The following is a 111479-nucleotide window of genomic DNA, read 5'->3' as shown; positions in this document are numbered from 1 at the left end:
CAGGATGACGTTGGGGGTGTGGGTGCCGTAGTAGCCGCGGCCGATGAAGCTGCGGAGCACCTGGTTCTTCGCGGCGATGGCGCGGATCTTGGCCAGCGCTTCCACTTCGCCGATCGCCGGCGGCAGGGCCAGCGGCTGGGGGGACTTGATCGAGCCGGGGACGATGGCGTCGGTCAGTGCTTCGAGCGAGGCGTAGCCGACCTGCTCGAGCATGTGGCCGATTTCGGCGTCGTTGGGGCCGATGTGGCGCTCGATGAAGGCGTCGTGGTGCTCGAGATCGCGCAGGGTCGAATGAGTCATGGGCAGGGGGCGTCCTAAGGCAACGTGCGGTGCCGCACGCGAGGCGCCCCTCTGTCCTTTTGCCTGAGAGTTTGGAAGCGTGCTGCGGCGCAGGCCGCTTGGGGGAGGGGGGCCGCTGGGGCCGCTCCTGTCCGCGCTCGCTTCGTGCCCCTTCGGCGCCGGTTCCGTCCGCGATGCCGCTGCGGCCGGGCGGTCTCTCCAGAGTTTTGTACACGCGGCGGTCTGGGGCCTGAGCGATTACGGGCGTTGCGCCTTCGGCAGCGGCCGGCCGGGGTGCCCGGGGCGGACGCTTCTCCCACCGCGTGGTCGAAGCGGGGATTATAGCCGTTGCCGAGGCGCGGTTGGGGGGCTGCCCGGGGGCGGCCCGAAGCCGCTGTAGGAGCGGCGCGAGCCGCGACCGCGGGGCGGCCGATTGCGCCGTAGGCGGGGTGTCGCGGTCGCGGCTTGCGCCGCTCCTACAGGGGCTTGCGGACAGATCGAAACAAGCCCGGAGCCGATCAGCGGCACCGCGCGGGAGTATGCTGTCGGCCCCCATTCATGCGATGAGGCCCGGCCATGGCCGCGCGACCGTTCCGCCTGCTGCAACTCGACCACGTGGTGCTGCGCGTGCGCGACACCGCGGCGATGGTGGCGTTCTACTGCGAGGTGCTCGGCTGCAGCGTGGAGCGGCGCCAGGACGAGATCGGCCTGGTCCAGTTGCGCGCCGGCGATTCGTTGATCGACCTGGTCGACGTCGAGGGCAAGATCGGCCGCCTCGGCGGCGCCGCGCCGGGCGAGCAGGGCCGCAACATGGACCACCTGTGCCTGCGCGCCGAACCGTTCGACCGCGAGGCCATCGCGGCGCACCTCGCCGCCCACGGCGCGCGCATCGGCGAGTTCGGCTCGCGCTACGGTGCCGAGGGCGAGGGTCCCTCGCAGTACCTGTACGACCCGGAAGGCAACATGGTCGAGCTGAAGGGCCCGCCCGACGCCCCGGTCGCGGCCTGAGCGCGGGGCGATGAGCGCAGATTCGATGAGCGCGGACCCGATGAGCGCAGACCCGATGAGCCCGGCTGGCCAGAGCCCGACCTGCCCGAGCGCGGCCGCATGAGCGCGGACGCCGCCAAAACGCCGATCCCGATCCGCCGCCTGGCCCTGCTGCTGGGCGGGCTGGCGATGTTCGGGCCGTTCTCGATCGACACCATCTTCCCGGCGTTTCCGGCGATGGGCGCGCAACTGGGCGCGGACAAGCTGCAGATGCAGCAGACCATCAGCGTGTACCTGGTGGCTTATGCGTTGATGAGCATCGTGCATGGGCCGCTGTCGGATGCGATCGGGCGGCGGAAGGTGATTTTGGGTGGGTTGGCGGTCTTTACGTTGGCTTCGGCTGCGTGCGCGTTGGCCACGGATCTGCCTACTTTGCTTTTCTTTCGCGCGGTACAAGGGCTGTCGGCGGGTGTTGGCCTGATCGTCGGCCGCGCCGTCATCCGCGACCTGCTGCACGGCGACGACGCGCAGCGGTTGATGAGCCAGGTGATGATGATCTTCGGCATCGCCCCGGCGATCGCGCCGGTGATCGGCGGCTGGATCCTGGGCTGGTCGCACTGGCCGGCGATCTTCTGGTTCCTGGTCGCGTTCTCGGTGGCGCTGTGGGCGGCGGTGGCGCTGCTGCTGCCGGAAACCCACCCGCCGCAGGCGCGCTTGGCGCTCAAGCCCAAGCGCCTGATGCGCGACTACGTGGCGATCTTCCTCAACCCGCGCTTCCAGCGCCTGACCGCGGTCGGCGCGTTCAACTTCGGCGCGCTGTTCCTGTACATCGCCTCGGCGCCGGCGTTCGTGCTCGACATCCTCAAGCTCGGCGAGCGCGACTTCGCCTGGTTCTTCGTGCCGACCATCGGCGGCATGGTCGCCGGTTCGTTCGTGTCCGGGCGCGCGGCCGGCAAGGTCAGCGGCGACCGCCTGGTCGACATCGGCTTCGCCTGCTGCGCGCTCGCCATCGCCTTGAACCTGGGCTACAACCTGTGGACCGACGCGCCGCGGGTGCCGTGGGCGGTCGCGCCGATGTGCATCGGCGCGTTCGGCATCGCCCTGGTGTTCCCGATCGTGACCTTGTCGATCCTCGACATGTACCCGCACCAGCGCGGCTCGGCGTCCTCGCTGCAGGCCTTCGCCGGACTGGTGGTCAACGCGCTGCTGGCCGGGGTGATCTCGCCGCTGCTGAGCGACAGCGCGCTGCACCTGGCGGTGGCGGCCTCGGGCCTGACCGCGGTGGGGTGGCTGTTCTGGCGCTGGGAAGCCTGGGTGTCGCGCAACCGCGTGGCGCGCGTGCCCGAGGACGCGGTGGTGATCGAGCCGCAGGATTCGTTGTAGCCGTCAGGTCGTGCTGCCGTGGCGGTCGTTTTCTGCAAAAGCGGCGCGCGGCGCGACCGCGAACCGTCGCTTACGGCGCAAACGGGCAACCCCGCAGTCGCGGCTTGCGACGCTCCTGCATTCGGATACCGGCCACCGGCCAAGCCCGGCAAGCCCATGCCCGGCTTCGGGGACTAAGCTGTAGCCACCGCGGCGCGCACGGCGCCGCACCGGCAGCCAGGCCGCGCCACGCGCTCCCAGCCATGTGCATTCGCTCATGCAGGAGCAACCGCCATGGCGCAACGCGTTCCTTTCCACCTGTTCGACGTTTCGGTGCGCGAGCGCATCGAACTGAGCCCGTCGATGCTGCGCTTCGTCTTCGCCGGCCCGTCGCTGGCGCAGGCGCGCAGTTTCGGGCCGGACCAACGCATCAAGATCTTCTTCCCCAACGCCGCCGGCGAGCTCAGCGTGCCGCGCGGCGAGGACTGGTACGCGCGTTACCGCGACCAGCACGAGGCCCAGCGCGCGCCGATGCGCACCTACACCATCCGCGCCTTGCGGCCGGACGCGAGCGAACTGGACGTGGACTTCGCCGCCCACGGCGACAGCGGTCCGGCCTCGAGCTGGGCGCTGCGCGCGCGCCCCGGCGACCGGGTGCTGCTGCTGGCGCCGCACGCCAGCCAGGACGACAGCGGCGGGGTCGAATGGCGCCCGCCGGCGGACGTGCGCGAGGTGCTGCTGATCGCCGACGAGACCGCGCTGCCGGCGGTGGCCGGCATCCTCGAATCGCTGGCCGCGCAGCCGCGCCCGCCGAAAGTGCGCGCCTACATCGAAGTGCCGCTGCGCGCCGACGTGGTCGATCTGGTCGGCCCGGGCGACATGCGCATCCATTGGCTGCCGCGCGCCGAACGGCGCGACGAACCGCCTGCCGACTACGGCGCGCGCCTGGTCGAAGCGATCCGCGCGGCGCAGCTGACGCCGGCGCAGGCGGGCGAGGGCGGCGAGGCGTTGGCGGAGGTCGATGTGGACCGCGAGATCCTGTGGGAACAGGCGGCGGCGACCGCCTCGGGCTTCTACGCCTGGATCGCCGGCGAGGCGGGAGCGGTGATGGCGATCCGGCGGCATCTGGTCGGCGAGCGCGGGTTCGCGAAGTCGGCGATCAGTTTCATGGGGTATTGGCGCAAGGGGCGGGTGCTGGATTGAGCGAGGGCGGCGGCATGTGTTGCTGATGCCGTTGCTTTGCCGTTGCTTTTTCCTTTGCTTGGCCGCCACCTTGCATGCGGCCCCTGTTGCGCAGACCCGGAGGGCGCGCGCATGGATGCGCGCGTGCGCCATCGGGCATGGATGCCCCTTATGGCGCATCCCCGCGCCCGGTGCTGGACTTAGTGGCTTGTGACCTTAAACAAGCGTTTTTCTTTGGCTGCTGGTCTCTAACCTCAAGTGCATCACCTCAGTGAGGCACTGTGAATGGGTCAGCAGTATTCGCATCTGAGCGCAGAAGAGCGCGGGGCCATCATGGTCTTGATCGCCCAAGGGGCGAGCGGACGGCAAATCGCCCAGACGTTGGGTCGGGCGCAAAGCACAATTGCTCGCGAGTTGCGCCGTAATGGGTTTCGGTCCCATTCGGGGCCGCCGCTGCGCGGACGCCCTCGTTTCGACCCTGGCTACGATGCGACCCGGGCGGGCCGGCGGGCCCAGCGACTGCGGCGACGGGCGCGGGTGCGCCGCAAGCTGCGACGCGACACCGTGCTGTGGCGACGCGTGCGCTATTGGCTGGAACGGTGCTGGTCGCCGCAACAGATTGCCGACAAACTGCGGGATCTGTACCCGGACCGGCCCTGGCTGCGCGTGTCGCACGAAACGATCTATACCGCGATTTATGCGATGCCGCGCGGCGAATTGCGCCGCCAGGTGACCCGTCTGCTGCGGCAGGGGCGCAAGTCCGGCCGCCGCACGCGCCAGGGAAGCGACGCCCGCGGCCATCTGCCGGATCTGCCCAACATCCGCCTGCGGCCGCCGGCCGCGCATGAGCGCCTGATGCCGGGGCATTGGGAGGGCGACCTGATCGTGGGCGCGCACAACCGCTCGGCGATTGGGGTATTGGTCTGCCGCCGCACCTTGTACGTCAAGCTGGTCAAGCTCGCCGACGCGACCGCGCACACGGTGCTGGAGGCCTTCAGCTCGGCGTTCGAAGGCGTGCCGGAAAGTTTGAAGAAGACCTTGACCTACGACCAGGGCAAGGAAATGGCATCGCATCGGCAGTTGAGCGAACGCACTGGTTTAGCGATCTACTTCGCCGACCCCCATAGCCCGTGGCAACGCGGAACCTGCGAAAACACCAACGGCTTGTTGCGGCAATACTTTCCCAAGGGCACCGATCTGTCGGTGCATTCTGCGCAGCGCCTCAAAGAGGTGGCGTGGGAAATGAACAACCGCCCCCGCCGTAGCCTGGGCAGGCGCTCGCCCGTCGAGGTGCTCTATGAGGAACTCAAAAACCCGCGGGCGCAGGGTGATGCACTTGGACATTGACTCCGCCACTACTTTCTTTTGTCGCGCTGACAAAAGAAAGTAGCTCGGCCGCTTGCGGACGAAAGCTTTGGATGGTGGCTTGTCGTCGCGCGAAACATCGATAACGGCGAAAGCAGCAGCAAAATCAAAATGGGTTCCGGCTTTCGCCGGAATGACGGGCGAGGGGTTGCGTATCCGACTGTAGGAGCGGCGCGAGCCGCGACCGCGGCAACGCAACCAAGGTGAAACTTTCACTGTGTTTGCCGTGGCGCGGTCGCGGCTTGCGCCGCTCCTACAAGGGGCGTGCCGCGGTGGGATTCGTCTTTGCGTGTGCGTGTGCGTGCGCGTGCGCGTGACGACAAGCGAAGATCCAGAGCTTCCGTCCGCAAGCGGCCGGGTCACTTTCTTTGTCTTAAGCCACAAAGAAAGTAACCAAAGAAAAGGCCTTATCTTTTTCGGATCAAGAGCCACTAGGGCTCGAAAGGGGCGCGGGGCCGCGCCATAAGGGACATCCTGTCCCATGGCGCGCGTGCGCATCCATGCGCACGCCCTCCGGGGCTGCGGGACATGGGCTTCGCGTGGAGTTACGTCCGAGCGAATAGCAACAACAACATCAATGACAACGGCAACAGCTGCAATAGCGGCCTATGGCGATTTCAGCGAAAACTCACAGCAACCCCGGGTCGGTGATCCCGTGCGCGCCGGTCTCCACCCGCCCCGCGATGCGGCGGAAATACTCCGGATCGTTCGCGTCGGTCAGTACGAAGTCGTACCACTGGCAGCTCTCGTCGAGCCGGATCGGCCGGTAGCGCAGCGAGCCCGCGCCGAGCCGCTCCAGGCGCCGGTCGTACAGGCCGTACTGGTCGACCAGTTCCAGCCGCAGCGGCTTGCGGCCCGGGTTGCGCAAGGCCAGCACCAGCTTGCGATGGCGCACGCGCAGGTCGGGGATCGTGGTCGCGCTGGGGTTGGCGCCGTGCAGCGAACCGCGGAATTCGCGGTAGAAGCCGTTCGGCCCGAACACTTGCAGCGCGTAGGCGCGCTCGCCGCCGCTGCGCAAGGGCCAGTCGCCGTTGAGCGAGCGGCCGGGTTCGATGGTGTAGCGGCGCGGCACCGCGTCGGGGTCGAGCAGGTCGTAGACGTGGAACACCGCCGCGGCGCGGCCGCTGTTGCCGAAGCTCAGGCGCAGCGAGCGCGCGTCGCGGTCGAAGCGCTCGCCGACGTGCAGGTCGTACGGCAGCGCGCGCGAAGGCTTGATGCCGGCGTCCTGCCGCGCCGCACTCGGCGTCGCCGGCGGCTTGGGCGCGGGCAGTTTGCTCTGCTCGGCGACGATGCGGTCGGCATCGCCGGTGTAGGGCAGGGTCGGGATCGGTTCGTTGTTCGGGTTCTCGAAGTTGAACGCGGTGGTGAGGTCGCCGCAGACCGCGCGCCGCCACGGGCTGATGTTCGGCTCGATCACGCCGAAGCGCTTTTCCAGGAAGCGGATCACCGAAGTGTGGTCGAACACCTGCGAGTTGATCCAGCCGCCGCGGCTCCACGGCGAGATCGCGTACATCGGCACGCGCGGGCCCAGGCCGTAGGGACGGTCGTAGTAGACCGCCGGATCGGCGGAGGTGCCGTGCGAGGGGCCGGTGCGGGCGAAGTGGTGCTCGCCGCGCAGGTCGACGGTGGAACCGCCGAGCGGCTTGCGCTGCGCGTCCAGCGCCGGCGGCGCCGGCGGCGGCACGTGGTCGAAGAAGCCGTCGTTCTCGTCGAAGTTGACGATCAGCACGGTGCGCGCCCACACCGCGGGATCGGCGGTGAGCGCGTCGAGCACGCGCGCGGTGTAGTCCGCGCCCCAGATCGGCGCCGACGGGCCGGGGTGCTCGGAATACTTGGCCGGCGCGACCAGCCACGACACCTGCGGCAGCTTGCCGCTGCGCACGTCGTCGGCCAGATCCTCCAGCGTCCAGGTCTTCAGCGCCTTCTCCGCCAGCGCCGAACCCGGCGCGGCCGCGCGGTACTGGCGGAAGCCTTCCAAGGGGTTGTCGGAGAAGTTGTCGTCCATGTCCTGGTACAGCTTCCAGCTGACCCCGGCGCGCTCCAGCCGCTCGGGATAGGTGGTCCAGAAATAGCCTTCGCCGGCCGGGCCGGAGTCGTCGAAGGTGTTGACGATGGCCGGGCCGCCGCGGTCGGCGGCCGGGTTGTTGGTGCCGGTCCACAGGAACAGGCGATTGGGATTGGTGCCGGTCAGCTGCGAGCAGTGGTAGGCGTCGCACAGGGTGAAGGCGTTGGCGAGCGCGTACTGGAACGGAATGTCGGCTTCCAGGTAATGGCCCATCGAGCGCTCGGTCTTGGCCGGCAGCCACTGGTCCATCTTGCCGTTGTTCCAGGCCGCCTGGGCGTCGGGCCAGGTGTGCGGCGTGCCGCCGATGCGCTGCGCGCTGGTGGTCTTGGTATCGATGTGCCAGGGCTGGATTTCGCGGCCCTTGGCGTCGGTCTGGCGCCACACCGGCTTGCCGCCGGGCAGCGGGATCGGGAAGCGGTCGCCGAAACCGCGCACGCCGCGCATCGCGCCGAAGTAATGGTCGAAGGAGCGGTTCTCCTGCATCAGGATCACCACGTGCTGGACGTCGTGCAGGGTGCCGGTGACGCGCGCGGCGGGAATCGCCAGCGCTTTCTGGATCGACGGCGGGAACAGGTTGAGGGCGAGGCCGGCGGCGGTCGCGCCGGCGGCGCCGCGCAGGAAGCCGCGGCGCGAGGTGTCGTGTTGGTCGGTCATGGCGATCCGGGCGTGGGTCCCGCTCGAGAGCGGAGGCTGGGGGATGCGGTGGGCAGTACCGCTTCGGCAGCGTGCTGCGGGCGTATGGCAGTGCGGTGACGGTTCGCGGACCGCGGCGCCGACCTGTGGCGGCGTTCGCGCCGCGGTTGTGCGCGATGGCCCGTCCGGCCCCGCGCTGGCATACTCCCGGTTCAGTCAAAGCAAGGGAATGTCATGAACGAGACCGCCATCCCCGACGTCGCCCTGGTCGACAACACCGAACAGCGCACTCCGCTGGTGCTGGTGCTCGACTGCTCGGGCAGCATGACCGGCCCGCCGATGCAGCAGTTGAACGAAGGCCTGAAGCTGCTGGAGGACGAACTCAAGAGCGACGTGATCGCGGCCAAGCGGGTGCGCGTGCTGGTGGTGCGCTACGGCGGCTTCGACCAGGCCGAGCCGGCCGGCGACTGGTGCGACGCGATGGACTTCACCGCGCCGGTGCTGGAAGCGGCGGGCACCACCCCGACCGGGCGCGCGATCGACTTGGCGCTGAGCGAGATCGAAAACGAGAAGCAGCGCTTCAAGGCCGCCGGCGTGGCCTATACCCGGCCGTGGCTGTTCCTGATGTCCGACGGCGCGCCGACCGACGCGTGGGAAGCCTCGGCGCAGCGCGCGCGCGATGCGGAAACCGCCAACAAGGTGGCGATCTTCCCGATCGCGGTCGGGCAGGGCGACGAGCGCATCATGAGCCAGTTCAGCAGCAAGGGGCCGGGCGGGGTCAAGCGCCTGCAGGGCCTGCAGTTCCGCGAGCTGTTCCTGTGGCTCAGCGCGAGCATGCAGGTGGTCTCGCAGTCGCGTCCGGGCGGCGCCGCGCAGCTGCCTTCGACCGACACCTGGTCCTCGGTTCCGACCTGAGCGGGGCGCGCATGGGCTGGCGGATCTATGCCGCATCGGCGGTCGGCACCTCGCACCTGGACAAGGGCATTCCCTGCCAGGACGCGTGCGCCTTCCACGTCGAGGGCGAATTGTTGGCCGCGGTGGTCTGCGACGGCGCCGGCTCGGCCGCGCGCAGCGACGTCGGCGCGCGGCTGATCGCCGACGGCCTGGCGCGCGCGCTGGGCGAGCGGCTGGCGCGCGAACCGGAACTGCTGGCGGGGCCGCGCGAGGACTTCGCCGCGGCCGCCGCCGAAGCGGTGGCGCAGGCGCGCGCGGCGCTGGTCGAGCGCGCCGACGCCGACGGCCGCGCGCTCGGCGACTATGCCGCGACCGTGGTCGGTTACGCCGGCGACGCGCACAGCGGCTGGTTCCTGCACATCGGCGACGGCATCGGCGTGGCCGAAGCCGTCGACGCGGACGCCGCGGCGCCGGTGGTGTCGCTGCCGGCCAACGGCGAGTACGCCAACGAGACCTGGTTCGTGACCGGCGAAGGCTGGCGCGAGCAGTTGCGCGTGCTGCGGGTGCCGGCGCCGACCGCGCGCCTGGCGCTGATGTCCGACGGCGCGATGCCGTTCGCGATGGCGCGCGGCAACGCCGCGCTGTATGCGCCGTTCATCGATCCGGTGTCGCGCTACCTGGCTTCGGTGGACGAGGACACCGGCAGCCGCGCGCTGCACGGCACCCTGGCCGATCCGCGCACGCACGGCATCACCTCCGACGACAAGACCCTGCTGATCGCGCTGCGGGGCTGAGAACGCCGGCGATGAGCAGCCTCACCACCGGCAGTCCCATCCACATCGGCTCGCGCGCCACGCGCCTGGGGCCGCTGATCAAGAGCGGCGGCGCCGGCAGCGTCTACCTGCTCGGCGACGATCCGCGCAGCGTGGCCAAGATCTACCACGCGCGGGTCGATCCGCCGAGCTACACCGACCGGATCGAGGCGATGCTGCAGCTGCGGCCGAAGCTGCCCGACCAATACGAGGACGGCAAGCGCTACGTGCAGATCGCCTGGCCCGACGCGACCGTGCGCGACGCGCAGGGGCGCTTCGTCGGCTTCGCGATGCCGGCGCTGGACGTGGATGCCACTTCCGAGCTCGAGCAGATCCTGCAGGAGCGCCAGGCGCGCGCGGCCGGGCTGCCGGTCGGGCTCGGCCACAAGGTCACCCTGGCGGCGAACCTGGCCTCGGTGCTCGCGGCGCTGCACGCGCAGCACCATTACGTGGTCGACCTCAAGCCGGTCAACCTGCGCTTCTATCGCGCTTCGCTGTACATCGCGCTGCTGGACTGCGACGGTTTCAGCATCCAGGGCCGCGGCCGCCGCTTCCACGCGCCGCAGTACACGCCCGACTACCTGGCGCCGGAATACCAGATCCGCGCGCTCGACGAAGCCGGCGAAGAAACCCAGGACCGCTTCGCCCTGGCGGTGGTGATCTTCCAACTGCTGAACTTCGGCATCCATCCCTACAGCGGCCGGCCCGCCTACGACCGGGTGCCGACCGACGTGCCCGGGCGCATCCGCGAGCGTTGCTACGCCTATTCCCAGCGCGGCAATCCGATGATGGCGCCGAACCCGGTCAGCGGCCACGCGCTGATGCCGCGCGAGTTGCGCGACCTGTTCGACCGCGCCTTCGGCGACGATCCTTCGCAGCGCCCGAGTTCGTCGCAGTGGAGCGAATGCTTGCGCGCCTATGCCCAGCCTTCGCGCGGGCTGATCGTGATCTGCGCCAACAACCGCGAGCACCAGCACTACGCCGGCCAGCCGTGCGCGGCCTGCGTGCGCCACGACCTGCTCAACGTCACTGCGCGCACCGCCGCGGCGCGGCCGCGGCCGGCGCCGCACGCGCGCGCGCCGCGACCGCAACCGCAGGGGCGCGGCTGGTGGCGCACCGCCGCGCCGGCGCAACCGGCGGCGACCGCGCCGCCGCGGCTGCGGGTGGCGCGGCCGCAACCGCCGATGCAATGGAATCCCTACTACGCGCCGCCGGCGGGCCCGCCGAGCGCGCCGGCGCCGTCGCGCAGCGGCTGGCGCGCGCGCCTGGCCGGACGCGTGCGCGCGCTGGCCGCGCTGGCCGCGCCGCTGGCGTTCGGCTATGGCGCGAGCCAGGTGCAGCGTTTCTACGAATCGCTGCGGGTGGCCACGCGCACGCCGCTGGACGGCTGGATGAACCTGATCCTGTTGACCTTCCTCGGCGCCGGCTTCATCGCGCTGTGCTACGTGTTCGTGATCGCGATCCCGCGACGGCTGGTGCGCCTGTGAGCTGGCGCCGGCCGAACTACCGCTGGCAGATGCGCGCGCCGACCCGCTTCCCGCTGGTCAAGTCGCTGGTGCTGGCGTTCTTCACCGTGCTGGTGCTGGCGCCGGCGACCGCCTGGGTGATGTCGCTGCCGATGTGGGCGATGGACACGCTGGGCTATCTGCTCGCTTCCTCGGCGCAGCCGCGCATGCGCTGGTTCGGCGCGGCGATGCTGTTGGCCGGCGTGCCGTCGCTGGCGGCGGTGGGCTGGCGGGCGTGGCGCGATCGCGATCTCGACGCCGGGGTGATGGCGGGCGTCGCGACGGTGGCGTGGCTGGTGCTGATCACGATGGTGTTGCGCTGACGGCGCATTCGCCGATCGCCGCGAACGGCCGCGCGCGCAAGCGGCGCGCCTGAGCGCAAGGACGAACCGAGGCAGCGGGCCTGAAAGCCCTCCCACAACCGCTGGGGAGGTCCGGTCAGCGGCGGCGCGCATCGCGCGCGCGAGCTTGTGGGAGGGCCTTCAGGCCCGTTGCCTTGGTGCCGGTCGACGCCTTCGGGCCGACCCGTTCGCCTGCTTGCATCCTTCCCGCGTCGCGCGCCTGCGCGCCGATGGCCCATTTCCGAATTCCCGGTCCCGCACCAGGCAAGCTCCGGCCGGTGCGCGTCGGCCCCCTGCCTGACGCGCACCGGCCGGATCGCCGGGACCGGCTCCTGCAAGCCGGCCCCCCATCGGCCCGGGGCGCGCCGCCCGTTGCAGGCGGAGGCGCCGGATGCGTTGCCTGGACCGCCCTGGGGTGGCGGTCGAAGCGGGCCGATGCTTGCTCGTGGCGGCCGGTCGCGACCGGCCGCGCGGTAAGTCGTCGCCGTCAGCCTCCCGCGTTGGGCAGTTCGGCCACGGTCGCGCCGACGATGCTCGGCTTGCGCGACGTGGTGGCGCCGGAAAACGTCTGCGTCGCCGGGTCCGCGCTCCAGCCGGCGGCGAGGCTGCCGCCTTCGGCTTCGAACACGAACGGCCCGATCCGCAGCCCGGTCGCGGCCTTGAACGGGTCGGCGAAGCGGCGGAAGGTCGAGGTGCTGGTGCGGATCGCGAACGAGGGCCGGTAGCCCACGCACACGCCGCTCTTCATCAACCCGAAGAAGCCGCGCTCGCCGAACACCGGCTGGCCGCGGGTTTCCACGGTGTCGCCGCCGAAGGCGCTGTAGCCGGGCATGAACGGCCCGTCGATCATCGAGCGGGCGAACTCGCCGTCGAACCACTCGCCCGGGCGGATGGCGATGGTGTCCACCGCCTGGAAGTCCAGCGACAGCTCCAGCTTGTTGTCGAATTCGAATTCGTCGATGCGCTCCCAGCGGCCGTTGATGCGCACCTGCCAGAACAGCTGGCGGATGCGGCCGCGGCGGCCGGCCCAGGTCTGGGCGAAGTCGTAGGGCGCCTCGCGGTTGCTGAAGCCCAGGGTGACCCCGGCCGGGCCGCGGCCGGATTCGACCTGCGCCACCCACTCGTCGCAACTGCGCGCCAACCGCCAGTCCGGGACCTTGGGCATGCGGATCAGGTTGAGGTCGGACAGGCGCACGTGGAAACGCTCGTCGCCGCAGCGGCGTTGGGCCTGGCCGAGCCCGGGCGACTGGCATTGGGCGACCAGCGCGGCGTAATGGGCCTGGGCCCGGTTCATCCCGGCCTGGGCGGCGACGATGCGCGCCTGGTGGCCGCGCCCGCGCTCGCTGCCGAGCCACTGGGTGAAGCTGGGCTGGTTGTCCTCGACCTGGGCGGCGTAGGCCGAGGCGGCCGAGGCGCTGGCCAGGGTGTACTGGTTGGTCGCGGTGGTCAGCGCGTCGTCGGCGTCGTTGAGGTGCTGGCGCAGGCTGCGGTAGTCGGTCTGGGCCAGCGCGGTGTTGAGGAACTGCTGGTAGGCCTGGTGCACGGTGTCGCCGCTGGAGACATAGGCGCCGATCGCGCTCCATTGCGGCGCGGTGGCGCAGAAGTCGTGCTGGGCGGCGTGGACGAAGCCGGCCTGCGGGCACGGCCAGTCCCAGGGCACGCTGGGGTAGATCAGCTGGAAGTCGTCCGGCGACAGGCCCATCGAATCGACCAGGGCGCGGTAGAGCAGGCCCCAGGGCTTGTCGTCGAAGTCGGCGTTGGCGGCCAGGCCGGCGTCGAGCCGGGCGAGTTCCAGCAGGCGCCGGTCCTGGGCGCCGTGGCGGAACTGCGACAACGGGCCGGTCTCCTCGTCCTGCGCCTCCAGCGACGGCGGCGACGCTTCGCCGACGTGGGAATACGGGGGCTCGAATTCGGACATGGTGCGCTCCTGCCTGGCTTTGCGCGCCGCGGGCCGCGGGCCCGGGAGGGCATCGCGGCGGCGGATCGCGGCGTGCGGCGATCCGTTGCCGCGCAGGCTGCGCGCCGGCCGGCAGGCGCGCCTTACGGCAACCTTACGGAGCGATAATCGTTTTTATTTCAATGACTTGAGTTCGAGTCCGCGGCGCCGCCGCGCGGCGGCAGGCGGCCCGCGGAAGGTTTCGAAGCGGCCCGCGGCCCGGGCTCACGGCCGCTAACCCCGCGCTCACCGCCGCCCTACCGGGCCTCACCGGCATCTGCGACCGGGGTCGCGAAGGGTCGCAAAGGGCGGCGACCGTAAGGTTGTCGGAAGGTGCCGGCGCGGCCGCGCGGCCAAGGTGGGGGCGCGGCCGTTGCCGCAGCTTCGCGCCGGCCGCCCCGCTTCGATGGGTCGGACCGTCGGCCCGATCCGCGGGCCCGGCCGGCGCAGGCCCACCGTCTCGCGCACCTTTATTCCCGGAGAGAGAAACCCATGAACGCCACCCTCGTGAAGTGGTCGCTGACCGCCGCCCTCGCGCTCGCCGCGGTCCCGGCCCTGGCCGCCGAGCCGCTGCCGGCCTGCAAGGACCTGCCCAAGAACGTGCAGACCATGATCCGCGACTTCGACGCCTGCGCCCGCACCGCCGACCCGGCCAAGGCCTGCCTCCGGTCCAAGCTCAACGCCCGCGCCTACGACAACGCCCAGGGCCTGCTGCCGCCGCTGGGCGGGATCGGCGCGCAGTACTGGCGAGCCTCGCCGGCGCTGCTGGGTTCGCCGCAGGGCCTGGTCTACAACCTCGCCGTCGGCGCGAAGGGCAAGCCGATCAGCAAGCGCTACTACACCGGCGACAACTTCAAGGCGTTCTGCGAGATCGCCGGCAAGTGACCCCGCGCGGGCGGCGGCGCGGACGCGCCGCCGTTCCGCCGCCGCCCCTTCTTCGAGGACCACCGCCATGAACCACATCGATCGCGCCGCGTTCGTCCTGGGCCTGTGCCTGCTCGCCGGCGCCGCCGCCGCGGCCGCGCCCAAGGCCTGCACCAGCCTGCCGCCGGACATCAAGGAAGCCATGCGCACCATGTCGTTCTGCATCACCGCCACCGACCCGGTGGCCGAGTGCGGGCGCAACGGCATGGACGTGCAGATCTTCTCCAACAACGAGGGCAAGCTGCCCAACGCCGGCCGCGGCCAGGTGTATTGGGAAGGCAAGATCCGCCAGAACACCGGCGCCGCCGGGCAGCGCCGGCTGGTGTACCTGGTCACCGACGGGACCAAGAAGGTGGTCGCGGCGCGGTACTACACGCCGGACCACTACGCGAATTTCTGCACGATCAACTGAGGCCGGAGCGGCGCGGACCGCGCCGGCGCGGGCGTCGCGCCCGAGCGCCGGGCATCGCGGCCCGGCCGCGCGCGGCGGGCGACGCGTGCGCGCCGCCCGCCGCGGGGATGCGGACGCGGCTTACTTGCCCTTGCCCTTGGTCGGGGTGATCTGCGGATCGTTGCCGACCTGCGGATCGCAGGAGATCAGCTCCACGTCGTTGTAGTTGCTCTGGCGGTCGCGCACCAGCACGGTGAAGAAGATCAGCGTGGACACCGAGTTCTTGTTGAACAAGAACACCTTGCGCACGTTCTTCTCGCCGTCCTTGTCGTACTCGAACTCCGGCTCGCCGATCTGCTTGAAGGCGTCGGAGGTCAGCACGTTGACGATCTCGAAGCGCTCCTGGACCTGCGCCTCGAACGCGTATTCGATCCAGACCGGGCCGCCCTGGAAGGTCACCACGTCCGGGGCGAAGCTGTAGAAATAGTGGCCCTTGCCGGCGTTGCCGCCGAAACCGACGTGGGCCACGGTCAGCTCGATGCGGTGGGTCGGGTACTTGCCGTCGGGCTTGTGGCGCTTGTGCTTGCGCGCGTACTTGTCGGCGATCGCCGCCGGCTTGGCCGCTTTGGCGGAATCGTTCTTGGCGGAGTCTTTCTTGGCCATGATGGGGTTTCCTGTGGTCATGGTGGCTGCGGAGCGGTTTCGTAGAGGGCCACGAAACCGGGATTGCGGTAGCCGGCGCGCCGCAGCCAGGCGATCTGGCGCGCCGCGTCGGCGCGCTCGCCCAGATGCACCTGGCTGCGCGACCAGGCGTCCAAGACGATGCGGTCGCGGGTGTCGGCGACGGCGTCGGCGAGCAGGCGCTCGACCTGGCGGAAGTCGGCGCGCGCGCGCGCGGCCTCGCCGTCGGCGGCGTAGCGCTCGCCGCGCCAGGCCAGCGCGCGGGCGAGGCTGGACAGGTTGGGGATGTCGGCCGGCGCGTTGCGTTGCAGCGCCTGCAGGTCGGCGATGGCGGCGTCGGCGGCGCCGATGCCGGCGCGCGGATCGGCCTGGACCAGGCGCAGCCGCACCGTCGCGTCGAGCAGGCGCCATTCCGGCGGCGGATCGGTCTCGCGCATGATCGGCGCCAGCGTGCGCTGCGCCGCGCGCAGCCGTTCCAGCGCGCGTTCGCGCGCGCCGGCCATCGAAGCGACCCAGCCGGCGTGGGCGTAGGCGTGACCGAGATTGCGCCGCCACACCTTGTTGTCGGGTTGCTGCTCGACCAGCGAGGCCAGCATGCGCACGGCCTCGGCGCTCTCGCGTTCGGCCTGTTCCACTTCGCCGCGGTCCAGCGCCAGCACCGAGCTGCGCAGCAGCGAGGTCGCCAGTTTGCGCCGCCATTCGTCGGCGTCGGGCTCGCTGTCGACCAGTTCGCGCAGCATCTGGGTCTGCGCCGCGTAGCCCTGCGCGGCCTCGGCCAGCAGGCCGCGCGCGTCCTGCGCGCTGCTCAGCCACGACAGGCTGTCGACCAGTTCGAAGCGCAGCGACTTGTCGTCGGGCTTGTCGGCGAGCAGTTGCCGCTTGATCGCCACCGAGCGCGCGAACAGCTCGCCGGCCTCGTCGCTGCGCTGGCCGCTGAAGGCCAGGGTGCCGAGGTTGTTGAGCGCGTAGGACAGCTCCAGCCGCCAGCGCGGATCGGCCGGCGCGCGCTGGACCAACTGTTCGGACGCGCGCAGGTAGGCCTGCCAGTGGCTGCGCGCGCCGTCGAACCGCTTCTGCTGGTAGTCGTGATAGCCCAGCCAATAGGCGGTGGTACCGGATTCGGCCAGCGCGTCCAGCGACTGCGGCGCGCCGGCGACGGCGAGCGCGGAGGCCTCCTGCGCGCGCTCGAACGCGGCGCGCGCCTCGGCGAAGCGGGCCTGGTTCATCAGCACCTCGCCGACCGTGCGCAGCGCGCGCGCGTGGCTGACCAGCTCGCGCGGCTGCATGTCGGCCTCGGGCATGCGCTCCAGGTAGGACAGCGCCTGGCTGCCGACGCTGTCGAGCAGCTTGAGGTTGCCGATCGGACGCAACTGCTCGGCCAGGTCGCCGAGCATGAAGGCGACCAGGCGTTGGGCCTGGTCGCGGCGCTCCTCGGCCTCGCGCCGCGCCTGCCAGGCCTGCAGGCCCAGGCCGATCGCGACCACGGCCAGCAGGCACAAGGTCCCGATCGCGCCGGCGCGCAGCCATTGCTTGCGCCGTTGCTGGCGCTCGGAGGCGTGCAGGAACTGCAGGTCGTCGGCGTCGAGATCGGCCGGCAGGCGGCGCGCGGCTTCGCGCGCCTCGGCCAGCGGCCGGCCCGGATTGAGCAAGTGATCGTTGCGCCGGCCCTCGGCGGCCCAGCGCTTGGCCGCGCGCTGCAGGCGTTCGCGCGCCTGCAGCAGCTGCCGGTTCTCGCGCGTCCACTCGCGCGCGCGCGGCCACTGCCGCAGCAGCGCTTCGTGGGCGACGCCGAAGCCGGGTTCGCCGCCGCTGAGCTCGCCGACGAACAGGCGCGCGCGCACGAACGCCTCGGCCAACTCGCGCGCGGCCGCGTCCTCCAGGCTCGACCACGGCACCCGCCGGCCGGTGACCGCGTCGCTGTCGGGGCGGATCACGATCAGCGCCGCCAACACCCGCTCCAGCGCGGCCTGCGCCGGCGCCGGCAGTTCGGCGAACGCCTGCTCGGCGCGGTGCGCCAGCGCGCCTTCCAGGCCACCGAGTTCGCGGTAGGTCGACAGCCGCAGCACGCCGCCGTCGCCCTGGCGCTCGTACAGCGCCTGCAGGGTGTGCTGCAGCAGCGGCAGCGAATCGGGATGCTCGGCGGCGGCGTCGCGCAGCAGGTCGTCCAGGCGCAGCGAGCTGTCGGGGTCTTCCTCGAAGCTCAGCCCGGCCAGCGCCGCCGGCGCGCGGATGATCTGGCCGATCTCGCCGATGCGCGGGGTCAGCAGGTCGATGTGGCCGTCGCCGGCCTTGAGTTCGGCCAGGCCCGGGATTTTCTCCACCAGCGCCGGGTAGAAGTCGCTGCGGGTGATCGCGATCGCCGCGACCCGCGCGCTCGCGCACAGCGCGTGGAGCGCGGCGCCGAAGTCGCGGCGGTCGCTGTCGTCGATGCCGGGCGCGGCGACCGCGGCCTCGGCGTGGTCGACCACCAGCAGCAGGTGGGCGCGCTCGGCCGACGCCGCGGTGCGGCGCACGAAGGCGTCGTCGATGCGCGCGCGCACCGCGTCGGGCGCGCCGCGCAACTGCCGTTCCAGCCATGCCGCCTCGCTGTCGAGGAACACCGGGCGGCCGTCCAGCGACCACGCGCACAGCGCCTGCGCCAGCCGCGCCAGCAGGTCGCCGCCGCGGCAGGCGCCGAGGTCGAAGTAGGCGCTGGCCAGCGCGTGCAGGCCGTCGAAACCGCCGTCCTGGCGCAGCAGCGGCAGCACTCCGGCGCGCAGCAGCGAGGTCTTGCCGCAGCCGCTGGCGCCGGAGACCAGGACGAAGCGGCGCTGGTTGTCGATCTGCTCGCGCAGCGTCGCCAGCAACTCGGCGGTGGCGCGGCTGCGGCCGAAGAACACCCCGGCGTGGCCGTGATCGAACGAGCGCAGGCCGACGTAGGGACTGCCCTGGGTCCATGCCGCCGCGCGCGGCAGGCCGCTGCGGTAATCGTCGGGGAAGGCCACCGGCGCGATCAGGCGATAGCCGCGCTTGCGGATGGTCTCGATGAACTCCGGTTCGCGGCTGCTGTCGCCCAGGCGCCGGCGCAACTGGGCGATGGTCTTGTGGACCGGATTGTCGCCGTAGAAGGTGCCGCGCCAGATCTCGATCAGCAGTTGCTCGGCGCTGACCACCTCGCCGGCGCGCTCGGCCAGCGCGATCAGCACCTCCATCATGCGCGGTTCCAGCGCGGTGGACTGGCCGTCGCGAACGATGGTCAGGCGCTCGGGCTGCACCAGCAGCGCGCCGATGCGGAACTGCGAGACGCTGGCCAGGTTCTTGATCCGATCGATGCGTTGGGGCATCGCAGCGTGCGCTCGCGTGTCGTGCTTCAGGTCGTCGGGGGCGGTGCCGCGCGAAGCCTCAAGCGCGCCCCGCGTCCGCGGGCGCGGCCGGAGCCGGCGCGGCGGGCGAGGGGCCGCCGTGGGCGCTGCGCCCCTTCGCAGCGCCGAGCGGGGTGTGTCGCTGCGCGCAAACTAACAAACCTTGTCGCTTGCGTCTGTATCGAAAACGCAACTTCGGTGCGTTCGCCGGGCGCCTGTGCAGTATCCGGCGCTTGGGTGCGATCGGTGTCCGGTTGCGGTCGCAGTTTGCGTAACGCGCGCGCGAGAAAGTCGGCCGCAGCCGCGGCGGCAAGGAACGTGGGGCGGCGAGGCGCGGCGGGATGCGCCGGGACCGGCGATGCCGGCGTGCGAGTGCGGATACGCCGAAGCAAACACCGGACGCAGAAGGGCGGAGATAAAAAAAGCCGGCCGGGGGCCACCCCCCGCGGCCGGCACAGGCTTGCGGCCGAGGGGGATCAGCCGCAGCAATCGCGCGTCGACGAACGTCGCGGCCGCGCGCGGTCGGGACGTGGGTCGAAAGCGAGATGGTCCGCGAAGCCGCGACAACGGCCGCGGGATCGCGAAGGCACAGAAGGATCGCCGGCACGCGCGGCGAAGGCGTCGCGGCGTCCCGACGCGAACATCGGCGCCACCCGCGACGGGCGGCAGGGACGCGCAGCGATGCGGATCGAACAGTCGGGTGGCGACGACATGGCTGCGACCGTAGCAGCGCGCGCCGATGGCGAACTTGACGCGGCTCACAGCGCCGAGCGCAGGCGTGCGCCGGGGTATGGCGGCCGCTCGGCGCGACTGCAACAGGATTGCATCGCGGCGTACGCGGTGGCCGACTTTCGTCGTACGCGCGGTTTCGCGGTCGCGGCTCGCGCCGCTGCTACAGGGGCTGCGCCGTGGCCTGTTCGACGGTAGGCGCTGCGCAAGCTGCGACCGCGACAACCGACCGACCACGCACCCCTGAAACCGGGCTGCGTGTCGCCGAACTCAACCCGCGCACTCCTGCGTCCGCAGCGCCGGCGCCGGCTTCTGCCGCAACGCCTGCGCCACCGCCACGCCGAGCAGGGTGAGCCCGCCGCCGATCCAGTGGTACGCGCGCAGCGGTTCGTCGAGCAGGCACACCGCCAGCAGCGCGGTGAACACCGGGGTCAGGTTCATCAGCACCGCGGTCTTGTCGGTGCCCAGCCGCAGCAGCCCGTGCATCCAGAACCACGGCGCCAGGGTCGAGGCGAGGATGCCGGCGTAGAGCACCAGCGGCAGGTTGTGCGCGGTCAACGCCACCGACGGCGCCAGCGCGAATCCCGGCAGCAACAGCACCGTGCCGCACAGCACCTGCAGGTACAGCGACTCGCCGTTGGGGATCGGCAACGCCCAGCGCTTGACCAGCACGCCGTACAGCGCATACGAGAACGCCGCCAGCAGCATCATCATCTCGCCGCGGCCCAGGCCCTGCTGCAGCAGTTGCGCCGGATGGCCGCCGCTGAGCAGCCAGGTCAGGCCGGCGAACGACACCACCGCGCCGATCAGCATGCCCGGCGACGGCCGGGTCTTGAGCAGGACCATGCCGATCACCATCGTCATCGGCGGAATCGCCGCCACCACCAGGCCCATGGTCATCGCGCTGACGCTGTGCGCGGCGAAATAGGCCAGCGACTGATACAGCACCATGCCCAGCGCGGCCAGCACCAGCAGCTTGCGCCAGTACGGCCGCACCTGCGCGCGCAGCTTCCATACCCGCGGCAGCATCAGCGGGGTCAACACCAGCAGCGCGACCAGCCAGCGGTAGAACGAGATCGCCGCCGGCTCGATCGCGCCGGCCGAGAGCTTGCTGACGATCGTGTTTCCGGCCCAGATCAGGGTGGCCAGGATCGGCAGTAACAGGTGCATCGCAACATCCTTCCGTACAACGGCACAACGTGGGGGCAGGCTATTTTAGAATGTCGGTTAGCCGGCAAATGCCGATAACCCGACACTCCGTAGCGAGGCCCGGACAAATGCGCCGCAGCCGCCAGTTCCATTACCCCTACCGTTCATTGCCCGGCCCGCTGCTGCTGCGCTACGAGGCGCTGGCGGTGGACACCGAGAGCGCGCTGCACCGCCATCCCTGGGGCCAGCTGGCGTTCGTGGAGTCCGGCAGCATGGCCTTCGCGGTCGAAGGCGAGCCCTTGTTCGCGCCGCCGGGCTACGCCGCTTGGATCCCGGCCGGCATGGACCACACCTCGCACAACCGGCGCGAAGCCAAGTGCCGCCTGATCAACATCGCCGAGCGCTACACCCCGGCGTTGCCGGCCGCGCCGGGCATCGTCCGCCTGCACCCGCTGTTCCTGGCCGGGGTCGAGGACCTGTTCGACCGCGGCATCGAGATCCCCGACACCCCCGCCGACCGGCGCCTGGCGCGGGTATTGATCGACAAACTGCTGGCCACGCCGATGCTGCAGCGCTTCGTGCCGCACAGCGACGACCGCCTGCTCGGACCGATCCTGGACGCCTTGCAGCACGCGCCGGGCGACAACACCACGCTGGAAGAATGGGCGCAGCGCGTGCACACCACCGAGCGCACCCTGAGCCGGCGCTGCCGCGACGAGCTGGGCATGTCGTTCAGCCAATGGCGGCAGCGGCTGCGCTTCCAACAATCGATCCCGCTGCTGGAACTCGGGCGCAGCGTGCAACAAGTGTCGGCGCAGATGGGCTATGCCAGCGCCTCGGCGTTCATCGCGATGTTCCAGCAGTTCAGCGGGACCACGCCGCAGAAATTCCGGCAGGGGAAGAAGGGGTAGGGGCTGCTGCGCTGGTGCCGAGCGGTCTCGCAGCTGTGTCGTCTCATCCCAAGGCAACGAATTCCAACCCGCTCATTCCGGCGCAAGGCGGGATCCATTTCGATCCTGCCGTTGTCAGCAGGCCTTGGATCGCATCGCCTGGCGTTTGAACCTGCAGCCGCAGGTGAGTCTGGACGCGCGTATGCCGGCGGAGGTGTTCCTGGAGAAGCTTTACGGTCGGCTGACGAGCCTTTCTGTCGCCGACGTGCTGGCGATGATGCGGCGCACCGGAATGTTGGCTCCGCTCTCCAGGGACATCCGCCGAGCCGTCGCTGTTCGCCGCCCGGTGACACAGCGCATCGAACTGCCCTCGGCCGCTTCGACCTCGCCGCCGAGCGCACTCGCTCTTACTCCGAATCGAAATACGGATGGAAGGAAAAATACAAGGCAAGACTGGCGGTCCGGTTCGCCTGCATCAGTACGTCGCGGTGCGCTCGCAAACACATAATGAGGTAATACGGATCTGCGCCCTCGCCCGGAGAGCGTCTGCAAAGTTCGTCGTCGGTATCCAGCAGGGCCTGAGCGATCGGGTAGCCGGTAAAGCCATGAAACTCCTGCTCCGGGGTCTGGGCGACGACGCCGAACGCCGCCTCCAAACTGTCCAGTGCGAGCGCGATATCCTCGTGTCCGAGCAATACCGCGGGCCGGGTGATGTACTTCAGCCCGGGCAGCGTGTCCAGGTGGTCCATCGCCCACGTTTCGACATAAGCGCCCCGACTGGTGCTGGTGAAGCGGTATTCCCCCTCGCAATGCTTCTGGTATAGGGCCTGAAGCTCGGGATCGTGCTCGAGGTCGAGCGGGCCTTGGGGCGCTTCGCTCTCAGGGATGAGAAAGAGGAACGAGTAGGCATCGGTCGCCATGGTCGGCTCAAAGGTGGTGGCGGGAGGCGGCTGACGCGATTTATCGAGTAATCCAATAGGCGACGAGCTGGCAGCCAAGGATCGATTGCAACTGACTTATCTGCTCGGACGATGGATTCTCGGCGGGGTCGGCCAGCGCGGCTTCGATGATGAAGCTGCCGAACCGATCGCCGTTTGGATAGCGCAGCTGATCCAACGAGGTGCTGGCTCCACAGCATGGCGTGGTGATCCGCAGCTCGTTGAAGTGAGTGCCGTCCCAGGCGTCGCTCATCGCGTCGCTCCACCACGGCGCGGTATCGGCATCGCAGAAAGGGCACTTCGGCTCCTCGAATCCCTCGCCCGCATCGAAGAAGTGGATGCCGGGCCTGCAGGAGGCGTGGACCTCTTCCGCGCTGGGAATCAGCGCGCGGACTACGGCCTGCGCGGTATCGATAGCGTCGGGGGCCGGGTAGAAGCGCGGATCGACCGGTACGAGCTGGAAGTGATGTTCCGCCACGCGACCTCCTTGGCGTGTCTTGAGCATCCTGCCGCCCGGGGGATCGGGCTCGGCATCGGCTACCGACGGGCGGCCGGGAGCCAGGATAAAGGATCGCGAACCGCATGGACTATCAATCGCGCTGGCTGCGGCGCCTGTGCTTGGGCTGGGTATCCGCCAGGGCCAAAAGCAACGGTAACAGCCTGCGGATTCCGGCGTTCCCCGGAATGACGAGATTGGGGGGAACGACAGGCCTGGGCGATACAACGCGGTCGGGGTGGCGATTCGGTCGGCTGCGGCGCGGCGCAGCGGCCTCAGCGCTGGGGAACTGCGGCCTGTTCCGCTGCCGCCTGCGCGGCGCGCTGCTCGGCGACTTCCTGCTTCACTCCGGCCAACAGCGCATCCAACGCCGCGCGATCGTACACCTTGCCGCGCAACACGAAGGTATCGATCTTGCGCGTCGCGGCGATATCGCGCAGCGGATCGGCGTCGAGCAACACGATGTCGGCGGCCTTGCCCGCCGCCAGCGACCCGTGTTCCTTGTCCTGGCCGAGGAAACGCGCGCCGTTGATCGTCGCCGCGCGCAGCGTCTGCAGCGGGCTCAGGCCGCTCTCGACGAAGCGCTGCATCTCGTCGTGCAATCCCACGCCGGGATAGTTGAACGAATTGAGAAAGCCCGCATCGGTGCCGGCCAGAATGTTCACCCCGGCTTGCTGCAGCAGCGGCAGGATCGCCGCGTTGCGCTGGTAGCGCTCGTGCCGGCGCGCGATCGCTGCGGCGTCGTCCTTGGCCGCGCGCTCGACCCGCCACGCATAGGTCGCCTGCAGGCCCGGGCCGATGTATTGCAGGTACGGGTCTTGCTTGTGGTCGTCGCGGTCGAGATAGGTGGTGACGAAGCTGCCGTTGAGGGTCGGCGTCACCGCGGTGCCGCGCTGGGCCAGGCGCCGGTACGCGGCCAGCGCGGTCTTGCGGTCGAACGTGGCCTGGATGCGGTTCCAGCCTTCGCGGCTGTCGATCTCGCCGCGGCGCACCATCGCGCTGATCTGCGCTTCCTGCGAGGAACCGGCCTTGTACGCGTATTCGATATGTTCGATCGAACTCAGCCCGGCCGCGCTGACCTCGTCGATGGGCAGCACGAACGGCACGTGCGCCGACACCTTGAAGCCGCGCGCGCGCGCCTGCTTGAGCGCGTCGAGGAACAGCTCCGGCGACAAGGTGTTGTCGGTGATCTTGACGAAGTCGGCCTTCCAGCCCTGCAACTGGTCCAGCGCCTTGGAAATCTCTTCGTGGCTGCCGACTTCGATGTCGCCGGGCCAGATCGACTTGTAGCCTTCCAGCTTCGGGCCGGAGGTGAAGATCGTCGGGCCGTCCAGGCGCCCGGCGGCGACCGCGTCGCGCCATTCGAACACGCTCGGGCTGAGGTCGCCGGCGGCGTCGCGCACCGCGGCGATGCCGTGGGCGAGGTACAGCGGCAGCAGATTCTTGTTCTCTTCGATCAGCTTGTCGCCGCCGCCGAAGTGCACGTGCATGTCCCACAGGCCGGGGATCGCGTACTTGCCGGTGGCGTCGATGCTGCGCTGCGCCTGGAACCGCGCAGCGCGCGCATCGGGCTCGACCGCGACGATGCGGTCGCCGCGCACCGCGATCAGACGGTCGGCGCGCAGCTTGCCGTCGATCACGTCGACCACGTTGGCGTGGCGGATCAGCAGGTCGATCGGCTCGGCGGCGGCGCGTCCGGAGGCGTGGGCGCCGCCGGCGGCGCAGGCGAGCAGGGTGAGGGCGGGCAGGGTTAGGGAGAGCAGGCGGATCGTGCGGGGCATGCGGGGCGGGCTCGTCGGAAGCGGCGGGAGGTCGCCGGTCAGGTCCGGATCATCGGCCGCGCCCGCGCCGCGCGCCAGTACCGGGTCGGGCGGAGGAGATGGATCGGTCGAGCTGTTTCGGCGTGGGCGGGACGGCCGCGGGTCGCAAGCGGGCGCGCCGCAACGTCGCATGCCCAAAGCGCGCAAAAAAGAACGGGCCGGCGAATGCCGGCCCGTTCGTTCGTGCGATGGCGTCGTCGCGAGCGCGCCGATCAGCCCTTGGCGGGCTTGGCCGGCGCTTCGCTCTTCGCCGCCGGCTTGGCCGGCGATGCCGGCGCCGCGGCGCCCGCCGCCGAGGCCTGCCAGCCGCAGCTCTTGCCTTCGTTCTGCTGCTTGAGCCAGGTCTGCAGCGGCGCGAAGTATTCCAGCACCGCCGAGGCGTCCATCTTCTCGCCGCCGGTCAGTTCCTTCATCGTCTGCTGCCACGGCTGGCTCGCGCCCTTGCTCAGCATCGCCTCGAACTTGGCGCCGGCGGCCTTGTTGCCGTAGAAGCTGCACTCGTACAGCGGGCCCTTGTAGCCGGCCGCGTCGCACAGCGACTTGTAGAACTGGAACTGCAGGATGTGCGAGAGGAAGTAGCGCGTGTACGGGGTGTTGCCCGGCACGTGGTACTTGGCGCCGGCGTCGAAGAAGTCCTCGCCGCGCGCCTCCACCGGCGCCACGCCCTGGTAGCGCGCCTTCAGATCCCACCACGCCTTGTTGTACTGGTCGGGCTTGATCGAGCCGTCGAACACGCCCCAGCGCCAGCGGTCGATCATCAGCCCGAACGGCAGGAACGAGACCTTGGCCAGGGCCATGCGCATCTGCGCGTTGATCAGCGCTTCCTGGCTCTGCTGCGGGTTGGCGACCATGCCGACCGAGGACAGGTACTTCGGCGTCATCGCCAGCACGATGGTGTCGCCGATGGCCTCGTGGAAGCCGTCGTGCGCGCCGGTCTGGAACAGCGGCGGCTGCTTGTTGTAGGCCAGGTAGTAATAGACGTGGCCGAGCTCGTGGTAGATCGTGGTGAAGTCTTCTTCGTTCGGCTTGATGCACATCTTGGTGCGCACGTCGCCGGACATGTTCATGTCCCAGGCGCTGGCGTGGCAGACCACGTCGCGGTCGCGCGGCTTCACGAACTGGGTCTTGGCCCAATAGCTGTCGGGCAGCTTGGGCATGCCGAGCGAGACGTAGAAGTCCTGCGCGCGTTCGGTCATGCGCTTTGCGTTGGCGAGCTGCGCGTCGACTTCGACCTGCGCCTGCCCGGCCGCGTCGCGCTCGCCGGCCTTGTTCTGCTGCGCGTCGAGGATCTGCTGGTACTGGCGCGCCAGCGCGGCGTTGATGTCGAGGCTGCCGGCCTGCTGCTCGCTGTACGGCGCCAGCACGTCCCACAGGTTGCCCCAGTCCTGCTGCCACATGTTGCCGAGCAGGTGCGCGGGCAGCAGGCCGCCGGCGACCTGGCCCTTGTCGTTGCCGTACTTGGTTTCCAGGCGCGAGCGGGTGTAGCAGTGCAGCTGTTCGTACAGCGGCTTGACCTGGCCCCACAGGCGGTCGGTCTCGGCCGACAGCTCGGCCGGGCTCATGTCGTAGCCCGAGCGCCACAGCTCGCCGGTGTCGGCGTAGCCGAGGTTGCGCGCGCCTTCGTTGACCAGTTCGACGAAGCGCGTGTAGTCCTTGCGCATCGGCTTGGAGATGGTGTGCCAGCCCTTCCAGGCGTCGAGCTGGGCGTCGTAGTCGCGGCTGTTGCGCAGCACGTCTTCCAGGTCGCCGAGCTGGCGGCAGTCGGTTTCGCCGGGGCCGCTGCAGTAGCTGCCCGAACCGTACATGCCTTCCATGCGGGTGGCGATCTGGGTCAGCTCGGCGAGCCGCGCCGGATCCTTCGGCGCCGGCATCGCGGTGCCGATCTTGAGCAACTGGATCGCGCGCGCGGTGGCCGGCGACATCTGCTGGCCTTCGAACTTCTTCGACTGCTCGATCCAGCTGTTGAGCTGGCCGAGGTAGCGCTCGTTGGCCTTGGCCGACAGCAGCTGGCTGTCGTCGTTGATGTAGGTCGAGGACAGCCACTGCGCGGCGGTCATCTCCGGATACATCTTCTTGTATTCGTCGTTGACCCGGGCGATGAACTGATCCGCGGTCTCGCCGGCCGGCGCGGCGGCCGGCGCAGTGGCGCTCGGGGCGGTGGCGGGTTCCTTCTTGCAGCCGGCCAGGCCGATCACGGCCGCAGCGACGCCGAGCGCCAACAAGGCGCGGACAGGTTTCATGTGTGCTCTCTCCGGAAATAGTGCTGCGCTTGGCGCGCGAACCGGAAGGCTAGAGGGCGGGTCGGCGGGGCGCAAGCCGCAGTGCGATGCGGACGGGCCGGCGCCGGCGGTACGGCTGCGGTTGCAGGGAGTTTGCGCAAATCCGGCACAGTCGAGGCTGTGAAAACGATTACTCGATGCATCCGAAACGGCCGGGCTTGGCCGATTCGGGCCGTTGCTTGATGACGAAGTGCCGACGGGTTCGCGGAATTATGTAAATTTAAGGTTAAATGTAATCGTTTAGATTGTTAAATAATCGGTATTTTCAGCGCCTGCGCGCAACACTCGCGACCCGCGCCGCGCTTTCGTTCAGCCAAGGGAACGTCGCGTGAGCGGCCGGGCCGGGCGCTTGTCACGAAAACAGATTTGATTTGTGACGCGAAAACGGAAAAAGTGACGTCCAAGGGCAGCCGCTCGTCGGCGGCCCGGCCAGGGTGGGGATCCTGGTATCGAGCATCGGCTGCATTGGATAGGGAGTGAAACAGACCTTGGGCTCTTCCGCGCACAGCAAGTTGCACACGGCCACGTTGACGGCACTGCCGTTGCGCGGGGCCGATGGCGGGGCCCGGCTGTTCAGCGCCGACCTGAGCTGGGCCCAGGCGCCGCAGGCCCCGGTCCGCAGCCGCCGTCTTTACGTACGCCGCGCCGTCCGCATCGTCCTGTTCGCCTTGCTGGCGCTGGCGGCGGTGGGCGTGGTGGTGATCAACGGGCCGGCCGACGCCGGCCCCAACCGCAGCGCCGCGCGCGCCTTGCCCGATCCGGTCAGCGAGGCGGAGGTCGAAGTCGATCGCGCCGTGGCGCTGCCGGCCGCGCCGGCCGCGGCATCGCGCGACAGACACGAGCGGCTGGCCGCGCACTGAGCGCGCCGCGCGGGAACTCGGGGGAGAGTGGCGCCTTGGATGGCGCTTCAGGGGAAGGGAAGCACGGTGGCAACGCAACACGGGGCCGGCGTTATGGGGATAACCCGCTCCGCAAGGTTCGAATGGCGTCGGCGCCAGGGAGGGCGTCGGTGGCCGCTCGCTGCGGATGGCCGAGCGATGCGCCGCCCACTTTCGTGGCATGAGCTTCCCGCTGTTGTGGGAGGGGCTTCAGTCCCGACGCTCTTGTGCCCGATCGCGGTGCCGCTGCAAGCGTTCGGCGACCTGAGCGAACGCCGTCGGGGCTGAAGCCCCTCCCACGACAGCGGGCCGCAGCGCGCCTCGGGGCGGGCGCCGCCGCTTAGGCCGCCTGCGTGCGCTGCGGCGCTTCGACCAGGCCGCGCTCGGCCAGCCACTGCCATGACGTCTGCGCGTCCTGCTCGACGTAGGCCTTGGCCGAGCCCAGGCGGAAGGTGTAGCCCCAGGCGTCCATGTCGGCGTACATGCGTTCGCGCCCGACGCCGGGCAGGGCGTCGGCCAGCACGGTCTGCAGCACCAGCACCGCGTCCTCTTCCTCGACCGAATCGGTGGCGTCGGTATGCACCGCCGCGCGCCGCTGCGGCGGCAGCACGATCAAGTGGCAGGCCTCGTGCAGCATCGAATGCACCGGGGTGTCCGCGCGCGCGTAGACGGTGCTGGCGATGATGCCGGCCTCGCTGTCGCCCCAGTAGCTGCCGGGAATCGCGTCGCCGTCGGCCACGCGCACCAGATCCAGCCCGTAGCGGGCGAGCAGGGCGTGGGCGTGGTCGAAGTCGATGTCGGCGAGGGTGAGCATGCAGGACGTCTTGCTTTGTGTAGGAGCGGCGCGAGCCGCGACCGCGCCACTGGGCATGCGACGCGAACGACTATCTTGCAGTCGCGGCTTGTAACCGAAGGAAATCCCGCGGAACGCTGATGCTGCAGGTAGATCGCGTTGCGGACGCCGAGGCCGGGAGGTCGGCCTTCGCGCCCCGGGCTCAGGCCGGCGTCGAGCCCGGCGCGTCCGGCAAGGCCACCGAGATGTCGAGCACGTCGTGCTGGCCTTCCTTGACCACATCGACCTTGACCGCCTCGACGTCGACGTTGACGTACTTGCGGATCACTTCCAGCAACTCGCGCTGCAGCATCGGCAGGTAATCGGGGCCGCCGCGTCCGGCGCGTTCGTGCGCGACGATGATCCGCAGGCGGTCCTTGGCGACCGCGGCGGTTTGCTTCTTGGCCAGCAGGAAGTCGAACAGACCCATGAGCTCAGCCTCCGAAAATCTTGCTGAAGAAGCCCTTCTTTTCCACTTGGGTGAAGCGCATCGGACGGGTGTCGCCGAGCAGGCGGGCGACGGCGTCGTCGTAGGCCTGGGCGGCGTCGGATTCGGTTTCCAGGATCACCGGCTCGCCCTTGTTGGACGCGTTGAGCACGTCGCCGGACTCCGGGATCACGCCGACGGTCTTGAGGCCGAGGATTTCCTCGACGTCGCCGATGCTGAGCATCTCGCCGGTTTCCACCCGCTTGGGGCTGTAGCGGGTCAGCAGCAGGTGTTCCTTGACCCGCTCGCCGTTCTCGGCGCGGCGGGTCTTGGACGAGAGCAGGCCGAGGATGCGGTCGGAGTCGCGCACCGAGGACACTTCCGGGTTCACCACGACCACCGCCTGGTCGGCGAAGTACATGGCCAGGAACGCGCCCTTCTCGATGCCGGCCGGCGAATCGCAGACGATGTAGTCGAAGCCTTCGGCGGTGAGGTCCTCGAGCACCTTCTGCACGCCTTCCTTGGTCAGCGCGTCCTTGTCGCGGGTCTGCGACGCGGCCAGGATGAACAGGTTCTCGAAGCGCTTGTCCTTGATCAGCGCCTGCTTCAGCGAGGCCTCGCCGTTGACGACGTTGACGAAGTCGTACACCACGCGGCGCTCGCAGCCCATGATCAGGTCGAGGTTGCGCAGGCCGACGTCGAAGTCGATGACCGCGACTTTGTGGCCGCGTCGGGCGAGGCCGCAGGACAGGCTGGCGCTGGTCGTGGTCTTGCCGACGCCGCCCTTGCCCGAAGTGACAACAATGATCTCGGTCAAAATTCGTTCCTCCGTTCGTGCGGCGTCAATCCAGCGCCGCAATCTTGATTTGTTCGTCTTCCAGCCAGACCTGCACGGGCTTGCCGCGCAGCTCCTTGGGGATGTCTTCGAGCACTTTGTAGCGGCCGGCGATGGCGACGAGTTCGGCATGGAACTCGCGGCAGAAGATGCGCGCCTTGGCGTTGCCCTGCGCGCCGGCGAGGGCGCGGCCGCGCAATGGGCCGTAGATGTGGACCGAGCCGTCGGCGATGACCTCGGCGCCGGCGCCGACCGTGGTCAGCACGGTCAGGTCGCGGTTGTCGGCGTAGATCTGCTGGCCCGAGCGCACCGGCGCGGATTGGATCATTCCTACCGATGAAGCCTGCGCGACGGGCGGCGCGCCGGCCGGAGGCCGCGGCGCGCGGGCCGGTTCGGCGGCTGGCGCGGGCGCCGGCGCTTCGCGTCGCGGCGGCGCGGCGGCTTCGGCGACGGCGACGCCGTCGGCGCGCTCGTACGAGGCGCGGAACTTCGCCAGCAACGGCAACCCCAGCGCCTGCGACAGCTTCTCGATCTCGCTGGTGCCGTAGGCCAGCGCCACCGGCAGCACGCCGGCCGCGCGCAGCCCGTCGAGCAGGGCCTGGGCGGAAGCGATGTCGGGCGCGTGGCTGAGGCCGCCGAAGTCGATCACCACCGCGGCGCGGCCGAACATGTTCGGCGCGCGCTGCACGCGGCTGCGCATTTCTTCGACCAGACGCGGTACGTCGAGAGAGCGGACGCGCAGGTTGGCGATGCCGACCTGGCCGATCTTGAGTTCGCCGGCCTGTTCGTAATCCACGGCCACGCTCACGGGCAGGTCCCGGTGGGGCGCGGCGCGTCGGCCTGGAGCGGCGCCACCGGCACCCGCGGACGGGTCAGCCAGCCGGCGTCGGGCAGGGCGTCGCCGTAGGTCTGGCGCACCCATTCGAAACTGCACAGCGGCTTCATCAGCATCGCCGCGCGCACGCCGGCCTCTTCCATCACGTGCTGGCCGACTTCGCGGAAGCCGAAGCTGCCGTGGAACAGCAGGGCCGGGTCGTTGCCGCCTTCCAGGAACACCTCGCAGGCCAGCTGCGGATAGCGCAGCTCGGCGTAGCTCTGGGCGTCGGCGTAGAAGGCGCGGCCGACGCCGCCGCCGCGGCGGCGGCTGGCGACGACGATGCGGTCGATATAGAAGAAGTCCGGATAGCGCTCGTGGAACCAGCGGAAATTGCTGCTGTCGTGGCCGGCGCCGGAACCCATGCCGATCAGGAAACCGGCCAGGGTGCCGTCGCGTTCGGCGACGCGGAAATATTCGGCGGTGTCGAAGAAGTGACGCAGACGCGCCGCATCCAGCGGCAGGATCGCAGGCCCGGCGGCGTTGTTGAGGGCAAGGACGGAATCCAGCTCGTGCTCGCGCACGTCGCGGACGACGATCGACATTCCAGGCTCCAGATAGTTGCAAGCCGGCGCGAAATCCGTGCCGGCGCCCTCGATTATCGCACGGGGGGCGGCCGCGGGGCGAACGCCCGGGGCCATGACTTTCGGACGGCTCCGCCCGGGTGCCGGTACCGTTAGCATGCGTTCATGCTGGCCCGCCTCACCCCCACCCAACTCATGCGCTTCGCCGGGCTGTTCACCTGGGGCGTGGCCGGCTGCTGGCTGGTGATCATGTGGCTCGAGCCGGAGGCGGCGACCTCGCTGCCCGGCGGCAGCGAGCACACCTTCTTCCTGCTGATCCTGCGCTGGGTGGCGATCCACCTGGCCTTCGGCGCGGTGTACTGGTGGGCCAGCCGCGGCCTCGGCCAACGCCGGCCCGGGCCGGCCGACCACGCCCTGCTGCTGGTCCTGACCGCCTGCGCGATCGGCGTGGGCTATTTCTCCAACAGCGGCATCGGCAGCATCCTGCTGATGGTCGTGGCCGGGCTGCTGCCGTGGCTGCTGCCGCTGCGGGTCGGGGTGGCGTGGTTGGTGCTGAGCAACCTGTCGATCATCCCGGTGTTCGTCATCGCCATCGGCCAGCCGTTGCTGGTGGCGATCGTGCAGTCGGTGGCCTACGCCGGCTTCTCCAGCCTGGTCTTCGTCAGCTCGCTGGTGGCGATGCAGCAGGCGCAGGCGCGCGAGGACCAGCGCCGGCTCAACGCCGAACTGCGCGCGACCCGTGCGTTGTTGGCCGAGAGCGCGCGCATCAACGAGCGCACCCGCATCTCGCGCGAGCTGCACGACCTGCTCGGCCACCACCTCACCGCGCTGAGCCTGAATCTGGAAGTGGCCGGGCACCTGTCGGAAGGGCGGGTCAAGGAACACGTGCAGCAGGCGCATACTCTGGCCCGGCTGCTGCTCACCGACGTGCGCGAGGCGGTCAGCCAGCTGCGCGAGAACGGCGCCATCGACCTGTCGCTGGCGCTGCGCCCGCTCGCCGAGAACGTGCCCGCCCTGGACATCCGCATGGACATCGAGACCCCGCTGACCCTGGACGACCCCGAGCGCGCCCACGTGCTGCTGCGCTGCGCCCAGGAGATCATCACCAACGCGGTGCGCCACGCCGGCGCCCAGCACCTGTGGATCGACGTGCGCCGCAACGACGGCCACATCGTCATGAGCGCGCGCGACGACGGCCGCGGCGCCGACCACCTGATCGCCGGCAACGGCCTGCGCGGCATGCGCGAGCGGCTGGTCCAGCACGGCGGCCAACTGCGAATCGAAACCCGGGCCGAGGCCGGCTTCAGCCTGCGCCTGACCCTGCCCGCCACCGCGGCCGCCATGGGCCGCGAAGGAGCCCTGACATGATCCCCAGCCCCATCCGCGTATTGCTCGTCGACGACCAGACCCTGGTCCGGCAGGGCGTGCGCTCGCTGCTCGCCCTGGCCGAGGGCATCGAAGTCGTGGCCGAGGCCGGCGACGGCCGCCAGGCGGTCGAGATGATCCCGAACCTGCGCCCCGACGTGGTCCTGATGGACATGCGCATGCCGGTGATGTCCGGCCTGGAGGCGCTGCAGGCGCTGGCCCGCAGCGGCTACCTGCCGCCGACGATCATCCTGACCACCTTCGACGACGACCAACTGGTGCTGGCCGGGCTCAAGGCCGGGGCCAAGGGCTATCTGCTCAAGGACGTGTCGCTGGAGCAACTGGTCGGCGCCATCCAGGCCGTGGCCGAGGGCGGCTCGCTGGTGCAGCCGGCGATGACCCAGCGCCTGCTGTCGGGCCTGGAGCACATGCGCAACGACTTCGTCAGCCTGGACCGGCCCGACCCGCTGACCGAGCGCGAGACCGAGATCCTGCGGCTGATGGCCGGCGGCTTCTCCAACAAGGAGATCGCCAACTCGCTCGGGGTGGCGGAGGGGACGATCAAGAACCACGTCTCGAACATCCTGTCCAAGCTCGGCGTGCGCGACCGCACCCGCGCGGTGCTCAAGGCGTTCGAGCTGCAGTTGGTCTGAGCGCCGGCGGCGCGCGTCGGGCGCCTCGCCCGCGCGCCCGGCGGGCAGGGCGGCCCCCTGCCGTTGGCGGCGGACGCCGGCCGGCGGGGCGGAGTCGCGGTCCGCGAGCGCCCCAGTCTTCGCCGCGGCAGGGCCTTCGGGCCCGCCGCTTTCGTTCCGGCGCGCTACTTTCGTCGTAGATCCGATGCCCGCGCGCGTTGCCGCGCCGCGCACGCAGGCGCGCACAAGCCCGCGAGGCGCCGATCCGACTTGACCGGATTTGCGCTTACGCGCCTTTCGCGCCCCGGCGACAGGCCTGCATACCGGTGCGAATGCAGCGCCCAGACGGCACAAAGCCGGCCAGTTGCGCGCTTTTCGCGGCCCGGGCGGGCCGCGGCGCGACCCGATGGGCTTTCTTGCTTGTGACGGCTGCCCTTGCCGGGATTTATCTTGCTACGATTGCGGGTCTGCGCCCCTGGCCCGCACCTGGGCCCGGCCCTGGAGAACCCTGAATGACCCGTCTGATCGAGATTCTGATTTCCCTGGCGATCGTCGCCGTGCTGTTCCTGGTCGTCGGCATCGTTCTGCCGTCGAGCCGCCACCTGTCGCATTCGGTGGAGACCAACCGCAAGCTGACCATCGTCTTCGACACCTTGAACAGCCTGCGTCGCTTCAAGGAATGGAACCCGCTGGCGCTGCGCGATCCGAATATGGAGATCAAGCTGGTCGGCAAGGAAGAGGGCGTGGGCGCCCGCCTGGAATACTCCTCCAAGGAACGCGGCCTGGGCCAGGGCAGCTGGGAAATCGTCAAGAGCGAACCGGGCAAGCTGGTCGGCTACAAGATCACCAACCCCGAGCGCGGCGAGAACAAGCGCAGCGAGTTCACCCTCAAGCCGACCGGCCGCAACAACCGCAACGTCGAGATCACCCAGACCTACGACGTCGACTACGGCTTCAACCTGCTCGGCCGCTACTCCGGCCTGTACGTCAGCAGCAGCGTCGGCGAAGACATCAAGATGGGTCTGTCGCGCCTGAGCAACCTGCTGGCGACCGTGCCGAACTACGACTACGCCAAGCTGTCGGAAACCGACCCGAACAACGCGCCGAAGGTGGCCGAGCGTCCGGCCGAGAACATCCTCAGCGTCAACGCCGCGGTCGAGCGCAACAACGACAAGATCAAGGGCCAGATCCACGCCAACATGGAGTGGATCAACAAGGTCATCGCCGCCAACGGCCTGGAAGCGGTCGGTCCGGTGCGCATCGTGACCAACGAGTTCGGCACCGAGACCTACGACTTCGACACCGTGCAGGTCGTGCGCAAGAAGGGCGACACCGCCACCGGCGACGCCACCGCGCTGGAAGTCAAGGTCGAAGGCCCGGTCAAGGCTTCGCTGCTGCCGGCCTCGAAGGTCGTCGTCGCGACCAGCGGCGGCCACAACTTCGCCGCGCTGCCGCCGGTGCGCGACGCCGTGCGCGCCTGGGCGATGACCCGCGGCTACTCGACCACCGACCGTCCGTACGAGAGCTGGAAGGCCGGCATCGACCAGAGCTTCGACCCGGCCCTGGGCCAGTTCGACGTTTACTGGCCGGTCAAGTAACCCCACCGCCCGCCTCGCGCGGGCCGGTTGCGACAACAAAAACGCGCCGCGGCTTTCCGCGGCGCGTTTTTGTTTGCGCGGGCATCCAGCAACGCACCCGCCGCGCGAGCCGCGCCAGCAATCGGGGCTTCGGCCAACTCGACGAGCGCAACAGCCATTGCGGTTGCCGTTGCTCGTGCCCGCCCCCGAGCGCGATGCAGCCGTTCCGCAGCCCCGAAGGGCGTGCGCATGGATGCGCACGCGCGCCATGGGACATGGATGTCCCTTATGGCGCGGCCCCGCGCCCCTTTCGAGCCATAGTGGCTCTTGATCCGAAAAAACAAGGCCTTTTCTTTGGTTACTTTCTTTGTGGCTTAAGACAAAGAAAGTGACCCGGCCGCTTGCGGACGGAAGCTCTTGATGGTGGCTTGTCGTCAATTGCCACCACGGCAAAGGCAAGAGCAGCAGCAAAGTCGTGTGGATCCCGGCGTTCGCCGGAATGACGGTCTGGGAGGTTCGTTGCTTCAAGAAGCGGCGGCGGGGCTGCGTCGCTTCGGTTGGATTCCGGCTTTCGCCGGAATGACGGTCTGGGAGGTTCGTTGCTTCAAAGAACGACGGCGGGGCTGCGTCGCTTCGGTTGGATCCCGGCTTCCGCCGGAATGACGGTTTGGGAGGTTCGTTGCTTCAAGAAGCGGCGGCGGGGCTGCGTCGCTTCGGTTGGATTCTGGCTTTCGCCGCAATGACGGTCTGAGAGCTCCCTCGCTCCACGCTGCGCCGGCAAGCAGAAGCGCAATCCTCGGTTCACGCCAACGAACGCCGAACCCATTCCAACACAAGCCAAGACCGCCCCCTCACCACGCCCACCCCCACCAACGCTGCTATCGTTGAACACCCCCACCGCAAGCGTTCGCCCACATGAGCGCCCCCCCTCCCGAATCCCGCCCCACCGCACCGCTGTCCGCGCGCTTGCTCGCCGCCGCCGGCGCGATCCTCGCCGCGTTCGCGGTGGCCCTGTCGGCCTATGCCGCGCACGCGGCCGCCGATCCGCACGCGCAGGCGCGCTTGCACAGCGCGGCGGTGTTCGCCTTCGGCCACGGCATCGCCCTGGCGGCGCTGGCGCCGCAGGCGCGACGCGCCTTCACCCGCGGCGTGTTGGGCGCGTTGCTGCTCGGCGTGCTCGGCTTCGCCGGCAGCCTGGCCGCGGCGCACTTCTTCGGCGCATCGACCCGGCTCGCGCCCTACGGCGGCAGCCTGATGATCCTGGCGTGGCTGGCCTACGCCGCCGACGCGGTGCGGCGCTGACGTGCCGCGCCAGGTCCGCGGGTTCGACGCGCAGGCCGCGCACGCGCATCTGAGCCGCAAGTGCCGCCGGCTCGGCGCGTGGATGAAAAAGGTCGACCGGCTCGAGAACGGGCCGATCCCGGACGATGCGCGTTGGCGCCAGCGTTTCGATCCGGTCGATGCGCTGGCGCGCGCGATCTTGTTCCAGCAGCTCAGCGGCAAGGCCGCTTCGACCATCGTGGGCCGGGTCGAGGCGGCGATCGGCAGCGCGCGCCTGCACCACGACACCTTGGGCCGCTGCGACGACGCCACCCTGCGCGCCTGCGGCGTGTCCGGCAACAAGCTGCTGGCCCTGCGCGACCTGTCGGTGCGCGAGGCGCGCGGCGAGATTCCCGACCTGCGCGCGATGGCGCACATGGACAACGACGCCATCGTCGCCGCGCTGGTGCCGATCCGCGGCATCGGCCGCTGGACGGTGGAGATGATGCTGATGTTCCGCCTCGGCCGACCCGACATTTTGCCGGTGGACGATCTGGGCATCCGCAAGGGCGCGCAGTTCGTCGACAAGCTCGACGCGATGCCGGCGCCGAAGGCGCTGGCGCAGATCGGCGAGCGTTGGGGGCCGTATCGGACCTATGCGAGTTTGTATCTGTGGCGGATCGCGGACATCGGGTCTGGGGTGGCGAAGCCGGTGGATCGCTCGCAGGGGTGAGCGGTGGGATTGGTAGTAGTCGTGGCTTGCGTTTGGGGTGCGGTTCGGGGCGTTCTTGCGGTCGCTTGCTGTAGGAGCGGCGCGAGCCGCGACCGCGCCATCGCGCCTGTAGCGAAAGTTACGGCGTAGTTGCGTTGCCGCGGTCGCGGCTCGCGCCGCTCCTGCAGGCGGATACGCAACTTCACGGCCGTCGTTCCGGCGGAAGCCGGAATCCACACGACTTTGTTGTTGCTCTTGCCTTTGCCGTGGTGGCAAGTGACGACAAGCCACCATCAAGGGCTTCCGTCCGCAAGCGGCCGGGTCACTTTCTTTGTCTGAAGCCACAAAGAAAGTAACCAAGGAAAAGGCCTTGTTTTTTCGGATCCAAAGCCACTATGGCTCGTAGCGGCGCGGGGCTGCGCCATAAGGGGCATCTATGCCCCATGGCGCACGCGCGCATCCATGCGCGCGCCCTCCGGGGCTGCGCGGCGGAGGCTTTGCTCGGGGTTGCGTCCGGGCGAACAGCAACAGCGAGATCGAAGTCGATTCCGGCTTTTGCCGGTTTGCCGGTTTGCCGGAATGAGGGCGCGAGGGACGTGCGGCTTCGGGATGCGGCGGCGGGGCTGCGTCGCTTCGGTTGGATGGCGGCTTTCGCCGCAATGGCGAGGTGGGCTGTTGCAGAGGCCAGGCCGCTTCGGCGTCCAGGCGGTTCAGTGCGCGGCGGCGAGCAGGATCAGCGACGCGGGCCGCTGGGTCTGCGGATGCACGGGTTCTTCCAGGGCGCGCAGCGTCAGGCCGCTGCGCTGCAGTAGTGCCAGCCAGCCGCCGAGGGTGCGGAAGTACCAAGGCGCCGGTTCGCCGAAGTCGCCTTCGCAGCCGGCCCAGCTGCCGTCGCGCCAGCCGTCGCGGTAGGGCGCGTCGGCGTTGGCGGTGGGTGGGTGCAGGGTCTGGATCAGGACGTGACCGCCTTCGTTCAAGTGCGCCGGCAGGGCCGCCAGCAGGGCGTCGACGGCGGCGCCGCCGAGCAGGGAGAAGTTGCACACGATCAGGTCGAAGCGCGCGTCGAGCGCGCCGGCGGCGATGTCTTCGTAGCTCAGGCAGGCGTAGCGCTGCGGCGGCGCGGCGGGATCGGCGCGACGCGCGGCCTCGATCAGCGCGGGCACCGCGTCGCTGCCGCGGGCGTCGATGCCGTGGGCGAGCAGGGCGCGGGTCAGCCAGCCTTCGCCGCAGCCCAGGTCGAGCGCGCTGCGCGGCCGCAGGCGCGTGGCGGCTTCGACCACGGCGCGGTCGGTGACCAGGCGGCGGCTTTCGATCGCCTGCGTGCGCACGCTGCGGGTCCACGGCGCGGCGTTCTCGCGCCAGGCGGCGAGCACGCGCGCGTCGCTGTGGCGGACGTCGTCGGCGCTCATCGCATCGCCCCGCGGTTCAGGCCGGCGGCGCGTAGCGCCAGTGCCAGGGTTCGTAGACGATGCCGTGCGGGTTGCCGCGCGGATAGCTCATCGCGAAGCCGTGGCCGCCGGCGTGGTCGCGCAGCCAGGCGAAGGCGGGCGTGCGTTCGAACGACTCTTCCGCCGGCGGTTCGCCGGGCGCGCCGATGTCCAGCGCCAGTCCGCTGTGGTGTTCGCTGTAGCCCGGCGCGGCGTTGACGGTGAGGATCTCGTCGACACTTTGGCCGCGCGCGCGCTTGCGCTCGAAGATGCCCAGTTGGTAATCGTGGCTGCGATAGCCGGAGATCGATTCGAGCGCGATGCCTTCGCGCAGGGCCGCGTCGCGCAGGTGGGTCCAGGCGCGCGCGGCGGCCGGATGCAGCCACAGCGGCCGCCGGTAGCGGTCGAAGCCGGCCAGGGCCAGGCGGTCGGGTTCGGCGATCAGCTCCAGGCCGGTGCGCGCCTGGTAATCGGCGGCGTCGAGGCCGAGCGCGTCGAGACGCTGTTCGAGCCGGTCCAGCGGCAGTTCGGCGACCCGCAGCAAGCCTTCGCGGCGGTAGTCGACGATGCGTTCGAGCGCGTCCAGCGCGGCGTCGATGCCGTCCTCGCGCATCAGCCGGTGCACCAGCGGCAGCACGCCCTCGGGCAGGTCGGCGGCGAGGAAGCGGCCGTCGCGCTTGCGCCGCAGCACGTGGCGCGCGCGCGCCAGGGCGCGGGCGTCGGCGTTGCTGCGCGCGCGCAGCAGGCCGCCGGGCCAGAGTTCGATGTCCGGGGTGTTGATCAGGACGTGGCCGTGTCCGCGCATGCGGGCAGGGTAGCGCGCATGGCGGAACGTTGCCATGGCAGCGCGGGGGAGCGGGCTTGCGTCATGGTCGCGATGTTGCAGGCGGGGCGGAGCTGCGGCCGCTCCCTGTAGGAGCGACGCAAGCCGCGACCGCGACACCCCAGATACCGCGAACGCTTCGAATCTATGCCGCCGCTCAGCCCGGCCGCTTGAAATACAGCCGGGTGCCGAGCACGCCCGGATCGTGCTCCACCGCGACCAGTTCCCAGCCTTGCGCGCCCTGGCGGTCGAGTTCTTCCTGGATGCGCTCGCGCATCGGCGCTTCGAACAGTTTGTAGGTCAGTTCGACGACCAGGTGCTTCCATTGCGGGTTCATGCGTCTTCCTCGGGCGATGGGGGCGGCGACGGCGGCGGTTGCTGGCGCGGCAAGCGGCCGTTCCTGCGCAGCGCCTCGCGCAGCACATATTCGATCTGGGCGTTGAGCGAACGCAACTCGTCGTCGGCCCAGCGTTGCGCCGCGGCCAGGACCTCGGCGTTGATCCGCAGCGGATAGGCTTTCTTCTCGCTCACCGGCGGCCGGTCCGCGGGTCGTCGCGCGGGGCGCGATAGTCGCGCTTGAGCCGCGACAGCGCGATCAGCATCGTCGCCGCCAGGCCGTTGACCGAGACCAGCAGCAGCACGGTGACGACGAGGATGCGGTTGTAGTCGCCGTGGGCCCAGTAGAAACCCAGCGCGGCCAGGAACATCGAGATCGCCACCAGCGCCAGCAGCCGGGCGAAGCGCGCGGCCGCGGCGGCCGGGTCGCGCAGGCGCGCGGCGTCCAGGCCGTTGATCAGGCGCAGGTTGCCGCGCGCGACCAGCACCGCGGCGACCAGCACCGGCAGGCCGCTGACCGCCATGATCAGCGGCAGCACCAGCGCGTTGTCGGGCAGGTTCATCGCGCGGTCCTCAGTACAGGCTGCCGGTGTTGACGATCGGCTGGGTGCCGCGCTCGCCGCACAGCACCACCAGCAGGTTGCTGACCATCTGCGCCTTGCGCTCCTCGTCGAGCTGGACCACGCCGTTCTTCTGCAGTTCGGCCAGGGCCATCTCGACCATGCCGACCGCGCCGGCGACGATGCGGGTGCGCGCGGCGATCACCGCGTTGGCCTGCTGGCGCTGCAGCATCGCCTGGGCGATCTCGGCCGCGTAGGCGAGGTGGCTGATGCGCGCGTCGATGATGTCGACGCCGGCGTCGGCGAGGCGTTCCTGCAGTTCCTGCTTGAGGTGCAGCGAGATTTCGCTGGCGTGGCTGCGCAGCGACAGCTGGCCGTCCTCGTGCTGGTCGTAGGGATAGCTGGTGGCCATCGCGCGCAGCGCCGATTCGGACTGGATGTGGACGAAGGTTTCGTAATCGTCGACGTTGTAGACCGCTTCGGCCGAATCCACCACCTGCCACACGATCACCGCGGCGATCTCGATCGGGCTGCCGTCGAGTTCGTTGACCTTGAGCTTGCCGCTCTCGAAGTTGCGCACGCGCTGGCTGACCTTGCGCTTGGCGTACAGCGGATTGTTCCAGCGCAGGCCGTTGTCCTTGACCGTGCCGACGTACTTGCCGAACAGGCTCAGCACCGCGGCCTGGTTGGGCTCGACCATGTACAGGCCGGCCAGGCAGACCAGGGCCAGCACGGCGAGCGCGACGAAGGCGAGCGCGCCCCAGGTGACCGGGCTGTCGGGGCCGGTGACGGTGGCGATGAAGCCGTAGCCGCAGCCGAGCAGGACCAGCAGCAGGACGAGCAGGGCCGGGATGCCGGGCAGGGACTGGATCGGGTTTTCTTTCATGGCGGCTCGTCCTTGGGGTTCTGATGGGTATTGATATCATATTGATATCAAGTCGTCAGCGGCCGTCGGTCGGGACGATGGGGCCCGGAGCCGCTGTGTAGGAGCGGCGCGAGCCGCGACCGCGGGGTGGCCGCTGGCGGCGGAACTGTTGGGAGCTGGATCGGGGAAGCGTCCGATTGGACGGGCTTCGGGGAGGGCGCTTGCGTGCGTCGCTGCGGTTGCTCGCGGCTCGCGCCGCTACTGCAGGAAGTGAACCGGTTTACGGGGCGATCCGGTACAGCGGCGCCGGGATGAACTCGCCGGTGGCGTAGAGGAACCGGCCATCGGCCGACCAGCCCAGGGCCTCGGCCTGCGGCAGCCACGGCAGTTCGCTGACCCGCGGCGGGCCGGCCACGGCCTGGGCCCAGTCCTGCTGCGGCTGGCGCGGGTACAACAACAGGTAGCGGTAGGTCATCACCGCCAGGGTGCGGCCGTCGGGCGAGACGTCGGCGGCGGTGACCTGGCCCTGGATCCTGGCCCGGAACGGGTTGTTCTGGCGCAACTGCGCGTCCGGCTCGGGAATGCCGGCCAGCTCGCCGAGCCGGGTCGCGGTCTGCAGCGCGTTGCCGGCCGGCATCAGCGGCAGCGAGAACAGCTCCGGCGGCTGGCGCTTCTTGGAAATCAGCAGGACCTGGCGGCGCGCCACGTCCACCGCGACGGCCTCGCAGTCGCGCGCGCCGTCGGGCCAGCGGAAGGCGATCGACCAGGCCGGCTTGAGCCGCGCGTTCTCGATCTTGTCGGGTTCTTCGATGACGTGCAGTTGCAGGCTGCGGCGCAGCCCGCCGTTGTCGCCGGTGTCGGCGATCAGCAGGTAATGGCGGCCGTCGAGCTCGAAGGCGGCCATGTCCTCCCAGTCGGTCTTGATCGCGCCCTCGATCCGCGCGGTGGCCAGGCGGTCGCCGTTCTCGGCCACGGCGAACAGGCGCTCGGGGTTGCCGCCGTCGTCGTGCATCCACAGCACGCCGGGGTGGCGGCGCGAGGCGGCCAGGCCGCTGATCTCCGACAGCTGCGGGTCCAGCAGCATCCCGGCCAGCTCGCGGCTGCCCGGCGACGGCGGCTGCGCGCGCTGCGCGCGCCACCACGCCAGCCCGCCGGCCAGCGCGGCCGCGAGCAGCGCGCCGGCGGCCAGCCAACGCCAGCGGCGCGGCGCGCGCGCGGCGCCCGGGACGGCGGAGACAGCAGGGGCGGCGGCACGCTCGGCGTGCCGTTCGGACGCGGGGGACATGAGCCACAGCATCGCATGCGCCCCCGCCGCCGCCATAGCCCGGCAAGGCCGCGGCGGACGCGGAAAGTTAGACTAGGCTCATCCGCCCCCACCGTTTTCGAGGTTGCACGCCATGACCACGCTCGGCACGCCGTTGTCCCCGCACGCTTACCGCGTGCTCCTGCTCGGGTCGGGCGAACTGGGCAAGGAGGTGGCGATCGAGCTGCAGCGCTTCGGCGTGGAAGTGATCGCCGCCGACCGCTACGCCGACGCGCCGGCGATGCAGGTGGCGCACCGCAGCCACGTGCTCGACATGCTCGACGGCCAGGCCGTGCGCGCGCTGATCGCGGCCGAGCGGCCGAACCTGATCGTGCCGGAGATCGAGGCGATCCACACCCAGACCCTGGTCGAGCTGGAAGACGAGTTCGCCCGCCGCGGCAGCGACACCCGTGTGGCTCCTACCAGGATCATCCCGACCGCGCGCGCCGCGCGCCTGACCATGGACCGCGAAGGCATCCGCCGCCTCGCTGCCGAGACCTTGAAGCTGGCGACCTCGCCGTACCGCTTCGTCGACACGCGCGAAGACTACCGCGCCGCCGTGGCCGAGATCGGCCTGCCGTGCGTGGTCAAGCCGGTGATGTCGTCCTCCGGCAAGGGCCAGAGCCTCGTGCGCGGCGACGCCGACATCGACAAGGCCTGGGACTACGCCCAGACCGGCGGCCGCGCCGGCGCCGGCCGGGTCATCGTCGAGGGCTTCATCGACTTCGACTACGAAATCACCCTGCTGACCGTGCGCCACGCCGGCGGCACCACCTTCTGCGCGCCGATCGGCCACCTGCAGCGCGACGGCGATTACCGCGAGAGCTGGCAGCCGCAGCCGATGAACCCGGTGGCGCTGGCGCGCGCGCAGGAGATCGCCCGCGCCATCACCGACGACCTCGGCGGCTTCGGCGTGTTCGGCGTGGAATTGTTCGTCAAGGGCGACGAGGTCTGGTTCAGCGAGGTCTCGCCGCGCCCGCACGACACCGGCCTGGTCACCCTGATCTCGCAGGACCTGAGCGAATTCGCACTGCATGCGCGCGCGATCCTCGGCCTGCCGATCCCGACCATCCGCGAACACGGCCCGTCCGCGTCCTGCGCGGTGCTGGCGCAGGGCCACGGCGTGCCGGTGTTCTCCGGCGTCGACGCGGCGCTGGGCCAGGTCGACACCCAACTGCGCCTGTTCGGCAAGCCGCGGGTGGAAGGCCACCGCCGCGTCGCGGTGACCTTGGCCCTCGGCGGCGACATCGACGAGGCCCGCGCCAAGGCGCGCGAAGCCGCCGCGCAGTTGCGGATCGAATTGCGCTGATCGTGGTCCAAGCCGCACGACCCTTCGCACCGGAGCGACGATGAACGAGACCCAGGGCTACGCCGTGTTCTTCTTCCCGCAGGCGCTGGAGGCGCTGGGCGAGGCCATCCGCCCCTACCTGCTCGACGGCCCCGGCGGCCCGCATGTGCTGTGCAAGGAGATCGACACCGGCGGCGCTTTCACCGAGATGACCCTGGAAGGCCGCACCTCCGAAGGCCGCGACCTGACCCTGGAACTGATGGTGCCCGGCAACATGGTGCGGATGATCGTATCCGCGCACGGCGAGGGCTCGTTCGGCTTCGGCCCGCGCAACGCGCCGCGTCCGGCGGCGAAACCGGCCGCGGCGGCGTCCATGCCTGCCGCCGCGCCGGCGTCGTCGCCGGCGCAACCGCAATCGCCGCCGGTGGTGCCCGCGCCGGACGCGCCCGCGCCGGCGGTGCCGGACGCGCCGTCGCCGGTGATCGCGAGCGAAGGCAAACCGAAGTAAGCGCACGCGGAGGGAATTGTTTTTTGTGGGAGGGGCTTCAGCCCCGATGCTTCGCATTCCGGTCGCGTCGCGACCTTAAAGAGCGTCGGGGCTGAAGCCCCTCCCACAACAGCCCGGGTGCGGGGCGCGGGCGGGGTGGTGGCTCGCTCCCGCCTCCTGGTTTACCCTGCGCACGGCCGCGAGAACGCGGCCGTTTTTCTTACACAAGGATTCGTGCCATGCAAGGCAACACCATCACCCTGTACCGCCCGGTCGGCCCCAACGAGCTGGCCCGCCTACGCGAGAACGCCTTCAAGCGCTGGCCGCCGCGGTTGCCGGAGCAGCCGATCTTCTATCCGGTGACCAACGAGCGTTACGCCGCCGAGATCGCCGGGCGCTGGAACGTCAAGGACAGCGGCTACGGCGCGGTGACCCGTTTCGAGGTCGACGCGCAGTTCATGGCCCGCTACCCGATCCAGAAGGTCGGCGGCGCGCACCACACCGAGTGGTGGGTGCCGGCGGAGGAACTGGACGCGCTCAACGATCACATCGTCGGGCTCATCGAGATCGTGCGCGAGTTTCGCGCTGAGTGAAGCGGGATGGGCCCGCCGAGTGTGGGAAGGCCTTCAGGCCCGACGCTTTCCGAGCCGTTCGCCGCGACCTGAGCCGAAAGCGTCGGGGCTGAAGCCCCTCTCACAGTCGTCGGGCTCATCGAGATCGTGCGCGAGTTTCGCGCTGAGTGAAGCGGGATGGGCCCGCCGAGTGTGGGAAGGCCTTCAGGCCCGACGCTTTCCGATCCGTTCGCCGCGACCTGAGCCGAAAACGTCGGGGCTGAAGCCCCTCCCACAGTCGTCGGCCTCCTCGAGATCGTGCGCGAGTTTCGCGCTGGGTGAAGCGGGACGGGCTTGCCGAGTGTGGGAGGGCCTTCAGGCCCGACGCTTTCCGATCCGTTCGCCACGACCTGAGCCGAAAGCGTCGGGACTGAAGCCCCTCCCACGGCAGCAGGCCGTGCGGATCGGGACAGTTCGCTGCGATTGCGGCAGAACTTGGCGTCCGCCGATGCGGCTCTCAGTCCATCGCGCAGCCGCCTTCGATCCACGCCTGCAAGCCGCTGCCGACCGCGACGAAATCCGCCTCGCTCATGCTGCCGTGCCCGACCACGAACACGGTCGGCGGCGTCAGCGCGGCGTGCACCACGACCGCGCGGCCGCCGCCGTCGTCGCCGACGGTCAGATAGCCCGGACAGTATTCGCGGGTCTCGTAGGTTTCGTTGCGCTCGACGATCTCGTCGGCCGGATACAACCGCACCGCGCCGATCTCGCGCCCGCCGTGGGCGAGCACGAACGCGCGCAGCGGCGCGGCGAGCGCCGCGCCGTACCACCGTTCCGCCCGCGCCAGCGCCGCCTCGCTCATGCCTGCGTCGCGAAGTGGCGGGTGACCGCGGCGACGATCTTCTCGATGTCGTGCGCGTAGAACCCCGACGAGTTGAAGGTGTTGAACTCGATCACCTTGTAGCCTTCGTCGGTCAGCGCCACGTCCATGACGCAGGTGCGGTGCGGCAGCCAGCCGTCGGCCAGCGACTGCGCCGTCTCGTACAGTTCCGGCCGCGCCACCGCGTTGGCCAGGCGCTGCCCGGCGATGCGGTACGACGAGCCGTCCACGACCTGCCCGTCGACCACGAAGAAGCGCCACTCGCCGTGCAGCTTCTGCACCGGCGCCACGATCACCTCGGTGTCGCCGTCGAAGCTGTAGTTGCCCGAGTCCACGCTGCTCATCCAGCGGCGGATCTCGCGCGCGACGGTCACCGTGCCGTCGAAATGCTTGAGGTCCTGCACCGGGCGCACGAACCACCGGCTGTCCTCGTCTTCGTCCTGCATCGCGGCCATGCACTCGCGCACGCTCATCTGGCGCACGTGTTGGTTGAGCATGTCGTCGCGATGGCGGTTCCAGGCGTCGACCCGGAACGCCGCTTCATCGAAGCACAGCCCGCGCCAGCCGCGCTTTTGCGCCAGCCGGGTGAGCTTGGTCGCGCCGTAGGGAATCACCACGCCGTCGAGCGGCGGCACCTCGTTGCCGAGTTCGTCGGAGAACGGGACGACGAGAACGTCCTGCACGCGCGCGCCGGCGTCTTCGGCGGCGGACCAGACCCTGCGGATCTGCTCGTCGGCGATGAAATTGGTCTGGATGGCCCAGGTGACGGGCGTGCTCATGTCGGATCCCTCGGGTTGCGCGTTCGCCGCCGATCCTGCGGCGGCGCGCCATGCTAGCGCCTCGACGCCAGGACTAAACGCGCCCGCCGTTCGGCGACGACGGAAGGTCTGTGCGAAGCGCCGGCGCGCGATGGCGCCCGCGGCGATGGCGCGGCGACCGTCGGCGGATAGCCGCCGACGGCGGGTTCACTTCGCCAGGTCCACCCACACCAGATGGTGATCGCTGGCCTCGGAGATCTTCGCGTCCGGCGTTCCCGCCTTCGGCCAGAACACGCCCGTGCCCTCGACCTTCCAGCCGCGCGAGGGCAGCACGTAGTCCAGCCGCAGCGTTCCGGCCTTCGGGCCGAAGTCGCCGGTGTGGGTGGCGATGTCGCCCTTGCGCGCGAAGCCGTAGCCGCGCGCGCGTTCGCCGGCGCCTTCGCTGCGCGGCACGTGGGTCGAATCCACGCGCGGGTGGTCGAGCAGTTGCCTGATCGCGCCGGGCACGCCGTCGCCGTCGACCGGGTCGGCGTTCATGTCGCCGACGATGACGAAGCGCGCGTCCGCGGCGAGGCCGCCGCAGCGGCCCTGGTCGTCGCACAGCCACGACGGCGAACCGCCGTCGAGGTAGCGCGCCCACAGCCCGATCTCATCGAAGTTGCGCGCGCCGTTGCGGTCCTCGGGGCCGTCGAACACCGGCGGGGTCGGATGCGCGGCGAGGAAGTGCAACACGCCCAGCGGCGTTTTCACCGGCACGTCCCAATGCGATTTCGACGACAGCCGCATCTGCGGCCACACCGCCGCGGAGTACCACGGCTTGCCGGTGGAGGGATCGCGCGGCTGGCGCGCGTTCGGCAGGTTCGCCCACTTGAAGGTCTGGAAGCTGCGCACCGCGGCGGCGTCGATGGGGTACTTCGACAGCACCAGCATGCCGTACTGGCCCGGGTGCAGGCCGTAGCCCCAGGCGTCGTTGCCGCGCGCGCGGTCGCCGCGCGCGGCATCGCCGGATTGGCCGTCGCCGTCCAGGTCCAGGCCGCTGGGCACGCCGGTGTTGACCGGGGCGAGGTAGCGATACGGATAGCGCAGCGCCTCGCCGCCGCCGGGCTGGGCGACTTCGAGGTAGTCGCGCTGGAACAGCTCGGCCGCGCGCTGCTGCGGGTCGTAGTCGAATTCGTTGAGCAGGACCAGGTCCGGCCGCACTTGCTGCAGCACCGCGGCGATCTTGCGCGCGTTGTCGTCGCCGGCTTCGAAGCGCTTGATCAGGCCGCCGTCGGCTTCGTCGTACAGCGAGGTGTTGTAGGTGGCCACGCGCAGCCGCGCGGGCGCGTCCTGGGCGCGGACGTAGGCCTGGGGATCGCCGTGGACGTTCACTTGCGTGCAGGCCGCGAGCAGGGCCGCGGCGAGCGCGGCGCAGGGAAGAAGGAGTCTGGACATGCGCGCGATGATCGCATGGGCGAAGGTTGGCAGCGTTACAGGCCGGGGCGGGTTGCAGGAGGCGGGGAATCGATCGGGGCGACGCGGAACCAGGGCAATGGCCGGGCGCTTCGATGCCGCCCGCCGCCCGTTCGCATCGTTGCCCTGCGGCCTTGCGCCAAAAAAAAAACGCCCCGGACAGGCCGGGGCGTTCTCGTGCCGCTTGCGCGGCGAGTTACAGCGTGCAGCCCATCGCCGAGTACTGGGCCTTGCTCTGCTCCAGCGCGGTCTTGCAGGCGCTGGCCAGGGCGGCCTTGCCCTGCGGGGTCGAGGCGGCCTGGGTCCAGGCGGTGCGGCTCTGCTCGAGCGCGCCTTCCAGACCGGCGCGCTGCTCGGCCGGGACCTTGTCGGTCAGGCAGGCCTGGACCTTGGTCAGGTAGTCGTCGCATTCCGGCACGCCGACGCTGGCGGCGGTCGGGGCGGCGGCCGGCGCGGCGGCATCGGCCGGGGCGGCCGGAGCGGCGTCGGTCGGAGCCGGCGCCGGGGCGGCGGCGTCGCCGGCCGGGGCGGCCGCGGCGTCGGCGGCCGGAGCGGCGTCGGCGGGCTTGTCGGCGGGCTTGTTGCAGGCGGCCAGCGCCAGGGTAACGGCGGCGGCCAGGAACAGGACCTTCACTTTCATTGCGGACTCCATGTGGCGGTAGGTGATGAGGGTGGCGGCTCCATTGCCAGGCCAGCGAGTGGCGCCATCCCGCACGTCGTGGTTACGACGCGGCTACGAGATACACGACCTGAACGTGACGCGTGTTACGAATGTGTAAAAACCCGCCAATCGCGGCCATCGAAGGCCTCCAACGGTCGGAACCGGCGCTTGTAGTCCATCTTCGGATGGCCGGCGATCCAGTAGCCCAGGTACAGATGGCGGCGGCGCTCGCGCCGGGCCCATTCGATCTGGCGCAGGATCGCCAGCGTGCCCAGGCTGCGGTCGGCGAGGTCGGGGTCGTAGAAGGTGTAGACCGCCGACAGGGCGTCCTCGACCACGTCGGTGACCGCGACCGCGAGCAGGCGGCCGTGGCCGGCCTCGCGCAGTTCCAGGAAGCGGTTCTCGCTCCAGCTGCCGATCAGGAACTGGTCGAACTCGATCGCGCCGTGGCCGTCCATGCCGCCGCCGCTGTGGCGCGAGGCGAGATAGCGCTTGTACAGCGCGAGTTGCTCGGGCGTGCGTTCGGCGCGGTGCACGCGCATCTCCACCTGCGCGTTGCGCGCCAGGCAGCGGCGCTGGCTGCGGTCGGGCATGAAGCGGTCGACCGGGATGCGCACCGCGACGCAGGCGCGGCAGCCGCTGCAGTGCGGACGGTAGACGATGTCGCCGGAGCGGCGGAAACCCCAGCCCAACGCGTGCGGATACCACTCGCGCAGGCGCGGGTCGCGCGGATCGAGCACCAGGTCGCGGGCGATGCGCTCGGGCCAGTAGCCGCAGGCGTGCTCGCCGGTGTGGAACAGGCGGAGGTCGTCGCTGTCCGGCTGCTGCGGTTGCGTGCCCATGGCGGCAGCATAGCGCCGGGTCGGTGAGTTGCGCATGCAATGGCTCCCGGTTCGAGAACGAAGGGCGATGGCGCGGCCGCGGACGCCGCCGGCGGCGCGCGCGCCGGCCGCGCCGCGCCGCGCCGCGGCTGGCGCCGGGCTGAACCGGCGCGGGTCCTTGTCAACCGCCACGCGGCCAGGGCGTTGATCCGGTCATCGGCGCCGCGGTGGCGCCCGCCCGCAGGAGTCCACGATGAATCGTTTTCCCCTCTACCTCGCCGCGATGACCGCGGTCGCGATGTTCGCCGGCGCGGCGACCGCGGCGTTCGCCGCGCCGCAGGCCGGCGGCGACGGCGCGCAGCGCCCGCGCATGAAGATCGACGCCAACGGCGACGGCGTGATCACGCGTGAGGAAGCGGCCAAGTTCCCGCGCCTGGCCGAGCGCTTCGACGAGCTCGACAAGAACCGCGACGGCAAGCTCGACGCCAGCGAGCGCCCGCAGCGCCGCGGCGGCCGCGAGCACGGCGGCCGTCACGGCGGCGCCGGCGGCGCGGCCCGGCTCGACACCGACGGCGACGGCCGGATCAGCCAGGCCGAGGCGGCCAAGTCGCCGCGCCTGGCGAAGAACTTCGCCGCCATCGACGCCAACAAGGACGGCTACATCGTGCGCGGCGAACTGCGCGGCTACTTCCAGCGCGAGCGTCCGAAATGGGAAGCCGAGCGCGCCCAGCGCTTCGACGCCAAATTCGCCGAAGCCGACCTCAACCGCGACGGCAAGCTCAGCAAGATCGAAGTGCAGGAAAAGATGCCGCGCCTGGCCGCGCAGTTCGCCTTCCTCGACGAGAACCGCGACGGCTTCCTGAGCAAGACCGAGCTCAAGCCGGACGGCAAGCGCTGACCTCGCAGCGCCCGGGCGCGTTCGCGTCCGGCCGCGCAACCCTCCCTAGCTGTAATTCGGGGCGCCGTGAGGGCGCCCCTTTCTTTTTCGCGCCGCGCGCGGCTCAGCCGAAGCGGCCGTCCTTGTACAGCACCAGCGCGATGCTCGCCAGCAAGGCCACGTTGCTCCAGACGATCGCCGGCTTGCCCAGCAGCCAGCGGTAGCCGAAGCCGGCGCGCGGGTCGCGACCGCTCTCGCGCTGCGCGCGGTCGAGCAGCGGCCCGATCTCGCGCGGCAGCCAGCGCAGCATCTGCCAGTTCATCAGCGCCATCGACAGCAGCAGGAAGGCCGCCGGCGCCAGCCAGCCGCGGCTGAGGGCGAGCGCCGCGAGCAGGCCGAGGCAGACCAGCGCGGCGCTGACCGACATCGCGATCATCATCCGGTAGATCCGCCGGCGTTCCTGCGCGCCGCGCGCGTAGCGCAGCAGGATTTGGGTCATCGCCAACGCGCCGAGGGCGCCGCCGATGGTGCCGCCGATTACGCCGCCGAGCTGCACGCTCCAGCGCGCGCCGTGCTCCAGCGCCTCGCCGCCGCCGGCGGCCGCGAACGGCGCGAGCAGGCGGTCGAGCAGGGCGGCCGCGCCGCCGCCGGCGACGCCGCCGCTGGCCGAGGACGCGCCCAGGCCGAACTTGCCGGCCAGGCTGGAACCGGCCGCGCCGCCGGCCAGGGCCGCGGCGGCGATCGACGGCGGCGCGATCAGGCCCAGGCTGGAGGCGACCAGGGTGGTGAAGCCGACCGACGGCGCGCTGGCGCGGGCGAACGCGGCGAAGCGCTCCATCAGCTCTTCGCGCACCGCGCCGCGCGCGCGCGACAGGCGCTTGCGCACCGCCGCGTCGCTGAGCCCGAGCAGGGCCGCGACCTGCTGCGAACTCTGGCCTTCGCGGTAGTACAACAGCAGCACCTCGCGGCTTTCGTCGGGCAGCGCCGAGATCAGTTCGGCGGCGACCCGGGCGCGTTCGGCCTCCAGCAGCGTTTCGATCGCGCCGGGGGCGGGATCGGCGGCCAGTTCGATCGCCAGTTCCGCGTCCTCGACCGCGCGCGGCTGGCGCACCCGCGCGCGCAGGTGGTCGCGGGCGAGGTTGCGGGTGATCTGGCGCAGCCACGGCAGGAAGCTGGACGGGTTGTGCAGCTTGCGGATGTTCTGCCAGGCGCTGAGGAAGGCCTCCTGGGCGATGTCCTCGCTGGCCTGGACGTCGCGCACCATCGCCAGGGCGATCGCGGTGACCGAGTTCTGGCAGGCGCCGACGATGCGCGAATAGGCGGCGCTGTCGCCGCCCGCCGCCAGCGGCAGGTCGTGGCCGATCAGCGAATCCAGGGCCTGCGCGTTCATCGCGTGCGGCGTCCGGCGTAGGGGCGGTGGGCGGGGCTGCGCATGCGTCGGGCTCCTGGGGTCGGCGGCATCGGCGATGCCTGCGGTCCAAGACGGCGGCGGCGGGGAAATGTGACCGCGCGGTTGGCGGCTGTCGTGGGAGGGGCTTCAGCCCCGATGCTTTTCTGTCGGGTCGCCCGGAACTGCATGGCGACCTGGGCCAAGAGCGTCGGGGCTGAAGCCCCTCCCACAACAGCCGCCTCCCACAACAGCCGCCTCCCACAACAGCCGCCTCCCACAACAGCCGCCTCCCACAACAGCCGCCTCCCACAACAGCCGGCTCCCACAACAGCCGGCTCCGGCAAGGAAGCCCGGCTGGGCTCACCCCATCGCGCGCACGGTCTTGACCGTCTTGACCACGCGCCACTGCCCCTCGACGCGCTCGACCTGCAGGGTCTTGTACACCGCCACCGAACGGTTGTGGTACGCGCTGTACTCGACCGTTCCGGCGTCTTTCGACGTCGGCCGGAACGCGTGCACTTCGATCACTTCCGCAGTCTGGCCGTCGCGCGCGCGGCTGCCGCTGGCTTCGTCGGCGATCTCCTCGCACTGGCTGGCCGGCAGCAGGCGCAGCTTGGGCCGCGCCAGCGCGGTCAACAGCGGACGCGGGGCGTCGCGGCGGTCCACGCGCAGGCATTGGGTCGGCTGGTCGGCCTCGGCCAGCTGCGCGGCGAACACCGCCTGCGCCAGCGCGCGCGGGGTCGCGGCGACGCTGCCGTCGAACGCGTGCGTCGCCAGCGCGGCCTCGGCCGGTTCCACCGCCGGCGCGGCGGCGGGGCGGGTGCGGATGCCCTGGAACAGCGCCAGGCCCATCGCCACCGCGATGCACACCAGCAGGCCGATCTTGATCCGCAGCGCGCGCTTGTCGCCGGGGCGGCGCGCCAGTTCGGCGTCGGAACGGAACCGGTACGGCGCCTGGTGGCTCTGTTCGCCGCGGGTGCTGTCGATCAGCCCGGCCTCGCGCAGCAGGTCGCGCGCGCGCAACTGGTCTTCCGAGCGGATCACCCACACCGTCGGCCGCTCGCCGGCGTCTTCGCGATAGCTGAAGCTGGAGCGGCGGTTGCCCTTGTAGGAGCGGTCGTTGGTGACCCGCACCTCGATCCCGGCCTCGCGCAGCAACTGCGCGACGCCTTCGACGTTCTCCAGGCGCGAACTGGTGAAAACCTGCCTCATGTCATTCCTTCGCCGGTACGTGCGCGGCCGCGTCTGGATCGGCGACGACCCGGATCAAACCTTCCTGCGCGGTGCTGGCGACCAGCCGCCCGTCGCGGTCGTAGATCTGCCCGCGCGCCAGCCCGCGCGCGCCCTGCGCGCTGGGGCTGTCGATCGAATACAGCAGCCATTCGTCGGCGCGGAACGGACGGTGGAACCACAGCGCGTGATCGAGCGAGGCCATCTGCACGTTGGGCTGGTAGTAGCTGATGCCGTGCGGAAAGGTCGCGGTGCCGAGCAGATGGAAATCCGAGGCGTAGGCCAGCAGCGCGCGGTGCAGCTCGGGCGCGTCGCCGACGCGTTCGCTGAGGCGGAACCACACCTGCTGATACGGCGGGCGCTTGGGCGGATTGAGTTCGTCGCGCGGATACACGTGGCGGAACTCGAACGGCCCCTGGCGCGAGAGCCAGCGCTGCACCTTGGTCGGCAGCGTCGCCATCACCTGCGGCGGCACCGGCGGCGCCGGCGCGATGTCCTCGGGCTTGGGCACTTCCGGCATCGACAGCTGGTGCTCGCCGCCGTCCTGCTCGACCTGGAACGAGGCGGCGAGGAAGAAGATCGGCTGGCCGTGCTGGATCGCGGTGACCCGGCGCACCGAGAAGCTGCCGCCGTCGCGGGTGCGGTCGGCCTGGTAGACGATCGGCGCCTCGATGTCGCCGGCCTTGAGGAAATAGGCGTGCAGCGAATGCGCCGCGCGCGGCGAATCCAGGGTGGCCTGGGCCGCCGACAGCGCCTGGCCCAGGACCTGGCCGCCGAACACGTACTTGGTGCCGATGTCGCGGCTCTGGCCGCGGAACAGATTGTCTTCCAGCCGCTCCAGCGACAGCAGTTCGATCAGTTCGGAGACGGGGGAGGAAGTCATCGGCCGGCCGGGTGGGGAGGTCGCGGGGAGTATAGCGGGACGGCGGACACGCTCCGGGCGCGCCGCGGCGGTGCCGCAAGGCTTGCGCCGGCGGCCGCGCGGATCAGGGGCGAAGCCGCTCCAGCCCGCACGCGGCCAGCACCTGCGGCCAGGGAAAGCGCGGGCCGGGATCGCGTTTGCGCGGCACCTGCACGGCCGGATCGTCGCTGGCCTCGACCGTGGCGGTGTCCAGGTCCTCGTGGCCGGCGATCCAGCGCAGCGACGGCAGCGTCGCGCGCAGTTGCGCGAGCAGCGCCAGCAGGGCGTCGACCTGCGCCGGCGGGTAGGCCTCGTCCATCGCCTGGTGGCGCGAATCCAGCCAATGCGGGTAGCGCCCGGTATTGACCAGTTCGATCCCCAGCGAACGCGGGTTGTAGCCGCGCACGTGGTGGGCGATGCGGTCCTCGGCGACATAGCGCAGCGTGGCGCCGTCGCGGTCGATGTAGTAGTGGCCGCTGTTGCCGGTGCCCGAGGCCGGATACAGCACGCGCTCGCCGTATTCGCGCGCCGCGGCCAGGTCCGGCAGCTCGGTGCAATGGATCACTACCAGATCCACCGAGGCCGGATCGCGCGCGTCCAGCCGGGTCTCGTAGGGCAGCGGCGCGAGGACGGAGTTCAGGGGCGGCATGGGCCCGGATGCTACCATTCCGGCCTTGTCCGGAGCCTCGCCATGACCGCCTTGCCGCCTGCAGACTCCGCGCTGGGAACGTTGATGGCCACGCTGCCGCGGCCCGGCCGGGTCGAGTGGATCGGCCTGCGCCCGGCGCGCGGGCAGGCGATGCGCGAGGTCGAGCAGGCGCTGGCCGAGGCCGGCAAGGGCCTGGCCGGCGACCGTTACCAGGGCGGCAGCGGCAAGCGCGGGATCACCCTGATCCAGGCGGAGCACCTGCCCGCGATCGCGGCCCTGGCCGGGCTCGAGTCGGTCGCGCCGGCGCTCCTGCGCCGCAACGTCGTGGTCTCGGGCCTGCCGCTGGTCGCGCTCAAGGGCCGGCGTTTCCGCCTCGGCGAAACCCTGCTGGAAACCACCGAGTCCTGCGACCCGTGCTCGCGGATGGAAGCCGCGCTGGGCCCGGGCGGCTACAACGCGATGCGCGGCCATGGCGGCTGGTGCGCGCGCATCGTCGAAGGCGGCCGGATCCGCCTGGGCGATGCGCTGGTGCCGGTAGGCGATGCGGCCGTTTGAATGCGTTCGACGCGCGCAGGCGGGGATGCGCAATCGATCGGCTTCGGCGCCAAGACGCTCGTTGCGCGGTCGATGTTCCAAGCGACGCGGTCCGCAACCGATCGGCCCTGGCGCCAAGATCATCGTTACGCGCTCCATGCTCCACACGGCGCGATCTGCAACAGCCCGACCCGGTTTCAAGATGATCGCTATGCGCTCGATGCTCCACACGGCGCGATCTGCCACAGCTCGGCCCGACTCCAAGATGATCGTTACGCGCTCGATGCTCCACGCGGCGCGATCTGCAACTACTCAACCTCGGCTCTAAGATGATCGTTACCGGACACTGCATCCTGTCTCATGGCTTCGAAAGCGGCCCCGACGCCACCAAGGTCGCGGCCCTGGCCGAAGCGGCGCAACGCCAAGGCTGGACCGCCGAGCGCCCCGACTACACCGACCTGGACGCGCGCAGCGACGTCAGCCCCTACGGCGACGTGTACGCGCGCATCGAGCGCCTGCTCGCGCTGGCGCGCGAAGCCGCCGAGCGCGGGCCGGTGGTGCTGGCCGGTTCGAGCCTGGGCGCCTACATCTCCGGCGCGGTGTCGATGCAGGTGCGGCCGGCCGGGCTGTTCCTGATGGCGCCGCCGATCCACATGGGCCCGGCGCCGGCGCTGCAGGCCGCCGACGTGCCGCTGAGCCTGCTGCACGGCTGGAACGACGAACTGATTCCCGCCAGCGATGTGATCGCCTGGGCGCAGCCGCGCCGCGCGCGCCTGCTGCTGGTCGACGACGGCCATCGCCTGTCCAACCACGTCGACGCCAGCGCCGCCGCGTTCCGTCGCCTGCTGCAGAGTCTCGACAACGCATGAGCAAGTTCTACGCAAGCTGCGGCAAGGGCCTGGAATACCTGCTGGCCGACGAACTGGCCGCGCTGGGTTGCCAACGCGCCACCGCCGCCACCGCCGGCGCCAACGTCGAAGGCACGCTCGCCGACGCCCAGCGCGCGGTGCTGTGGTCGCGCCTGGCCAGCCGCGTACTGTGGCCGATCGCCGAATTCGACTGCCCCGACGAACACGCGCTGTACGCCGGCGTGGCCGCGTTGCCGTGGCCCGAGCACATGGACGCGGTGCACACCCTGGCGGTGGACGCGCACGTGTCCGGCGAGGCGATCACTCACGCGCGCTACGCCGCGCAGCGGGTCAAGGACGCGGTCGTCGACGTGATGCGCGCGCGCACCGGCGCGCGTCCGGACGTCGATACCGAGGCGCCGGACCTGCGCCTCAACTTGGTGGTGCGCAAGGGCCGCGCGGTGTTGTCGGTCGACCTCGGCGGCGGCCCGCTGCACCGGCGCGGCTGGCGCCAGCATCAGGGCGAGGCGCCGTTGAAGGAGAACCTCGCCGCGGCGGTGCTGCTGCGCGGCCAATGGCCGAAGGTCTACGCCGCCGGCGGCGGCCTGTTCGACCCGATGTGCGGCAGCGGCACGCTGCTGATCGAAGGCGCGCTGATGGCCGCCGACGTCGCGCCGGGCCTGTTGCGCCACGGCCTGTTGCCGCCGACGCGCTGGCGCGGTTTCGATTTCGCCGGCTGGCGCGCGCTGTGCGATGAAGCGCGCTCGCGCGAGACCGCCGGCTTGACCGCGCTGCAGCCGGTGTTCGCCGGCAGCGATATCGATCCGCAGGCGATCCGCGCGGCGCGCGAGAACGAGGCGATGGCGGGGCTGGCGGGGTTGATCCGCTGGGACGTGGCGGCGGTGGAGTCGCTGCAGACCGTGCCGGAGCCGTTGCGTGCGACCGCTGCTGCGCACGCCGACGTTGCGGCGCAAGCGAGCGTCGCTGCGCAAGAGGCATCGCGAGCCTCCGAGCGTCATCCCCGGGAAGGCGGGGATCCAGGGCTTGATCGCGACGATGCTGGCGGTTTGGGGGAGAGCGCCGGGGAAGAATCTGGCTTCGCCGGTAGGGCGCCGGCGGAAAGAGACTCGGCTACCCCAGTTGGCCTCGCCGTCTGCAACCCGCCTTACGACGCCCGCCTCGCCGCCGACCCCGCGCTCTACCGCGCGCTCGGCGAAGCGCTCAAGCGCCTGGTTCCGTCCTGGCGCGCCAGCCTGCTGTGCGGCGATCCGGCGCTGGCCCAGGCCACCGGCCTGCGCGCGAGCAAGAAGTACCAGTTGTTCAACGGCGCGATCGAATGCGCGTTGATCGTTTGCGATCCGATCGCCCGCGTCGGTCACGCCGAGCAGCGCGCCAAGCAGCAAGACGCCGCGCCGCAGCCGCTCAGCGAAGGCGCGCAGATGGTCGCCAACCGCCTGCGCAAGAACCTGCGCAAGCTCAAGTCCTGGCGCCAGCGCGAAGGCGTGAGCTGTTTCCGCGCCTACGACGCCGACCTGCCCGAATATGCCGCGGCCATCGACGTCTACGCCAGCGACGAGGCGACGCCGCGCACGTACCTGCACGTGCAGGAATACGCCGCGCCCGCCGACATCCCCGAGGCCGACCAGCGCCGCCGCCGCAACGAACTGCTCGCGGCCGCGCGCGAGGTGTTCGAGGTGCCGCGCGAGCGCATCGCGGTGAAGACCCGCGCGCGCGGCAAGGGCGGCAGCAAGTACGGCCAGTTCGACCAGCGCGGCGAGTTCGTGCCGGTGCGCGAGGGCGCCGCGCGCTTGCGCGTGAACCTGTTCGATTATCTCGACACCGGCCTGTTCCTCGACCACCGGCCGATCCGCTTGCGCATCGCCGAAGAGGCGCGCGGCAAGCGCTTCCTCAACCTGTTCGCCTACACCGGCGCGGCCAGCGTGCAGGCCGCGGTCGGCGGCGCCGCGCACACCGTCACCGTCGATCTCTCGGCGACCTACCTGCAGTGGTGCGCCGACAACCTGCGCGAAAACGGCCTCGGCGGCGCCCAGCACCAGTTGATCCACGCCGACGCCATCGCCTGGCTGGAGGCCGAGCGCGGCCGCTTCGACCTGATCTTCTGCGACCCGCCGACCTTCTCCAACTCCACGCGCGCCGACGACTTCGACATCCAGCGCGAACACGTGCGCCTGCTGCGCGCGGCGGTGGCGCGGCTGGCCGACAACGGCGTGCTGTACTTCTCCAACAACTTCCGCCGTTTCCGCCTGGATGCCGACGCGGTGGCGCAGTTCGCCCGTTGCGAGGAGATCACCGCCGCCACCATCCCGCCGGATTTCGAGCGCGACGCGCGCATCCACCGCTGCTGGCGCCTGGAGCCGCGTTGATGATCCTCGCCCGTAGCCGTCGTTTTCGCCGCCACGCCCGAGGGCGCGCATGAAGCCGCAACCCAAGCCCGGCGCCTGGACCTTCTTCCGCCAGTGGCTCAAGAACCCGTTGCGGGTGGCCGCGGTAGCGCCGTCCAGCGCCGAACTGGCCGCGGCGATGATCGCCGAACTGCCCGACGACGCGCGCCGGGTGATCGAACTCGGCGGCGGCACCGGCGCGATCACTCGCGCTTTGCTCGACGCCGGCATCCGCGACCAAGACCTGCTGGTGCTGGAGCTCAACGAGGAACTGCACGCCCATCTGCAGGTGCGTTTCCCGCGCGTGCCGGTGCTGCTCGGCGATGCGCGCATGCTGCCGGCGCTGGCGCGCGAACAGGGCTACCTGGGCGGCGGACCCGCCGATGCGGTGGTGTCCGGGCTCGGCCTGCTGACCATGCCGCATCCGCTGCAGCGCGACATCATCGCTGCCGCGTTCCAGTGCCTGCGGCCGGACGGCGTGTTCGTGCAATTCACCTACGGCCCGGCCGCGCCGGTCGCCGATGCGGTCGCGCGGCAACTGTCGCTGCGCGTGCGCCGCGGCGAGTTCGTGCTGCGCAACGTGCCGCCGGCGACGGTGTATGTCTATTCGCGCGAATCGGTGCCGTAACCGGCGCAGGCCCCTGTAGGAGCGGCGCAAGCCGCGACTGCGGGGTTGCCGCTCGCGGCGCGGGTTTCGGCGTGGCTGCGTTTTCGCGGTCGCGGCTGCGCCGCTCCTACAGGGACCTTCCGAGTCGTTTCGTTCTGTTTTTGTTACGGATGATTGCGGTTTTGGCAGTATCGTTCTGAAAATGTGGTGGCATCCTATGCCCAGCGCCAATCCGGCGATCCCCTAGGAGCAAGGCCCATGGCCACCACCGCCACCACTTACGCCCGCGTCGGCCGCAAGCTGCGCGGCCAGGCCACGTCCGACGGCGCCGGCGTGCGCCTGACCCGGGTCATCGGCGGGCCGCAGCTGCCGGATCTGGATCCGTTTCTGCTGCTCGACGAGTTCGGCACCGACCAGCCCGAGGACTATCTCGCCGGTTTCCCCGAACACCCGCACCGCGGCTTCGAGACGGTGACCTACATGCTCGACGGCCGCATGCGCCATCGCGACAACCACGGCAACGAAGGCGTGTTGGTGCCCGGCAGCGTGCAGTGGATGACCGCCGGCCGCGGCCTGGTGCATTCGGAGATGCCCGAGCAGGAACAGGGCCGCATGCGCGGCTTCCAGCTGTGGGTGAACCTGCCGGCGCGCGAAAAGATGACCGAGCCGAAGTACCAGGAGTTCGCGCCCGACCGCATCGTGCAGTTGGCGCCGGCCGACGGCGTGCGGGTCAAGCTGATCGCCGGTGGCCTCGGCGACGCGCGCGGCCCGATCTCGCAGCCGGCGACCGATCCGGTCTACCTGGACGTCGAACTGCAGCCCGGCGCGGCGTGGGAATACGAACTGCCCGAAGGCCACAACGTCTTCGCCTATGTCTACGAAGGCGGCGTGTCGGTCGGCGACGGCGCCGACGCGCGCGCGGTCGACGCGCAGGAAATGGCGGTGCTGGCCGGCGGCTCGACCTTGAAGCTCGCCGACGGCGGCCGCGGCAGCCGCCTGATCGTGGTTGGCGGCCGCCCGCTGCGCGAGCCGGTGGCGCGTTACGGTCCGTTCGTGATGAACACCAAGCAGGAGATCATGCAGGCGTTCGTGGATTTCCAGGAAGGCAAGTTCTGATCGGTTCGCCGCGGCATCGTCGACGAGGCGACGCCGCGGCGAGCGTAGCGCAGAGGAAGGCCACGCTTCGGCGTGGCCTTTTTCGTGGGCGCGCGGCGTTGTCGCGCGGCGGTGCGTGCGCGTCGAGTAAACAGTCGCAAGCGCGTTGATCGTGCGTACGGGCCTGCGAACGATTCGGATCGAAACGGGGTGGTCGTCCGAGTCGGTGCGGGTTCTTCGCGCGAGCGGGTGTTGCGCGGCCGTTACGACGCAGCGCTGGCCGGGCGATCCAGCCGCGTGCGTTGTTCTGGATGCATCGACCCGCCGCATCGTCGCGGCCTTCACCGCGTCGCGGACACGACGCGGTTTCCACCAGGAGCAGCACGCCATGGCCACCCGCATCGACCCGCGCCAATTCGTGATCGTCGCCAGCTACGTCTCTCCCGGCGTCGCCGCCGGCGCCGGCGGTTTCGTCATCGTCGGCGGCAAACTCAATAAAGTCCCGCCGCGCGGCCTGCGCCAACTGCAGGCGGTGTACCAGATGCTCGAGGCAGCGGATGGCGTCGGCGACGCGAAGATCGCGGCGCAGTTGCAGCAGAGCGCGATCGACCTGGCGGGCGTGGCGGTGGGGCAGAAGGCGGCGCAGTAACCCAGGCGCGTCGAATATGCGTCGCCGAACGGCGGGGCTTGGGCGGGTTCCATCGAAACCCTGCCGACTTCACGTCAAACCTCGTTGTCGTCATCCCAGCGATAGCCGGAATCTAAAAGATCTTGCCGTTGCTGTTGCCGTTGCCGTTGCCGTTGCCGTTGATGTTGCTATTCGCTCGGACGCAACTCCACGCGAAGCCCACGTCCCGCAGCCCAGGAGGGCGTGCGCATGGATGCGCACGTGCGCCATGGGGCAGGATGCCCCTTATGGCGCGGCCCCGCGCCGCTGTGAGCCATAGTGGCTCTTGATCCGAAAAAACTAAGGCCTTTTCTTTGGTTACTTTCTTTGTGGCTTAAGACAAAGAAAGTGACCCGGCCGCTTGCGGACGGAAGCTCTTGATGTTCGCTTGTCGTCACGCGGACGCACACGCAAACGCAGACCCCGCCGCGGCACGCCCCCTGTAGGAGCGGCGCAAGCCGCGACCGCGCCATCGCGGCGATTACGAAAGTTTCATCGTAGGTGCGTTGTCGCGGTCGCGGCTCGCGCCGCTCCTACAATCGGATACGCAACCCATCGCCCGTCATTCCGGCGAAAGCCGGAACCCATATTGACCTTGCCGCTGCTTTCGCCGTTATCGATGTGTTGCGCGACGACAAGCCGCCATCAAAAGCTTTCGTCCGCAAGCGGCCGAGCTACTTTCTTTTGTCAGCGCGACAAAAGAAAGTAGCCAAAGAAAAACGCTTGTTTTAAGGCAAAAGCCACTAGGTCCAGCACCGGGCGCGGGGCTGCGCCATAAGGGGCATCCTGCCCCATGGCGCACGCGCGCATCCATGCGCGCGCCCTCCGGGGCTGTGGAGCGTGGGCCACGGGCGAGGTTGCGTCCGAGCCAATAGCAACAGCAACAGCAACAGCAACAAGGACAACAGCAACAGCCGGATCAAAATGGATTGCGGCGTTCGCCGCAATGACGGGCTAGGGCCGGACTATGCTCTTGGCCAGGTGAAGCCACGACCTGCGCTGCATCCCGCCCACGCCGCGATTCGCCGACGCGACCGGCCGCCCAAGAAAAAAGCCGCGCGAACGCGCGGCTTTTTCCGTGCGAAGACGACCCTCAGTCGTCCTTGCCCAACCACCGATACACCGCCCCGCCGATCAAACCGCCCACGATCGGCGCGACCCAGAACATCCACAGCTGGCTCAGCGCCGCCGCGCCGGCGAACAGCGCTACGCCGGTCGAGCGCGCCGGATTCACCGACGTGTTGGTCACCGGAATGCTGATCAGATGGATCAAGGTCAGCCCCAGGCCGATCGCGATCGGGGCGAAGCCGGCCGGCGCGTTCTTGTGGGTGGCGCCGAGGATGATCACCAGGAACATCGCGGTCATCACCACCTCGGTCAGGAACGCCGCCGTGGCCGAGTAGCCGCCCGGCGACATCAGGTCGTAGCCGTTGCTGGCGAAGGTGCCGGCTGCGTTGGGATCGATGACGAAGCTGCCGGTGCCGCTGGCGATGTGGAACAGCACGAAGCCGGCGAGGATCGCGCCGAGCACTTGGGCGACGATGTACGGCAGCAGGTCCTTGGCCGGGAATCGGCCGCCGGCCCACAGGCCGAAGCTCACCGCGGGGTTGAAGTGGCCGCCGGAGATGTGGCCCAGCGCGTAGGCGCCGGTCAGCACGGTCAGGCCGAAGGCCAGCGCCACGCCGAGCAGGCCGATGCCGAGCGGGTTGCCGGCGCCGCCGAAGTTGGCCGCGAGCACGGCGCTGCCGCAGCCGCCGAGCACCAGCCAGAAGGTACCGATGAACTCCGCACCCAGTCGCTTGATCATGATCGTCTTTCCTTGGTGGATAAAAGGCGGCTCTCTCGCGAGAGGCAGCGGCCCCGGGATCGACGATCACGCCTGGTGTGCGCCTGTCTGGCAGGGAGCGGCGTTGATGCAGACCCTGTTCAGCCAGGCCGATTCTCATGCTGCTCGAACCTGGAAAAATGTGCAATCCATCACAAAATTTCAGGCTGAACCGGCAAAACGACGCCACCGTCGCGAGGACGGTGGCATCGAAACATTCGGGTTGTGACGGCCGGGTTTACTTGCGGCTCAGTCGGGCCGACTGAAATCGCAGCCCCTCGGTCTGACCGAGGGCCTCCTTGAGCTGGTCCGCCGACTGCGCCTGCACCCAGATGTGGGCGAGCTTGCCGTTGCCGACTTCGATCAGGGTCTCGCGCGCCTGCACGTCGGGCTTGCCGGCGATCTGGCTGCGATACCAGTGGATCTGCTTGCCGTCGATGGTGGCCTCTTCGACGCGGTCGCCGCGCCGCGGCTGGAACGGCGATTTGTCGGCGATGTACAGGCCGAACGCCTCGCTGCCGTCGTCGCGCAGCGCGCGGCAGAAATCCGAGTCGGCGGTGCCGCGGTATTCCCAGTGCAGGCCGGTCGAGGCCGGCAGCAGCGGGCAATTGCCCTGCGCCGGTTCGGCCGACGGCGCTTCCTGGGCCTTGGCGCTGGCGCACAAGACGAACAACAACCCCAGCCACGGCAGTGCGCGGCCCTTCCCCCATGACTTCACGACACGTCCCCCTGGAACACGGATGTTTGGTCTAAGCGGTGTTGCGAGCCTTCCGCTGTGACCATAGTCGAGTTTGTGGGGATTGACAAACGCTGCCGCGCAGTCATGCGGCAGTTTCGGTAAAAGTTTCGGGCGCGACGGGAAAAGAGCGTGGGCCGGGCGAGCTCAGCGCTCGGGCAAGGGGATGAACTCGTGTTCGCCCGGGATCTGGCCGAAGCGGCCTTCGGCCCAATCCTGCTTGGCCTGTTCGATGCGCTCGCGCGAGCTGGACACGAAGTTCCACCACAGGTGGCGCGGGCCGTCGAGCGGCTCGCCGCCGAGCAGCATGGCCTTGAGCGGGGTCTTGGCGCGCAGGCGCGGGCGGGTGCCCGGATCGAGCACGACCAGATGCTTCTCCGGCAGATCGGCGCCATCGAGTTGCGACTCGCCTTCCAGCACGTACAGGGCGCGCTCGGCGTGACTGTCCTCGATGTCCAGCTCGCTGCCGGGGTCGAGATCGATGGCGACATAGAGCGTGTCGGCGAACACCCGCACCGGCGATTCCTCGCCGAAGCCGCGGCCGGCGACGATGCGCAGCCAGGCGCCGTCGCGGCGTTGCTGCGGCAGGGTTGCGGCCGGATGGTGGTGGAAGGCCGGCGCGGTTTCCTCGAACGAACGCGGCAGCGCGACCCAGGTCTGCAGGCCGTGTACGGCCTGGCCGGCGGCGCGCGGCGCGTCGGGCGTGCGTTCGGAATGGGCGATGCCGCGGCCGGCGGTCATCCAGTTGACGTCGCCGGGATGGATGTCCTGGACGCTGCCGAGGGTGTCGCGGTGGCCGATCGCGCCGGCCCACAGGAACGTCACCGTGGCCAGGCCGATGTGCGGATGCGGACGCACGTCGATGCCCTGGCCGGGCGCGAATTCGGCCGGGCCCATGTGATCGACGAACACGAACGGCCCGACCGAGCGGGCCTGCAGGCTGGGCACGGCGCGACGCACCTGGAAACCGCCGAGGTCGTGGACGCGCGGGGCGACGATCGTGGTCATGGACGGGCTCTCCTGCAGGACTGATGTCTGCAGATTGGCACGTCCTGGCTGCAATCTTGCAACCGGGCGCGCAACTCGGTGTTGCAGGAGATGGCGTGGTGTGGCGGCTTGATCGAAAGGCGTCGGGCCTGAAGGCCCTCCCACAAGAGCGGTCGCATCGGCACTGAAGAGGCCGGACTGCTCTTGTGGGAGGGCCTTCAGGCCCGACGCTTTTCGCCCAAATCGCAGGGTTATTCAGCTTCGAGCTTCACCGTAGCCTGCGGCGGCTCGGCGAAATCCAGCGACTGCAGCTCGAACGTCCACGCGCCGGCGCGCTGGCGCGGTTGCGGCGCGGAGGTGTCGAACGACAGCGCGGTCTTGGCGCCGTCGCCGCCGCTGAGTTCGAACGCCAGCACCGCTTCGCCGGCGCGGATGCACTGCAGGCCGGGACGGCAGCGCGAATCGCTGGTCACTTCGACGAAACGCAGGCGCGAACGGTCGGGCAGGGCGACGCTGTCGCCGGGGCGCAACTGCGCCGCTTCGCCGGCGGCGAGCGCGCGGTCGCCGCCGGCGCCGGCGTGGGCGCAGGCGGACAGCGCGAGCGCGCAGGCGAGCGAGGCGACGAACGGGACGGATTTCATCGGCGGGCTCCTGGCAGCGGCCTGGTCTTGTGGCGATGCGCGCCGGGCGGCGCGCGGCGGGCTGGCGCGGCCGATCCTCGGCGATCCGCGTCGCGCCGTCCAGCCGCGGATGGCGCGCCTGCGCACGCGATCACTTTCGCATGCCGGTGCGGGCGTTCGTGCGCGCCGGTGCGGCGTCGGCACGCAGCATCCGCGCGCGACCCGGGGCCGCGTTCAGCGGTCGCGTTCGATCCGCAGCGTGGCGCGGCCTTGCGCGTCGAGGTCGACGATCATGCGCCGGTCGTATTCGGTTTCCGGCATCGGCTCGACCGCGCAGGCGCACAGCGCGGCGGCGATGTCGGGCGCGGTGTTGCTGTGGCCGACCACGAGCGTGGCGCCGGCGGGACGCTCGCGCCGCAGCTGCGCGGCGAATTGCGCGGCCGGCGACTTCGCGTCGTAAACGATGGGCGTCAGACCGTGCCCGCGCGCGGCGGGTTCGCCGGTCTGCAGGGTGCGGCGGTAGCCGGTGACATAGACCGCGCCGAGCGGCTCCTCGCGCAGGCGCGCGGCCAGGCGCTGCGCGCGCTCGAGGCCGGCGGCGGAGAGCATGGGGTCGCGCGGGTCGTCGCTGGCTTTCTCGGCATGCCGCACCACGATGTAGCGCGCGGCGGGGGACGACGGCGCGGCCGGCGCGCTGGCGCAACCGGCGAGGGCCGTGGCCGCGGCGACGGCGATGGCGACGGCGAAAACGAAGGCTGCGATCCGATCCATGCCGGCTCCTGCGATTGCGTGCGAGCCCGCAGCTTACTTGAGCAGGTCGGCGCCGGCCTAGGCGATGCGCCCGTCCTGCGCCGCTTGCGCGCCGGACACGCCGATGCCGCCGATGGTCTGGCCGTCGAGCAGCAGGCGCACGCCGCCTTCGATCGGCAGCGAATGCGGCAGCGCCAGCACGACGTGGTTGCCGTCTTCGAGCAGCTTCTGGTGGAAACCGCTGTCGCGGCGATAGTCGGCCGCGTGCACGGCCTTGCCGATGGCGACCTCGACGCTGGAGTTGGGGGTGCCGTCCATGCGCTGGAAATGCATGAGCCGGCCGGCTTCGTCGACGACGGCGATGGAGACCGTCAGACCCTGCGCGCGGGCCTCGGCCGCGGCGGCCGCGGCGATGCGCTCGGCGGCGGCGAGGTTGAGGACGGTGCGTTGCGGCAGTTGGGTCTTCAGCGGCGGGGCGGCGTGGCTGGGCATGGCGGCGAGCAGCAGGACGGCGAGCGGGAGCGAAGTGCGGAGCATGCGCGCGGCTCGGGAGGGCGGGCGCGCAGGCTACGGCGCGGTGGGTAGCGGCGACAGTGCTTTTTGTACTGCGGTTTGCGGTGGCGGGTGGGGCGGTGGCGTCGTAGTTGCGGTGTCGCGGTCGCGGCTTGTGCCGCTCCTACAGGGGGCCTGCGGGGAGCTCGCCGCGATGTGTCCTGCGCTGCCTGTAGGAGCGGCGCGAGCCGCGACCGCGCTGTGGCCGGTCGCACCGCAGGCTCGATGTCGCGCTCGCGAAACGAGGCGTCGCGGCCGCGCTCCACGGGCTCGGCGTATCGCGAGCCCCGCAACGCTCAGTGCTTGGTATCGAGCAGGGTCAGCAATCCCTTCGCCGCCGCCAGCCGCGCCGGCGCGTCGGGCAGTTCGAGCTTGATCCGCAGTTTGTCGGGGCCGTCCATCTGGTAGAGCTTGGGCTGGCCCTGGATCATTTTGATGATCGACAACGGGTCGACGTTCGGCCGTTCGACGAACTGCAGGCGTCCGCCCTTGTCGCCCAGGTCGAGCTTGCGGATGCCCAACGCGGTCGCGCCGAGCTTGAGTTCGGCGACCGCGAACAGGTGCTTGGCCGCATCCGGCAGCAGGCCGAAGCGGTCGATCATTTCCACCTGCAACTCGCGCAGTTCCTCGCTGCTGCGCGCGCCGCTGACGCGCTTGTAGAGGGTCAGGCGGGTGTGCACGTCGGGCAGGTAGTCCTCGGGAATCAGCGCCGGGATGTGCAGCTCGACTTCGGCGCCGCGCGCGTCGGTGGAATCCACGTCCGGCAGCTTGCCCTGGCGGATCGAGCGCACCGCGCGTTCCAGCAACTCGGTGTACAGGCTGAAGCCGACCTCGGCCATCTGCCCGCTCTGGTCCTCGCCGAGCAGTTCGCCGGCGCCGCGGATTTCCAGGTCGTGGGTGGCCAGGGTGAAGCCGGCGCCGAGTTCGTCCATCGACGCGATGGCCTCCAGGCGTTTTTGCGCGTCGGCGGTGATCGAGCGCTGGTCGGGGATCACCAGGTAGGCGTAGGCGCGATGGTGCGAGCGGCCGACGCGGCCGCGCAACTGGTGCAGCTGGGCCAGGCCGAACTTGTCGGCGCGGTTCATGATGATGGTGTTGGCGTTGGGGATGTCGATGCCCGACTCGATGATGGTCGTGCACAGCAGCACGTTGAAGCGCTGCTTGTGGAAGTCGAGCATCACGCTCTCCAGCTCGCGCTCGGCCATCTGGCCGTGGGCGATGCCGATGCGCGCTTCCGGCACCAGCTCTTCGAGCTGGCGCTTCATCCGGCCGATGCTCTCGACGTCGTTGTGCAGGAAGTACACCTGGCCGCCGCGCGAGAGCTCGCGCTGGAACGCCTCGCGCAGCTGCATGTCGTCCCAGGGCACGACGAAGGTTTGCACCGCCAGCCGGTGCGCCGGCGGGGTGGCGATGATGCTGAGGTCGCGCAGGCCGGCCATCGCCATGTTCAGTGTGCGCGGGATCGGCGTGGCGGTGAGCGTCAGCAGGTGCACGTTGGCGCGCAGCGCCTTCAGCGCTTCCTTCTGGCGCACGCCGAAGCGCTGCTCTTCGTCGACGATGACCAGGCCCAGGTCCTTGAAGCGCACGTCGTTCTGCAGCAGGCGATGGGTGCCGACGACCACGTCGATCTTGCCTTCGGTCAGCTTCTCCAGCTCGGCCTTGATCTCCTTGCCGGTCTTGAAGCGCGACAGCACTTCGACCTTGAGCGGCCAGTCGGCGAAGCGGTCGCGGAAATTGCGGTAGTGCTGCTCGGCCAGCAGCGTGGTCGGCACCAGCACCGCGACCTGCTTGCCGGCGGCGGCGGCGACGAAGGCCGCGCGCACCGCGACTTCGGTCTTGCCGAAGCCGACGTCGCCGCAGACCACGCGGTCCATCGGCTGGCTGCTGCCGAGGTCGCGGATCACCGCCTCGATCGAGGAATGCTGGTCGGGCGTTTCCTCGAACGGGAACGCCGCCGCGAACGGCTCGTACATGGCCCGGTCGACGTCCAGCGCGAGGCCGGCGCGGGCCTGGCGCTTGGCCTGGATCTCCAGCAGTTCGGCGGCGACGTCGCGGACTTTTTCCGCGGCCTTGCGCTTGGCCTTGGTCCACTGCTCGCCGCCGAGCGAATGCAGCGGCGCGGTTTCCACCGACGCTCCGGAGTAGCGGCTGATCAGGTGCAGTTGCGCGACCGGCACGTACAGCCGGTCGCCCTTGGCGTATTCGATTTCCAGGTATTCGCCGGGCTGGCCGCCGGCTTCGAGCACGATCAGGCCGCGGTAGCGGCCGACGCCGTGGTCCTCGTGCACGATCGGCGCGCCCTCGGACAACTCGCCGAGGTCGCGGATGATCGCCTCGGGCTCGCGCCCGGCGCGCTTGCGCCGGCGCGGCTGCGAGGCGCGTTCGGGGAACAGCTGGCGTTCGGTCAGCACCGCCAGCGGCGGCTCGTCGGTGGCGAAGCCGTCGTCCAGCGGCGCCACCGCGATCGCGAAGCGCGCATCGCCGGCCTCGAACGCGCTCCAGTCGGCGACCACGTCGGGGCGCAGGCCGGCCGATTGCAGCACTTCCAGCAGCGCCTCGCGGCGGCCGGCGCTGTCGGCGGCGACCAGCACGCGGCCGGGATACTTCGACAAGAACGACTTCAGCGCCTCGGCCGGCGCGGCGTCGCGCGCGGCCACCGGCAGGCTCGGCGCCGGCTGGTCGCCGAGCGCGATCGCGCGCGAACGCTGCGCGTGCTGCTCGCCGCACAGTTCGATACGCGCGCCCTGGTTGAGCCGTTCGCGCAGGCCGACCGGGCTCAGATAGAGCTGGTCCGGCGGCAGCAGCGGCCGTTCGATGTCGTGGCGGCGTTGCTCGTAGCGCTGGCCGGTCTGGGCCCAGAACGCGTCGGCGGCCTCCAGCGCGCCGTCGGCGATCACCGGCAGCGCGTCGGCGGCGAGGTAGTCGAACAGGGTCGCGGTCTGTTCGAAGAACAGCGGCAGGTAGTACTCGATGCCCGACGGCGCCAGGCCGGCCTTGAGGTCCTGGTACAGCGCGCTGCGGCGGGTGTCGAGGTCGAAGCGCTCGCGCAGCGCGTCCAATGCGCGCTTGAGCGAGGCCTCGTCCAGCGGCACTTCGCGGCCCGGCAGCAGGTGCACGCGCTGGATCTTGTCGAGCGAGCGCTGCGATTCGGGATCGAACGCGCGGATGGTCTCGATCTCGTCGTCGAGCAGCTCGACCCGGAACGGCGAATCCGCGCCCATCGGGTAGACGTCGAGCAGGCCGCCGCGCACGGCGAAGTCGCCGGGATCGAGCACCTGCGGCACGTGCCGGTAGCCGGCCGATTCGAGCCGGCGCTTTTCGCCGTCGAGGTCCAGGCGCTGGCCGACGCGCACGTCGAAGCTGCCGCCGACCACGTGGCGCAGCGGCGCCAGCCGTTGCAGCAGGGTCTGCACCGGCACCACCACGATGCCGCGCTTGAGCGTGGGCAGCCGGTGCAGCGCGGACAGGCGCTGCGAGACGATGTCCGGATGCGGGCTGAAGACGTCGTAGGGCAGCGTTTCCCAATCCGGGAACGGCAGCACCGGCAGCGCGCCGTCGTGGCCGCCGGCGGCGCCGAGCAGGGTGCGCAGGTCGGCTTCGAGCTGGTGCGCGCCGTGGTTGTCGCGGGCGATCGCCAGCAGCGGGGCGTCGTGTTCGGCGGCGGCGCGGGCGATCGCCCAGGCCAGCGCGGAGGGCGAGGCCGGCGCGCGCCACCAGGCGCGCTGCTGGCCGGTCTTGGGCAGAAGAGCGGGCACGTGCGGAGGAGTTCGCTGGGGGCGGCTAGGTTAGCCGCAGCGGAAGGGGCCGTCACCCCGGCCGCGGCCGGCGCCGGAGTGGGGCGGAGACGGGGTTCGAACTGGGGGCGGACCGCGCCGAAACAAGCGTAGCGCGCGCCGGCGCGGCCCGCCGCTGCGGCCGGTCATGCACGGCCGGTGACTTTTGTGAGCCCGCGCGGTAGTCGCCTGCGCGGCAGCGGATGTACGGTCGCAGTGCGCGCAAGCGCCGGTGCTAGCCTGCGCGAGCGGCCGTTCGCGCGGCCGCGCAAGCGACTCCATGGACAGACGAACCATCCCGAAGGATCTCAAGGAGGCAGGACATGCAAAGGAATCACCGTCATCGCGCGCTGCGGCGCGCCGCCGTCGCCGCGCTCATCCTGGCCGGCTGTGTGTTTTCGTTGAGCAGCCTGGCGCTGCCGGTGCCCCCGCCCAACGGCGGCGGCTGGTTGATCTACACCTACTACGCCAAGAACGAGAGCGGCCAGGACGTGGTGGTCGGCATGCGTTACCAAGGCGGTTGCCCGGGCCCGCAGCCGCACGACTCCGGCGTGACCACCCCGCGTTTCACCTACCAGTACGTGTCCTGCGGCCAGAACTGAGCCGCCCGCACGGGCCGCGGCCCGGTCGCGGCCCGTGCGTTGGTATCCGATCCGCCGAGATGGGTTCCGTCGCGCGCTTCGGGCCGCGGGGCCGCGCCGGGGCGCGCGCTTTGCGCGCACGGTCGCGGAAGCGCGGACGCCGGCACGCTATACCGGCCTGCCCACCCATCGTTTCAAGGAGGAAATCCCGCATGTCGAATCGTTCCCGCATCGCCGTACTGCTCGCCGCCGCGCTGGTGTCCGCCTCGGCCTGGGCCGTCGGCCCCAACCCGCCGAGCCCGGTGTCGGTCACCAGCTACTACAACGACGCCGCGCGCACCCAGTTGGTCGGGGTCAGCCTGTACGGCGATTGCCCCGGCGCCAACGGCCAGTTGATCGGCCAGTACGGCCCGTATTCGGACAACACCACGGTCCTGTGCGACGACGTCGGCAACGTGCCGATGCCGTTCTGAGCGGCCAGCGCGGATAGCGCAATCAAGCGAAACGCGTCCGTCCGCCGTCGCCGCGCGTGGCGGCGGGCGGCGCGGATCGGTGCGGAGCGAGCGGATCGGTGCGGAGTGAATCGAAGCGGGGCGGCGGGATACGCGCGGCGCCGTCATTTCGCGCCCAGCGCGACAGCGCGGCCTTCAAGACGGGCGATCCAGACGGCGACAGCGCAAGCGGCGCGATCCAGGATCGCGCGATTCGAGGCGATGCGATCCGGAACGGCGCGGATCAGCCGCCGGCGGTCCCTTCGGCGGCGGGCTTGCTGCGCAGGTCCAGCGAGACCCGGATCAGGCCCGGCGAATCCTGGTGGAACTCGCGTTCGAAGCCCAGCGACTGGGCCAGCGACAGCATCGGCGTGTTGTGCTCGAACACGTCGCCGTAGAGCCGGTGGACCTTCTTGCCGCGCGCCCACTTCACCAGCCGGGTCATCAGGTAGCGGCCCAGGCCCATGTTGGCGATGTAGCGGCTGACCAGGATCGCGAACTCGGCGTCCTGGGTGCGCTCGTCGATGGCGACCCGCGCGACCGCGCCGACCAGGGCCTCGCCCGGCGGCAGCGGCTCGGCCGCGACCAGGGCGAACTCGGTGCGCGGGTCGACCCGGGTGAAGCGCTCGGCCATCTCGGGGGTCAGCTCCTTGAGCGCGTACAGGAAGCGCTGGCGCACTTCGTCGGGCTGGAGCAGGGCGAATCCGGCGCGCAGAGGCTCGGCATCCTCGGGCCTGACCGGGCGGATCAGGACCTCGCGCCCGTTGGGAAGACGCTGGCGTTCATGCCAGGGCGGTAGACGTTCACGCGTGGCCATGGGCGGATAGTGGCACATTGTGACGAACTTGGCCCTTCATCCGGATCGCGGCCTCAGGCCGGGACCCCAGCGACGCTGAACAGCCTGAATGCGCGTCCGGCAAGGTGAAGGGTGGGCCCTGCCGGGCCGTTACGGCGGTTTGCGGGTGCGGCCGTCGCTGAACGGCTACGAGCGGCTTCCGCATGATGGCGGCGTGAAAGCGGGCTGGCAATGGCTGGCCGACGGGCGTGGCGTCGGTGCCGGGAGGCCGCTGTGGGCGGACGGCCGGCACGGGGGCGGTGGCGGGTGCGTCGGGGGCCTAGGCTTCGCTGGGACTGTCCCGGGGACATGAGAGGAAAGCATCGGGCCTGAAGGCCCTCCCACGGTTGTCGGGTGGGCGCGAAGCCGGCACGTGCCGGGACAGGGCGCCGGCGGCTCTGGATTCGCGTGTTCGCGGGAATGACGGCGCTTGGTTTTCGCCGAACGCTTGAACAATGCCGTTTCCGCGAACACGGGAATCCCTGGCTGCATCGAAGCGCGACCTCCCGTGCCGGCCTGAGCCTACGCCCGCATCGGCACGACGCGGCACGACCCGGCAACCACGCCGACCGGTCTCGACCCCGCGAACGCAGGCTCATCGCCGCGCCCTAGCGAATGCCGCCTGCGCGCATCGCCCGTGCCCGCCGCGCACGCATCAGCGCAGGCCTTACCTGGGCCACTCAACCGCCAGCATCGGCAATGCTAGACTCCGCCGCCTCGGACCCAAGGAGCAGTTCAGTCATGGCAGGTGGTGGTGATTCGACCCGCGCGATCTTGTTCGCGCTCGGCGCCAATTTCGCGATCGCGGTCGCCAAGGGCGTGGCTGCGTTCTTCACCGGCTCCAGCGCGATGCTGGCCGAGACCGTCCACTCGCTCGCCGACTGCGGCAACCAGGGGCTGCTGATCCTCGGCCTCAAGCAGGCCAAGCGCCCGCCGTCGCCGGATTATCCGCTGGGCTACGGCAAGGCGATCTACTTCTGGTCGTTCCTGGTCGCGGTGATGCTGTTCACCGTCGGCGGCATGTTCTCGCTGTACGAAGGCATCCACAAACTGCAGCACCCCGAGCCGCTGAAGCAGTGGTGGTGGGCGGCCGGCGTGCTGGCGTTCGGCATCGTCGCCGAGGCGATCTCGATGCGCGCCTGCCTGCAGGAAGTCGACAAGGCGCGCGGCCAGCGTTCGCTGTGGCAATGGTTCCGCGAGAGCCGCCAGGCCGAACTGGTGGTGATCTTCGGCGAGGACCTGGCCGCGCTGCTGGGCCTGGTGCTGGCGCTGGGCGCGGTGATGATGACCGTGGTCACCGGCAACCCGATCTGGGACGCCATCGGCACCGTCAGCATCGGCGCGTTGCTGATCATCGTGGCGGTGTTCGTCGCCATCGAGGTCAAGGCGATGCTGATCGGCCAGAGTGTCGATCCGCTGCGCCAGCAGCAGATCCGCGAGTTCCTCGACGCGCGCCCGGAGATCGGCCGGGTGATCAGCCTGATCACCCTGCAGTTGGGCAACGAAGTGATGGTCTCGGTGCAGGCGCAGATGCGCGAGGAGCACAGCGTGGCCGGCCTGACCGAGCAGATCAACACGGTCGAGCGGGCGATGAAGCAGGCGTTCCCGGAAGTGCGCTGGAGTTTCTTCGAGCCGGACCACAAGCCGGCGGCGTGAGCCGCGGCGATGCGCGAAACAGCCCGGCCTCGCGCCGGGCTTTTCGTTTGCGCGCCGCGCGGCGGCCGTGCGCGCGCCAGGGGCGGGCGCAATGGATAGGCACGATCGACGGGCACATGCACGGGCTCGACGGACGGCCGGGTCTGTCCGGCGCGATAATCCGGGCTGGAGCCGGAAGGAAGCGATGCGATGAATACGGGCAAGGCGATGTTGCTGTCGGCCGCGATCGTGGCGACGCTGTTGGGTGCGGCCGGCGGCGGCTTCTATCTGTTGCGGAGCAAGCTGAGCCATTCCCGCGAGGCCGCGCAAGCCGGCGCGGATCAGGCCGTGGCCAAGGCGGACGCCGCGGCGCCCCGCTGCGGCTCCGGCGATGAGCATCGCCAGGCCAAGGCGGCGCTGGTGCCGGCCGCGTTGGCACTGGAGCGCAGCCAGCGCCCGGTGCTGCGCATCGCGCTGGAGCCGATGGTCCAGGACGACACGCGCGCCAGCAAGGTCGGCGGCCGCGCGTACTGGGCGGCGGGACGCGAGTATCCGCGCGATCCGCAGGGCCGGCCGATGAGCCTGCTGGCGCAGATCGACCTGGCCGCCGCGCCGAAGATGCCCGGTTATCCCGAGCGCGGCCTGCTGCAGTTCTTCATCAGCGGCGACGACTACTACGGCGCCGCGCTCGACGCCGCCGACCGCGGCGACCGCATGCGCGCGCTGGCGCAGCAGAAAGGCTTCCGCGTGGCGTATTGGGCCGATGCGTCGGCGCCCGCGCTCGCGCCGCCCGCGGGCGCGGCCAGCGACCGGTTGCCGTTCGATCCGGCCAAGCCGAGGCGGATGACGTTCGCCGCCGATTACGAAAGCATCGGCAACAGCGACGTCGAGGCGAACGAGGTGTTGGGCGGCGATCCCGCGGAGCTGGCCGAGCGGTACCTGCGCGAGCATCCGCAGGCCAAGGACAGCCCGGAAGAACTCACCGACCAGGTCGCCGACTACCTCGACCGCGGCGGGCACAAGCTCGGCGGCCACCCGCAGTTCACCCAGAGCGACCCGCGCGAATCCGGCGACCGCCGCGTGCTGCTGTTCCAGCTCGACAGCGACGACGAGATGATGTGGGGCGATTCGGGCATCGCCAATTTCTTCATCGATCCCGACGACCTGGCGCGCGCGGACTTCAGCCGCGTGTCGTATCACTGGGACTGCTACTGAGGCAGGCCTCGCCGGTCACGGGAACTCGCAGGTGACCGGTTCGCAGAAGCCCGAGATCATGCAGCTTTCGTAGCCGGCGCAGCACGCGGCCGGGTCGCCGCCGTTGGCCTTGCAGCGACCCAGGGCGGCTTCGCATTCGAGCACGCGATAGGGATTGCAGCCGCCCGCGGCGGCGGGGAACGCCGTCGCCCCCGCGCCGAAGGCGAACGAGAAGGCGAAAGCGAGCAGGGGGAGATTCTTCCTGAGCATGGCCGAATCCTTGGTCTGGGCCCGTCGTTGGGCGGCCTTGGTCTTACGGCAACGCGCGCCGGCGCGGCAACCGCCGTTCGGCCCGGCGCGTTGCGACGAACGCGACGCGCGCTACCGCAAAGTGGCTTCGGTGCGTCGCGGTCCGGCAATCCAGCGCGGCCGCACGCCCGTGCGCAGGCGCGCAAGTGCAACCGCGGATGGGCGGCGACGCAGCGGGGATGCGGTTTTCGTTGCGTTGCAGCGTGACGTTGCGGGGCGCGCGCCAGCGCGAAGTCCGGGAGCATCGGTTGCGCGAAGTCGCCGTCGCGCCGGCCGGGAGAGTGCGGGCGTAGCTTCGTGCGCAGGTCGGGCGAGTGCTGGGACGGCAACCGCATGGCCGGCGAAGTCCCGCCGAGCGGGTAGGGCGCGCGCTAACGCGACCCGAGTCAGCGCGCGCGGCGAGCCGCGGGCGTATGCCGCGGCTGAATCCCACTCACTCCGGCTGCTTCAACCATTGCACCGCGCCGGCGGCGTCCGCGCTTTCGCCGAGCGTGCGCGCCAGCGTCGGCAGTACCGCCTGCAGTTGCTGGTCGAAATGCCACGGCGCGTTGAGCACCAGCAGCCCGCTGCCGTTCATGCGCAGCGGCGAGTCGTCGGCGCGCACCAGCAGTTCGGCGGTCATGACCGACTTGGCCGGCAGGGTCGCGGCGCGGCGGTAGAACGGCTGCAGCGCGCGCCGGCGCTTGATCGGATACCACAGCGCGTACACGCCCTGCGGCCAGCGGCCCAGGGCGTCGCGCAGCGCGGCCAGGGCGGTGTCGAATTCGGCCAGCTGCGCCTCGAACGGCGGGTCGATCAGGACCAGGCCGCGGTTGTAGCGGGTTTCGCCGATGCGCGGCGGCAGCAGCGCCTTCATCGCCGCGTAGCCGTCGCGCTGGTGCGCGGCCACGCGCTCGTCGCCGGCGAAGGCGTGCTTGAGCTGGGCCGCCTCTTCCGGCTGCAGTTCGCAGGCGGCGATGCGGTCGTCGGCGCGCAGCGCGTGCGCCAGCAGCCACGGCGAGCCCGGATAGGCGGCCGCGCCGTGGGCCTGGCGGCAGGCGCGCACCGCGGCGAGGTAGCGGCCGATCAGCGGCTGCTTGGGCGCCTCGGCCAGCAGCCGGCCGATCCCGCCCTCGGCCTCGCCGGTGCGCTGCGCCGAGTTGCCGTCCAGCGCGTACAGCCCGCGCCCGGCGTGGGTGTCCAGGGCGAACAGCGGCGCCGGCTTGGCGGTCAGCGCATCGCACAGGGCGAGCAGGGCGATGTGCTTGAGCACGTCGGCGTGGTTGCCGGCGTGGAAGGCGTGGCGGTAATTCATGCGGCGACCGGGAAGGAGGGGAACCCGGGACGGCGGCGCCGACCTGGGATGGGGCATTATGCCGCCTGTGCCGTCCGCGGTCGGGCCGACGGCGGCAGGGCATCATGCCCCGGCGTCGCCGCCGTTGCCCGATCCGCCCGGTTTCCCTTCATTTCCCTGCTCCGATCCATGCGCATCCTCCTGGTAGAAGACGAATCCGCCATCGCCGACACCGTGCTCTACGCGCTGCGCGCGGAAGGCTTCGAGGCGGTGCATTGCCTCACCGGCGGCGAGGCCCTGCGCGAGGTCGCGCGCGCGCCGTTCGACCTGGCCGTGCTCGATATCGGCCTGCCCGACATCGGCGGCTTCGCCCTGTGCCGCGAGCTGCGCCGCGGGCGCGACCTGCCGGTGATCTTCCTGACCGCGCAGAACGCCGAGGCCGACCGCATCCTCGGCCTGGAGATCGGCGCCGACGATTACGTCACCAAGCCGTTCTCGCCGCGCGAACTGGCGACCCGCGTGCGCGTGGTGCTGCGCCGCGCCGGCGTGGGCAACGGCGGCGCCGGCGCCGGCGTCGCGGCCGATCCCGAGCCCGGTTTCGCCCACGATCCCGAGGGCAAGCGCATCCGCTACCGCGGCCAGGCGCTGGACCTGACCCGTTACGAATACGGCCTGCTGGCCGCGCTGCTGCAGCGCCCGGGCGCGGTGCTGTCGCGCGCGCAGCTGATGGACCGGGTCTGGGGCGATGCGCTCGACAGCGGCGACCGCACCGTCGACACCCACATCAAGACTTTGCGCGCCAAACTGCGCGAGATCGCCGCCGAGGCCGACCCGATCCGCACCCATCGCGGCCTGGGCTATTCGCTGGACAACGGCTGAGCCGCGCATGCGCATCGGGCTGCGGATCTTCCTGGGCTATTTCCTGATCGTGGCGCTGGCCGCGACCCTGCTGGCGCGGGTGTTCGTGGCCGAGGTCAAGCCGGGCGTTCGCCAGGCGATGGAAGACACCCTGGTCGACACCGCCAACGTGCTGGCCGAACTGGCCGCCGACGATTTCCTGGCCGGGCGCATCGACCAGGGCGATTTCGCCAAGCGCGTGCGCGCGTTGTCCGCGCGCGACGTCGGCGCGGCGATCTGGGGCTTCCGCAAGCGCTCGTCGAGCTACCGCGTCTACGTCACCGACGCGCGCGGCATCGTGGTGTTCGACAGTTCCGGGCGCGACGTGGGCCAGGATTATTCGCGCTGGAACGACGTCTATCTGACTCTGCGCGGGCGCTACGGCGCGCGTTCCAGCCCGGACGCGGCCGGCAATCCCGACGACACGGTGATGCACGTGGCCGCGCCGATCCGCGACGACGACGGCCGCATCGTCGGCGCGCTGAGCGTGGCCAAGCCCAACAGCGCGATCGCGCCGTTCATCGCCCGCAGCCAGGGCGTGGTCGCGCGTTGGGGCTTCGTGCTGATGGGCGCGGCGTTGCTGGTCGGGGTCGGCGTGTCGTGGTGGCTGTCGCGCCAGATCGGGCTGTTGCGGCGCTACGCCAACGCGGTCACCGCCGGCGCGCGCGCGACCGCGCCGGACGCGGCCGGCGAATTCGGCGACCTCGGCCGCGCGCTGGAGACGATGCGCTCGCGCCTGGAGGGCAAGCAGTACGTCGAGCAGTACGTGCACACGCTGACCCACGAGATGAAGAGCCCGCTGGCGGCGATCCGCGGCAGCGCCGAACTGCTGGAATCGCCGCCCGGCGAGGGCGGCATGGCCGATGCCGACCGCGCCCGCTTCGCCGGCAGCATTCGCGCCCAGGCCGAGCGCCTGGCGCAGATGATCGACAAGCTGCTGGCGCTGGCCGCGGTCGAACACCGCCAGAGCCTGGAGCGGCCCGAGCCGGTGGCGCTGGCGGCGATCGCCCAGGAAGCGGCCGGGCATTGCGCGCAGCGCCTGCGCGACAGCGGCGCGAAACTGCTGCTGGACCTGGAGCCGAACCTGCCGGCGGTGCAGGGCGACGCGTTCCTGCTGCGCCAGGCGCTGGTCAACCTGATCGACAACGCCGCCGACTTCTCGCCCGCGGGCGGCGAGATCGCGCTGCGCCTGCGCCGCGACGGCGACCGCCAGCGCATCGAAGTCGGCGACCGCGGGCCGGGCGTGCCCGATTACGCGCTCGGCCGCGTGTTCGAGCGCTTCTATTCGCTGCCGCGCCCGGCCGGCGGCAGCCGCAGCAGCGGGCTGGGCTTGTGCTTCGTGGCCGAAGTCGCGTCGTTGCACGGCGGCGAGGCGGCGCTTGCGAATCGCGAGGGCGGCGGCGCGCAGGCGAGCTTGAGCGTGCCGGGCTGAGTTCGCGGCTTTTGCGCTCGGGATAGCGCGCATCGCACGCCGAACATCGAACGCCGAACGCCGAACGTCAAGCGTCAAGCGTCAAGCGTCGAGCGGCCGCGCACCTGCACGCATTCGCTCGCGTCCGAGTGCGCCCGCAGACCCACAAACCGTCATTCCGGCGAAAGCCGGAACCCATTTTGATCTTGTTCCGATCCGGTACTCGCGCGAGCCCAAAAGCGAAGCACGAGCAACATCAAAATGGGTTCCGGCTTTCGCCGGAATGACGGGGGTGGGGGTTTCGCAGCGGGAAAACGCGTCCGGTTCCGTCCCGAGCCAGCGCGGCTTCGTCGCCCCCAGCCGCATTCCGTCGCCCGCCGATGGCACCGCCGCCGCCACGGTGCGAGCCTGCGACCACACCGCAGGCGAGGCGACCGATGTGAACGCGACCGATGTAACGGCGACGGATTCGAGTCGGCCAGATTCGAATCAGCCAGGTTCGAATCGGCCAGGTTCGAACCGGCCAAACTCGAAACGGCCAAACTCGAAACGGCCACGGCATTCGACGCCGCCGCGCGCGCAGCGGCTCTCGGCGGCGTTCGCGCTCCTGCTGTGTGCGACCCAGGCCGCCGCCGCCGAACCCGTCGCTGCCCGTCCCGGCGCGAACGCGACCGAACCCCGCGCGAGCGGATCCTGCGCCATCGGCAGCTACCGGCTCGCCGACGGCCGGCCGCTCGACATCGGCCCGGGCGCCGAAGGCCAGCTGCGCTGGCGCGGCGACGACGGCCGCACCGGCGCGCTGGCGCCGGCCGCGCACGGCGCCTGGATCAGCACCGTGGGCTGGACCGGGCGCGCCGACGGCCATCGCGTCCGTTTCGATTGCGCGCACGATCGCCTGCGCTTCGACGGCACGCCGGGACAGCGCGTGCGCACGATCCAGCGCGACACGCGCTTTCGCGGCAGCGGCGTCGAGCTCGCCGGCCGCCTGACCCTGCCGCCGGGCGAGGGCCGGGTGCCGCTGGTGGTGCTGGTGCACGGCGCCGAACACGATTCGGCGTTGCAGCGCTATTCGCTGCAGCGCGAGTTCGCCAATGCCGGCATCGCCACCTTCGTCTACGACAAGCGCGGCACCGGCGCTTCCGGCGGACGCTACACCCAGGACTACCTGACCTTGGCCGTCGACGCCGTCCACGCCCTGGACGAGGCCCGCCGCCTCGGCGGCGCGCGCATCGGGCGGGTCGGCTACCAAGGCGGCAGCCAGGGCGGCTGGGTCGCGCCGCTGGCGGCGCGGATCGCGCCGGTCGATTTCGTCGTGGTCGGCTTCGGCCTCGCGGTCTCGCCGCTGGAGGAAGACCGCGAAGCGATCGCCTTCGATTTGCGCCGCGCCGGATTCGGCGACGACGCCGCGGCGATGGCCGGCGCGATGGCCATCGCCGATGCCACCGCGGCGCTGATCGACAGCGGCTTCGCCGAAGGCTACGAGCGGCTCGCCGCGGTCAAGGCGCAGTACGCCCAAGCGCCTTGGTATGCGTCGGTGCGCGGCAACTTCACCTGGTACCTGCTCGGCAACGATGCCGACACCATCCGCCGCGACGCGCCGGGCCTGGTCCGCGGCGTGCCCGCGCACTACGACCCGATGCCGGTGCTGCGCGGCCTCGACACCCCGCAACTGTGGGCGCTCGGCGGCGAAGACCGCGACGCGCCGCCGGGCGAAACCCTGCGCCGGCTGGCGGCGCTGCAGCGCGCCGGCAAACCGATCGCCAGCGCGGTGTTCGCGCGCGCCGACCACGGCCTGTACGAATTCGAGACCGCGGCCGACGGCGAACGCGTGTCCACCCGCCAGCCCGACGGCTATTTCCGCCTGATGGCCGACTTCATCCTCGGCAAGACGCTGCAGCCGCGCTACGGCGAGGCCGCGGTATGCGCGAGCGCGGCCTGCGCCGGCGGCTAGGGCTTCACTCTTGCTTCACCGGCGCCACACCGCCTCGCCATCGCTGCCCCGCACAAGCGCATCAACCTTGCCGCCAACGTCGCGGACAAGGAGTACGACATGCGGGTGTGGTTGAAGATGCTGATGGTGCTGGGGCTGACCCTGGCGATCCTGGTGCCGCTGCTGATGATCGGCGGCGTCATCGACGAACGGCAGGGCTATCGGGCCCAGGCCGTGGCGACGGTGGCGCGCAGCTACGCCGGCGCGCAGGCGTTCTCCGGCCCGGCGCTGATCGTGCCCTACGAGGACACCTGGATCAGCGAGGAGAAGGACGAGAAAGGCGTGATCAAGCGCGTCGCCCACCGCGAGCAGGGCCGCTGGACCTACTTCCCGGGCAAGCTCGAAGTCGAGGGCGAACTGGTCCCGCGCGAGCGCCGGCTCGGCCTGTACAAGGTGCTGGTGTACGAATGGCAGGGCAAGGCCAAGGCCGGTTTCGTCGCCAACATCCCGGCCGATCCGGTGGCCGAGCCGGGCATGACCGTCAACGGCATCGCCCGCACCATCGGCAAGCCCTGGATCAGCTACGGCTTCGCCGACGTGCGCGGCCTGCGCGATCCCAAGCTGCGCCTGGACGGCCTGGACGCGGCGGTCGAGGACGGCCTGGGCGCGCGCGACGGCGGCGGCATCCACGCCCGGCTCGGCGCGCCGGCGGCGGCGACCCAGCTGAAGGTGCAGACCGAACTGGAGTTCACCCTGGGCGGCACCGAATCGCTGGCGCTGGTGCCGCTGGGCAAGGACAACCGCTTCTCGCTGCGCTCCAAGTGGCCGCATCCGAACTACGGCGGCAGCTTCCCGCCGAGCTCGGACAGCATCGGCAACGACGGTTTCCGCGCCGACTGGCGGGTGTCGTCGGTGGCGACCAACGCCCAGCGCCAGTACCTGGCCGGGGTGACGCTGCCGACGGTGGGCCTGTCCGGCCGCGGCGACGAGGGCCCCGAGTCGGCCGCGGAGATCGGCGGCGAGATCAACGCCATCCAGGTCACCCTCAAGGACCCGGTCAACGTCTACTCGCAGGCCGACCGCGCGACCAAGTACGGCCTGCTGTTCGTGCTGCTGACCTTCGTCGGCTTCTTCATGTTCGAGCTGATCAAGCAGCTGCGCATCCACCCGATCCAGTACGGCCTGGTCGGCCTGGCGCTGGCGATCTTCTTCCTGCTGCTGGTGAGCCTGAGCGAGCACATCGAGTTCGGCCTGTCGTACCTGATCGCCAGCGTCGCCTGCATCGGCCTGCTGGTGTTCTACCTGAGCGCGGTGCTGCGCAGCGTGCCGCGCGCGCTGGGCTTCGGCGCGATGCTGGTGACCCTGTACGGCGCGCTGTACGGCCTGCTGATCTCCGAGGACAACGCCTTGGCGCTCGGCGCCGGCCTGCTGTTCGCGATCCTCGCCGCGATCATGGTGATCACCCGCAAGGTCGACTGGTACCAGCTCGGCGCCAGCGCGCCCAAGCGCCGCGAGGCCGCGGTGCCGCCGCCGCTGCCGGAGCGCGATGCGGCGCAGTAATGCCGCATCGCCAACCGCCGCCGCGCGCCAGGGATGGCAAGGCCAGGGAAGGCGCGGTTGCGGAAGGCATAGGCAAGGAAGGTGAAGCCAAGGAAGGCGTCACCCAAGCAAGGCAGCGCCAGGGAGGGCGACGCCATGGACAAGGCCAGGGACGGCAGCGCCAGGGAAGGCGATGAACGAGAAAGGCGCCAGCGCCGCCAAGGAAGGCGACGCCGGGCAGGGCGATACCACGGACGGCGATGACGGCGGTGGGTCCCGCGGGCCCACCGCCGTTTTTTGCCGACGACGCGGCCCCCGCCGCGCCCGGCCCGCGCTTTCACTAAGATGCCCGGATGAAGAAGGCCATGCCCACGATCCGCAGCTACACCGGCGCCGAGATCGCGCCTTACCTGAATGCGATCGCCGCGCTGCGCATCGCGGTGTTCCGCGATTGGCCCTACCTCTACGACGGCGACGCCGCCTACGAGGCCCAGTACCTGCAGGTCTACCGCGACTCCTGGCGCGGCGTGGCGGTGCTGGCCTTCGATGGCGAGCGCATCGTCGGCGCCTCCACCGGCCTGCCGCTGATCGACGAGATGGCCGAGATCCGCGCCGCCTTCGACGGCCATCTGGTCCAGGCCCAGCACGTGTTCTATTGCGGCGAATCGGTGCTGTTGCCCGAGTACCGCGGCCTCGGCGTCGGCCATCGGTTCTTCGACGCGCGCGAGGCGCATGCGCGCGCGCTCGGCGATTTCCGCTGGACCGGTTTCTGCGCGGTCGAGCGCGAGCCCGGCGATCCGCGCCGGCCGCCGTTCCATCGCGGCAACGAGGCTTTCTGGAAGAAGCGCGGCTACACCCACCGGCCCGAGTTGGTGGCGAAACTGCCGTGGAACGAAGTCGGCCGCGGCGAACGCGAGCATTCCCTGAGTTTCTGGCTGCGGCCGCTGGAGCGCGCGCGATGACCGACTCGACGATCCGGGTGGCGGTGGCCAAGTACGCCATCGGCGCGCCGCGCGACTTCGCCGAATTCGCCGACAAGCAGGCGCAATGGCTGAGCCAGGCCCGCGCCGGCGGCGCGCAGCTGGCGGTGCTGCCCGAGTACCTGTCGCTGGAACTCGGCGCGACGTTCGGCGCGGCCACCCAGGGCGACCTGCATGCCTCGCTGGTGGCGATCCAGCAGTACCACGAGGCCTGGCTGGCGCTGTTCGGCCTGCTCGCGCGCGAGCTGCGCCTGCACGTCGTCGCCGGCAGCTTCCTCTACGACCACGAAGGCCGCGGCCGCTACCGCAACCGCAGCTACGCCTTCGCGCCCGACGGCGGGCGGCTGTGGCAGGACAAACTGCAACTGACCGGGTTCGAGAAACAGGCCGGAGTGATCGAGCCGGGCGATGCGCTCAAGACCTTCGACCTCGCCGGCGAGCGCGCCGGCATCGCGATCTGCTACGACATCGAATTCCCGCTGCCGGTGCGCGCGCAGTGCGAGGCCGGCGCGCGGCTGCTGATCGCGCCGAGCTGCACCGACACCCAGGCCGGCGCCACCCGCGTGCGCGTGGGCTGCCTGGCGCGCGCGCTGGAGAACCGCGCCTTCGTCGCCCAGGCGGTGACCGCGGGCGAGGCGTTGTGGAGCCCGGCGCTGGACACCAACACCGGCGAGGCCGCGGTGTACGCGCCGATGGATGCGGGCCTGCCGGCCGACGGCATGCTGGCGACGACCCGCGGCCACCAGCGCTGGGCCTTCGCCGACCTCGACTTCGCCGCGCTGGAGGCCAGCCGCGAACGCGCCCAGGTCGCCAACGACCGCGATTGGGCGGGGCAGTGGAAGCCGGCGATCGCGCGCGCGCAGCGGACGCAGTGGGACGAGGGGCGGTAAGCGACGCAGCGAGCGTGAACGATGGCGGTCGCGGCTTGCGCCGCTCCTACAGCCAGCCCATGCAGGAGCGATACAAGCCGCGACCGCGAAGTTTCACCCGCGACGCAACCGCCATGGCCTACCCGTAGGAGCGGCGCAAGCCGCGACCGCGTCGACGCAACCCACCCTCAACCGAACAACGTCACCCCAGGCACCAGCCACAGCGAAATCCCCGCCAGGGTCGAGCCGATCACCGTCGCCGCCAGCACGTCGCTGGGATAGTGCAGCCCCAGCACCACCCGCGACGCCGCCACCGAGGCGGTGAACGGCACCAGGATCCAGCCCAGCGCCGGATAGTGCGCCATCGCCACCAGGCTGAAGGCGACCGCGTGCAGGGTGTGCCCGGACGGGAAGCTGAACTCGTCCAGCGGCGCGACCCAGGCATGGATGCGCTGGTCGGAGGCGAACGGGCGCGGGCGCCGGGTCCAGCGCTTGAGCGCCTTGTACAGCGCCAGCGCGATCACGCCGGTCGCGGCCAGGTGCACGGAGGCGCGCAGGCCGTCGTAGCCGTCGGCGAGCACCAGCACCGCCATCAGCGCGTACCAGAACACGCCGTCGCCGAGGCGGCTGATCGCGGCGAAGTATGCGCGCGAGCCGCTGCGCTGGCCGAGGCGATTGGCGCGCAGGCACCAGCCGGATTCGCCGGCGATCAGACGCTTGCGCAAGGGCAACCGGTTCATACGACCTCCTGCTCGGGCTTGTTGTCGGATCGGGCGTCGTGCGGCGGCCGCTTCGGCGTGCCGCGCGCGTTGCGTTCGGCCAGGCCGTGCAGCACCGCGTCGAAATCGGCGGCGACCTGTTGCGGGCGCAGGCCGCCGACGGCTTCGCGGCCGGCGCGGGCCATGCGCGCGCGCAGGGCGTCGTCGGTGGCGATGCGCACGGCCGCGTCGATGAAGCCGGCGTCGTCGCCGTTGCTCACCGCCGCGCCGTGCTCGCCGTCGCGCAGGTGCTCGTGCGCGGCGCCGTAGTCGAAGGCCACGGTCGGCACGCCGCTGGCCATCGCTTCCAGGGTGACGTTGCCGAAGGTTTCGCTGAGGCTGGGAAACAGGAACAGGTCGCCGCTGGCGAAGTGCGCGGCCAGGGTCTCGCCGCGCTGGACGCCGCAGAACACGAAGTCGGGGTTGTCGCGCTGCAGCTTCTCGCGCGACGGGCCGTCGCCGACCCAGACGAAGCGCGCCTGCGGCCGGCGCTGCTGCAGCGAGCGGAACGCGCGCACGGCCAGGCCGAGATTCTTCTCCGGCGCGATCCGGCCGACGTAGATCGCCACCAGCGCGTCGTCCGGCGCGCCCCAGGCCTCGCGCAGCGACTGCGTGCGGCGCGTGGGATCGAACAGCGCGGTATCGACCGCGCGCGGCAGCCGCACCACGTCCTCGAAGCCGCGCGCGCGCAGGAACTCGGCCAGTTCGCGGGTCGGCACCAGGGTGGCGTCGGCGCCGTTGTGGAAGCGGCGCATCCACGCCAGCGCGGCGCCGACCAGGAACGGCGCGCCGTAGTCGCGCATGTATTCGTCGAAGCGGGTATGGAAGCCGGTCGCGGCCGGAATGCCGAGCTTGCGCGCGGCCTTCAGCGCCGACCCGCCCAGCGGGCCTTCGGTGGCGACGTAGATCGCATCGGGGCGGCGGGCGGCCCAGTCGCGGCGCAGGCGCGCGGCGCAGGGCAGTCCGAAGCGCAGCCCGGGGTAGCGCGGCAACGGCAGGCCGCGCACCAGCAACTCGTGATCGGCGCCGTCGCCCGTACCGTCGGCGGCCTGGCGCGGGCGCACCACCTCGACCTCGTGGCCGCGGGCGCGCAGACCCCGCTCCAGACCTTGCACGGTCAGGGCGACGCCGTTGATCTCCGGCGGATAGGTCTCGGTGACGATCGCGTAGCGCATGGCGCAGGCTCCGGTTTGCGCAATCCTGGGCGTGCGCCGTGTCCCTGCGGTTGCCGGTGCATGACGCGGGCATGACCGCGCCCGGGTAATCGGTTTCCGGAATCGTTTTCATCCGGACGGCGTCACGAAACAGCGCGCGGACAGCGGTTTTGTCCCGATCCGTCAATCGCTTGCGCGAACCCGCGCCTTCCGGATCGTTAACAAGCCTGTCCCTACAATCGCCCCGTTTATCTGATCCGCCGATCCGTCGGCACCACTTTTCCAGGGGACCGCCGCTTGCACCGACGCGAACTGATCAAGGCCGGACTGGGCCTGCCGTTGGCCGCCTGGGCCGCGGGCGGCGCATGGCCGGCCTGGGCGGAAGCGGCCGGGCCGGCGCAGGCCTTCGACGCCGACACCGTGCCGGCGCTGGCGCGCGCGCTCGCGGCCAAGCCCTTCCGCGCGGCGTCGAGCGAACTGCCGGCGGGCCTGGGCGAGATCGACTACGACCGCTGGCGCGACATCCGCTTCGATCCCGGCCAGGCGCTGTGGAAGAACGACGGCCTGCCGTTCCAACTGCAGCTGTTCCACCGCGCGTTCCTGTTCAAGCAGCGGGTCGAGTTGAACCTGGTCGAGGCCGGGCAGGCGCGGCCGGTGCGCTATCGCAGCGAACTGTTCGACTTCGGCAAGGCGCCGCGCCCGCCCGCGGACGCCGACCTGGGCTTCGCCGGCTTCCGCGTGCACGCGCCGATCAACCGCAAGGATTATTTCGACGAGGTCTGCGCCTTCCTCGGCGCCAGCTATTTCCGCGCCGTCGCGCGCGACCTGCTGTACGGACTGTCGGCGCGCGGATTAGCGCTGAACACCGGCGCGGGCGATCGCGAGGAGTTTCCGGCGTTCGTGTCGTTCTGGATCGAGCGGCCGGCGAAGAACGCCGCGTCGATCGTCGTGCACGCGCTGCTCGACAGCCCCAGCACCGCCGGTGCGATGCGCTTCGTCGTTACGCCGGGCGCCGACACCACGTTCGACACCAGCCTGCGCCTGTACCCGCGGGTGGCGCTGGAGCGCGCGGGCATCGCGCCGCTGACCAGCATGTACCACTTCGACGACACCGACCGCCGCGGCGTCGACGACTTCCGCCCGGCCGTGCACGATTCCGACGGCCTGGCGCTGTTCAACGGCGCCGGCGAGCAGATCTGGCGGCCGCTGCACAATCCCAGGAGCGTGCAGGAAAGCGCGTTCCAGGACCGCCGCCCGCGCGCGTTCGGGCTGATGCAGCGCAAGCGCGCGTTCGCCGACTACGCCGACAGCGAAGCCCATTACGAGCGCCGCCCGAGCCTGTGGGTGGAGCCCGTCGGCGACTGGGGCGAGGGCGCGGTGCACCTGGTCGAGATCCCGACCGGCGACGAGTACCACGACAACGTGGTCGCGTTCTGGCGCCCGCGCGCGCCGCTGGCGGCCGGGCGCGAGCACCGCTTCGACTACCGCCTGCACTGGTGCGCGAAGCATGCGTGGAAGCCCGAGCTGGCCACGGTGTCGCGCACCCGCATCGGCGCCGGCGGCCGCGACGCGCGCCTGATCGTGCTCGACTTCGACGGCGGCCGCCTGCCCAGGCTCGCGCGCGACACCGCGATGCGCGCCGTGGTCTGGGCCTCGGCCGGCCGGATCGCCAACGCCAGCGCGCGCGCCATCGACGGCAGCGGCGCCTGGCGCCTGTCGTTCGAACTTCAACCCGGGGACGCGCGCGCGGTCGAACTGCGCGCGGTCATGGAGGACGCGTCCGGCCCCGTTTCCGAAACCTGGCTTTATCGTTGGACCGCATGAACGCAACTGCCGCACCGCCGCACCGCCCCGCCGCCTCCGCGCCCTACGAAGCCCTGCCGCCCGAATCGCCGATGGCGATGCCGGTGCAGTCGCTCAAGGCCGGGGCGCTGTCGCCCCAGCCGCTGCCGACCGCGCCGCGCGGCATGGCCCTGCGCCGCCTCTATGTGATCGGCGGCGCCGCGCTGCTGACCCTGGTCGCGGCGTACCACATCCTGCGCGTGCTCTACGTCGGCGGGCTCAATCTGCTGGAAGGCGCGCTGCTGGGACTGTTCCTGTTCCTGTTCGCGTGGATCGCGCTGGCCTTCACCAGTTCGCTGGCCGGCTTCGTGCTGATCCTGTCGCGCCGGCGCTGGCGGCTGGGCCTGAAGCAAGGCGGCGAACTGCCGTCGCTGGACGAGCGCACCGCGCTGCTGGCGCCGACCTACAACGAGGATCCCGAGCGGCTGATGGCCGGACTGCAGGCGATCTACGAATCGGTGCAGGCCACCGGCCAGCTCGACAAGTTCGATTTCTTCATCCTCAGCGACACCACCAAGGAACCGATCCGCCAGGCCGAGATCCGCGCGTTCCAGGCGCTGCGCGAACGCACCGGCGGCCATGCGCGGATCTTCTACCGCCGGCGCAAGAACAACGCCGAGCGCAAGGCCGGCAACATCGCCGAGTGGGTGCGCCGCTTCGGCGCGGCCTATCCGCAGATGCTGATCCTCGACGCCGACAGCCTGATGACCGGCGAGGTGATCGTGAAGCTGTCCGGGGCGATGCAGCGGCATCCGGACGTGGCGCTGATCCAGACCCTGCCGATGATCGTCAACGGCCAGACCCTGTTCGCGCGCATGCAGCAGTTCGCCGGCCGCGTGTACGGCCCGGTGATCGCCTACGGCATCGCCTGGTGGCACGGCGCGGAGAGCAACTACTGGGGCCACAACGCGATCATCCGCACCCGCGCCTTCGCCGAGCACGCCGGCCTGCCGGAACTGCGCGGACGCAAGCCGTTCGGCGGCACCGTGCTGAGCCACGACTTCGTCGAAGCCGCGCTGATGCGCCGCGGCGGCTGGGCGCTGCACATGATCCCGGGCCTGGTCGGCAGCTACGAGGAAGGCCCGCCGTCGCTGACCGACATGCTGGTGCGCGACCGCCGCTGGTGCCAGGGCAACCTGCAGCACACCGCGGTGCTGCCGGCGCGCGGCCTGCACTGGATCAGCCGCATGCATTTGATGATCGGCATCGGCCATTACTTCACCGCGCCGATGTGGGCGATGCTGATGCTGATCGGCCTGGTCATTCCGCTCGACAAGGTCGACTACTTCCGCTGGCAGAGCATCCGCCTGCCGGGTTTCTCGCCGAGCGCCTACTGGCGCGACCAGGACCCGGACCGGGTGCTGTGGGTGTTCGTCGCCACCATGGCGGTGCTGCTGGCGCCGAAGTTCATGGCCTACCTGGCGCTGCTGACCGACCGCGAGACCCGGCGCGGCTGCGGCGGCGCGATCCGCGCGTTCTTCAGCATGATCTTCGAGACCCTGCTGGCCGCGCTGATGGCGCCGGTGACCATGTACCTGCAGTCGCGCGGCGTGGCCGAAGTGCTGTCGGGCAAGGACTCGGGCTGGGAGTCGCAGCGCCGCGACGACGGCAGCCTGCCGCTGTCGGGGCTGATCCGCAGCTACGGCGGGCTGACCCTGTTCGGCGTGCTGATCGGCGGCATGGCTTATGCGATTTCGCCGCCGCTGGCGGCGTGGATGTCGCCGGTGATCCTGGGCCTGATCGTGTCGATCCCGGTGGTGGCCTTCACTTCCGCGCGCGGGCCGGGGCAGTTCCTGCGCCGGATCGGCATCTTCCGCATTCCCGAGGAGATCAGCCCGCCGCCGGTGCTGGTGCGGGCGACCCAGTTGCGCGCGGAGGCGGCCAAGCGCAGCGCCGCCGCCGCGGAGCATGTGGGCTGAGGCGGGCTGAGGCGCGCCGCCGCGCGGCGCCCGGGCGCATGGCCCGGGCGCCGCGCGGCGGCGCGGTCACACCAGCACTTGCCGGGTCCGCCGCAGATAGGCGTGGACCGCGTTTTCGGCCGCTTCGTCGATCATCGTTTCGGGCCCGCAGCCGTTGGGGCAGCGCAGCCGCGGGGTGGTGCCGAACAGCCGGCAGATCAGCGGCCGTTCCTCGTAGGCCTCGCAGCCGTGCGGGCCCAGGTGCGGGCAACTCCAGGCGGCCAGCGCGGCGTCGCGCTCGGCCTCGGGCTTGAACGGCAGCCGCGCCATTTCCTGCGCCGAGGCCGTGACCGGCCCGCAGCAGTCGTGGCAGCCCGCGCGGCAGCCGAACGCGGGAATGCGCGCGCGCAGCGCTGTCAGTTCCGGATCGTCGCGCGTCATCGGTCGTCTCCCGCGGCCGCGGTCGCGGCGCGCGAATTTTGTTCGAGCCGCCGCGCCTTCTCAAGCGCTCAGGCTTTCTTCAAGAACTCGGTGCGCAGGACCAGGCCCTTGACCTTCTCGACGTTGCACTCGATCAGTTCCTCGTCGTCGGTCAGGCGGATGTTCTTGCACAAGGTGCCGCGCTTGAGCGTCACCGAGGTGCCCTTGACCTTGAGGTCCTTGATCACCAGCACCGAGTCGCCGTCGGCGAGCGCGGTGCCATTGCTGTCTTTCACGATCATGTCGAACTCCTGCAGGGGAAAGCGGCGCCGGCGCGCGCGGCCGCGGGCAAGGCGGCGGCCCGTCGCGAACGACGGGAGCGGCCGGTGTGGATGGAAAAAGCCTAGCGAAAGATGTTTTACACATCAATATGGATGTAGTAAAAACAAGCGCGGCGCAGGCGGATGCCGAATGCAACGCAATTGGCGATGATGCGCAACCGCGTACACCGCCGCTGCCGCACGCCACGATGACCGCCTGTTTCCGGACCGTCCGTTCCTGCATCGCCCGTTCCCGCATCGCCCGTTCCTGTGCCGGCACCATCCGCATCGTTCCCTCATCGGCCACGGAGCCGCGACGTTGATTACGGCAAGCCAATTGCGCGCCGCCCGCGCCCTGGTCGGCATGGACCAGAAGACCCTGGCCGAGAAGGCCGGCGTGTCGCTGCCGACGATCCAGCGCATGGAAGCCAGCCAGGGCAACGTGCGCGGCGTGGTCGATACCCTGACCAAGATCATCAACGCGCTGGACGCGGCCGGCGTCGAGTTGATCGGCGAGAACATGCCCAGCTACGGCACCGGCCGCGGCGTGCGGCTGAAGTCGCCGCCGGAGTGAGCCGCGGCGCAGCGGGCGCGGGTCGCCGTTTGGTTTAGCGCGCCCGGCGCGGCGGGCTTCAGTCGCGGCGGGCCGATCGACGTCCGCTCGCTGGACGCCGGCTCGCTCGAAGCCAGCTCGCTTGAAACAGGCTCGCTCGAAGCCGGCGCGCTCGAAACAGGCTCGCTCGAAGCCGGCTCAGTCGGAGAACGGCCGCAACTGGCGATACAGCGCATAGCCGCTGCCGGCCGCGCCGGTCAGCACCGCCGGCAGGTACAGCATGCGATAGCCCCAGTGCCGGTAGAGCGCCGCGCCGAGCGCCGCGCCGGCAAGGAAGCCGCAGATCACCAGCGCGCTCAGCAGGATCCGCCGGCGCGGCACGTCCTGGCCGCGCAGGGCATGGCCCAGGCCGATGCCCAGGTCGGTGAACATGCCGGTCAGGTGGGTGGTGCGCAGGACCGAGCCGCTGAAGGTGGTGGCCATCGCGTTCTGCAGTCCCATCGCCATCGCTCCGGTCAATCCGCCGAGCATCGGCGCGTGGCGGAACAGCGGCACGGCCGCGAACAGCAGCGCCGATTCGATCGACAGCACCACGCCGTAGCGCCGGCCCAGGCGCAGGGAACGGCCCTGGACGATGGCCCCGCTCAGCATCGCGCCGGCGAGGTAGGCGGCGATCACGCCGAACAGTTGCAGCGCCGCCAGCGGCCGCCCCGCGGCGGCCGCGGCGCCGAGCAGGGTGGCGGTCCCGGTGAGGTGGGTCAGCGCCTGGTGCTCGAAGCCGAGCACGCCGGCGACGTTGACCATGCCGGCCACGCAGGCCAGCACGCCGCCTCCCACCCAGACCCATGCCGGCAGTTGCACGCCCACCGTTCGCCTCGCTGTTTCTGGTGCCCGCCGCTGGGACGCGCCGGCTCGGCGTTGCGGCCGGGGCGCGGTCCAGTGGAGGGGGTAGATAAGACGCTTTAAACATATCAATGGATGCTTTGTACATCAATAAAGCGATCTTGGACCTTACTGCCGAAGACGGTCGTGCTGGGCGGCCGTATTGGGCAGCCGATCCGGCCGCGACGGCGCCCGGCGTCTGGCGAGCGCGATGGTCGCGGCTCGCGGCATCCGCATCGCCCCGCCGCGGTCACGGATTCGCGCTCGCGCGCGGCGCAGGGCGCGATGGCGCCACGGCGCCAGCGGCTATGCTCGGCGCATGAGTCCAGACCGCATCGCCCCCGACCCCGCCCTCAGCCACGTCGTCGGCGCCGCCGCGCCGGCGCTGCTCGACGAAACCATCGGCGCGATGCTCGCGCGCATCGCCGCGCAGTGGCCCGACCGCGAGGCGCTGGTGGTGCCGCCGCAGGACGTGCGTTTGACCTGGCGCGCGTTCGACGCCGCGGTGAGCCGGCTCGGCGCCGGCCTGCTGCGACTGGGCCTGGCGCCGGGCGACCGCATCGGCGTGTGGTCGCTCAACCGCGCCGAGTGGGTGCTGCTGCAGTTCGCCAGCGCCCGCGCCGGGCTGGTGCTGGTCAACATCAATCCGGCCTACCGCACCCACGAGCTGGAGTACGCGCTCCACCTGGTCGGCTGCCGCGCCCTGGCCATCGTGCCCTCGTTCAAGAGCTCGCATTACCTCGACATGCTGCGCGAACTGGCGCCGGAACTCGGCCGCCATCCGCCCGGACTGCTGCGCGCGCGGCGCCTGCCGGACCTGCGCCACGTGCTGGTCATGGGCGCGCACCCGCCGCCGGCCGGCGCGCATGCCTTCGACGCGGTCGCCGCCTGCGACGACCCGGCCGCGCACGCGCTGCTGGACCAGGTGAGCGCGCGGCTGTCGCCGGACGACGCGATCAACATCCAGTTCACTTCCGGCACCACCGGCGCGCCCAAGGGCGCGACCCTGACCCACCGCAACATCGTCAACAACGGCTTCTTCGTCGGCGAGGCGATGCGCTTGAGCGAACGCGACCGGCTGTGCATCCCGGTGCCGTTCTACCACTGCTTCGGCATGGTCCTGGGCAACCTGGCCTGCGTCACCCACGGCGCCTGCATGGTGATTCCCGGCGAAGGCTTCGACCCGCTGGCGACCCTGCGCACCGTCGCCGCCGAACGCTGCACCGGCCTGCACGGCGTGCCGACCATGTTCATCGCGCAACTGCAGCACCCGCAGTTCGGCGAGTTCGACCTGTCGAGCCTGCGCACCGGCATCATGGCCGGCGCCAACTGCCCGGTGGAGGTGATGAAGCAGGTGGTCGGGCGCATGCACATGCAGCAGGTGACCATCGCCTACGGCATGACCGAAACCAGCCCGGTCAGCTTCCAGACCGTGCCGGACGACCCGCTGGAACGGCGCGTGGATTCGGTCGGCCGGGTCCATCCGCACGTGGAAGTGCGCATCGTCGACGAGAACGGCGACACCGTGCCGCGCGGCGGCATCGGCGAACTGCTGACCCGCGGCTATTCGGTGATGCAGGGCTACTGGGGCGATCCCCGCCGCACCGCCGAAGCCGTCGACGGCGACGGCTGGATGCACACCGGCGACCAGGCCACCATCGACGCCGACGGCTACGGCCGCATCGTCGGCCGGCTCAAGGACATGCTGATCCGCGGCGGCGAGAACGTGTACCCGCGCGAGATCGAGGAATTCCTCTACGCCCACCCGGCGATCGCCGACGTGCAGGTGTTCGGCGTGCCCGACGAAAAATTCGGCGAGGAAGTCTGCGCCTGGATCCGCCTGGCCGAGGGCGCCGCGCTCGACGCCGAGGCGGTGCGCGGGTTCTGCCAGGGGCGCATCGCCCACTACAAGATCCCGCGCTACATCGAGTTCGTCGAGGCGCTGCCGATGACGATCAGCGGCAAGCCGCAGAAGTATCTGATGCGCGAGACGATGGTCGAGCTGCTGGCGGCGCGAAGCCGAGGCTGAGCGCCGCCGGACGGTTCAAGGGAAGGTTCCGGCGGCAAGTCCGCGGCGCGGGCGCCTGCGGCCCGGACGCCGCCTCAGGCGGCCAGCAGCTTCAGCGAAATCCCCAAGCCCGCCATGTCCTGCGGCTCGCCCTCCAGGTCCGCGCGCACCAGCGGGCGCGAGTCCAGCCAGCGCCGCGACACGGTCAGGGTGAGGGTGTTGCCTTCGGCGTGGGCGTCGAGCTGCGGGATCGGGTCGGATTCGTGCGCGCGGTGCAGCAGCACCGCCAGGCGCAGCAGCGCCGAGCTGCGCCGCACCGCCGACAGCAGGCGGTCGGGCAGGGCGTCGAAGGCGCTCTTGGGGATGCTGCGGCGGTGGGTGCGCACCAGCGCGGCGAGGAACTGCTGCTGCTGGCGCGAGAAGCCGGAGATGTCCGAGTTCTCGATCACGTAGGAGCTGTGCACGTGGTACTGGCTGTGCGCGATCGCCAGGCCCAGCTCGTGCAGGCGCGCGGCGCGCAGCAGCATCAGGCGGTCGTCGGCGTCGAGGTTCCAGGCCTTGGCGACCTGGTCGAACAGGCGCAGCAGGGTCGCTTCGACCCGCTTGGACTGCGGCTCGTCGATGCCGTAGCGCTTGACCAGCGAGGCGACGGCCGCATCGCGCGGGTCGTCGGCGCCGCCGCGGCCGAGCATGTCGTAGAGCACGCCCTCGCGCATCGCCGCCTTGCTGATGGCCATGCGCTGCAGGCCGAGCACGTTGAACGCGGCTTCCAGGATCAGGATGCCGCCGGCGATCACCGGGCGGCGGTCGGAGGACAGGCCGGGCAGGTCGATGGCCTCGATCCGGTCGGCCCGCAGCAGCTCGTCGCGCAGCACCGGCAGTGCCTCGGCGGTGACCGCGCCCTTGGTCAGCTTCATCGCCGCGCAGATCTCGCCGATGGCCTTGTTGGTGCCCGACGAACCCAGCGCCTCGTGCCAGCCCAGGCTGCGGTAGGTGCCGGCGAACTGCTGGAACTCGGCCGAGACCTCGTTGAGCGCGTCGCGCCATTTCTTCTTCGACAGCTTGCCGTTGTCGAAGAAGCGGCGGGTGCTGGCGATGCAGCCGACCTGCAGGCTCTCGCGCTCGATCGCCTCGAAGCCGGCGCCGACGATGCATTCGGTCGAGCCGCCGCCGATGTCGATCACCAGCCGGCGTTCGCCGGGCTTGGACGGCTGGGCGTGGGCGACGCCGAGGTAGATCAGGCGCGCCTCTTCGCGGCCGGACACCACTTCGATGGCGTGGCCCAGCGCCGATTCGGCCGGCATCAGGAAGGCCTGCGGCGCGGCCAGCCGGCGCACGGTGTTGGTGGCGATCGCACGCACCCGCTGCGGCGGCACGTCGCGGATGCGCTGGCCGAAGCGCGACAGGCACTCCAGCGCGCGCTGGCGCACCTCGGGGGCGAGGCCGCCCTTGCGGTCCAGGCCCTCGGCCATGCGCACGGTCTCGCGCAGCCGGTCGACGGTGCGCAGCTGCCCGAGCACGTAGCGCGCCACCACCATGTGGAAGCTGTTGGAGCCCATGTCGACCGCGGCGAGCAGGTCGCCGTCCTCGAGCGGCAGGCGGCTGGTCGGGAATACGTTATTCATGCGCGGGATTTTCGGTCATCCGCACAACTTAGCCAACAAAGTCGCCTGGGCCGAGTGCGGCATCGCGCCGTCGGCCGGCGCGATCCGGGCGTAGCCGCCGTCGTTCTGCAGTTCCCAGGAGTTGAGGTTGTCGGCCAGGTAGTTGGCCAGCGCCTCCTCGTAGACCCGGCCGCGCAGGTCCGAATCCAGGATCGGGAAGCCGGTCTCGACCCGGCGCAGCAGGTTGCGCTCCAGCCAGTCGGCGCTGGAGCAGAACAGGTCCGGGGCGCCGTCGTTGGCGAACCAATAGACGCGGTGGTGCTCCAGGAACCGGCCGACGATCGAGCGCACCCGGATGTTGTCGGACACGCCTTCCACGCCCGGACGCAGGGTGCAGGCGCCGCGCACGATCAGGTCGATCTGCACGCCGGCCTGGGAGGCCTGGTACAGCGCGCGGATCACCTGCGGCTCGTTCAAGGCGTTCATCTTGGCGACGATGCGCGCGGGCTTGCCGGCGCGGGCGTGCTTGGTCTCGCGGTCGATGCGCTTGAGCACGCCGGCGTGCAGGGTGAACGGCGACTGCAGCAGGCACTTGAGCTTCAGCGACGGCGCCAGGCCGGAGAGCTGCTGGAAGATCAGGTGGACGTCGTTGCCGATGTCCGGATCGGCGGTGATCAGGCCGAAGTCGGTGTAGGCGCGGGCAGTGCCGCTGTGGTAATTGCCGGTGCCCAGGTGCACGTAGCGCTTGAGCTTGCGGCCCTCGCGGCGGACGATCAGCAGCATCTTGGCGTGGGTCTTGTAGCCGACCACGCCGTACACCACCTGCACGCCGGCCTCCTGCAAACGGTCGGCGAGGCCCAGGTTGGCCTCTTCGTCGAAGCGCGCGCGCAGCTCGACCACCACGGTCACGTCCTTGCCGTTGCGCGCGGCCTGGATCAGCTGCTCGACGATCGGCGAGTCCTTGCCGGCGCGGTACAGGGTCTGCTTGATCGCCAGCACGTTCGGGTCTTCGGCGGCCTGGCGGATCAGCTCCAGCACCGGCGCGAACGAGTCGAACGGGTGGTGCAGCAGCATGTCGCCGTCGGCGACGGTGTCGAAGATGGTCTCCACCCCGGGCGCCACGCGCTGCTGGTACGGCGGGAACTTCAGTTCCGGACGCTGGACCAGATCGTAGACCTGGATCACGCGGTTGAGGTTGACCGGGCCGTTGATGCGGTAGACCGCGTTCTCCGGCAGGTCGAAGTTCTCCAGCAAGGTGCGCACGATCGGCTTGGGGCACTGCTCGGCGATCTCCAGCCGCACCGCGCGCAGGTAGCCGCGGCCGACCAGTTCGTCGCGCAGGGCCAGGGCGATGTTGTCGACCTCTTCCTCGTCCACCAGCAGCTCGGAGTTGCGGGTCACGCGGAACTGGTAGGCGCCCTTGACCTCCATGCCCGGGAACAGCTCGTCGACGAAGGCCGACAGCACCGAGGACAGGAACACGAAGTCGTGCTGGCCGCCGGAGACGTTCTCCGGCATCTGGATGATGCGCGGCAGCGAACGCGGCGCGCGCACGATGGCGAGGTTGCCGGCGCGGCCGAACGCGTCCTTGCCCTTGAGCACGACCACGATGTTGAGCGACTTGTTGAGGATCTTCGGGAACGGGTGCGCCGGATCGAGTCCGAGCGGCGACAGCACCGGCATGATCTCGTCGCGGAAGTAGGCGCGCAGCCAGCGGGTCTGGCGCGCGTTCCAGGAATTGCGCCCGAGCACGCGCACGCCGTTGTCCTGCAGCGCCGGGCGCAGCACGTCGTTCCAGCATTCGTACTGCGCCTTGACCAGCTCGGCGGCGCGGTCGTGGATGCGCGCGAGCACGGTCTGCGGCGCCAGCCCGTCCGGGCCCGGGGCCAGGCCCAGGTCCTGGGCGTGGCGCAGGGTGCCGGCGCGGATCTCGAAGAATTCGTCGAGGTTGGTGCACGAGATGCACAGGTACTTCAGCCGTTCCAGCAGCGGCACCTGCGGGTCCTGGGCCTGGGCCAGGACGCGGAAGTTGAAGTCCAGTTGCGACAGTTCGCGGTTGAAGTACAGCGAGGCGTCGCGCAGCGGGTCGGTGTCGAGCGAGGGTTCGGTCATCGCGTTCATGGCGCTGCGTTGCATCCTGGGTTGCGGTTCGCCCGGTCAGGGCAGTGCATCGTGGAGAAGGGTATCCGACTGCGATTCGCCGTACTGGTCGCGGCGGCGCATGCGTTCGGGAATGAAGTGGCAGGCGAAGGTGCTGCCGCGGCCGACTTCGCTGGCGATCTCCAGCCGCGCCTGGTGCAGGTGCAGCACGTGCTTGACGATCGACAGCCCCAGGCCGGTGCCGCCGCTCTCGCGCGAGCGGCTGGTGGACACGCGGTAGAAGCGTTCGGTGATGCGCGGCAGGTGCGCGGCCGGGATGCCGTAGCCGCTGTCGACCACTTCCAGCACGCAGCCGCGGGCGATGCCGGCGCTCTCGGGGCGGAAGCGGATGCGGATGGTGCCGCCGGCCGGGGTGTAGCGGATCGCGTTGCTGACCAGGTTCGAGAACGCGCTGTGCAGTTCCTTGTTCGAACCGAACAGGTCGACGCCGGCGAGGTCGTCCATCGCGATCTCGTGCCGCCCCTGGCTCAGCGCATTGGCCTCGCGCTTGAGCGTGGCCAGCATCGAGGACATCGACACGTTTTCCTCGGCCGGCAGGCTGTCCTGCGATTCCAGGCGCGACAGCGTCAGCAGGTCTTCGACCAGCTGGGTCATGCGCTGCGACTGGCGCTGCATCTCGGCCAGCATCGGCGCCCAGTCCGGGTGTTCTTCCGGATCGAGCATGTCGAGGTAGCCGTGGACCACGGTCAGCGGCGTGCGCAGTTCGTGCGAGACGTTGGCGACGAAGTCGCGGCGCATCTGTTCGAGCTGGAGCATGCGGCTGACGTCGCGCGCGACCAGCAGCCACAGGTTTTCCGAGTACGGGATCAGGCGCAGGCTCAGGGTCACCGCCGGGTTCCACGGCGAGGCCGCTTCCAGCGGCTCGGCGTTGCGGCCCGAGGCGAGCCAGTGCGAGATCTGCAGCGGCTGCAGCCGGTCGACCACCGGCGCGCCGATGTCGCGCGGATAGCGCAGCCCGAACAGGCCGGTGGCGGCTTCGTTGAACCACTGCACGCGCTGGCTGTTGCGTTCCACCACCACGATCGCGTCGGGCATCGCCGCCGCGGCGGCGCGGTAGGCGCGCAGCATTTCGATCAGCCGGCGCTTGCGCCCGCGCATCTCCGCCTGGCTGCGGTGCAGCAGGCGGTCGAGCTCGTTCCAGATGCCTTCGCCCAGCGGCGGGGTCAGGCGCTGGCGCGCGGTCAGCCGGATCAGCACCCGGCGCAGCCGCCAGTAATGCCAGGCGACCACGCCGATCGCGGCGGCGGTGACGATCGGCCAGGGATAGCCGACCAGGATGCCGAGTACGGCGGCGCCGACCAGGATCAGCGCGAGCTGACCGAGGGTGCGGAACCAGGCGGAGCGCGCGCGGGGCGGCATACCCCCAGCTTACGCGGCGAGCGAGGCGGAGAAGCGGTAGCCCGCTCCGCGCACGGTCTGGACCATGCCGTCGAGCCGGTGCGGCTCCAGCGTCTTGCGCAGGCGGCGGATGTGCACGTCGACCGTGCGCTCCTCCACGTACACGCTGCCGCCCCAGACGTGGTCGAGCAGTTGGGTGCGCGAATAGACGCGTTCGGGGTGGGTCATGAAGAAATGCAGCAGGCGGTATTCGGTCGGGCCGATCTGGACCGGCTGGTCGCCGCCGTCGACCTGGGCGAACACCCGGTGGGCGGCGCCGTCGATGCGCAGCGGGCCGACGCCGACGCTGCCGTCTTCGTCGTCCTCGCGCGAGCGGCGCAGCACCGCGCGGATGCGCGCCAGCAGCTCGCGCGCCGAAAAGGGTTTGACGACGTAGTCGTCGACGCCGGCTTCCAGGCCGCCGACGCGGTCGTTCTCTTCGCCGCGCGCGGTCAGCATGATGATCGGAATCTCGCGCGTCAGCGATTCCTTGCGCCAGCGCCGGGCCAGCTCGAGGCCGCTGGTGCCGGGCAGCATCCAGTCCAGCAGGATCAGGTCCGGGACGCGGTCGGCGATGGCCGCCTGGGCTTCGCGGGCGTCGCCGGCGTGGACGGGATCGTATTCGCCCTTGCGCAGGGCAAAGGACACCATGTCGCGGATGGCGGGTTCGTCTTCGACTATCAGGATGCGCTTCTGCACACGGTCACCGAGGGGAGGCGGGGTAGGGGTTCGTCCCTGAAACCGCGCCAGTACACTACCGTTTTATGACGTGTCCATGACACGGGACGGGCGGCATTGTGGACCCGGCGCTGTCGGCCGGATGTGCACGGTCGGCCGGAATGCTCCAATCGGGACGGCAACTTGCGTGCGTGGCGTCGATTTCGGCGGCGTTGCGCGCGCGATCGGCGCCGTCGGCGCAGCCGCGTAGTTTGGCGGACAGGTTACATCGCGATGGCAATGCGGCGGCATGCGGACGACGGTTCGGCGTCGTCCGGCGGGGCCGGTCCTGCGGGCTGGGCGAGCGGTCGGGCCAATGCGACGCGCCGGTTTCGCCGCCGTCGCGGCGGACGGAGAGCGGGGCGTCCTGGGTATAGACGCAACGGCGACGGCGATCCCCTCGATTGCGTGATGCGGGGACTGAATTCGTTCAGCTTGATGCCGGCCGGGGCGGGGCGCGTGCCCTTGCCGCGCTGCGGGTCGGGCCGCGGGTCGGGCCGCCAAGCGGGGCGATCCAGACGCCGTATCCGGCCTGGACGGGCTCGGACGGGCTCCGGCCCGGACGGCCATCGGAAGCGCCGGTCGCGGCCGCAGGCGGCCGCCGCGGCGCCCTACTGCCGCCGCAAGTCCTCGTCGCGCACGCCCTGGCGCTTGAGCTCCAGCACCGTCGGCGTGATCGCGGCGATGCGCGCCTCGATCCGGGCGCGGGCGTAATAGTCCAGGTCCGGCTTGCGCTTGAGGTTGTTGAGCTGGACCAGGGCCTGCTCCGGCCGGCCGCGAAGGTAGGCGGCCTCGGCGTAGGCCTCGCCGGCGCGGATCGAGTCGCCGGCGATCTCGCAGGCGCGGGCGAAGCTCTGCTGCAGCAGCGGGTCGTCGGCGTAGGCGCCCAGCAGCGGCCGCAGCACCGCCTGGGCGCGCTGGCCGGCCGCGGCGGTGGCGCGGTCGTTGAGGACCTTGGCGTAGGTCAGGGCGACCGCGCGGTTGTTCGGGCTGTGCCGCAGCAGGGCCTCGAAGCGGGCGTCGGCGGCGGGGTATTTGCCGGCCTGGGCCTCGGCCTCGCCCATCGCCAGGCTCAGCCACAGCTGGCCGGGGTGCTTGTCCAGCAGCGCGGCCAGCGCCTCGGTCGCGGCCGCGGTCTGGTTGGCGCGCAGCTGCGCCAGCGCCAGCCCGTAGCGCTTGGCGTCGCTGTCCTTGCCGAGCTTCTCGTACTCGCGAACCGCATCGCGCGCCGAGTCGGCGCTGAGCACCCGCATCCGCTCGCGCGCGTAGTCGAACAGGCCGGTGCCGCCGGAGCTGAGCCCCGCGTCGCTGAGCTTGATCCCGCTGGGCAGCAGCGGATTGTCGGTGCCGGCCGCGTTCGGCGGCAAGCTGATCGGCGCCTTCGGGATGCGTTCGACCCGGGTCGCGTTGGGCGTGGCGGTGACCGCGGTGAGGCTGTTCCTGGCCGCGATCTGCTCGGCGCGCTCCTTGGCCTCGCTGATGCGGGTGGTGGTGACCGGGTGGGTCATCAGGTAGTCCGGCGCCTCGCCGTACCAATTGGCCTTGTTGCTGCGCGAGGCGAGCTGCATGCGCTGGAAGAAGCCGGCCATGGCCTCGGTGTCGTAGTTGCTGCGGTACAGGGTCTGGATGCCGATGCGGTCGGCCTCGGACTCGTTGGAGCGGGTGTAGTTGATCTGGCGCTGCTGCATCAGGCCCAGGCCGGAGGTGATCGCGGCCATGGTCGCGTCGTCCTGGGAGTTGGTGCCGGCGCTTTGCGCGGCGATCACCGCGCCGAGCATCGCCAGCAGGATCGGCAACTGGTCGCGCTGGGCGCGCTCGACCCCGCGCAGCACGTGCTGCTGGGTGACGTGGGCGATTTCGTGCGAGAGCACCGCGGCGACCTCGTCCTCGCGCTCGGCGGTCAGCACCAGGCCGGAGTTGACCCCGATGTAGCCGCCGAGGGTCGCGAAGGCGTTGATCTGGCGCTCGCGCAGCAGGAAGAAGGTGAACGGCTGGCGCGGCTTGTCGCTGTTGGCGGCCAGGCGCGTGCCGAGGGTGTCGAGCCAGCCGTCGATCAGCGGGTCTTCGAGCAGGTAGTCGTAGTGGCGCAGCTGCGCCAGCATCATCGAGCCGTACTCGCGCTGCTTGGCCGGGGTCAGCAGCTCCGCGGCCGAGGAGCCGATGTCGGGCAGCTTGTTTTCCTGCGCTCCGGCGCAGGCGCTGCCCAGGGCGAAGGTGACGGCGGCGGCGAGCAGGGCGATGCGGCGCAAGCGGGATTCCTCGGTGGATGCGTGACTTACGAAAGACGGACGACGCGGACGGACGGGGTTGCGGCCGCGGCGCAAGCGCGTCGGGCCGGAATCACGCCGGGATCGGGCCGGGATCGGGCCGCTGCCGGCAGGATGACGCCGCGCTGCGACGCGGGCGTGAATCCGCCGTTAATCCTGCCGTTGATTCCGCCGCCCGCGCGATCCCGCCACCCTGACCCGGCGCCACGACCCGACGCAAGCGTATTGCACCGCGACGGACTGCATTCCACCGGCACGCTTTAAACTGCGCCGGTGCGCGTCCATATATCGACCGCAAGCCCATCCCGAAGTTTCCGGAGAACCGTTTTGAGCGACACCGCCTCCCAGACCCCGGCGCCGGCCATCGTGATCTACACCACCGCGATCTGCCCGTACTGCGTCGCCGCCAAGAACTTCCTCAAGAGCAAGGGCCAGACCTGGAGCGAGGTGCGCATCGACCTGGACCCGGCCGAGCGCGAGAAGATGATCGCCCGCACCCGCCGCACCAGCGTGCCGCAGATCTTCGTCGGCGAGACCCACGTCGGCGGCTACGACGACATGATGGCGCTGCACCGCGCCGGCGGGCTGGAGCCCTTGCTGGCGGGCGCGGCATGAGCGGCGCCGACGAGCAGGCGCAGAAGGACCGCGTCGCCGAATTCACCGCGTTCCGCAAGCGCATGAACGAGCGCATCCTGGCCGAGCCCAACCAGGTCGTGCGGCGCTTCTTCGCCCTCGACACCCAGACCTATCAGGCCGGCGCGCTGGACGTGAAGACCAAGGAACTGCTGGGCCTGGTCGCGTCGCTGGTGCTGCGTTGCGACGACTGCATCAGCTACCACGTCGCCCAGTGCAAGGAAGCCGGGGTCGACCGCGACGAAATGTTCGAGACCTTCTCGGTCGGCCTGGTGGTCGGCGGCTCGATCGTGATCCCGCACCTGCGCCGCGCGGTCGATTTCCTCGACCAGCTCGAAGCCGGCGAATCGGCGGCCCCCGCCGCCCACGACCACGGCTGATCGACCCGAAGCCTCCTGTTGGAGCGGCGCAAGCCGCGACCGCGCCAACGCAACGACGACGAAACTCCAGCGAGCCGGCGCCAAGCCGGTCTCGCGGTTCGGGAAGACGCATGACCCGCGGCTTGCGCCGTGGCCGCGATGGCGCGGTCGCGGCTTGCGCCGCTCCTACAGGGGGCAGCCGCGGCTTTAACCCAATCGGGCGGGATCCGCCGATTCAGGCCATCCGACCTTGGTCCAGTACGCCCGCGAATGCAGGCCGGGGCCGCTTCCGGCATAATTGTGCGGTTAACACCGTTCGATTCGTGCGCCGCGCCTCAGCGGGCGCCCGCCCTACTGCTGGAAGAATTCCCTCATGACGCAAACGATTACGGTCATCCGTGGCGACGGCATCGGCCCGGAGATCATGGACGCCACCCTGCACGTGCTCGACGCGATGAACGTCGGCCTGAGCTACGAGTTCGCCGACGCCGGCCTCGTCGCCCTGGAGAAGCACGGCGAGCTGCTGCCGCAGGCCACGCTGGATTCGATCCGCAAGCACCGCATCGCCCTCAAGAGCCCGCTGACCACCCCGGTCGGCGAGGGCTTCAGCTCGATCAACGTCGAGCTGCGCAAGCGCTTCGACCTGTACGCCAACGTGCGTCCGGCCAAGTCGTTCCCGAACACCAAGTCGCGCTTCCCCTCGGGCGTGGACCTGATCACCGTGCGCGAGAACACCGAAGGCGCGTACATCGGCGAAGGTCAGACCCTGTCGGAAGACGGCGAGACCGCGATGCTGACCCAGAAGATCACCCGCCGCGGCTCCGAGCGCATCGTGCGCTACGCCTTCGACCTGGCCCGCAAGACCGGCCGCAAGAAGGTCACCGTGGTGCACAAGGCCAACATCCTGAAGTCGACGTCGGGCCTGTTCCTGAAGACCGCGCGCGAAGTGGCCCAGCAGTATCCCGACATCCAGTGCAACGAGATGATCGTGGACAACACCTGCATGCAGTTGGTGATGCGTCCGGAGCAGTTCGACATCATCGTCACCACCAACCTGTTCGGCGACATCATCTCCGACCTGTGCGCCGGCCTCGTCGGCGGCCTCGGCCTGGCCCCGGGCGCCAACATCGGCACCGACGCGGCGATCTTCGAAGCCGTGCACGGCTCGGCGCCTGACATCGCCGGCAAGGGCATCGCCAATCCGTGCGCGCTGCTGCTCGGCGCCGCGCAGATGCTCGACCACCTCGGCCAGCCGGAGAAGGCGACCAAGCTGCGCGAAGCCATCATCGCCACGCTCGAAGCCAAGGACTCGCTGACCCCGGACCTGGGCGGCGACGGCAATACGATGTCGTTCGCCAAGGCCATCGCCAGCCGCGCGATCGCGTAAGCGGGCGACAGGCGATCTTGGGACGGGGCGCCGCGCGCGAGTGCGGCGCCCCGTTCGTTTTTGCGGCGTACCGCACGCCCGCGCACGGCGCGGGGCGCTAGGCTCCGGCGGCGAGATCGGGCAGGTCGCCGTCGACTGCCCCGGGGGCCGCACGCATCGATGTCCGCCGGCGCAGGGGCGCGTGGCGGCGGCCCCGCACCCCGGCGGTCAGGTTCGCATCGAGGAATGTCATGAAGATCAGGAAGATGAAGAGCAAGATGCTGGCGCTGTTCGCGGTGGCGCTGATGGGCGCGGCCGGCACGGTCGCGGCGATCCCGGCCCCGGGCACGTGCACCGCCGCCAACCAGGGCCAGCAGGTGCGCGAGTACGCGTCCAACGGCAGCTCGCGGATCTATCTGTGCGACGCCAACATCTGGCAGCTGTACGCCATCTGCGACACCCGCGGCCGCTGCATCGTCGTGATCTGATCCGGTGCGGCCGCGGTCCGGGCGTCGCACCCGGGTCGCCGCGCGGTTCCGACGGGGCGCCTGCGGGCGCCCCGTTGCGTTTGCGCCCGATGCCCAGGCCACCCCGGCTGCCCCTTGTAGGAGCGGCGCGAGCCGCGACCGCGTCGTCGCAACTACGGCGCAAGCCCGATAGCCTCGTCTTTCCACGCCGCGAGACCAGCGAGGCGCCGGCTCGCCAGGGTTTCGCCGCAGCTGTATCGGCGCGGTCGCGGCTTGCGCCGCTCCTACAAACAGCGGCGGCAAGCGCCGGATCGCCCCAGTCAGTATTTATCCCGCCACAGCATTCCATCCCGGGCACTCGACAGGAGTGTGTGCTGCACTGCAAAATCGCACGGTTTTCTAATCCATCTGGATGAAGCGATGAATGAACCGCTGCGTCCGGGCGCGCCGATCGTCCCCAGCGCCCTGGCCCTGACCCCGCTGCTGCTGTTCCTGGCGCTGTTCTTCGGCGCCGGGCTGTACTTCACCGCGCACGGCGACGCGATGGGCTTCTACCAACTGCACGCGCCGGTGGCGATCCTGCCGGCGCTGGCGCTGGCCGCGTTCATCGCCTGGCGGCGCGGGATCAAGCCGCTGGAGACCCTGCTGGAGGGCATGGGCGACCACAACGTGGTGCTGATGTGCCTGATCTTCCTGCTCGCCGGCGGCTTCGTCGAAGTGTCCAAGGCGATCGGCGCGGTCGACGCGATCGTCGCGCTCGGCGTCGGCAACGTGCATCCCGCGCTGTTGCTGCCGGCGCTGTTCGTGGTCGCCGGCTTCATCTCGATGTCGCTGGGCACCTCGATGGGCACCATCGCCGCGGTCGCGCCGATCGCCCTGGGCGTGTCCGACGCGTCCGGCCTGGACCGCGCGCTGGTGCTCGGCGCGGTGATCGGCGGCGCCACCTTCGGCGACAACCTGTCGGTGATCTCCGACACCGCCATCGTCGCCAGCCGCACCCAGGGCTGCACCATGCGCGAGAAGTTCCGCGAGAACCTCAAGCTGGCGCTGCCGGCGGCGCTGGGCACCCTGGTGCTGCTGGGGTTCCTCGGCGAAACCGCGCCGGTGCAGACGCCCGATCCGGTCTCGCCGTGGCTGATCCTGCCGTACCTGATCGTGCTCGGCCTGGCCATCGCCGGGGTCGACGTGATCATCGTGCTGAGCCTGGGGCTGGTGGTGGCCGGCCTGTTCGGGGTGTTCTTCGCCGAGGATTTCGGCTTCGCCGCCTACACCACGCACATTTGGGACGGCTTCGAGAGCATGGTCGAGATCACCCTGCTGTCGCTGCTGGTCGGCGGCCTGGGCGCGCTGATGAAGGCGGCCGGCGGGCTGGCCTGGCTGGCGCAGGTCATCGGCAAGTTCGCCCGCGGCCACCGCAGCCGCCGCGCCGGCGAGGTCAGCATCGCCGCGCTGTCGGCGACCACCGACGTGTTCACCGCCAACAACACGGTGGCGATCCTGATCAGCGGCGGGCTGGCGCGCGACGTGGCGCAACAGCACGGCGTGCCGCCGGCGCGCGCGGCCAGCGTGCTCGACATCTTCGCCTGCGTGACCCAGGGCGTGCTGCCCTATGGCGCGCAGATCCTGCTGGCCGCGTCGCTGAGCAAGGTCTCGCCGCTGCAACTGGTCGGCAACGTGCACTACAGCTGGTTGCTGGGCGCGGTGACGATCGTCGCGATGCTGTGGCCGTCGCGCAAGCTCAAGACCGAAGAGGTCGTGGCGGCGCGGTAAACCGAACCGGCTGTTGTGGGAGGGACTTCAGTCCCGACGCTTTTGCGCCGGATCGCCGCGATCCGAGCGAAGAGCATCGGGACTGAAGTCCCTCCCACAAGAACGAAGCGCTCGGCGCGTCCGGGCCGGGGTCCCTGCCGCAAGCGCGAAAAAGCCCGGCGATGCCGGGCTTTTTCGTTGCGCCATGCCGTCCGCGGCGCTTACTTGCGCTTGCCCGTCGGCGGATCGATCAACAGCGCCTGCCCGGGCTTGAGCACCGCGCCGGCGGCCAGGCCGTTGAGCTTGAGCAGGTCGGCGGCGCGCACGCCGTAGCGTTTGGCGATGGTCCAGGGATTCTCGCCGCGGCCGACGGTGTGCTTGCGCGGCGCGGTCGCCTGGGCGCGCTGCGGCTTGGCCGGACGCGCGAGCGGTTCGACGCGGGCGTCTTCGGCCGAGCCCAGGGTCGTGGGTTCGCCGTCGCGCGCAGCGTGGGCGGCAAGCCTGACCTCGCTCTTGGCCGCATCGCCCGGCTTGGGCGCGGCGGGACCGTTCTTCGCCGGCTCGGCCGGTTTGACCGCCGCCACGGCCTTCGCATCGGCCTTCGCGGTTTCGCCGGGCTTGAGCGCGGCGAGCGGACGGGATTCTTTGTCCGCGCGCTCATCCAGTTTGCTCGGCGCGGCGGCGGTCGCCCGGCCTTCGCTGGGCGGCAGTTCGCCCGAGGCGGTCGCCAGCTCCGGCGCGGCCGCGGCCGGCGCGCCGACCGCGTTCGCGGCCACCGCCAGCAGCGGCGCGCGGCGGCCGCCGGGACGGCCGATGCGGCCGTCGCCGAACGCCGGGTTCAGGCGTTGCAGCCAGGCCACGTCCTGGTCGGTGCGCGCGGCCCATTCGCCGATGCTGTCGACGCCGTCGGGCACGGTCACCGCGGCCAGCCGCGGCACCGGCCGGTCGAGCGCGGACAGCCATTCTTCGCGATCGTCGGCCTGTTCCATCAGGCACGACAGCGCGTGCAGCTTGCGCACATAGGCGGTGGTGATGTCGGACAGGCCGGTCAGCTGGTCGTGGCGGGCGTCGGCGATGTTGACCCCGGCGCGCTTGATCGCGTTGAACACGCGGTACTCGCCGGCGTTGTAGGCCATCACCGCCAGCCGCCAGTCGCCGCCGAACATGCCGTGCAGGGTCTTGAGATAACGCACCGCGGCCTGGGTCGATTCCACCGGCGACAGGCGGCCGTCGTAGCCCTCGCGCATCGGCACGCGGTGGTTGCGCGCGGTGATCGCGATCATCTGCCACAGCCCGGCCGGGCCGGCGGCGCTGCGCGCGCCGGGGCGGTAGCCGCTCTCGACGAAGGGGATCAGCGCGTATTCGGTCGGCAGGTGGTTCTCGCGCAGGGCGTCGACCACGTAGCCGAACAGCGGCAGCAGGTCGTCGTCCTGGGCCGCCAGGCGCCGCGGCGCGTTGGCGAAGTGCTGGCGCCAGCGGGTGCTGACCCCGGGTTCGCAGCTCTGGTCGGCGAGGCCGTCGCGGAAGCTGCGGTAGATCTCGCGGCCGTTGCGGGTCGGGCCGGCCTCCTGCGGCGCGGCGGTCGGCGCTTCGGCCGCGCTGGCGGGCAGCGCCGCCAGCCAGCACAGGCCGGCGGCGAGCGCGGCGAGCAGCCGGCGGCGGCGGGGCGCCGCTCGCGGGCCGACGGCGTCGGCCGGCATCCGGTCCGGCCTTGGGCGGGCCGGCGTGCGGCGATCGCGCGGCCCGCTCACGCGCGAAACCCGTCCTTCCAGCTGCGCAATTCGGCGAAGGTCTCGACCTCGTCGGCGGGCGCGCGGCCCAGGCGCGCGGCCACCGCGGCGACCAGCGCCGGCGCGCGGCTGCGCAGGAACGGGTTGGTCGCGCGTTCCTCGGCGAGGGTGACGGGCAGGGTCGCGAGTCCGGCGTTGCGCATGGCCTGGGCCTGTTCGATGCGGCGCCGCAGCGCCGGGTTGTCGGGGTCGACCACGCGCGCGAAGGCGGCGTTGGACAGGGTGTATTCGTGGCCGCAGCAGACCCGGGTCGGGTCGGGCAGGGCGGCCAGCCGATCCAGCGAGGCCAGCATCTGGGCGGGCGTACCTTCGAACAGGCGGCCACAGCCCAGGCTGAACAAGGTGTCGCCGGTGAACGCCAGCGGGGCGCCGTCCGGGCCGTCGTCGAGCACGTAGGCGACGTGGCTGCGGGTATGACCGGGCACTTCCAGGACGCGCACCGCGTGCCCGGCGGCGTCGAACCGGGCGCCTTCGCCGAGCCGCTGGGTGGCTTCGGCGATGCGTTCGTCCTGCGGCGAATACACCGGGATCTGCGGCCAACGTTCGAGCAACGCCGCGGTTCCGCCGATGTGGTCGTTGTGATGGTGGGTCAGCAGGATCGCCTCCGGGAGCAGGCCATCGGCCGCCGCGGCCAGCACCGGGCCGGGCTCGCCGGGGTCGACGATCAGGGCGCGGCCGTCGTCGCCGGCCAGGACCCAGATGTAGTTGTCGCTGAGGGCGGGCAGGGCGGTCAGCCGCATCGAACCGGATCTCCTGGCGCACGCGCGGCGGGGACGCCGCCGCAGTAGGCTGGGCAGCGCCGGGGCGTGTCGCGCCGGCGCCGCGGTGTTTTTGCTATATCCATCGCTCGGCTCCGGACCCGCCACGGCGGTCCCGGCCCCCTACCGAGACGCGACCATGCCCGCCCTGTCCCACGGACGTCAACCCGACCCCGGTCACGGACCCGGCCCCGCGCCGGGCCAGGGCGCGGCCCTGCGCTGGTTCGGCGAGGTCTCCGGGCACGGCCTGCTGGAGGTCGAATCCGGGGCGATGGCGCGGGTACTAGGCGCCAGTCCGCCGCTGCCCTGGGCCTGGTTCGGGGTCGCCGCGGCGCAGCCGCCGCATGGGCGCGGCGTGGCCCTGCGCCGCAGCGCCGAGGGCTTCGACGGCGCGTTGCGCTGCCGGCTGCCGTTGCCGCTGGCCAGCGAGGCGTTCGGCGCGGTGCTGCTACAGCACGTGTTCGACGACGGCGCCGACCCGCTGCCGCTGCTGGGCGAATGCGCGCGCATCCTCGCCCCGGGCGGGCGGCTGTGGCTGGCCACGCTCAATCCCTGGAGCCCGTACCGGCTGCGCTGGGCGCGCAGCGGCCTGCGCGCGCGCGACGCCGGGCATTGGCAGGCGGCGCTGCGCAGTTCGGGCTTCGCCGCCGATCCGGTCAGCCTGCAATGGCTCGGCCCGCGCTGGCGCGCCGCGCACGGCGAGGCCGGCGGCATCGGCGCCGCCGACGTGTTGCGCGCCGGGCTGGCGTTGAGCCTGACCAAGCGCGTGCACGCGGCGATCCCGCCGACGCGGCTGCAGCAACTGCGCTGGCAGACCGGGCTGGTCCCGCGCGACGCCGCCGCCCAGCGCGGCGCGGCCGCGCGCAAGCGCGAAGACGGCGCGGGCTAAGGGCCGCGCGGTTCGCCTGCACGGCGACGTCCGCCGCCGAGCCGCCCGGCCCGAACCTACCCGGCCCGAACCTGCGTTGTCCGAGCCCGCTTTGTCCGAACCTGCCTTGCCCGAGCCGGCCGCCGCAACGCCCGGCGCCGAAACAGCGATAATGCGTCGCCGTTTTTCATGAGTGACGCTGCGTGAGCCAAACCGACCCGGGCGCCGACAAGATCGTGTCCATCCATACCGACGGCGCCTGCCTCGGCAACCCCGGCCCCGGCGGCTGGGCCGCGCTGATGCGCTACAAGGGCCACGAGCGCGAACTCTCCGGCGGCGAGCCCGACACCACCAACAACCGGATGGAGCTGATGGGCGCGATCATGGCCCTGGAAGCGCTGACCGAGCCTTGCCAGGTGGTGCTGACCACCGACTCGCAGTACGTGCGCAAGGGCATCACCGAGTGGATCGGCAACTGGGCGCGCCGCGGCTGGAAGACCGCCGGCGGCGACCCGGTCAAGAACCGCGACCTGTGGGAACGCCTGCACGCGGCCAGCCAGCGCCATTCGATCGACTGGAAATGGGTCAAGGGGCATTCCGGGCATCCGGAGAACGAGCGCGTGGATACGCTGGCGCGCCTGCAGGCCGAGCGCCTCAGGCCGTATCGGCCGTGAGGCGAGGAGTGAGCGTGGAGAAGTGAGGAGTGAGAAAGAGCGGAAGGCTTGCTTTCGCTCACTCCTCACTTCTCCACGCTCACTCCTCGCTAGAATGTGCGCATGCGTCAAATCATCCTGGATACCGAAACCACCGGCCTGAGCTGGGAGCGCGGCAACCGCGTGGTCGAAATCGGCTGCGTCGAGTTCGTCGAGCGCCGCCCCACCGGCCGCACCTATCACCAATACATCAAGCCCGATTGCGACTTCGAGGCCGGCGCGCAGGAAGTCACCGGCCTGTCGCTGGAGCGGCTGGCGGGCGAGCCGCCGATGGAGCAGGTGGTCGAGGCGTTCCTGGAGTTCATCCGCGGCGCCGAGCTGATCATCCACAACGCGGCCTTCGACGTCGGCTTCCTCAACAACGAGCTGTCGATCTGCGGCGCGCAGTACGGCAAGCTCGCCGACCACGTCACCGGCATCGAAGACTCGCTGCTGATGGCGCGCCAGCGCTTCCCCGGCCAGCGCAATTCGCTCGACGCGCTGTGCAAGCGCCTGGGCGTGGACAACTCGCACCGCCAACTGCACGGCGCGCTGCTCGACGCCCAGATCCTGGGCGAGGTCTACATCGCGCTGACCTCGGGCCAGGAGGAGATCGGCTTCGGCGATCCGGCCGCGACGGCGGCGCAGGAAGGGCCGGTCAGCGTGCGGGTCGACCTGAGCGCGCCGCGTCCGCGCGTGGTGGTGCCGGCGGCGGAACTGGCCGCGCATCAGGCGCGGCTGGAGAAGCTGCGCAAGAAGGCCGGCAAGTGCGTCTGGGACCTGATCGATCCGCCGGTGGCGGCGGCCGCCGAGGCTTGAGTCCGGCGATCTGAGACAAGAGCATCGGGCCTGAAGGCCCTCCCACGAGAGCGGTCGCAACCGGCCGCTCTCGTGGGAGGGCCTCTTTGCGTGCGGGGCCTTGTCGCTCTTGTGGGAGGGCCTTCAGGCCCGATGCCTTTCGCTCCGGTCGCGGCATGGCCCGGCTCGCGCCGGCGCCCATGGCCGCGCGGTCGCGGCTTGGGCCGCTCCTACAGGCAGCGCATGCGGGCGGCCGCGCAACTCAGTGGCTGCGCACCAGCACCACGGTGATGTTGTCCGAGCCGCCGCCGTCCAGCGCCGCGGCCACCAGCGAGTCCACGCATTCCTGCGCGCTGCAGTCGTTGTGCGCCAGCACCCGCGCGATCGCGCGGTCGTCGACTTCCTCGGTCAGGCCGTCGCTGCACAGCAGCAGCTGCATGCCCGGACGCAGTTCGCCGGTCATGGTCTCGACGTTGAGGTTGCGCGGGTCGGTCACGCCCAGGGCCTGGGTCACCACGCTGCGGT

At 70.6% G+C, this 111479-nt stretch carries 105 protein-coding genes, 9 pseudogenes and 1 riboswitch (2 of these 115 running past the window's edge); of the genes and pseudogenes, 54 read left to right on the top strand and 60 right to left on the bottom strand.

From position 1 onward, the window contains the following. Positions 1-300 carry the start of an aminomethyl-transferring glycine dehydrogenase gene (gene gcvP, locus JHW41_RS17345; RefSeq protein WP_250443842.1) on the bottom strand. It extends 2562 nt beyond the left edge of the window, so 300 of the gene's 2862 nt are visible here — the first part of the coding sequence; it begins with the start codon at positions 298-300; its stop codon lies beyond the left edge, outside the window. Between the two features lie 208 nt (positions 301-508). Further along, a riboswitch (glycine riboswitch) is annotated at positions 509-608 on the bottom strand. Positions 609-855: 247 nt separating this feature from the next. On the opposite strand from gcvP, the gene JHW41_RS17340 reads away from it, so the two are divergent. The 4 genes from JHW41_RS17340 to JHW41_RS17325 all read left to right on the top strand — a co-directional run bounded on the left by JHW41_RS17340 (position 856) and on the right by JHW41_RS17325 (position 5157). Continuing rightward, positions 856-1287, top strand: coding sequence for a VOC family protein (locus tag JHW41_RS17340; protein ID WP_250443839.1), 432 nt, complete (start codon positions 856-858; stop codon positions 1285-1287). Between the two features lie 99 nt (positions 1288-1386). Continuing rightward, positions 1387-2649: a multidrug effflux MFS transporter gene (locus tag JHW41_RS17335; RefSeq protein WP_250443835.1), complete on the top strand. Its 1263-nt coding sequence runs from the start codon at positions 1387-1389 to the stop codon at positions 2647-2649. A 273-nt stretch (positions 2650-2922) separates the two neighbouring features. Next, positions 2923-3831: a siderophore-interacting protein gene (locus JHW41_RS17330; protein WP_250443831.1), complete on the top strand. Its 909-nt coding sequence runs from the start codon at positions 2923-2925 to the stop codon at positions 3829-3831. A 264-nt stretch (positions 3832-4095) separates the two neighbouring features. Next, a complete protein-coding gene (locus JHW41_RS17325; protein ID WP_057945874.1) occupies positions 4096-5157 on the top strand; it encodes an IS30 family transposase in 1062 nt (353 codons plus the stop codon). Between the two features lie 646 nt (positions 5158-5803). On the opposite strand, the gene JHW41_RS17320 is transcribed toward JHW41_RS17325, so the two are convergent. Then, positions 5804-7894, bottom strand: coding sequence for a phosphocholine-specific phospholipase C (locus JHW41_RS17320; protein ID WP_250443828.1), 2091 nt, complete (start codon positions 7892-7894; stop codon positions 5804-5806). 213 nt (positions 7895-8107) lie between these two features. On the opposite strand from JHW41_RS17320, the gene JHW41_RS17315 reads away from it, so the two are divergent. From JHW41_RS17315 to JHW41_RS17300, 4 genes are read left to right on the top strand one after another with little or no spacing between them, the layout of a single operon-like run. Continuing rightward, entirely contained in the window at positions 8108-8788 is a 681-nt protein-coding gene (locus tag JHW41_RS17315) for a vWA domain-containing protein (RefSeq protein WP_057946872.1), read from the top strand. 11 nt (positions 8789-8799) lie between these two features. Next, positions 8800-9561 carry a PP2C family serine/threonine-protein phosphatase gene (locus tag JHW41_RS17310; RefSeq protein ID WP_250443824.1) on the top strand — a complete coding sequence of 254 codons (762 nt, stop codon included), beginning with the start codon at positions 8800-8802 and terminating at the stop codon, positions 9559-9561. Positions 9562-9572: 11 nt separating this feature from the next. Continuing rightward, the gene (locus JHW41_RS17305) at positions 9573-11066 is read left to right on the top strand and encodes a hypothetical protein (RefSeq protein WP_250443821.1); all 1494 of its coding nucleotides are present in this window, start codon (positions 9573-9575) and stop codon (positions 11064-11066) included. Next, entirely contained in the window at positions 11063-11407 is a 345-nt protein-coding gene (locus JHW41_RS17300; RefSeq protein WP_078997255.1) for a hypothetical protein, read from the top strand. Before JHW41_RS17305 ends, JHW41_RS17300 begins: the two co-directional genes overlap by 4 nt. A gap of 505 nt (positions 11408-11912) precedes the next feature. Here the strand turns inward: JHW41_RS17300 and JHW41_RS17295 are convergent. Next, positions 11913-13343, bottom strand: coding sequence for a hypothetical protein (locus JHW41_RS17295; protein WP_057946876.1), 1431 nt, complete (start codon positions 13341-13343; stop codon positions 11913-11915). Between the two features lie 510 nt (positions 13344-13853). Here JHW41_RS17295 and JHW41_RS17290 point away from each other — a divergent pair. Both JHW41_RS17290 and JHW41_RS17285 read left to right on the top strand, forming a co-directional pair. Beyond that, a complete protein-coding gene (locus JHW41_RS17290; RefSeq protein ID WP_250443816.1) occupies positions 13854-14246 on the top strand; it encodes a hypothetical protein in 393 nt (130 codons plus the stop codon). A 67-nt stretch (positions 14247-14313) separates the two neighbouring features. Beyond that, complete coding sequence (locus JHW41_RS17285) at positions 14314-14697, top strand: ribonuclease domain-containing protein (protein ID WP_078997257.1); 384 nt, start codon at positions 14314-14316, stop codon at positions 14695-14697. 120 nt (positions 14698-14817) lie between these two features. Here JHW41_RS17285 and JHW41_RS17280 read toward each other — a convergent pair whose 3' ends face one another. The 3 genes from JHW41_RS17280 to JHW41_RS17270 form a co-directional block, all read right to left on the bottom strand. Next, complete coding sequence (locus JHW41_RS17280; RefSeq protein WP_138884800.1) at positions 14818-15339, bottom strand: hypothetical protein; 522 nt, start codon at positions 15337-15339, stop codon at positions 14818-14820. A gap of 17 nt (positions 15340-15356) precedes the next feature. Continuing rightward, complete coding sequence (locus JHW41_RS17275) at positions 15357-18680, bottom strand: winged helix-turn-helix domain-containing protein (RefSeq protein WP_250443813.1); 3324 nt, start codon at positions 18678-18680, stop codon at positions 15357-15359. Between the two features lie 1017 nt (positions 18681-19697). Then, complete coding sequence (locus tag JHW41_RS17270) at positions 19698-20597, bottom strand: DMT family transporter (RefSeq protein WP_057946880.1); 900 nt, start codon at positions 20595-20597, stop codon at positions 19698-19700. Between the two features lie 107 nt (positions 20598-20704). On the opposite strand from JHW41_RS17270, the gene JHW41_RS17265 reads away from it, so the two are divergent. Then, the gene (locus tag JHW41_RS17265; protein WP_057946881.1) at positions 20705-21487 is read left to right on the top strand and encodes a helix-turn-helix domain-containing protein; all 783 of its coding nucleotides are present in this window, start codon (positions 20705-20707) and stop codon (positions 21485-21487) included. A gap of 386 nt (positions 21488-21873) precedes the next feature. Here JHW41_RS17265 and JHW41_RS17260 read toward each other — a convergent pair whose 3' ends face one another. The 4 genes from JHW41_RS17260 to JHW41_RS17245 form a co-directional block, all read right to left on the bottom strand. After that, positions 21874-22386: a hypothetical protein gene (locus tag JHW41_RS17260; RefSeq protein WP_057946882.1), complete on the bottom strand. Its 513-nt coding sequence runs from the start codon at positions 22384-22386 to the stop codon at positions 21874-21876. A 40-nt stretch (positions 22387-22426) separates the two neighbouring features. Continuing rightward, complete coding sequence (locus JHW41_RS17255) at positions 22427-22882, bottom strand: hypothetical protein (RefSeq protein ID WP_057946883.1); 456 nt, start codon at positions 22880-22882, stop codon at positions 22427-22429. A 293-nt stretch (positions 22883-23175) separates the two neighbouring features. Next, positions 23176-24681 (bottom strand): amidohydrolase family protein, encoded by a 1506-nt coding sequence (locus JHW41_RS17250; RefSeq protein WP_250443810.1) that lies wholly within the window; start codon positions 24679-24681, stop codon positions 23176-23178. Positions 24682-24932: 251 nt separating this feature from the next. Beyond that, positions 24933-26960 (bottom strand): M2 family metallopeptidase, encoded by a 2028-nt coding sequence (locus JHW41_RS17245; protein ID WP_057946884.1) that lies wholly within the window; start codon positions 26958-26960, stop codon positions 24933-24935. Positions 26961-27475: 515 nt separating this feature from the next. On the opposite strand from JHW41_RS17245, the gene JHW41_RS17240 reads away from it, so the two are divergent. Beyond that, positions 27476-27859: a hypothetical protein gene (locus JHW41_RS17240; protein WP_057946885.1), complete on the top strand. Its 384-nt coding sequence runs from the start codon at positions 27476-27478 to the stop codon at positions 27857-27859. A 358-nt stretch (positions 27860-28217) separates the two neighbouring features. Here JHW41_RS17240 and JHW41_RS17235 read toward each other — a convergent pair whose 3' ends face one another. The 5 genes from JHW41_RS17235 to JHW41_RS17215 all read right to left on the bottom strand — a co-directional run bounded on the left by JHW41_RS17235 (position 28218) and on the right by JHW41_RS17215 (position 31390). After that, positions 28218-28691 carry a hypothetical protein gene (locus JHW41_RS17235; RefSeq protein WP_250443805.1) on the bottom strand — a complete coding sequence of 158 codons (474 nt, stop codon included), beginning with the start codon at positions 28689-28691 and terminating at the stop codon, positions 28218-28220. Between the two features lie 181 nt (positions 28692-28872). After that, entirely contained in the window at positions 28873-29139 is a 267-nt protein-coding gene (minE, locus tag JHW41_RS17230) for a cell division topological specificity factor MinE (RefSeq protein WP_057946887.1), read from the bottom strand. Between the two features lie 4 nt (positions 29140-29143). Further along, a complete protein-coding gene (gene minD / locus JHW41_RS17225; protein ID WP_123648983.1) occupies positions 29144-29953 on the bottom strand; it encodes a septum site-determining protein MinD in 810 nt (269 codons plus the stop codon). Positions 29954-29978: 25 nt separating this feature from the next. After that, positions 29979-30773, bottom strand: a complete 795-nt coding sequence (gene minC, locus JHW41_RS17220) for a septum site-determining protein MinC (RefSeq protein WP_428995562.1) — start codon at positions 30771-30773, stop codon at positions 29979-29981. A 2-nt stretch (positions 30774-30775) separates the two neighbouring features. After that, positions 30776-31390 carry a GNAT family N-acetyltransferase gene (locus JHW41_RS17215; protein WP_250443796.1) on the bottom strand — a complete coding sequence of 205 codons (615 nt, stop codon included), beginning with the start codon at positions 31388-31390 and terminating at the stop codon, positions 30776-30778. A 144-nt stretch (positions 31391-31534) separates the two neighbouring features. Here JHW41_RS17215 and JHW41_RS17210 point away from each other — a divergent pair, with 144 nt between their 5' ends. The 5 genes from JHW41_RS17210 (at position 31535) to JHW41_RS17190 (ending at position 36936) form a co-directional block, all read left to right on the top strand. Continuing rightward, the gene (locus JHW41_RS17210) at positions 31535-32737 is read left to right on the top strand and encodes a sensor histidine kinase (RefSeq protein WP_057946891.1); all 1203 of its coding nucleotides are present in this window, start codon (positions 31535-31537) and stop codon (positions 32735-32737) included. Then, the gene (locus JHW41_RS17205) at positions 32734-33387 is read left to right on the top strand and encodes a response regulator (protein ID WP_057946892.1); all 654 of its coding nucleotides are present in this window, start codon (positions 32734-32736) and stop codon (positions 33385-33387) included. The genes JHW41_RS17210 and JHW41_RS17205 overlap by 4 nt, the downstream gene beginning before the upstream one ends. A gap of 491 nt (positions 33388-33878) precedes the next feature. Beyond that, positions 33879-34964, top strand: coding sequence for an SRPBCC family protein (locus JHW41_RS17200; protein ID WP_250443792.1), 1086 nt, complete (start codon positions 33879-33881; stop codon positions 34962-34964). 894 nt (positions 34965-35858) lie between these two features. Continuing rightward, on the top strand, positions 35859-36245 hold the full coding sequence (locus JHW41_RS17195) for a hypothetical protein (protein WP_078997266.1): 387 nt from the start codon (positions 35859-35861) through the stop codon (positions 36243-36245). Between the two features lies 1 nt (position 36246). Beyond that, positions 36247-36936 carry a DNA-3-methyladenine glycosylase family protein gene (locus JHW41_RS17190; RefSeq protein WP_057946895.1) on the top strand — a complete coding sequence of 230 codons (690 nt, stop codon included), beginning with the start codon at positions 36247-36249 and terminating at the stop codon, positions 36934-36936. 689 nt (positions 36937-37625) lie between these two features. Here JHW41_RS17190 and JHW41_RS17185 read toward each other — a convergent pair. From JHW41_RS17185 to JHW41_RS17155, 7 genes are all read right to left on the bottom strand, one after another. Then, positions 37626-38324, bottom strand: coding sequence for a class I SAM-dependent methyltransferase (locus tag JHW41_RS17185; protein ID WP_250443788.1), 699 nt, complete (start codon positions 38322-38324; stop codon positions 37626-37628). Positions 38325-38340: 16 nt separating this feature from the next. Continuing rightward, entirely contained in the window at positions 38341-39147 is an 807-nt protein-coding gene (locus JHW41_RS17180) for a M15 family metallopeptidase (RefSeq protein WP_057946897.1), read from the bottom strand. A 175-nt stretch (positions 39148-39322) separates the two neighbouring features. Continuing rightward, positions 39323-39502 carry a hypothetical protein gene (locus tag JHW41_RS17175; protein WP_057946898.1) on the bottom strand — a complete coding sequence of 60 codons (180 nt, stop codon included), beginning with the start codon at positions 39500-39502 and terminating at the stop codon, positions 39323-39325. Then, positions 39499-39696 carry a hypothetical protein gene (locus tag JHW41_RS17170; RefSeq protein ID WP_057946899.1) on the bottom strand — a complete coding sequence of 66 codons (198 nt, stop codon included), beginning with the start codon at positions 39694-39696 and terminating at the stop codon, positions 39499-39501. Before JHW41_RS17170 ends, JHW41_RS17175 begins: the two co-directional genes overlap by 4 nt. Beyond that, the gene (locus tag JHW41_RS17165) at positions 39693-40064 is read right to left on the bottom strand and encodes a hypothetical protein (RefSeq protein WP_057946900.1); all 372 of its coding nucleotides are present in this window, start codon (positions 40062-40064) and stop codon (positions 39693-39695) included. Before JHW41_RS17165 ends, JHW41_RS17170 begins: the two co-directional genes overlap by 4 nt. Positions 40065-40074: 10 nt before the next feature. Next, positions 40075-40947, bottom strand: a complete 873-nt coding sequence (locus tag JHW41_RS17160; protein WP_250443783.1) for an SPFH domain-containing protein — start codon at positions 40945-40947, stop codon at positions 40075-40077. A 259-nt stretch (positions 40948-41206) separates the two neighbouring features. Further along, a complete protein-coding gene (locus tag JHW41_RS17155) occupies positions 41207-42211 on the bottom strand; it encodes a hypothetical protein (protein WP_250443780.1) in 1005 nt (334 codons plus the stop codon). Between the two features lie 112 nt (positions 42212-42323). Between JHW41_RS17155 and purT the strand changes: the two genes are divergently transcribed. The 3 genes from purT to JHW41_RS17140 all read left to right on the top strand — a co-directional run bounded on the left by purT (position 42324) and on the right by JHW41_RS17140 (position 44597). Beyond that, a complete protein-coding gene (purT, locus tag JHW41_RS17150; protein ID WP_250443777.1) occupies positions 42324-43538 on the top strand; it encodes a formate-dependent phosphoribosylglycinamide formyltransferase in 1215 nt (404 codons plus the stop codon). Positions 43539-43578: 40 nt separating this feature from the next. Continuing rightward, positions 43579-44025, top strand: coding sequence for a hypothetical protein (locus JHW41_RS17145; protein WP_078997274.1), 447 nt, complete (start codon positions 43579-43581; stop codon positions 44023-44025). Positions 44026-44243: 218 nt separating this feature from the next. Beyond that, positions 44244-44597, top strand: a complete 354-nt coding sequence (locus tag JHW41_RS17140; protein ID WP_250443775.1) for a hypothetical protein — start codon at positions 44244-44246, stop codon at positions 44595-44597. On the opposite strand, the pseudogene JHW41_RS27260 reads toward JHW41_RS17140, so the two are convergent. Continuing rightward, positions 44549-44662 (bottom strand): annotated as a pseudogene (locus JHW41_RS27260) (hypothetical protein); the annotation flags it as partial. The gene JHW41_RS17140 and the pseudogene JHW41_RS27260 overlap by 49 nt on opposite strands. A gap of 91 nt (positions 44663-44753) precedes the next feature. Here JHW41_RS27260 and JHW41_RS27255 point away from each other — a divergent pair. Next, entirely contained in the window at positions 44754-44819 is a 66-nt protein-coding gene (locus JHW41_RS27255; RefSeq protein WP_428995561.1) for a DUF6053 domain-containing protein, read from the top strand. Here the strand turns inward: JHW41_RS27255 and JHW41_RS27250 are convergent. The 6 genes and pseudogenes from JHW41_RS27250 to JHW41_RS17115 form a co-directional block, all read right to left on the bottom strand. Beyond that, positions 44807-44962: pseudogene (locus JHW41_RS27250) on the bottom strand (hypothetical protein); the annotation flags it as partial. The gene JHW41_RS27255 and the pseudogene JHW41_RS27250 sit on opposite strands and share 13 nt — an antisense overlap. A 110-nt stretch (positions 44963-45072) precedes the next feature. Continuing rightward, positions 45073-45417 carry an SMI1/KNR4 family protein gene (locus JHW41_RS17135; RefSeq protein WP_250443772.1) on the bottom strand — a complete coding sequence of 115 codons (345 nt, stop codon included), beginning with the start codon at positions 45415-45417 and terminating at the stop codon, positions 45073-45075. Next, positions 45414-46214 (bottom strand): ATP-grasp domain-containing protein, encoded by an 801-nt coding sequence (locus JHW41_RS17130; RefSeq protein WP_250443769.1) that lies wholly within the window; start codon positions 46212-46214, stop codon positions 45414-45416. Before JHW41_RS17130 ends, JHW41_RS17135 begins: the two co-directional genes overlap by 4 nt. Before the next feature lie 186 nt (positions 46215-46400). Then, entirely contained in the window at positions 46401-47627 is a 1227-nt protein-coding gene (locus JHW41_RS17125) for an endonuclease/exonuclease/phosphatase family protein (RefSeq protein ID WP_250443765.1), read from the bottom strand. Between the two features lie 214 nt (positions 47628-47841). Further along, the gene (locus JHW41_RS17120; RefSeq protein WP_198944608.1) at positions 47842-48285 is read right to left on the bottom strand and encodes a hypothetical protein; all 444 of its coding nucleotides are present in this window, start codon (positions 48283-48285) and stop codon (positions 47842-47844) included. Positions 48286-48410: 125 nt separating this feature from the next. Beyond that, complete coding sequence (locus JHW41_RS17115) at positions 48411-49148, bottom strand: arginyltransferase (RefSeq protein ID WP_078997279.1); 738 nt, start codon at positions 49146-49148, stop codon at positions 48411-48413. A gap of 232 nt (positions 49149-49380) precedes the next feature. Here JHW41_RS17115 and JHW41_RS17110 point away from each other — a divergent pair, with 232 nt between their 5' ends. After that, complete coding sequence (locus JHW41_RS17110) at positions 49381-50025, top strand: EF-hand domain-containing protein (RefSeq protein ID WP_057946910.1); 645 nt, start codon at positions 49381-49383, stop codon at positions 50023-50025. A gap of 103 nt (positions 50026-50128) precedes the next feature. Here JHW41_RS17110 and JHW41_RS17105 read toward each other — a convergent pair whose 3' ends face one another. Then, positions 50129-51394 carry an RNA polymerase sigma factor gene (locus tag JHW41_RS17105; protein ID WP_250443762.1) on the bottom strand — a complete coding sequence of 422 codons (1266 nt, stop codon included), beginning with the start codon at positions 51392-51394 and terminating at the stop codon, positions 50129-50131. A 42-nt stretch (positions 51395-51436) separates the two neighbouring features. On the opposite strand from JHW41_RS17105, the pseudogene JHW41_RS27245 reads away from it, so the two are divergent. Next, positions 51437-51592: pseudogene (locus tag JHW41_RS27245) on the top strand (hypothetical protein); the annotation flags it as partial. Here the strand turns inward: JHW41_RS27245 and JHW41_RS27240 are convergent. The 4 genes and pseudogenes from JHW41_RS27240 to JHW41_RS17090 all read right to left on the bottom strand — a co-directional run. Continuing rightward, a pseudogene (locus JHW41_RS27240) lies at positions 51526-51672 on the bottom strand (DUF6053 domain-containing protein); the annotation flags it as partial. The pseudogenes JHW41_RS27245 and JHW41_RS27240 sit on opposite strands and share 67 nt — an antisense overlap. A gap of 82 nt (positions 51673-51754) precedes the next feature. Next, on the bottom strand, positions 51755-52606 hold the full coding sequence (locus tag JHW41_RS17100) for a hypothetical protein (RefSeq protein ID WP_250443759.1): 852 nt from the start codon (positions 52604-52606) through the stop codon (positions 51755-51757). Between the two features lies 1 nt (position 52607). Next, entirely contained in the window at positions 52608-53507 is a 900-nt protein-coding gene (tesB, locus tag JHW41_RS17095) for an acyl-CoA thioesterase II (RefSeq protein ID WP_078997281.1), read from the bottom strand. Positions 53508-53610: 103 nt separating this feature from the next. Beyond that, positions 53611-54174, bottom strand: coding sequence for an N-acetylmuramoyl-L-alanine amidase (locus tag JHW41_RS17090; protein ID WP_101943791.1), 564 nt, complete (start codon positions 54172-54174; stop codon positions 53611-53613). 42 nt (positions 54175-54216) lie between these two features. Between JHW41_RS17090 and JHW41_RS17085 the strand changes: the two genes are divergently transcribed. The 7 genes and pseudogenes from JHW41_RS17085 to JHW41_RS17060 all read left to right on the top strand — a co-directional run bounded on the left by JHW41_RS17085 (position 54217) and on the right by JHW41_RS17060 (position 60309). Continuing rightward, positions 54217-54729, top strand: a complete 513-nt coding sequence (locus JHW41_RS17085; RefSeq protein WP_078997282.1) for an MOSC domain-containing protein — start codon at positions 54217-54219, stop codon at positions 54727-54729. Positions 54730-55040: 311 nt separating this feature from the next. Next, positions 55041-55577, top strand: a complete 537-nt coding sequence (locus JHW41_RS17080; RefSeq protein WP_101943793.1) for an alpha/beta fold hydrolase — start codon at positions 55041-55043, stop codon at positions 55575-55577. Continuing rightward, a pseudogene (locus JHW41_RS27235) lies at positions 55574-56584 on the top strand (THUMP domain-containing protein); the annotation flags it as partial. The gene JHW41_RS17080 and the pseudogene JHW41_RS27235, both read left to right, overlap by 4 nt. 108 nt (positions 56585-56692) lie before the next feature. After that, positions 56693-57940 (top strand): annotated as a pseudogene (gene rlmKL, locus JHW41_RS27230) (bifunctional 23S rRNA (guanine(2069)-N(7))-methyltransferase RlmK/23S rRNA (guanine(2445)-N(2))-methyltransferase RlmL); the annotation flags it as partial. Positions 57941-57989: 49 nt separating this feature from the next. Then, positions 57990-58586 (top strand): class I SAM-dependent methyltransferase, encoded by a 597-nt coding sequence (locus JHW41_RS17070; protein ID WP_250443753.1) that lies wholly within the window; start codon positions 57990-57992, stop codon positions 58584-58586. A 237-nt stretch (positions 58587-58823) separates the two neighbouring features. Beyond that, the gene (locus JHW41_RS17065) at positions 58824-59681 is read left to right on the top strand and encodes a pirin family protein (RefSeq protein ID WP_250443750.1); all 858 of its coding nucleotides are present in this window, start codon (positions 58824-58826) and stop codon (positions 59679-59681) included. A 151-nt stretch (positions 59682-59832) separates the two neighbouring features. Next, positions 59833-60309 carry a hypothetical protein gene (locus tag JHW41_RS17060; protein ID WP_250443748.1) on the top strand — a complete coding sequence of 159 codons (477 nt, stop codon included), beginning with the start codon at positions 59833-59835 and terminating at the stop codon, positions 60307-60309. A 1111-nt stretch (positions 60310-61420) separates the two neighbouring features. Here the strand turns inward: JHW41_RS17060 and aqpZ are convergent. Beyond that, positions 61421-62134, bottom strand: coding sequence for an aquaporin Z (gene aqpZ / locus JHW41_RS17055; RefSeq protein ID WP_250443745.1), 714 nt, complete (start codon positions 62132-62134; stop codon positions 61421-61423). Between the two features lie 106 nt (positions 62135-62240). On the opposite strand from aqpZ, the gene JHW41_RS17050 reads away from it, so the two are divergent. Next, a complete protein-coding gene (locus JHW41_RS17050; RefSeq protein ID WP_250443739.1) occupies positions 62241-62381 on the top strand; it encodes a hypothetical protein in 141 nt (46 codons plus the stop codon). Between the two features lie 9 nt (positions 62382-62390). Here the strand turns inward: JHW41_RS17050 and JHW41_RS17045 are convergent, their stop codons facing one another. The 7 genes and pseudogenes from JHW41_RS17045 to mfd all read right to left on the bottom strand — a co-directional run bounded on the left by JHW41_RS17045 (position 62391) and on the right by mfd (position 69552). Continuing rightward, positions 62391-62870 carry a hypothetical protein gene (locus tag JHW41_RS17045; protein ID WP_250443736.1) on the bottom strand — a complete coding sequence of 160 codons (480 nt, stop codon included), beginning with the start codon at positions 62868-62870 and terminating at the stop codon, positions 62391-62393. A gap of 103 nt (positions 62871-62973) precedes the next feature. After that, positions 62974-63896, bottom strand: a pseudogene (locus JHW41_RS17040) (pirin family protein). Between the two features lie 172 nt (positions 63897-64068). Continuing rightward, positions 64069-64134, bottom strand: a pseudogene (locus tag JHW41_RS27225) (DUF6053 domain-containing protein); the annotation flags it as partial. Beyond that, entirely contained in the window at positions 64127-64516 is a 390-nt protein-coding gene (locus JHW41_RS17035) for a hypothetical protein (protein ID WP_250443729.1), read from the bottom strand. The gene JHW41_RS17035 and the pseudogene JHW41_RS27225, both read right to left, overlap by 8 nt. A 213-nt stretch (positions 64517-64729) precedes the next feature. After that, complete coding sequence (locus JHW41_RS17030; RefSeq protein WP_250443726.1) at positions 64730-65266, bottom strand: SixA phosphatase family protein; 537 nt, start codon at positions 65264-65266, stop codon at positions 64730-64732. 57 nt (positions 65267-65323) lie between these two features. After that, on the bottom strand, positions 65324-65782 hold the full coding sequence (locus tag JHW41_RS17025) for a GlcG/HbpS family heme-binding protein (RefSeq protein ID WP_250443723.1): 459 nt from the start codon (positions 65780-65782) through the stop codon (positions 65324-65326). Between the two features lie 311 nt (positions 65783-66093). Further along, entirely contained in the window at positions 66094-69552 is a 3459-nt protein-coding gene (gene mfd / locus JHW41_RS17020; protein ID WP_250443719.1) for a transcription-repair coupling factor, read from the bottom strand. 341 nt (positions 69553-69893) lie between these two features. On the opposite strand from mfd, the gene JHW41_RS17015 reads away from it, so the two are divergent. After that, positions 69894-70172: a hypothetical protein gene (locus JHW41_RS17015; protein ID WP_250443715.1), complete on the top strand. Its 279-nt coding sequence runs from the start codon at positions 69894-69896 to the stop codon at positions 70170-70172. A 191-nt stretch (positions 70173-70363) separates the two neighbouring features. Then, positions 70364-70624, top strand: a complete 261-nt coding sequence (locus JHW41_RS17010; RefSeq protein WP_250443712.1) for a hypothetical protein — start codon at positions 70364-70366, stop codon at positions 70622-70624. A gap of 262 nt (positions 70625-70886) precedes the next feature. Here JHW41_RS17010 and JHW41_RS17005 read toward each other — a convergent pair whose 3' ends face one another. Then, complete coding sequence (locus tag JHW41_RS17005) at positions 70887-71459, bottom strand: GNAT family N-acetyltransferase (protein ID WP_057950029.1); 573 nt, start codon at positions 71457-71459, stop codon at positions 70887-70889. Between the two features lie 759 nt (positions 71460-72218). Here JHW41_RS17005 and JHW41_RS17000 point away from each other — a divergent pair. Together JHW41_RS17000 and JHW41_RS16995 are read left to right on the top strand one after the other, a co-directional pair. Continuing rightward, entirely contained in the window at positions 72219-73133 is a 915-nt protein-coding gene (locus tag JHW41_RS17000) for a cation diffusion facilitator family transporter (protein ID WP_078996420.1), read from the top strand. A 189-nt stretch (positions 73134-73322) separates the two neighbouring features. After that, positions 73323-74327, top strand: coding sequence for a YwqG family protein (locus JHW41_RS16995; protein ID WP_250443709.1), 1005 nt, complete (start codon positions 73323-73325; stop codon positions 74325-74327). A gap of 15 nt (positions 74328-74342) precedes the next feature. Here JHW41_RS16995 and JHW41_RS16990 read toward each other — a convergent pair whose 3' ends face one another. Next, a complete protein-coding gene (locus JHW41_RS16990) occupies positions 74343-74576 on the bottom strand; it encodes a hypothetical protein (RefSeq protein ID WP_057946931.1) in 234 nt (77 codons plus the stop codon). Between the two features lie 472 nt (positions 74577-75048). Further along, entirely contained in the window at positions 75049-75909 is an 861-nt protein-coding gene (locus JHW41_RS16985) for a 23S rRNA (adenine(2030)-N(6))-methyltransferase RlmJ (RefSeq protein WP_078996422.1), read from the bottom strand. A 168-nt stretch (positions 75910-76077) separates the two neighbouring features. Between JHW41_RS16985 and creB the strand changes: the two genes are divergently transcribed. The 6 genes from creB to JHW41_RS16955 all read left to right on the top strand — a co-directional run bounded on the left by creB (position 76078) and on the right by JHW41_RS16955 (position 83535). Beyond that, positions 76078-76767, top strand: a complete 690-nt coding sequence (creB, locus tag JHW41_RS16980) for a two-component system response regulator CreB (RefSeq protein WP_250443707.1) — start codon at positions 76078-76080, stop codon at positions 76765-76767. 7 nt (positions 76768-76774) lie between these two features. Further along, positions 76775-78217, top strand: a complete 1443-nt coding sequence (gene creC / locus JHW41_RS16975) for a two-component system sensor histidine kinase CreC (RefSeq protein ID WP_057946934.1) — start codon at positions 76775-76777, stop codon at positions 78215-78217. An 814-nt stretch (positions 78218-79031) separates the two neighbouring features. Then, positions 79032-80147: an alpha/beta hydrolase family protein gene (locus JHW41_RS16970; RefSeq protein WP_250443703.1), complete on the top strand. Its 1116-nt coding sequence runs from the start codon at positions 79032-79034 to the stop codon at positions 80145-80147. Between the two features lie 99 nt (positions 80148-80246). Then, positions 80247-81686 carry a cell envelope integrity protein CreD gene (gene creD, locus JHW41_RS16965; protein ID WP_250443698.1) on the top strand — a complete coding sequence of 480 codons (1440 nt, stop codon included), beginning with the start codon at positions 80247-80249 and terminating at the stop codon, positions 81684-81686. A gap of 332 nt (positions 81687-82018) precedes the next feature. Then, positions 82019-82627 (top strand): GNAT family N-acetyltransferase, encoded by a 609-nt coding sequence (locus JHW41_RS16960; protein ID WP_250443694.1) that lies wholly within the window; start codon positions 82019-82021, stop codon positions 82625-82627. A gap of 11 nt (positions 82628-82638) precedes the next feature. Next, positions 82639-83535: a carbon-nitrogen hydrolase family protein gene (locus JHW41_RS16955; protein ID WP_250451087.1), complete on the top strand. Its 897-nt coding sequence runs from the start codon at positions 82639-82641 to the stop codon at positions 83533-83535. 167 nt (positions 83536-83702) lie between these two features. Here JHW41_RS16955 and JHW41_RS16950 read toward each other — a convergent pair whose 3' ends face one another. Beyond that, a complete protein-coding gene (locus tag JHW41_RS16950) occupies positions 83703-84254 on the bottom strand; it encodes a phosphatase PAP2 family protein (protein ID WP_250443690.1) in 552 nt (183 codons plus the stop codon). Further along, positions 84251-85447, bottom strand: a complete 1197-nt coding sequence (locus JHW41_RS16945) for a glycosyltransferase family 4 protein (RefSeq protein ID WP_250443687.1) — start codon at positions 85445-85447, stop codon at positions 84251-84253. The genes JHW41_RS16950 and JHW41_RS16945 overlap by 4 nt, the downstream gene beginning before the upstream one ends. Positions 85448-85723: 276 nt before the next feature. On the opposite strand from JHW41_RS16945, the gene JHW41_RS16940 reads away from it, so the two are divergent. Further along, entirely contained in the window at positions 85724-87250 is a 1527-nt protein-coding gene (locus tag JHW41_RS16940; RefSeq protein WP_250443684.1) for a glucan biosynthesis protein, read from the top strand. Further along, positions 87247-89187 carry a glucans biosynthesis glucosyltransferase MdoH gene (gene mdoH / locus JHW41_RS16935; protein WP_250443679.1) on the top strand — a complete coding sequence of 647 codons (1941 nt, stop codon included), beginning with the start codon at positions 87247-87249 and terminating at the stop codon, positions 89185-89187. Before JHW41_RS16940 ends, mdoH begins: the two co-directional genes overlap by 4 nt. A 66-nt stretch (positions 89188-89253) precedes the next feature. Here the strand turns inward: mdoH and JHW41_RS16930 are convergent, their stop codons facing one another. Continuing rightward, entirely contained in the window at positions 89254-89607 is a 354-nt protein-coding gene (locus tag JHW41_RS16930; protein WP_057946938.1) for a YkgJ family cysteine cluster protein, read from the bottom strand. A gap of 68 nt (positions 89608-89675) precedes the next feature. Beyond that, positions 89676-89885 (bottom strand): annotated as a pseudogene (locus JHW41_RS16925) (alkylphosphonate utilization protein); the annotation flags it as partial. A gap of 340 nt (positions 89886-90225) precedes the next feature. Between JHW41_RS16925 and JHW41_RS16920 the strand changes: the two are divergent. Next, complete coding sequence (locus tag JHW41_RS16920; protein WP_123648929.1) at positions 90226-90480, top strand: helix-turn-helix domain-containing protein; 255 nt, start codon at positions 90226-90228, stop codon at positions 90478-90480. 177 nt (positions 90481-90657) lie between these two features. Here the strand turns inward: JHW41_RS16920 and JHW41_RS16915 are convergent, their stop codons facing one another. Continuing rightward, positions 90658-91326, bottom strand: a complete 669-nt coding sequence (locus tag JHW41_RS16915; RefSeq protein ID WP_250443674.1) for a YoaK family protein — start codon at positions 91324-91326, stop codon at positions 90658-90660. A gap of 334 nt (positions 91327-91660) precedes the next feature. On the opposite strand from JHW41_RS16915, the gene JHW41_RS16910 reads away from it, so the two are divergent. After that, entirely contained in the window at positions 91661-93370 is a 1710-nt protein-coding gene (locus tag JHW41_RS16910; protein ID WP_250443670.1) for an AMP-binding protein, read from the top strand. Between the two features lie 74 nt (positions 93371-93444). Here JHW41_RS16910 and ppx read toward each other — a convergent pair whose 3' ends face one another. From ppx to JHW41_RS16885, 5 genes are all read right to left on the bottom strand, one after another. Beyond that, positions 93445-94974, bottom strand: coding sequence for an exopolyphosphatase (gene ppx, locus JHW41_RS16905; RefSeq protein ID WP_057946942.1), 1530 nt, complete (start codon positions 94972-94974; stop codon positions 93445-93447). A gap of 15 nt (positions 94975-94989) precedes the next feature. Continuing rightward, complete coding sequence (gene ppk1 / locus JHW41_RS16900) at positions 94990-97074, bottom strand: polyphosphate kinase 1 (RefSeq protein ID WP_175429144.1); 2085 nt, start codon at positions 97072-97074, stop codon at positions 94990-94992. 36 nt (positions 97075-97110) lie between these two features. After that, positions 97111-98472 carry a phosphate regulon sensor histidine kinase PhoR gene (phoR, locus tag JHW41_RS16895; RefSeq protein WP_057946944.1) on the bottom strand — a complete coding sequence of 454 codons (1362 nt, stop codon included), beginning with the start codon at positions 98470-98472 and terminating at the stop codon, positions 97111-97113. A gap of 9 nt (positions 98473-98481) precedes the next feature. Continuing rightward, entirely contained in the window at positions 98482-99189 is a 708-nt protein-coding gene (phoB, locus tag JHW41_RS16890) for a phosphate regulon transcriptional regulator PhoB (RefSeq protein WP_057946945.1), read from the bottom strand. Between the two features lie 629 nt (positions 99190-99818). Beyond that, positions 99819-101456, bottom strand: a complete 1638-nt coding sequence (locus JHW41_RS16885; protein ID WP_250443666.1) for a M48 family metalloprotease — start codon at positions 101454-101456, stop codon at positions 99819-99821. 345 nt (positions 101457-101801) lie between these two features. On the opposite strand from JHW41_RS16885, the gene grxC reads away from it, so the two are divergent. The 5 genes from grxC (at position 101802) to JHW41_RS16860 (ending at position 106069) form a co-directional block, all read left to right on the top strand. Then, on the top strand, positions 101802-102089 hold the full coding sequence (gene grxC / locus JHW41_RS16880; protein ID WP_057946947.1) for a glutaredoxin 3: 288 nt from the start codon (positions 101802-101804) through the stop codon (positions 102087-102089). Then, complete coding sequence (locus JHW41_RS16875; RefSeq protein ID WP_057946948.1) at positions 102086-102487, top strand: carboxymuconolactone decarboxylase family protein; 402 nt, start codon at positions 102086-102088, stop codon at positions 102485-102487. The genes grxC and JHW41_RS16875 overlap by 4 nt, the downstream gene beginning before the upstream one ends. A gap of 352 nt (positions 102488-102839) precedes the next feature. After that, a complete protein-coding gene (locus tag JHW41_RS16870) occupies positions 102840-103853 on the top strand; it encodes an isocitrate dehydrogenase (protein WP_250443662.1) in 1014 nt (337 codons plus the stop codon). Positions 103854-104083: 230 nt separating this feature from the next. Continuing rightward, positions 104084-104320 carry a hypothetical protein gene (locus tag JHW41_RS16865; RefSeq protein WP_057946950.1) on the top strand — a complete coding sequence of 79 codons (237 nt, stop codon included), beginning with the start codon at positions 104084-104086 and terminating at the stop codon, positions 104318-104320. A gap of 399 nt (positions 104321-104719) precedes the next feature. Continuing rightward, positions 104720-106069 carry a Na+/H+ antiporter NhaC family protein gene (locus JHW41_RS16860; protein ID WP_250443659.1) on the top strand — a complete coding sequence of 450 codons (1350 nt, stop codon included), beginning with the start codon at positions 104720-104722 and terminating at the stop codon, positions 106067-106069. Here the strand turns inward: JHW41_RS16860 and JHW41_RS27220 are convergent. Then, positions 105979-106167: a DUF6053 domain-containing protein gene (locus JHW41_RS27220; RefSeq protein ID WP_428995387.1), complete on the bottom strand. Its 189-nt coding sequence runs from the start codon at positions 106165-106167 to the stop codon at positions 105979-105981. The genes JHW41_RS16860 and JHW41_RS27220 overlap by 91 nt on opposite strands. Here JHW41_RS27220 and JHW41_RS27215 point away from each other — a divergent pair. Further along, the gene (locus JHW41_RS27215) at positions 106085-106381 is read left to right on the top strand and encodes a DUF6053 domain-containing protein (protein WP_428995386.1); all 297 of its coding nucleotides are present in this window, start codon (positions 106085-106087) and stop codon (positions 106379-106381) included. The genes JHW41_RS27220 and JHW41_RS27215 overlap by 83 nt on opposite strands. Here JHW41_RS27215 and JHW41_RS27210 read toward each other — a convergent pair. Then, positions 106270-107748: a transglycosylase SLT domain-containing protein gene (locus JHW41_RS27210; protein WP_428995385.1), complete on the bottom strand. Its 1479-nt coding sequence runs from the start codon at positions 107746-107748 to the stop codon at positions 106270-106272. The two genes, JHW41_RS27215 and JHW41_RS27210, sit on opposite strands and share 112 nt — an antisense overlap. Positions 107749-107795: 47 nt before the next feature. Further along, positions 107796-108578: a hydroxyacylglutathione hydrolase gene (gene gloB, locus JHW41_RS16845; protein ID WP_250443656.1), complete on the bottom strand. Its 783-nt coding sequence runs from the start codon at positions 108576-108578 to the stop codon at positions 107796-107798. A gap of 157 nt (positions 108579-108735) precedes the next feature. Here gloB and JHW41_RS16840 point away from each other — a divergent pair, with 157 nt between their 5' ends. The 3 genes from JHW41_RS16840 (at position 108736) to dnaQ (ending at position 110975) form a co-directional block, all read left to right on the top strand. Then, entirely contained in the window at positions 108736-109485 is a 750-nt protein-coding gene (locus JHW41_RS16840; RefSeq protein WP_057946954.1) for a methyltransferase domain-containing protein, read from the top strand. Positions 109486-109667: 182 nt separating this feature from the next. Then, positions 109668-110138 carry a ribonuclease HI gene (gene rnhA, locus JHW41_RS16835; RefSeq protein WP_078996438.1) on the top strand — a complete coding sequence of 157 codons (471 nt, stop codon included), beginning with the start codon at positions 109668-109670 and terminating at the stop codon, positions 110136-110138. 102 nt (positions 110139-110240) lie between these two features. After that, positions 110241-110975: a DNA polymerase III subunit epsilon gene (gene dnaQ, locus JHW41_RS16830; protein WP_250443652.1), complete on the top strand. Its 735-nt coding sequence runs from the start codon at positions 110241-110243 to the stop codon at positions 110973-110975. On the opposite strand, the gene JHW41_RS27205 is transcribed toward dnaQ, so the two are convergent. Both JHW41_RS27205 and JHW41_RS16825 read right to left on the bottom strand, forming a co-directional pair. Continuing rightward, positions 110885-111109, bottom strand: coding sequence for a hypothetical protein (locus tag JHW41_RS27205; protein ID WP_428995560.1), 225 nt, complete (start codon positions 111107-111109; stop codon positions 110885-110887). The genes dnaQ and JHW41_RS27205 overlap by 91 nt on opposite strands. Before the next feature lie 107 nt (positions 111110-111216). Further along, on the bottom strand, positions 111217-111479 hold the final stretch of the coding sequence (locus tag JHW41_RS16825) for a PP2C family protein-serine/threonine phosphatase (RefSeq protein ID WP_057946956.1). It continues 442 nt past the right edge of the window; only the last 263 of its 705 coding nucleotides appear in the window; its start codon lies off the right edge, out of view; the stop codon is at positions 111217-111219.

The organism is Lysobacter enzymogenes (assembly GCF_023617245.1).
GTDB lineage: Bacteria > Pseudomonadota > Gammaproteobacteria > Xanthomonadales > Xanthomonadaceae > Lysobacter > Lysobacter yananisis.
This window is presented reverse-complemented; position numbering and strand designations above follow the sequence as displayed.

Bases quoted from the DNA above. Each gene is read 5' to 3' on its own strand.
- JHW41_RS17330 (WP_250443831.1), top strand. From the start codon at position 2,923: ATGGCGCAACGCGTTCCTTTCCACCTGTTCGACGTTTCGGTGCGCGAG.
- JHW41_RS17280 (WP_138884800.1), bottom strand. From the start codon at position 15,339: ATGGCCAAGAAAGACTCCGCCAAGAACGATTCCGCCAAAGCGGCCAAG.
- JHW41_RS17050 (WP_250443739.1), top strand. From the start codon at position 62,241: ATGCAGACCCTGTTCAGCCAGGCCGATTCTCATGCTGCTCGAACCTGG.
- JHW41_RS17030 (WP_250443726.1), bottom strand. From the start codon at position 65,266: ATGGATCGGATCGCAGCCTTCGTTTTCGCCGTCGCCATCGCCGTCGCC.
- JHW41_RS17325 (WP_057945874.1), top strand. From the start codon at position 4,096: ATGGGTCAGCAGTATTCGCATCTGAGCGCAGAAGAGCGCGGGGCCATC.
- JHW41_RS17290 (WP_250443816.1), top strand. From the start codon at position 13,854: ATGAACGCCACCCTCGTGAAGTGGTCGCTGACCGCCGCCCTCGCGCTC.
- JHW41_RS17175 (WP_057946898.1), bottom strand. From the start codon at position 39,502: ATGAACCCGCAATGGAAGCACCTGGTCGTCGAACTGACCTACAAACTG.
- JHW41_RS16930 (WP_057946938.1), bottom strand. From the start codon at position 89,607: ATGACGCGCGACGATCCGGAACTGACAGCGCTGCGCGCGCGCATTCCC.
- JHW41_RS17140 (WP_250443775.1), top strand. From the start codon at position 44,244: ATGCAAGGCAACACCATCACCCTGTACCGCCCGGTCGGCCCCAACGAG.
- JHW41_RS17120 (WP_198944608.1), bottom strand. From the start codon at position 48,285: ATGAAAGTGAAGGTCCTGTTCCTGGCCGCCGCCGTTACCCTGGCGCTG.
- JHW41_RS16910 (WP_250443670.1), top strand. From the start codon at position 91,661: ATGAGTCCAGACCGCATCGCCCCCGACCCCGCCCTCAGCCACGTCGTC.
- JHW41_RS17000 (WP_078996420.1), top strand. From the start codon at position 72,219: ATGGCAGGTGGTGGTGATTCGACCCGCGCGATCTTGTTCGCGCTCGGC.
- JHW41_RS17005 (WP_057950029.1), bottom strand. From the start codon at position 71,459: ATGGCCACGCGTGAACGTCTACCGCCCTGGCATGAACGCCAGCGTCTT.
- JHW41_RS17105 (WP_250443762.1), bottom strand. From the start codon at position 51,394: ATGAACGCGCAGGCCCTGGATTCGCTGATCGGCCACGACCTGCCGCTG.
- JHW41_RS17145 (WP_078997274.1), top strand. From the start codon at position 43,579: ATGAACGAGACCCAGGGCTACGCCGTGTTCTTCTTCCCGCAGGCGCTG.
- JHW41_RS17035 (WP_250443729.1), bottom strand. From the start codon at position 64,516: ATGAAATCCGTCCCGTTCGTCGCCTCGCTCGCCTGCGCGCTCGCGCTG.
- JHW41_RS16950 (WP_250443690.1), bottom strand. From the start codon at position 84,254: ATGAACCGGTTGCCCTTGCGCAAGCGTCTGATCGCCGGCGAATCCGGC.
- JHW41_RS16985 (WP_078996422.1), bottom strand. From the start codon at position 75,909: ATGAATTACCGCCACGCCTTCCACGCCGGCAACCACGCCGACGTGCTC.
- JHW41_RS17265 (WP_057946881.1), top strand. From the start codon at position 20,705: ATGCGCCGCAGCCGCCAGTTCCATTACCCCTACCGTTCATTGCCCGGC.
- JHW41_RS16865 (WP_057946950.1), top strand. From the start codon at position 104,084: ATGAAGATCAGGAAGATGAAGAGCAAGATGCTGGCGCTGTTCGCGGTG.
- JHW41_RS17285 (WP_078997257.1), top strand. From the start codon at position 14,314: ATGAACCACATCGATCGCGCCGCGTTCGTCCTGGGCCTGTGCCTGCTC.
- JHW41_RS17215 (WP_250443796.1), bottom strand. From the start codon at position 31,390: ATGTCGATCGTCGTCCGCGACGTGCGCGAGCACGAGCTGGATTCCGTC.
- JHW41_RS17185 (WP_250443788.1), bottom strand. From the start codon at position 38,324: ATGAGCGCCGACGACGTCCGCCACAGCGACGCGCGCGTGCTCGCCGCC.
- JHW41_RS17025 (WP_250443723.1), bottom strand. From the start codon at position 65,782: ATGCTCCGCACTTCGCTCCCGCTCGCCGTCCTGCTGCTCGCCGCCATG.
- JHW41_RS17315 (WP_057946872.1), top strand. From the start codon at position 8,108: ATGAACGAGACCGCCATCCCCGACGTCGCCCTGGTCGACAACACCGAA.
- JHW41_RS17110 (WP_057946910.1), top strand. From the start codon at position 49,381: ATGAATCGTTTTCCCCTCTACCTCGCCGCGATGACCGCGGTCGCGATG.
- gloB (WP_250443656.1), bottom strand. From the start codon at position 108,578: ATGCGGCTGACCGCCCTGCCCGCCCTCAGCGACAACTACATCTGGGTC.
- JHW41_RS16960 (WP_250443694.1), top strand. From the start codon at position 82,019: ATGAAGAAGGCCATGCCCACGATCCGCAGCTACACCGGCGCCGAGATC.
- JHW41_RS16875 (WP_057946948.1), top strand. From the start codon at position 102,086: ATGAGCGGCGCCGACGAGCAGGCGCAGAAGGACCGCGTCGCCGAATTC.
- JHW41_RS16860 (WP_250443659.1), top strand. From the start codon at position 104,720: ATGAATGAACCGCTGCGTCCGGGCGCGCCGATCGTCCCCAGCGCCCTG.
- JHW41_RS16870 (WP_250443662.1), top strand. From the start codon at position 102,840: ATGACGCAAACGATTACGGTCATCCGTGGCGACGGCATCGGCCCGGAG.
- JHW41_RS17275 (WP_250443813.1), bottom strand. From the start codon at position 18,680: ATGCCCCAACGCATCGATCGGATCAAGAACCTGGCCAGCGTCTCGCAG.
- JHW41_RS17010 (WP_250443712.1), top strand. From the start codon at position 70,364: ATGTCGAATCGTTCCCGCATCGCCGTACTGCTCGCCGCCGCGCTGGTG.
- JHW41_RS17340 (WP_250443839.1), top strand. From the start codon at position 856: ATGGCCGCGCGACCGTTCCGCCTGCTGCAACTCGACCACGTGGTGCTG.
- JHW41_RS16990 (WP_057946931.1), bottom strand. From the start codon at position 74,576: ATGCTCAGGAAGAATCTCCCCCTGCTCGCTTTCGCCTTCTCGTTCGCC.
- tesB (WP_078997281.1), bottom strand. From the start codon at position 53,507: ATGACTTCCTCCCCCGTCTCCGAACTGATCGAACTGCTGTCGCTGGAG.
- mdoH (WP_250443679.1), top strand. From the start codon at position 87,247: ATGAACGCAACTGCCGCACCGCCGCACCGCCCCGCCGCCTCCGCGCCC.
- JHW41_RS17180 (WP_057946897.1), bottom strand. From the start codon at position 39,147: ATGCGCGGACACGGCCACGTCCTGATCAACACCCCGGACATCGAACTC.
- JHW41_RS17065 (WP_250443750.1), top strand. From the start codon at position 58,824: ATGGCCACCACCGCCACCACTTACGCCCGCGTCGGCCGCAAGCTGCGC.
- ppk1 (WP_175429144.1), bottom strand. From the start codon at position 97,074: ATGAACGCGATGACCGAACCCTCGCTCGACACCGACCCGCTGCGCGAC.
- JHW41_RS17270 (WP_057946880.1), bottom strand. From the start codon at position 20,597: ATGCACCTGTTACTGCCGATCCTGGCCACCCTGATCTGGGCCGGAAAC.
- JHW41_RS17320 (WP_250443828.1), bottom strand. From the start codon at position 7,894: ATGACCGACCAACACGACACCTCGCGCCGCGGCTTCCTGCGCGGCGCC.
- JHW41_RS27210 (WP_428995385.1), bottom strand. From the start codon at position 107,748: ATGCCGGCCGACGCCGTCGGCCCGCGAGCGGCGCCCCGCCGCCGCCGG.
- JHW41_RS17200 (WP_250443792.1), top strand. From the start codon at position 33,879: ATGACCCGTCTGATCGAGATTCTGATTTCCCTGGCGATCGTCGCCGTG.
- JHW41_RS17015 (WP_250443715.1), top strand. From the start codon at position 69,894: ATGCAAAGGAATCACCGTCATCGCGCGCTGCGGCGCGCCGCCGTCGCC.
- JHW41_RS17295 (WP_057946876.1), bottom strand. From the start codon at position 13,343: ATGTCCGAATTCGAGCCCCCGTATTCCCACGTCGGCGAAGCGTCGCCG.
- JHW41_RS17115 (WP_078997279.1), bottom strand. From the start codon at position 49,148: ATGGGCACGCAACCGCAGCAGCCGGACAGCGACGACCTCCGCCTGTTC.
- purT (WP_250443777.1), top strand. From the start codon at position 42,324: ATGACCACGCTCGGCACGCCGTTGTCCCCGCACGCTTACCGCGTGCTC.
- JHW41_RS17260 (WP_057946882.1), bottom strand. From the start codon at position 22,386: ATGGCGACCGATGCCTACTCGTTCCTCTTTCTCATCCCTGAGAGCGAA.
- creD (WP_250443698.1), top strand. From the start codon at position 80,247: ATGCGGGTGTGGTTGAAGATGCTGATGGTGCTGGGGCTGACCCTGGCG.
- creB (WP_250443707.1), top strand. From the start codon at position 76,078: ATGCGCATCCTCCTGGTAGAAGACGAATCCGCCATCGCCGACACCGTG.
- JHW41_RS17135 (WP_250443772.1), bottom strand. From the start codon at position 45,417: ATGAGCGAGGCGGCGCTGGCGCGGGCGGAACGGTGGTACGGCGCGGCG.
- JHW41_RS17335 (WP_250443835.1), top strand. From the start codon at position 1,387: ATGAGCGCGGACGCCGCCAAAACGCCGATCCCGATCCGCCGCCTGGCC.
- JHW41_RS17305 (WP_250443821.1), top strand. From the start codon at position 9,573: ATGAGCAGCCTCACCACCGGCAGTCCCATCCACATCGGCTCGCGCGCC.
- aqpZ (WP_250443745.1), bottom strand. From the start codon at position 62,134: ATGATCAAGCGACTGGGTGCGGAGTTCATCGGTACCTTCTGGCTGGTG.
- dnaQ (WP_250443652.1), top strand. From the start codon at position 110,241: ATGCGTCAAATCATCCTGGATACCGAAACCACCGGCCTGAGCTGGGAG.
- JHW41_RS17160 (WP_250443783.1), bottom strand. From the start codon at position 40,947: ATGAAAGAAAACCCGATCCAGTCCCTGCCCGGCATCCCGGCCCTGCTC.
- JHW41_RS17165 (WP_057946900.1), bottom strand. From the start codon at position 40,064: ATGAACCTGCCCGACAACGCGCTGGTGCTGCCGCTGATCATGGCGGTC.
- JHW41_RS17070 (WP_250443753.1), top strand. From the start codon at position 57,990: ATGAAGCCGCAACCCAAGCCCGGCGCCTGGACCTTCTTCCGCCAGTGG.
- JHW41_RS17090 (WP_101943791.1), bottom strand. From the start codon at position 54,174: ATGCCGCCCCTGAACTCCGTCCTCGCGCCGCTGCCCTACGAGACCCGG.
- JHW41_RS17210 (WP_057946891.1), top strand. From the start codon at position 31,535: ATGCTGGCCCGCCTCACCCCCACCCAACTCATGCGCTTCGCCGGGCTG.
- JHW41_RS17125 (WP_250443765.1), bottom strand. From the start codon at position 47,627: ATGTCCAGACTCCTTCTTCCCTGCGCCGCGCTCGCCGCGGCCCTGCTC.
- JHW41_RS17130 (WP_250443769.1), bottom strand. From the start codon at position 46,214: ATGAGCACGCCCGTCACCTGGGCCATCCAGACCAATTTCATCGCCGAC.
- minE (WP_057946887.1), bottom strand. From the start codon at position 29,139: ATGGGTCTGTTCGACTTCCTGCTGGCCAAGAAGCAAACCGCCGCGGTC.
- JHW41_RS16995 (WP_250443709.1), top strand. From the start codon at position 73,323: ATGAATACGGGCAAGGCGATGTTGCTGTCGGCCGCGATCGTGGCGACG.
- JHW41_RS16945 (WP_250443687.1), bottom strand. From the start codon at position 85,447: ATGCGCTACGCGATCGTCACCGAGACCTATCCGCCGGAGATCAACGGC.
- JHW41_RS17155 (WP_250443780.1), bottom strand. From the start codon at position 42,211: ATGTCCCCCGCGTCCGAACGGCACGCCGAGCGTGCCGCCGCCCCTGCT.
- JHW41_RS17250 (WP_250443810.1), bottom strand. From the start codon at position 24,681: ATGCCCCGCACGATCCGCCTGCTCTCCCTAACCCTGCCCGCCCTCACC.
- JHW41_RS17235 (WP_250443805.1), bottom strand. From the start codon at position 28,691: ATGCTCACCCTCGCCGACATCGACTTCGACCACGCCCACGCCCTGCTC.
- JHW41_RS17195 (WP_078997266.1), top strand. From the start codon at position 35,859: ATGAGCGCCCCCCCTCCCGAATCCCGCCCCACCGCACCGCTGTCCGCG.
- creC (WP_057946934.1), top strand. From the start codon at position 76,775: ATGCGCATCGGGCTGCGGATCTTCCTGGGCTATTTCCTGATCGTGGCG.
- JHW41_RS17245 (WP_057946884.1), bottom strand. From the start codon at position 26,960: ATGAAACCTGTCCGCGCCTTGTTGGCGCTCGGCGTCGCTGCGGCCGTG.
- JHW41_RS17205 (WP_057946892.1), top strand. From the start codon at position 32,734: ATGATCCCCAGCCCCATCCGCGTATTGCTCGTCGACGACCAGACCCTG.
- JHW41_RS17100 (WP_250443759.1), bottom strand. From the start codon at position 52,606: ATGAGGCAGGTTTTCACCAGTTCGCGCCTGGAGAACGTCGAAGGCGTC.
- JHW41_RS17310 (WP_250443824.1), top strand. From the start codon at position 8,800: ATGGGCTGGCGGATCTATGCCGCATCGGCGGTCGGCACCTCGCACCTG.
- phoR (WP_057946944.1), bottom strand. From the start codon at position 98,472: ATGCCGCCCCGCGCGCGCTCCGCCTGGTTCCGCACCCTCGGTCAGCTC.
- ppx (WP_057946942.1), bottom strand. From the start codon at position 94,974: ATGAATAACGTATTCCCGACCAGCCGCCTGCCGCTCGAGGACGGCGAC.
- JHW41_RS17085 (WP_078997282.1), top strand. From the start codon at position 54,217: ATGACCGCCTTGCCGCCTGCAGACTCCGCGCTGGGAACGTTGATGGCC.
- JHW41_RS16840 (WP_057946954.1), top strand. From the start codon at position 108,736: ATGCCCGCCCTGTCCCACGGACGTCAACCCGACCCCGGTCACGGACCC.